At 38.3% G+C, this 115,343-nt stretch carries 101 protein-coding genes and 3 tRNA genes (1 of these 104 running past the window's edge); 53 read left to right on the forward strand and 51 right to left on the reverse strand.

All coding sequences use genetic code 11. The annotated features are described in order from the left end of the window. Nucleotides 1-203, forward strand: a 203-nt coding sequence (locus B2O97_RS21355; RefSeq protein ID WP_286768091.1) for a hypothetical protein, incomplete at its 5' end; no start/stop codon positions are given. A 418-nt stretch (nucleotides 204-621) separates the two neighbouring features. On the opposite strand, the gene B2O97_RS21360 is transcribed toward B2O97_RS21355, so the two are convergent. Next, nucleotides 622-804: a hypothetical protein gene (locus B2O97_RS21360; protein WP_286768092.1), complete on the reverse strand. Its 183-nt coding sequence runs from the start codon at nucleotides 802-804 to the stop codon at nucleotides 622-624. Nucleotides 805-1,593: 789 nt separating this feature from the next. Between B2O97_RS21360 and B2O97_RS21365 the strand changes: the two genes are divergently transcribed. The 6 genes from B2O97_RS21365 (at nucleotide 1,594) to B2O97_RS21390 (ending at nucleotide 11,664) form a co-directional block, all read left to right on the forward strand. Beyond that, on the forward strand, nucleotides 1,594-2,778 hold the full coding sequence (locus B2O97_RS21365; protein ID WP_254667661.1) for a Pycsar system effector family protein: 1,185 nt from the start codon (nucleotides 1,594-1,596) through the stop codon (nucleotides 2,776-2,778). Nucleotides 2,779-2,939: 161 nt separating this feature from the next. Then, nucleotides 2,940-4,961, forward strand: coding sequence for a polyphosphate kinase 1 (gene ppk1 / locus B2O97_RS21370; RefSeq protein ID WP_286768093.1), 2,022 nt, complete (start codon nucleotides 2,940-2,942; stop codon nucleotides 4,959-4,961). 120 nt (nucleotides 4,962-5,081) lie between these two features. After that, entirely contained in the window at nucleotides 5,082-5,978 is an 897-nt protein-coding gene (locus B2O97_RS21375; protein WP_286768094.1) for a hypothetical protein, read from the forward strand. 2 nt (nucleotides 5,979-5,980) lie between these two features. Further along, complete coding sequence (locus B2O97_RS21380) at nucleotides 5,981-8,581, forward strand: hypothetical protein (RefSeq protein WP_286768095.1); 2,601 nt, start codon at nucleotides 5,981-5,983, stop codon at nucleotides 8,579-8,581. 11 nt (nucleotides 8,582-8,592) lie between these two features. Beyond that, a complete protein-coding gene (locus tag B2O97_RS21385; protein ID WP_286768096.1) occupies nucleotides 8,593-10,956 on the forward strand; it encodes a GAF domain-containing protein in 2,364 nt (787 codons plus the stop codon). Between the two features lie 96 nt (nucleotides 10,957-11,052). Further along, the gene (locus tag B2O97_RS21390; protein ID WP_070562817.1) at nucleotides 11,053-11,664 is read left to right on the forward strand and encodes a trimeric intracellular cation channel family protein; all 612 of its coding nucleotides are present in this window, start codon (nucleotides 11,053-11,055) and stop codon (nucleotides 11,662-11,664) included. Between the two features lie 122 nt (nucleotides 11,665-11,786). On the opposite strand, the gene def is transcribed toward B2O97_RS21390, so the two are convergent. Beyond that, nucleotides 11,787-12,368: a peptide deformylase gene (gene def, locus B2O97_RS21395; protein ID WP_286754250.1), complete on the reverse strand. Its 582-nt coding sequence runs from the start codon at nucleotides 12,366-12,368 to the stop codon at nucleotides 11,787-11,789. 264 nt (nucleotides 12,369-12,632) lie between these two features. On the opposite strand from def, the gene B2O97_RS21400 reads away from it, so the two are divergent. From B2O97_RS21400 to B2O97_RS21420, 5 genes are all read left to right on the forward strand, one after another. Beyond that, entirely contained in the window at nucleotides 12,633-13,412 is a 780-nt protein-coding gene (locus tag B2O97_RS21400) for a hypothetical protein (protein ID WP_070562811.1), read from the forward strand. Between the two features lie 64 nt (nucleotides 13,413-13,476). Beyond that, complete coding sequence (locus tag B2O97_RS21405; RefSeq protein WP_286768097.1) at nucleotides 13,477-14,649, forward strand: Gfo/Idh/MocA family protein; 1,173 nt, start codon at nucleotides 13,477-13,479, stop codon at nucleotides 14,647-14,649. Next, nucleotides 14,646-15,545 carry a tRNA (adenosine(37)-N6)-dimethylallyltransferase MiaA gene (gene miaA, locus B2O97_RS21410; protein ID WP_286768098.1) on the forward strand — a complete coding sequence of 300 codons (900 nt, stop codon included), beginning with the start codon at nucleotides 14,646-14,648 and terminating at the stop codon, nucleotides 15,543-15,545. The genes B2O97_RS21405 and miaA overlap by 4 nt, the downstream gene beginning before the upstream one ends. A gap of 69 nt (nucleotides 15,546-15,614) precedes the next feature. Beyond that, nucleotides 15,615-16,460: a GLPGLI family protein gene (locus B2O97_RS21415; RefSeq protein ID WP_286768099.1), complete on the forward strand. Its 846-nt coding sequence runs from the start codon at nucleotides 15,615-15,617 to the stop codon at nucleotides 16,458-16,460. Between the two features lie 3 nt (nucleotides 16,461-16,463). After that, complete coding sequence (locus B2O97_RS21420; protein WP_286768100.1) at nucleotides 16,464-19,094, forward strand: hypothetical protein; 2,631 nt, start codon at nucleotides 16,464-16,466, stop codon at nucleotides 19,092-19,094. An 80-nt stretch (nucleotides 19,095-19,174) separates the two neighbouring features. On the opposite strand, the gene B2O97_RS21425 is transcribed toward B2O97_RS21420, so the two are convergent. From B2O97_RS21425 to B2O97_RS21445, 5 genes are all read right to left on the reverse strand, one after another. Then, nucleotides 19,175-20,728 carry an Rne/Rng family ribonuclease gene (locus B2O97_RS21425; RefSeq protein ID WP_046673301.1) on the reverse strand — a complete coding sequence of 518 codons (1,554 nt, stop codon included), beginning with the start codon at nucleotides 20,726-20,728 and terminating at the stop codon, nucleotides 19,175-19,177. A gap of 303 nt (nucleotides 20,729-21,031) precedes the next feature. Further along, nucleotides 21,032-21,868, reverse strand: a complete 837-nt coding sequence (locus tag B2O97_RS21430; RefSeq protein ID WP_070562796.1) for a tetratricopeptide repeat protein — start codon at nucleotides 21,866-21,868, stop codon at nucleotides 21,032-21,034. 18 nt (nucleotides 21,869-21,886) lie between these two features. Continuing rightward, nucleotides 21,887-22,171: an HU family DNA-binding protein gene (locus B2O97_RS21435; RefSeq protein ID WP_046673299.1), complete on the reverse strand. Its 285-nt coding sequence runs from the start codon at nucleotides 22,169-22,171 to the stop codon at nucleotides 21,887-21,889. Nucleotides 22,172-22,418: 247 nt separating this feature from the next. Continuing rightward, the gene (locus tag B2O97_RS21440; RefSeq protein WP_112375136.1) at nucleotides 22,419-23,465 is read right to left on the reverse strand and encodes an 8-amino-7-oxononanoate synthase; all 1,047 of its coding nucleotides are present in this window, start codon (nucleotides 23,463-23,465) and stop codon (nucleotides 22,419-22,421) included. A 23-nt stretch (nucleotides 23,466-23,488) separates the two neighbouring features. Next, on the reverse strand, nucleotides 23,489-24,457 hold the full coding sequence (locus B2O97_RS21445) for a D-2-hydroxyacid dehydrogenase family protein (RefSeq protein WP_286768101.1): 969 nt from the start codon (nucleotides 24,455-24,457) through the stop codon (nucleotides 23,489-23,491). A gap of 270 nt (nucleotides 24,458-24,727) precedes the next feature. Here B2O97_RS21445 and B2O97_RS21450 point away from each other — a divergent pair, with 270 nt between their 5' ends. From B2O97_RS21450 to B2O97_RS21465, 4 genes are all read left to right on the forward strand, one after another. Further along, on the forward strand, nucleotides 24,728-26,875 hold the full coding sequence (locus B2O97_RS21450) for a TonB-dependent receptor (protein ID WP_112375138.1): 2,148 nt from the start codon (nucleotides 24,728-24,730) through the stop codon (nucleotides 26,873-26,875). Between the two features lie 152 nt (nucleotides 26,876-27,027). Continuing rightward, the gene (locus tag B2O97_RS21455; RefSeq protein WP_286754245.1) at nucleotides 27,028-27,642 is read left to right on the forward strand and encodes a tetratricopeptide repeat protein; all 615 of its coding nucleotides are present in this window, start codon (nucleotides 27,028-27,030) and stop codon (nucleotides 27,640-27,642) included. Between the two features lie 6 nt (nucleotides 27,643-27,648). After that, complete coding sequence (locus B2O97_RS21460) at nucleotides 27,649-28,716, forward strand: sensor histidine kinase (RefSeq protein WP_070562780.1); 1,068 nt, start codon at nucleotides 27,649-27,651, stop codon at nucleotides 28,714-28,716. Between the two features lie 122 nt (nucleotides 28,717-28,838). Beyond that, a complete protein-coding gene (locus B2O97_RS21465) occupies nucleotides 28,839-29,588 on the forward strand; it encodes a LytR/AlgR family response regulator transcription factor (protein ID WP_286768102.1) in 750 nt (249 codons plus the stop codon). Nucleotides 29,589-29,717: 129 nt separating this feature from the next. On the opposite strand, the gene B2O97_RS21470 is transcribed toward B2O97_RS21465, so the two are convergent. The 5 genes from B2O97_RS21470 to B2O97_RS21490 all read right to left on the reverse strand — a co-directional run bounded on the left by B2O97_RS21470 (nucleotide 29,718) and on the right by B2O97_RS21490 (nucleotide 33,884). Further along, nucleotides 29,718-30,185 (reverse strand): hypothetical protein, encoded by a 468-nt coding sequence (locus B2O97_RS21470; RefSeq protein WP_112375142.1) that lies wholly within the window; start codon nucleotides 30,183-30,185, stop codon nucleotides 29,718-29,720. 7 nt (nucleotides 30,186-30,192) lie between these two features. Next, nucleotides 30,193-30,669: a hypothetical protein gene (locus B2O97_RS21475; RefSeq protein ID WP_112375143.1), complete on the reverse strand. Its 477-nt coding sequence runs from the start codon at nucleotides 30,667-30,669 to the stop codon at nucleotides 30,193-30,195. A 150-nt stretch (nucleotides 30,670-30,819) separates the two neighbouring features. Beyond that, nucleotides 30,820-31,950: an SH3 domain-containing protein gene (locus B2O97_RS21480; RefSeq protein WP_159333481.1), complete on the reverse strand. Its 1,131-nt coding sequence runs from the start codon at nucleotides 31,948-31,950 to the stop codon at nucleotides 30,820-30,822. Between the two features lie 190 nt (nucleotides 31,951-32,140). Next, a complete protein-coding gene (locus B2O97_RS21485) occupies nucleotides 32,141-32,923 on the reverse strand; it encodes a CPBP family intramembrane glutamic endopeptidase (RefSeq protein WP_286754242.1) in 783 nt (260 codons plus the stop codon). A 103-nt stretch (nucleotides 32,924-33,026) separates the two neighbouring features. Then, on the reverse strand, nucleotides 33,027-33,884 hold the full coding sequence (locus B2O97_RS21490) for a LytTR family DNA-binding domain-containing protein (RefSeq protein WP_286768103.1): 858 nt from the start codon (nucleotides 33,882-33,884) through the stop codon (nucleotides 33,027-33,029). A gap of 168 nt (nucleotides 33,885-34,052) precedes the next feature. Between B2O97_RS21490 and B2O97_RS21495 the strand changes: the two genes are divergently transcribed. The 5 genes from B2O97_RS21495 to B2O97_RS21515 all read left to right on the forward strand — a co-directional run bounded on the left by B2O97_RS21495 (nucleotide 34,053) and on the right by B2O97_RS21515 (nucleotide 40,525). Next, complete coding sequence (locus tag B2O97_RS21495; RefSeq protein ID WP_286754240.1) at nucleotides 34,053-35,387, forward strand: metal-dependent hydrolase family protein; 1,335 nt, start codon at nucleotides 34,053-34,055, stop codon at nucleotides 35,385-35,387. A gap of 237 nt (nucleotides 35,388-35,624) precedes the next feature. After that, entirely contained in the window at nucleotides 35,625-36,434 is an 810-nt protein-coding gene (locus tag B2O97_RS21500) for a hypothetical protein (RefSeq protein ID WP_070562848.1), read from the forward strand. Further along, complete coding sequence (locus B2O97_RS21505; RefSeq protein WP_070562758.1) at nucleotides 36,434-37,198, forward strand: methyltransferase domain-containing protein; 765 nt, start codon at nucleotides 36,434-36,436, stop codon at nucleotides 37,196-37,198. The genes B2O97_RS21500 and B2O97_RS21505 overlap by 1 nt, the downstream gene beginning before the upstream one ends. 9 nt (nucleotides 37,199-37,207) lie before the next feature. Beyond that, nucleotides 37,208-39,358, forward strand: a complete 2,151-nt coding sequence (locus B2O97_RS21510) for a sensor histidine kinase (protein ID WP_070562755.1) — start codon at nucleotides 37,208-37,210, stop codon at nucleotides 39,356-39,358. Between the two features lie 81 nt (nucleotides 39,359-39,439). Continuing rightward, nucleotides 39,440-40,525 (forward strand): hybrid sensor histidine kinase/response regulator, encoded by a 1,086-nt coding sequence (locus B2O97_RS21515; RefSeq protein ID WP_286768104.1) that lies wholly within the window; start codon nucleotides 39,440-39,442, stop codon nucleotides 40,523-40,525. Between the two features lie 99 nt (nucleotides 40,526-40,624). Here the strand turns inward: B2O97_RS21515 and B2O97_RS21520 are convergent, their stop codons facing one another. From B2O97_RS21520 to B2O97_RS21535, 4 genes are all read right to left on the reverse strand, one after another. Continuing rightward, the gene (locus B2O97_RS21520) at nucleotides 40,625-41,089 is read right to left on the reverse strand and encodes a response regulator (RefSeq protein ID WP_046673283.1); all 465 of its coding nucleotides are present in this window, start codon (nucleotides 41,087-41,089) and stop codon (nucleotides 40,625-40,627) included. A gap of 244 nt (nucleotides 41,090-41,333) precedes the next feature. Further along, a tRNA-Lys gene (locus B2O97_RS21525) sits at nucleotides 41,334-41,406 on the reverse strand. Nucleotides 41,407-41,569: 163 nt separating this feature from the next. Beyond that, on the reverse strand, nucleotides 41,570-42,304 hold the full coding sequence (locus B2O97_RS21530) for a carboxypeptidase-like regulatory domain-containing protein (RefSeq protein ID WP_139144916.1): 735 nt from the start codon (nucleotides 42,302-42,304) through the stop codon (nucleotides 41,570-41,572). Between the two features lie 297 nt (nucleotides 42,305-42,601). Then, entirely contained in the window at nucleotides 42,602-45,805 is a 3,204-nt protein-coding gene (locus B2O97_RS21535) for a S41 family peptidase (RefSeq protein ID WP_286768105.1), read from the reverse strand. A 538-nt stretch (nucleotides 45,806-46,343) separates the two neighbouring features. Between B2O97_RS21535 and B2O97_RS21540 the strand changes: the two genes are divergently transcribed. Continuing rightward, nucleotides 46,344-47,531, forward strand: coding sequence for an MFS transporter (locus B2O97_RS21540; RefSeq protein WP_286754227.1), 1,188 nt, complete (start codon nucleotides 46,344-46,346; stop codon nucleotides 47,529-47,531). 30 nt (nucleotides 47,532-47,561) lie between these two features. Here the strand turns inward: B2O97_RS21540 and B2O97_RS21545 are convergent, their stop codons facing one another. The 3 genes from B2O97_RS21545 to B2O97_RS21555 form a co-directional block, all read right to left on the reverse strand. Continuing rightward, on the reverse strand, nucleotides 47,562-48,236 hold the full coding sequence (locus tag B2O97_RS21545) for a phosphatase PAP2 family protein (protein WP_286768106.1): 675 nt from the start codon (nucleotides 48,234-48,236) through the stop codon (nucleotides 47,562-47,564). Between the two features lie 172 nt (nucleotides 48,237-48,408). Beyond that, nucleotides 48,409-48,480, reverse strand: a tRNA-Arg gene (locus tag B2O97_RS21550). A gap of 233 nt (nucleotides 48,481-48,713) precedes the next feature. Then, nucleotides 48,714-48,797 (reverse strand) — tRNA-Tyr (locus tag B2O97_RS21555). 288 nt (nucleotides 48,798-49,085) lie between these two features. On the opposite strand from B2O97_RS21555, the gene B2O97_RS21560 reads away from it, so the two are divergent. The 6 genes from B2O97_RS21560 to B2O97_RS21585 all read left to right on the forward strand — a co-directional run bounded on the left by B2O97_RS21560 (nucleotide 49,086) and on the right by B2O97_RS21585 (nucleotide 55,489). Next, nucleotides 49,086-49,718: a peroxiredoxin gene (locus B2O97_RS21560; protein WP_286754224.1), complete on the forward strand. Its 633-nt coding sequence runs from the start codon at nucleotides 49,086-49,088 to the stop codon at nucleotides 49,716-49,718. 84 nt (nucleotides 49,719-49,802) lie between these two features. Further along, complete coding sequence (locus tag B2O97_RS21565; RefSeq protein WP_046673204.1) at nucleotides 49,803-50,117, forward strand: thioredoxin family protein; 315 nt, start codon at nucleotides 49,803-49,805, stop codon at nucleotides 50,115-50,117. A gap of 4 nt (nucleotides 50,118-50,121) precedes the next feature. Further along, the gene (locus B2O97_RS21570) at nucleotides 50,122-50,352 is read left to right on the forward strand and encodes a DUF6952 family protein (RefSeq protein ID WP_236560329.1); all 231 of its coding nucleotides are present in this window, start codon (nucleotides 50,122-50,124) and stop codon (nucleotides 50,350-50,352) included. Between the two features lie 659 nt (nucleotides 50,353-51,011). After that, nucleotides 51,012-53,465, forward strand: coding sequence for a PIG-L family deacetylase (locus tag B2O97_RS21575; protein ID WP_286768107.1), 2,454 nt, complete (start codon nucleotides 51,012-51,014; stop codon nucleotides 53,463-53,465). 7 nt (nucleotides 53,466-53,472) lie between these two features. After that, nucleotides 53,473-53,682: a hypothetical protein gene (locus B2O97_RS21580; protein ID WP_070562731.1), complete on the forward strand. Its 210-nt coding sequence runs from the start codon at nucleotides 53,473-53,475 to the stop codon at nucleotides 53,680-53,682. Nucleotides 53,683-53,776: 94 nt separating this feature from the next. After that, a complete protein-coding gene (locus tag B2O97_RS21585) occupies nucleotides 53,777-55,489 on the forward strand; it encodes a sodium:solute symporter (RefSeq protein WP_286768108.1) in 1,713 nt (570 codons plus the stop codon). 109 nt (nucleotides 55,490-55,598) lie between these two features. Here the strand turns inward: B2O97_RS21585 and B2O97_RS21590 are convergent, their stop codons facing one another. The 8 genes from B2O97_RS21590 to B2O97_RS21625 form a co-directional block, all read right to left on the reverse strand. Beyond that, nucleotides 55,599-56,453 (reverse strand): N-acetylmuramoyl-L-alanine amidase, encoded by an 855-nt coding sequence (locus B2O97_RS21590; RefSeq protein ID WP_286768109.1) that lies wholly within the window; start codon nucleotides 56,451-56,453, stop codon nucleotides 55,599-55,601. An 11-nt stretch (nucleotides 56,454-56,464) separates the two neighbouring features. Continuing rightward, nucleotides 56,465-57,502: a DUF3078 domain-containing protein gene (locus tag B2O97_RS21595; RefSeq protein ID WP_070562723.1), complete on the reverse strand. Its 1,038-nt coding sequence runs from the start codon at nucleotides 57,500-57,502 to the stop codon at nucleotides 56,465-56,467. 22 nt (nucleotides 57,503-57,524) lie between these two features. Continuing rightward, nucleotides 57,525-58,286, reverse strand: coding sequence for a hypothetical protein (locus tag B2O97_RS21600; protein WP_070562720.1), 762 nt, complete (start codon nucleotides 58,284-58,286; stop codon nucleotides 57,525-57,527). Between the two features lie 61 nt (nucleotides 58,287-58,347). Continuing rightward, entirely contained in the window at nucleotides 58,348-59,181 is an 834-nt protein-coding gene (locus tag B2O97_RS21605; protein WP_070562717.1) for a glucosaminidase domain-containing protein, read from the reverse strand. Nucleotides 59,182-59,196: 15 nt separating this feature from the next. Beyond that, nucleotides 59,197-59,721 carry a glucosaminidase domain-containing protein gene (locus B2O97_RS21610; RefSeq protein WP_046673195.1) on the reverse strand — a complete coding sequence of 175 codons (525 nt, stop codon included), beginning with the start codon at nucleotides 59,719-59,721 and terminating at the stop codon, nucleotides 59,197-59,199. A gap of 22 nt (nucleotides 59,722-59,743) precedes the next feature. Further along, nucleotides 59,744-60,379: an O-methyltransferase gene (locus B2O97_RS21615; RefSeq protein ID WP_070562845.1), complete on the reverse strand. Its 636-nt coding sequence runs from the start codon at nucleotides 60,377-60,379 to the stop codon at nucleotides 59,744-59,746. A gap of 241 nt (nucleotides 60,380-60,620) precedes the next feature. Then, on the reverse strand, nucleotides 60,621-61,250 hold the full coding sequence (gene folE, locus B2O97_RS21620; protein ID WP_112375154.1) for a GTP cyclohydrolase I FolE: 630 nt from the start codon (nucleotides 61,248-61,250) through the stop codon (nucleotides 60,621-60,623). Nucleotides 61,251-61,278: 28 nt separating this feature from the next. Continuing rightward, entirely contained in the window at nucleotides 61,279-61,692 is a 414-nt protein-coding gene (locus tag B2O97_RS21625) for a 6-pyruvoyl trahydropterin synthase family protein (protein ID WP_070562714.1), read from the reverse strand. Nucleotides 61,693-62,277: 585 nt separating this feature from the next. Between B2O97_RS21625 and mqnB the strand changes: the two genes are divergently transcribed. From mqnB to B2O97_RS21640, 3 genes are all read left to right on the forward strand, one after another. Further along, nucleotides 62,278-62,919: a futalosine hydrolase gene (gene mqnB / locus B2O97_RS21630; RefSeq protein ID WP_070562711.1), complete on the forward strand. Its 642-nt coding sequence runs from the start codon at nucleotides 62,278-62,280 to the stop codon at nucleotides 62,917-62,919. Between the two features lie 123 nt (nucleotides 62,920-63,042). Then, complete coding sequence (locus tag B2O97_RS21635) at nucleotides 63,043-64,029, forward strand: pyruvate dehydrogenase complex E1 component subunit beta (protein WP_046673190.1); 987 nt, start codon at nucleotides 63,043-63,045, stop codon at nucleotides 64,027-64,029. A gap of 110 nt (nucleotides 64,030-64,139) precedes the next feature. After that, a complete protein-coding gene (locus tag B2O97_RS21640) occupies nucleotides 64,140-64,895 on the forward strand; it encodes a DUF6263 family protein (protein ID WP_070562709.1) in 756 nt (251 codons plus the stop codon). Between the two features lie 59 nt (nucleotides 64,896-64,954). Here the strand turns inward: B2O97_RS21640 and gcvH are convergent, their stop codons facing one another. Then, nucleotides 64,955-65,335, reverse strand: a complete 381-nt coding sequence (gene gcvH / locus B2O97_RS21645; protein ID WP_070562707.1) for a glycine cleavage system protein GcvH — start codon at nucleotides 65,333-65,335, stop codon at nucleotides 64,955-64,957. A gap of 100 nt (nucleotides 65,336-65,435) precedes the next feature. Here gcvH and B2O97_RS21650 point away from each other — a divergent pair, with 100 nt between their 5' ends. Beyond that, the gene (locus B2O97_RS21650) at nucleotides 65,436-66,632 is read left to right on the forward strand and encodes an anhydro-N-acetylmuramic acid kinase (RefSeq protein WP_070562705.1); all 1,197 of its coding nucleotides are present in this window, start codon (nucleotides 65,436-65,438) and stop codon (nucleotides 66,630-66,632) included. Here the strand turns inward: B2O97_RS21650 and B2O97_RS21655 are convergent, their stop codons facing one another. The 10 genes from B2O97_RS21655 to B2O97_RS21700 all read right to left on the reverse strand — a co-directional run bounded on the left by B2O97_RS21655 (nucleotide 66,633) and on the right by B2O97_RS21700 (nucleotide 76,942). Further along, a complete protein-coding gene (locus tag B2O97_RS21655; protein WP_115046098.1) occupies nucleotides 66,633-67,304 on the reverse strand; it encodes a DUF2461 domain-containing protein in 672 nt (223 codons plus the stop codon). It abuts the gene before it with no gap. A 7-nt stretch (nucleotides 67,305-67,311) separates the two neighbouring features. Continuing rightward, the gene (locus B2O97_RS21660) at nucleotides 67,312-68,112 is read right to left on the reverse strand and encodes a phosphatidate cytidylyltransferase (protein ID WP_070562700.1); all 801 of its coding nucleotides are present in this window, start codon (nucleotides 68,110-68,112) and stop codon (nucleotides 67,312-67,314) included. Nucleotides 68,113-68,115: 3 nt separating this feature from the next. Next, on the reverse strand, nucleotides 68,116-68,325 hold the full coding sequence (locus B2O97_RS21665) for a DUF2007 domain-containing protein (protein ID WP_070562697.1): 210 nt from the start codon (nucleotides 68,323-68,325) through the stop codon (nucleotides 68,116-68,118). Next, the gene (locus tag B2O97_RS21670; RefSeq protein WP_286709797.1) at nucleotides 68,300-69,223 is read right to left on the reverse strand and encodes a CPBP family intramembrane glutamic endopeptidase; all 924 of its coding nucleotides are present in this window, start codon (nucleotides 69,221-69,223) and stop codon (nucleotides 68,300-68,302) included. The genes B2O97_RS21665 and B2O97_RS21670 overlap by 26 nt, the downstream gene beginning before the upstream one ends. Nucleotides 69,224-69,461: 238 nt before the next feature. Beyond that, on the reverse strand, nucleotides 69,462-72,779 hold the full coding sequence (locus B2O97_RS21675) for a S41 family peptidase (protein ID WP_286768110.1): 3,318 nt from the start codon (nucleotides 72,777-72,779) through the stop codon (nucleotides 69,462-69,464). Between the two features lie 142 nt (nucleotides 72,780-72,921). Then, complete coding sequence (locus B2O97_RS21680) at nucleotides 72,922-73,674, reverse strand: zinc ribbon domain-containing protein (RefSeq protein WP_070562689.1); 753 nt, start codon at nucleotides 73,672-73,674, stop codon at nucleotides 72,922-72,924. Next, nucleotides 73,674-74,774 carry a Nif3-like dinuclear metal center hexameric protein gene (locus B2O97_RS21685; RefSeq protein ID WP_070562686.1) on the reverse strand — a complete coding sequence of 367 codons (1,101 nt, stop codon included), beginning with the start codon at nucleotides 74,772-74,774 and terminating at the stop codon, nucleotides 73,674-73,676. The genes B2O97_RS21680 and B2O97_RS21685 overlap by 1 nt, the downstream gene beginning before the upstream one ends. Then, a complete protein-coding gene (locus tag B2O97_RS21690; RefSeq protein WP_286768111.1) occupies nucleotides 74,764-75,249 on the reverse strand; it encodes a hypothetical protein in 486 nt (161 codons plus the stop codon). Before B2O97_RS21690 ends, B2O97_RS21685 begins: the two co-directional genes overlap by 11 nt. 22 nt (nucleotides 75,250-75,271) lie before the next feature. Further along, entirely contained in the window at nucleotides 75,272-76,027 is a 756-nt protein-coding gene (locus tag B2O97_RS21695) for an alpha/beta hydrolase (RefSeq protein WP_286768112.1), read from the reverse strand. Nucleotides 76,028-76,231: 204 nt separating this feature from the next. Then, complete coding sequence (locus B2O97_RS21700; RefSeq protein WP_070562678.1) at nucleotides 76,232-76,942, reverse strand: SAM-dependent methyltransferase; 711 nt, start codon at nucleotides 76,940-76,942, stop codon at nucleotides 76,232-76,234. Nucleotides 76,943-77,091: 149 nt separating this feature from the next. On the opposite strand from B2O97_RS21700, the gene apaG reads away from it, so the two are divergent. From apaG to B2O97_RS21720, 4 genes are all read left to right on the forward strand, one after another. After that, a complete protein-coding gene (gene apaG / locus B2O97_RS21705) occupies nucleotides 77,092-77,478 on the forward strand; it encodes a Co2+/Mg2+ efflux protein ApaG (RefSeq protein ID WP_046673176.1) in 387 nt (128 codons plus the stop codon). 355 nt (nucleotides 77,479-77,833) lie between these two features. After that, complete coding sequence (locus tag B2O97_RS21710) at nucleotides 77,834-79,699, forward strand: ABC-F family ATP-binding cassette domain-containing protein (protein WP_286768113.1); 1,866 nt, start codon at nucleotides 77,834-77,836, stop codon at nucleotides 79,697-79,699. Between the two features lie 93 nt (nucleotides 79,700-79,792). After that, entirely contained in the window at nucleotides 79,793-81,652 is a 1,860-nt protein-coding gene (gene mnmG / locus B2O97_RS21715; RefSeq protein ID WP_286768114.1) for a tRNA uridine-5-carboxymethylaminomethyl(34) synthesis enzyme MnmG, read from the forward strand. A gap of 168 nt (nucleotides 81,653-81,820) precedes the next feature. Then, complete coding sequence (locus B2O97_RS21720; RefSeq protein WP_286768115.1) at nucleotides 81,821-83,410, forward strand: Ig-like domain-containing protein; 1,590 nt, start codon at nucleotides 81,821-81,823, stop codon at nucleotides 83,408-83,410. Nucleotides 83,411-83,458: 48 nt separating this feature from the next. Here B2O97_RS21720 and B2O97_RS21725 read toward each other — a convergent pair whose 3' ends face one another. Both B2O97_RS21725 and nadB read right to left on the reverse strand, forming a co-directional pair. After that, nucleotides 83,459-83,965 (reverse strand): gamma carbonic anhydrase family protein, encoded by a 507-nt coding sequence (locus B2O97_RS21725; protein WP_070562667.1) that lies wholly within the window; start codon nucleotides 83,963-83,965, stop codon nucleotides 83,459-83,461. A gap of 5 nt (nucleotides 83,966-83,970) precedes the next feature. After that, nucleotides 83,971-85,563: an L-aspartate oxidase gene (gene nadB, locus B2O97_RS21730; protein ID WP_286768116.1), complete on the reverse strand. Its 1,593-nt coding sequence runs from the start codon at nucleotides 85,561-85,563 to the stop codon at nucleotides 83,971-83,973. 3,146 nt (nucleotides 85,564-88,709) lie between these two features. Here nadB and nadA point away from each other — a divergent pair. Both nadA and thiL read left to right on the forward strand, forming a co-directional pair. Next, nucleotides 88,710-89,705 (forward strand): quinolinate synthase NadA, encoded by a 996-nt coding sequence (gene nadA, locus B2O97_RS21735; protein ID WP_046673170.1) that lies wholly within the window; start codon nucleotides 88,710-88,712, stop codon nucleotides 89,703-89,705. A 226-nt stretch (nucleotides 89,706-89,931) separates the two neighbouring features. Next, nucleotides 89,932-90,984 (forward strand): thiamine-phosphate kinase, encoded by a 1,053-nt coding sequence (thiL, locus tag B2O97_RS21740; RefSeq protein ID WP_070562660.1) that lies wholly within the window; start codon nucleotides 89,932-89,934, stop codon nucleotides 90,982-90,984. A gap of 33 nt (nucleotides 90,985-91,017) precedes the next feature. Here thiL and B2O97_RS21745 read toward each other — a convergent pair whose 3' ends face one another. Further along, the gene (locus tag B2O97_RS21745) at nucleotides 91,018-91,806 is read right to left on the reverse strand and encodes a segregation and condensation protein A (RefSeq protein WP_286754207.1); all 789 of its coding nucleotides are present in this window, start codon (nucleotides 91,804-91,806) and stop codon (nucleotides 91,018-91,020) included. 159 nt (nucleotides 91,807-91,965) lie between these two features. Between B2O97_RS21745 and dxs the strand changes: the two genes are divergently transcribed. After that, on the forward strand, nucleotides 91,966-93,894 hold the full coding sequence (gene dxs, locus B2O97_RS21750; protein WP_286709791.1) for a 1-deoxy-D-xylulose-5-phosphate synthase: 1,929 nt from the start codon (nucleotides 91,966-91,968) through the stop codon (nucleotides 93,892-93,894). Between the two features lie 541 nt (nucleotides 93,895-94,435). After that, the gene (dnaA, locus tag B2O97_RS21755) at nucleotides 94,436-95,860 is read left to right on the forward strand and encodes a chromosomal replication initiator protein DnaA (protein ID WP_046672557.1); all 1,425 of its coding nucleotides are present in this window, start codon (nucleotides 94,436-94,438) and stop codon (nucleotides 95,858-95,860) included. A gap of 149 nt (nucleotides 95,861-96,009) precedes the next feature. Here the strand turns inward: dnaA and B2O97_RS21760 are convergent, their stop codons facing one another. The 7 genes from B2O97_RS21760 to B2O97_RS21790 form a co-directional block, all read right to left on the reverse strand. Then, the gene (locus B2O97_RS21760) at nucleotides 96,010-96,411 is read right to left on the reverse strand and encodes a hypothetical protein (RefSeq protein ID WP_070562646.1); all 402 of its coding nucleotides are present in this window, start codon (nucleotides 96,409-96,411) and stop codon (nucleotides 96,010-96,012) included. Nucleotides 96,412-96,465: 54 nt separating this feature from the next. Beyond that, nucleotides 96,466-96,849, reverse strand: coding sequence for a hypothetical protein (locus B2O97_RS21765; protein WP_112375167.1), 384 nt, complete (start codon nucleotides 96,847-96,849; stop codon nucleotides 96,466-96,468). Nucleotides 96,850-97,196: 347 nt separating this feature from the next. Beyond that, nucleotides 97,197-97,565 (reverse strand): hypothetical protein, encoded by a 369-nt coding sequence (locus tag B2O97_RS21770; protein WP_046672560.1) that lies wholly within the window; start codon nucleotides 97,563-97,565, stop codon nucleotides 97,197-97,199. 161 nt (nucleotides 97,566-97,726) lie between these two features. Continuing rightward, a complete protein-coding gene (gene lpxK, locus B2O97_RS21775) occupies nucleotides 97,727-98,776 on the reverse strand; it encodes a tetraacyldisaccharide 4'-kinase (protein WP_286768117.1) in 1,050 nt (349 codons plus the stop codon). Then, nucleotides 98,773-99,243 carry a gliding motility lipoprotein GldH gene (locus tag B2O97_RS21780; protein WP_070562634.1) on the reverse strand — a complete coding sequence of 157 codons (471 nt, stop codon included), beginning with the start codon at nucleotides 99,241-99,243 and terminating at the stop codon, nucleotides 98,773-98,775. The genes lpxK and B2O97_RS21780 overlap by 4 nt, the downstream gene beginning before the upstream one ends. Nucleotides 99,244-99,296: 53 nt before the next feature. Beyond that, nucleotides 99,297-100,670 carry a PSP1 domain-containing protein gene (locus B2O97_RS21785; protein ID WP_172462425.1) on the reverse strand — a complete coding sequence of 458 codons (1,374 nt, stop codon included), beginning with the start codon at nucleotides 100,668-100,670 and terminating at the stop codon, nucleotides 99,297-99,299. Nucleotides 100,671-100,680: 10 nt separating this feature from the next. After that, nucleotides 100,681-101,823 (reverse strand): ATP-binding protein, encoded by a 1,143-nt coding sequence (locus tag B2O97_RS21790; protein WP_070562628.1) that lies wholly within the window; start codon nucleotides 101,821-101,823, stop codon nucleotides 100,681-100,683. Between the two features lie 209 nt (nucleotides 101,824-102,032). Between B2O97_RS21790 and dnaN the strand changes: the two genes are divergently transcribed. From dnaN to B2O97_RS21835, 9 genes are all read left to right on the forward strand, one after another. Next, nucleotides 102,033-103,154 (forward strand): DNA polymerase III subunit beta, encoded by a 1,122-nt coding sequence (dnaN, locus tag B2O97_RS21795; RefSeq protein ID WP_046672565.1) that lies wholly within the window; start codon nucleotides 102,033-102,035, stop codon nucleotides 103,152-103,154. 13 nt (nucleotides 103,155-103,167) lie between these two features. Continuing rightward, the gene (locus B2O97_RS21800; RefSeq protein WP_083295820.1) at nucleotides 103,168-103,830 is read left to right on the forward strand and encodes a DedA family protein; all 663 of its coding nucleotides are present in this window, start codon (nucleotides 103,168-103,170) and stop codon (nucleotides 103,828-103,830) included. Nucleotides 103,831-103,857: 27 nt separating this feature from the next. Continuing rightward, the gene (locus tag B2O97_RS21805) at nucleotides 103,858-104,505 is read left to right on the forward strand and encodes a DedA family protein (protein WP_070562625.1); all 648 of its coding nucleotides are present in this window, start codon (nucleotides 103,858-103,860) and stop codon (nucleotides 104,503-104,505) included. 167 nt (nucleotides 104,506-104,672) lie between these two features. Beyond that, entirely contained in the window at nucleotides 104,673-105,245 is a 573-nt protein-coding gene (locus tag B2O97_RS21810) for a CAP domain-containing protein (protein WP_070562622.1), read from the forward strand. Between the two features lie 83 nt (nucleotides 105,246-105,328). Then, complete coding sequence (locus B2O97_RS21815; protein ID WP_112375171.1) at nucleotides 105,329-106,204, forward strand: YicC/YloC family endoribonuclease; 876 nt, start codon at nucleotides 105,329-105,331, stop codon at nucleotides 106,202-106,204. A 2-nt stretch (nucleotides 106,205-106,206) separates the two neighbouring features. Beyond that, entirely contained in the window at nucleotides 106,207-106,776 is a 570-nt protein-coding gene (gene gmk / locus B2O97_RS21820) for a guanylate kinase (RefSeq protein WP_286768118.1), read from the forward strand. Nucleotides 106,777-106,780: 4 nt separating this feature from the next. After that, nucleotides 106,781-107,356, forward strand: coding sequence for a nicotinate (nicotinamide) nucleotide adenylyltransferase (gene nadD / locus B2O97_RS21825; protein WP_070562618.1), 576 nt, complete (start codon nucleotides 106,781-106,783; stop codon nucleotides 107,354-107,356). Between the two features lie 301 nt (nucleotides 107,357-107,657). Further along, entirely contained in the window at nucleotides 107,658-108,413 is a 756-nt protein-coding gene (locus B2O97_RS21830; RefSeq protein WP_286768119.1) for a hypothetical protein, read from the forward strand. A gap of 60 nt (nucleotides 108,414-108,473) precedes the next feature. Beyond that, nucleotides 108,474-109,313: an SUMF1/EgtB/PvdO family nonheme iron enzyme gene (locus B2O97_RS21835; RefSeq protein ID WP_286768120.1), complete on the forward strand. Its 840-nt coding sequence runs from the start codon at nucleotides 108,474-108,476 to the stop codon at nucleotides 109,311-109,313. Between the two features lie 26 nt (nucleotides 109,314-109,339). On the opposite strand, the gene B2O97_RS21840 is transcribed toward B2O97_RS21835, so the two are convergent. The 3 genes from B2O97_RS21840 to kduI are packed head-to-tail and all read right to left on the reverse strand — an operon-like array spanning nucleotide 109,340 to nucleotide 112,078. Further along, entirely contained in the window at nucleotides 109,340-110,104 is a 765-nt protein-coding gene (locus B2O97_RS21840) for an SDR family oxidoreductase (RefSeq protein ID WP_286768128.1), read from the reverse strand. Between the two features lie 5 nt (nucleotides 110,105-110,109). Then, entirely contained in the window at nucleotides 110,110-111,231 is a 1,122-nt protein-coding gene (locus B2O97_RS21845; protein ID WP_286754199.1) for a DUF4861 family protein, read from the reverse strand. 1 nt (nucleotide 111,232) lies between these two features. Next, the gene (gene kduI, locus B2O97_RS21850; protein ID WP_286768121.1) at nucleotides 111,233-112,078 is read right to left on the reverse strand and encodes a 5-dehydro-4-deoxy-D-glucuronate isomerase; all 846 of its coding nucleotides are present in this window, start codon (nucleotides 112,076-112,078) and stop codon (nucleotides 111,233-111,235) included. A 563-nt stretch (nucleotides 112,079-112,641) separates the two neighbouring features. Here kduI and surE point away from each other — a divergent pair. The 4 genes from surE to secA all read left to right on the forward strand — a co-directional run. Then, nucleotides 112,642-113,442, forward strand: coding sequence for a 5'/3'-nucleotidase SurE (surE, locus tag B2O97_RS21855; RefSeq protein WP_286768122.1), 801 nt, complete (start codon nucleotides 112,642-112,644; stop codon nucleotides 113,440-113,442). Continuing rightward, entirely contained in the window at nucleotides 113,432-113,692 is a 261-nt protein-coding gene (locus B2O97_RS21860) for a hypothetical protein (RefSeq protein ID WP_046672577.1), read from the forward strand. The genes surE and B2O97_RS21860 overlap by 11 nt, the downstream gene beginning before the upstream one ends. Before the next feature lie 48 nt (nucleotides 113,693-113,740). After that, a complete protein-coding gene (locus tag B2O97_RS21865; protein WP_070562601.1) occupies nucleotides 113,741-114,610 on the forward strand; it encodes a menaquinone biosynthesis family protein in 870 nt (289 codons plus the stop codon). 257 nt (nucleotides 114,611-114,867) lie between these two features. Continuing rightward, nucleotides 114,868-115,343, forward strand: partial view of a preprotein translocase subunit SecA gene (secA, locus tag B2O97_RS21870; protein ID WP_112375175.1) — the 5' end (the start) only. Its footprint extends 2,812 nt past the window's final position; the window shows 476 of its 3,288 coding nt (coding positions 1-476); its start codon is at nucleotides 114,868-114,870; the stop codon falls past the right edge of the window.

Genomic DNA, 115,343 nt, shown 5'->3' on the forward strand with positions numbered 1-115,343 from the left:
CTTTTTGTAAAACAGGTGATCGGAAGGCTGGGAAGGCCGGATCCGGCACAGAATGGGGACGGGAACCGGGACTCGATACAGGCTCCGCAGCGGAAACATGGATGAACATTGTATTGCTCGATCTGCTTAAGCTCGGGATCACTTTGGTAGCCCGCTCGGCTCAACGCTCAATCGAAGACGATGCGCATAGGCGCAGCCTATAAACGGGTGGATATTGATAAGACCGGAAAATTGTCCCATCGGAAAGATCACAGCGGAAAGACACCGCAATGCAGGATATAACAGGGGATAGGCGGATATCGGTAGGTCGGAAAAATGGCAGAACACAGGGCTCCGGAATACCTTCATTTGCAGTTATACTTTCCTGCCTGCTTACTTAGGGTTAGTTTAGGGTTTAGTTAGGTTTAGTTTAGGTATAGTATAGGTTATGGCTAAGTAAACCCTAACTTATTACTAAGCTAACGGTAAACAAAAGCTAAACTAAGGAATAAAGCATCCTTAACTCTCCCTTATTTAGGGAAAGGTGGTTCCGCTTGGGGACAACGCTCCGGCTGCTGACAAAGGTCTGCGGAAACCTCCGACTGCCCTCCCAGCCTCCTTCGTACCATGGTCGGGGCTGGTTTACCCCCTGAACGTCTTGCGTCCGTGGTGAGTCCGTGTTGTCTCCGACTCTAAGCCCGCACTCACCCCGCTGCCAGCACGGGCAAATGACACTCCAAACGCGGCCATACCCCCTGGATACCCCGAAAAAGGGCCAACACCAATCCAAACCGCAGCCGAAAAACTCCGCAGCGACGCTGCCACACGAAAACAACTCGGAAAAACATACTATCAAAGGCGCAAAAAGAATTTGGGAGCAGAGCAGCGTAGGGGAATGCCCCAATTTAACGATGGAGCGGAGCAACCCTTGTTATCTTATCTCCCTTGGTTTAAGGCAACACATAAGCTGTCTTTATTTATCAGTGATACACCGTGAATACGTGCTAAACCCGAGGTGAGTCTGCGTTGAGTCCGAGTCAGGCACGCAGTAAGCCCTGTCACGCTATGCTCCCCCCTTGAACTGTCCTTAGAGTGGCTTTCGGAGCGGAATGAAAACTGGATAAACACTGGATAATGACTAAAAAGCGCTATATGCCCGGAGAAACACAGCATAAAAAGGGCTAAAAAAGCATTTCGCCCTACTGATTTCCCGCATCGGCCTCAGCATAGGATCGAATCAGGATCCAGTTTAGAATCCAATTTCGAATTCTGGACGCCCTATCTTATCGTTTTTACCTATCGACGGTATTAATCTGAAACATGCTCAATGACCGCCTTAGTAAATGTTTGCTCGAGTATTATAGGCTTTACCTAGGTTTCCTTGATTAGCATTAGTCTGGGTACTCTTTTAGTAAAAGCTAAATATTTCATCCGATTAGCGGTCTGCTTTAAGAACAATTCATCTACTTATATAACAGTCAATTTTACAACTACTGGAATAACGCTTTTTTCAGTAAATTTGATCTAGGTTAATAAATAACAAAAAAGAAGACCTTATTTTTAAGAAATTAAAGATATTAAATACTTTTATTGCAAATAAAACCATATTGGTCCATGATAGATTATGCTCAGCTTTTAAAACAGGTAGAAGAATATGCTGAAACTTATATTACAGAAAATATTTCAGTTTGCCATTGTTTTCACAATACGATACACACACGTTCTGTTGTACGTGCGGCGGAGGAGATTTCATCGTACTATAAACTAGGAGAGGAGGATCACTTTATTGTCATTAGTGCCGCCTTCTTTCATGATCTCGGCTACGTAAAATCTGACAATGCTATTGGTCATGAAAAGAGAAGTGTCGAAATTGCTTTAAATTTCCTCCAGGACAAAGGCATACCGGAAGCCATACAGGAAAAAATCAAAGGTTGTATTTTAGCAACGAGAATGCCTCAGGATCCTACAAATCTGCTGGAGCAAATTCTCTGCGACGCAGACCTATTTCATTTTGGGAATGAGGATTTCGTCAACAGAAACAAACTGATGAAAGCCGAAGCTGAAGCAGTACTAGGGAAGGAGATCGATAAAGACGTATGGCGGGCCGGCACAATCAAACTATTAATGAGCCATCATTACCATACTGAATATGCGCAACAAAAGCTTAATGCCAAAAAGGAGATGAATCTAAAAGAACTGGAGAAAAAACAGGAGAAATCTATCTCAAAAAATAAAGAAAGTAAAAAGGAAGACAAAAAGGAAAAAGAGAAAGGCAGTAAGCCAGAACGTGGGATAGAAACAATGTTCCGGATTACGTCCTCAAACAATCAGCGACTAAGCGACATGGCAGACAATAAGGCCAACATCCTCTTAACGGTCAATTCTATTATCCTTTCTGTCGTGATTGCTGTCTTATTTCGGAAACTAGATGCCAACGAGCACCTGATTATCCCAACAATTATCTTAACTACAGCCGTGGTAGCAACCATGGTCATGGCCATACTGTCAACGATACCCAAAATTCCGTCGGGTAAATTCTCAAAGGAGGAAATCGAACAGAAATCAGTCAATCTTCTCTTTTTTGGAAATTTTTACAAAATGAAACTCGACGATTATAACGAGGGTATGCAGAAGGTAATGGTCGACTCGGAATTTCTATATGGCATGCTCACCAAGGATGTTTATTCGCAAGGTGTGGTATTAGGACGAAAATATAAGCTTCTACGATACGCCTATGGAATTTTTATGTTTGGACTTGTTATATCGGTTGTTTCTTTTGTCGCCGCAACCATATTTTAGTGCAATACTATAAAAACAGTGAAATATTTCAGCATCATGTTTTCCAAACTTTCTTTTTTATTTAAAAAGATGCCGCCTTTAGATCAATCATTAGCTACCAATAGATAGCATCATTATTAATGTTGTTGTAAGCACGTTGCCATAACCATAAATTTATACGGATGAAGAAGAAAGATCTTTATATCAACAGAGACATCAGCTGGTTATCGTTCAATGACCGGGTACTTGACCAAGCCGCTTGTGAGGAGGTACCTTTACTGGAAAAACTACAGTTTCTCGCTATTTTCTCATCCAATCTGGATGAATTTTATCGTGTTAGAATGCCTGTACTAATGGCTTGGAAAAAAATAATGAAGCAAAATCCGGGACAGCTCATTCCGAACATCGATATTGGCACATATAAAAAAGCGTCAAAAACCATCAACAAACAACAGGAAAAATTTGGCTTAATACTAGCTGATATTATCCAAGAATTAGCAAAAGAAAATATATCCTTTATCTACAACCAAGCTATTCCAGCAGAAACAAAAGACCTCGCAGCTCAATATTTCTTTAGTACAATTGCCTCCTACCTCCAAATTATACCAATTGATGATACTTCTTTTTTTCCGATCAACAATCAGCTCTACTTCGTCGTTACAGACGACAATACTGGAGTGGTATTCTTTCTAAATGTCCCTTCAAATCATATTGGCCGCTTTTTCACCTGTGAGATCAATGGGAATAAATATGTCGTACTCATCGATGATATTATCAAAGCATTTTTTCCTGAAGCCATAAGAAATACATCATTAAATTTCTATTCCTTTAAAATCACAAGGGATGCGGAATTAAATCTCCAAGATGAATTTGAGGGTGATATTGCCCAAAAAATTGAGACGGAAGTCAATAAACGTGATCTTGGCTATGCGACACGCTTTCTATTCCAGCCAAATCTGCCAAAACAGCTGATTGAAACATTGGCAACACTATTTGATCTGCGAAAAAGTAGCATTGTCGAAGGCGGAAACTATCACAATCTGAAAGATCTATTTTCATTTCCGATTAAAACAGCAGAACTTTCTTATCCAAAACAGCTGCAAATCAATAAGAATCAGAATTTCAGGGAATCTATCTTTGACCAAATAGACCGAGAGGATCTGTTGGTCTGCACGCCCTATGAATCGTTCGATCCCATACTACGTTTTTTTAATGAGGCCGCAATAGATCCAACCGTAGATGAGATTTACACGACCTTATACCGTATCGCCGGTGATTCGCATATTGCACAAGCGCTGGCTACCGCAGCAAAAAATGGGAAAAGAGTCAATGTATTTGTCGAATTGAAAGCGCGCTTTGATGAAGCGAATAATATACATTGGGCTCGATTAATGAAAGAACAGGGCGTCAAAATCACGTATAGCATCCCCAATTTAAAAGTACATGCCAAAATAGCGCTCGTCAAACGCAAAGAGGGTCGAGAAAGTGCTTTATTAGGCACAGGAAATCTAAATGAAAAAACGGCGAAGGTCTACACGGACTACTTCCTTATGACCTCAAATAAACTATTGACCAACGAATTAGACATGCTATTCGAGTTTTTACCAGCTCGGAGAAAACCCCATCATCCAAATGAGCTGTCTTTTAACCATCTATTAATTGCACAGTTCAATCTCAAACATACATTTTTATCCCTGATAGACAAGACCATCCAAGCAGCTAAAGACGGAGACAGCGCTACAATAAAAATTAAATTAAACAATCTGGAAGAAGAATCGTTAATCAATAAATTGTATGAGGCGAGCCGGGCAGGGGTAAAACTGCAATTATTGGTCAGAGGAATCTGTAGACTAAAACCACAAGTACCCGGATTGAGCGACAACATTGTCGTGAAACGGATTGTAGGACGATATTTAGAACATGGCAGAATATTTATTTTTCAATATCAAGCACAAACGAGCGCGTATCTGGGCTCTGCAGACTGGATGAACCGTAACATCTACCGACGTATAGAAACTTGCTTTCCATTGCTGAATCTAGCATTAGCACATCAAATACAAGAGTTATTCGATATTCAGTTTGCAGACGACACCGAAGCAACTTTACTGGATGAACACGGACAAAATCAGGCAATAGAAACACAGCAGAAAAATGTTTCTCAGCAACAAATCCTTCATTATTTGAAAGGCAACATGAGACAATAGGGCTATTCAACAAGGCAGCTCATTACAACAAGAACAGCCTAAAAGCCCAACAATATAATCATTGAACGTAAGCTCATTCAGAAACCGGATGACTTCCTCAATTTAAAATTTAATCATATAATGATGAAAAATCCCACGATATTGACAACTATGGCATTAGGTTTAGCTTCTGTTATTTTTCTCGCCTGCAATCCGAATAATACAACCAAGGAAAACAGCAACAAACCCGCTCATGTTCAAGCTGAAAAACAGCAACAAATACCCTATACATTATCTTCGGGCATAAAGATGAGTTTGCCCGACGAATTGTTAGAAATATCCGGAATAGCTTTTCTCGCGGGACAGGATGACGATATTTATGCCATTCAAGATGAGCAGGGCTTTCTTTATAAATTTAACCAACCGACACAAAAAGTTACGTTCAACCCTTTTGGAAAAGATGGCGACTATGAGGACATCTCGATAAGCAATACACATTTCTTTATTTTAAAGAGCAATGGTAGCATCAATTCCTTTCCCATTGCCGAAAAGGACGATATAAAAAACGTGGTCGAACAGAAAAATTTACTTCCAAAAGGAGAGTATGAAGGGCTTTTTGTTGACCGCGAAAGCAACCAGGCATACGTATTATGTAAAGAATGTAAGGTCGACAAAAAACAATCGCAAACCTCGGGTTATGTCTTTTCAATTGACGAGCGTGGTCAATTTCAGCCGAAGGGAGAATTTGCCATCCAGCTTGATGAACTTCATGCATTTGATGCTAAAATTAAGAAAACGTTCAAACCCTCGGCGTTAGCTAAAAAAGCAGACAGCAAGGAATGGTATATCTTATCTTCTGTAGACAAAGCTCTTGTTGTAACCGATGAGAATTTTCATGTGAAATCACTCTCTCCATTAGACCCGAAGATTTTCCCTCAACCTGAAGGCATTAACTTTGATTCAAAATTTAATCTTTACATCAGCAGCGAAGCCGGTAATCAGGATAAAGGGATCATTTATAAATTTGAACAAAAATAGGCATGCAAAAGGTAGTACCATTCTTTCTTATTTTTCTTGCTAGTCATGCTTATTCACAACAAAAGCATACACAGTCCCCTGCACATCAGGGCAAATCCTTTGCTCAAACCGTTATCAAGGACAGTGTTAGCATCGTTGCAAATGCAAAATATGGTAAAGCCAGTAAATTCAAGAAGTTCTTACTTGGCGAAAATTACCGCAAAGAATGGGCCGCGGAAACCACCTTGCCTTTGCTTCAGCTTTCAACCTTGTACGGGGGACTGCATCCTGTCAAACAGGGAGGCGGGATGCAATCGGTTTCCCTACGACTTACGGATTCAATCGGCCGGGAATGGGCACTACGTTCGGTCAATAAAAGGACTGAATCCCTCATACCTGAGGAGCTCCATGGGACCTTTGTACAGGATGTCTTAGACGATGCCACCAGCGCCCAGCATCCCTATTCCGCGCTTATGATCCCTGCTTTGGCAAATGCCGTGAACGTCCCCCATGCCCATCCTATCATCGGCGTTGTTGCACAAGACAGCATATTGGGGGAATACGCACCGCTTTTTGAGCATACGGTGGCTTTACTAGAAGAACGCGAACCACTTGGTGATTCAGACAACAGCCCAAAAGCTGTCCGAAAACTACAGGAAGATAACGATGATAACTTTAAAGCTAAGGCATATCTGCGCGCAAGAATGCTGGATGTATTGGTAAGCGATTGGGATCGACACGAGGATCAATGGCGTTGGTATAATGAAAATCAGGATAGCACAGATCACGATAAAGACTACATTCCTATTCCCCGCGATCGGGATCAGGCGCTGCGTGTCACACAAGGTTTTCTGATGAAAGATATCTATCAGCAATTTGTCAACCCAGTCATGCAAGGTTTTACGACGGGTATTCCCAATATTCGCTATTCTTTATTTAAATCGCGTTTTTTAAATGCCCATCCGAGCAACCAGCTTTCTCACAAGGAATGGACCAAAGAGGTCAAGCAATTTGTAGCACGTCTCACAGATTCGGTATTATGGGAGTCGGTACGTAGCCTGCCACAGTCGTCCATTGCTATTCGTGGGGAACAAATTTTTAAAACACTTCAAAGCCGTCGTGATGCTCTACCCTCAGCGATGGAAGAGTATTATAATTTCATCAATAACATTGTCGATATTCACCTCAGCGACAAAAACGAAAAAGTAGAAATACACAGCACGGAAAATAAAAACCTGAAAGTCAAAGTTTCGAAGATCAATAAAGATGGTAAGGTCACCAAAGCATTGATGGACAAAACCTATAAAGACCGCCTAACAAAAGAAATTCGTCTCTATTTAGGTGAGGGAAAAGACTCTGTTGTCATCGATAACGCAAATTCTCCGATTAAACTCCGAATTATTGGAGATAGCACGCCAAAGACTTATGTTATCAACGAAAGCAAATCGAAAATACAGCTTTACGAGAATACCAAAAACTCCACTTTACTGGGTGAGAAGAACAAAATAAAGCTTCATTATGCACAAGATAGTACCAACACGCAATTTGTTCCTGTAAACCTATATAACACCTGGCTTCCTCTGGTGACTGCGGGTTATAATGCTGATGACGGTTTTTCGCTCGGGCTGGGGGCTGCTTATACACATCAGCGTGGATTTAGAAAAAATCCTTTTACGTATAAGCAACAACTGACTGTAGCAACAGCCTTCCGGACCGGAGCTTATAAAATTCACTATAGAGGCGAATGGATAGCTGTTGTCGGGGATGCAGATCTTGTTGTCGATGCGCTAGCAAAAGCTCCTGACAACACGCAAAACTTCTTCGGTGTAGGTAATAACTCGCTCTTCTTAAAGGAACAGTATGGTGCAAAATATTACAGAAGCAGATTCAATATTTTCAATATCAATCCGCAGTTAAGATGGAAACCTTCATCTACGTTAAGCTTTGCCGTAGGTCCGCATATCCAATTTTACCACTTAGATCCGATTGAGAATGAAGATCGATTTATTTTAAATCCCCAAGCTTTACATTCTTACGATAGTTTATCGATTACCAAAGACAAAACTTTTGCAGGTATCAATGCATTTTTAACACAAGACTCCCGTAATCGAAAGATTAACCCAAGTAAAGGGCTATATATTGAAGCCGCTTTGAATTCCTATTTTGGACTCAATCCGTACTCAAAAAATTCAGCGCAGTTAAGTGCCGCAATAACCGGCTATTTGAGTGCATTCAATGAAGGCATTATATTCGCCAATAGAACGGGAGGGGGGATCGTTGTCGGGAACCCTACATTTTATCAATATTTATTTCTAGGTGGCCATGAAAATCTCAGAGGATTTCGCCAATATCGATTTGCGGGGCAACAGATGCTGTATAATAACCTAGAGGCCCGTGTTAAAGTACTTGATGTCAAAAGCTATGTTCTTCCAGGTGAATTCGGACTAATGACCATGTATGATATTGGAAAAGTATGGGCAAAGGGCTATAATAGTGATAAGTTTCATCAAGGTGTGGGTGGGGGCATTTATTACATCGTCGCCAATGCACTTCCTTTGCATTTTGTCATGACGAAATCCAATGAAGGCTGGTATCCCTATTTCAGCACAGGTTTCCGCTTTTAAAATTTCGATCCATGGAGATAAAGAAAGTACAACTCACAACGGCAAAAAACGCCAATACGTATACAAATGGCAGGCTAGACTTTGAACCATTTTTCAAATACCTGGAATCTTTTATTGAAAATGGCACTTCATCGGATGAAATGATTCCTTTGTTTGCGTTGGAACGCATCAAAGAAATTGAACATCTCAACGGCAAACTCTGCAAGCAGAATCTCAATGCCTATAAAGATATTCTGCAATTGATTTATAGCCTCTCCGTATCGTTGATTGACACTGCTCCAAAAAGGTACTGGGCACTCACAACAGCCCTAGCAGAAGAAGCCTTCTATGGAACCGAAGCCTTTTTCGACCTAGCTAGCCATCAGCTTGTGGAGCAAGAAATGCAAGGGAAGATGCGTGCCGGAAGCCTTCTTACGAATCGAGAAAAGCTCTTTTATACCCTCATCTTCGATAGACTCTATGGCTTTTCTCCCAATGAAAACAGCAGCATTGTTTATCATCACCTCAACGATCAGGGGGAGATTATCGATTATTACGATTTAGACATCGATTTTAAATTTGTTGAGATCAAAGCAAAAAAGACATTGCCGGCACTTGATATAGGTCGTTTATCGGAAAACCCCAGTGATTCCATTTTTGACTGGAATACCGTTATCAATACCGTTAAACTGGAAGATTTTGAGTTATCGGGCTTTAGCATGGTGACCTTAAGAAAGACCAGTACGGAACATACCTTACGGCGAATCCAGTCCATCCTCCTGGATTTGCCTACATACAATTACCACCTCTTTTTAGCTGATTTAGAAAAGATAATCACACCGCTATTAAAGGGGCCTGATACGGTATTTAGTCTATTTCCGCTGTTCCAATTAAATGGGGTACCATTTTTCGATTATTCAATCACCAATAAAAGCATCTTGTTTGCTGAAGCGTATACCGCCAATAAAACCTTTAAGATCAATCCTGAAATCGCGGGCTACCTAAAGCATCCGCATGTGATATTTTATACAAGTAATGCGACGAATGGTATCCGGAATACCACGTCCATTTTCGACGAGCAAATTAGCTTGTCGGGGGTAACGACCTATTTGTGTATTCCGCTCATTCATAATCATTCTCTTTCAGGCATATTGGAAATATACAGCCGTGAACAAGATCAGCTCGACAGTCAAACCATGCAAGCCTTAGGTTCTCTGGTTCCGCTTTTATCACAACTAGCTCAGGATATCACCCTGGAATTTAAAAAACGTATCGACGATATCATCATTAACCGGTTTACGACAATACAGCCTTCGGTTCAGTGGAAATTTAACCATATCGCGGCCCAGTACATTCAGGAACTGGAAAACGATAGTCAGGATGCCCATATTAAAGCGGTTGTATTTGAAGAAGTCTATCCGCTCTATGGTGCTGTCGATGTCAAAGACTCTACGATCATACGAAACGCCTCTATTCTCAAAGACTTTAGCTTCAAGGTCAAACAGCTCGCCATGCTTATTGATGAGCTCTCGTTAGACGGAAAGCACAAATTGATTATGACTTTTTCAGCACGGGTCGATCAAATTACAGAATCTCTTGACCATATCTCTTTTGATGAATCGATGGTCAAGATCATTGAGTTCTTCAGAAAAGATGTGCAGCCATTTTTAGAAGAAGCCAGAAAGCAATTCCCATCAAAAATAGCGGTGATTGAGCATTATGCGAAGCATTTTTTCACCAATCGGGACACCGGGGAGTTTTATCGGAATGAGTTTGAAACTTCTCTACGTCAGATCAATCAATTGATCAGTAGAGAACTGGATCATTTCAATAGCTTCATCCAGGGAAATTATCCGTCTTATTTTCAAAAGTTCAGGACAGACGGTATTGAATATGACATTTATATCGGCGAATCCATTACGCCCCAACAATCGTTCAGCTACGAATTCATCAATGTATTTAGGCGTCAGCAAATTGTTTCGATGGCCAGAATTGCGCTGAAAGCATACCATGCGAAAGATACGCTGCCACTGGCTTTAGAAACAACACAACTGATTTTCATCAACCCACATAGCATTGATATCAGCTTCCGGGAAGATGAAAGGAGGTTTGATGTCGAGGGATCGCTCAATATCCGTTATGAAATCATCAAAAAGAGGATAGACAAAATTCGGGTAAAGCGAACCAAAGAACGACTTACCCAGGTCAATAAAATTGCTATTGTCTATTTATCGGATGAAATCCTGGAGGATCTCATGCTAAGTATACAGGCAATCTATGACATGGGCATTATTGAGCATACCATCGAACATTTAAAATTGGAAGATGTACAAGGAATTGCGGGGTTGAAAGCAATTCGCCTTTCGGTGAATTTAAACTATCAAGATTTCTCCTAAATTTGTCCAATAAACGGAAGTTTATCCCCGTTGATATAGGCTAAATGGGACAATGTCAGATGGAGGATTTAACATATTGATTTAAAAAGGATTACCATGATTACTGATGCCAACTATTTTTATCTAAGCGATTTGCTTGGCACTTTATTTTTTGCAATATCGGGTACCCTGTCGGCAAAACGTAAAGATATTGATATTTTTGGGGCAGCCTTTTTAGGGTTTGTGACAGCCATTGGCGGTGGATCGATGCGGGATGTATTTTTGAATCTACGCCCAGTATGGGTCAATGATAGCAATTATCTCATCGCTATTTTCCTCGGAATTTTAATTGCCATTATCTTCAATAAACAGTTGTATGGTTATTATCGTACGTTGACACTTTTTGATGCCATCGGAATTAGCTTTTTTACCATCCTTGGGGTACAAAAATCACTCAACTACGAAAGCAATACCTATGCTGCCATTATCTTTGGAATGTTCACCGCGGTATGTGGGGGGATGACACGCGATGTGCTACTCAACGAAACCCCACTAATCTTTAAAAAAGAAGTATATGCTACGGCCTGTTTAGGTGGAGGGCTCACATATATCTTGCTGGTGCACCTTGATCTCGACCTCTCCTGGGCGGCATTTATTGGGGCTGCTGTTGTCTTTTTAATACGAATGACAGCCGTTAAATATCGTTTGTATTTACCCCGCTTGGATTGAGGAAAGTCCCTCTTAGCACGTAAACTTTCTAGAACACGTCACACTGGATGACCGAATCCATATTAAAAATGGATTAAAAGACGGACTAGAAGGAAGCGACAAAGAAAAAGCGTTAGTATGAACTAACGCTTTTTCTTTTGCTGTGGGAATTTCATTTTATAACCAACACGAATATTTCCTTTCGCGATAGCATCCAATCGACCTTTTAGCATCGTCTTCTTCAAGGCACTCAATTTGTCGGTAAATAGTTTACCTTCAATATGATCATATTCGTGCTGTACCACTCGGGCAGCCAAACCTGTTAAGTCTACTTCATGCTCTTCAAAGTTCTCATCTAAGTAATTGATGCGAATATTCCGGTGACGCAATACGTCCTCATTAATATCTGGGATACTTAGACAGCCTTCACCGAAAGCCCATTTTTCACCAGACTCCTCAACCATGATGGGATTGATGAAAACTTTTTTGAACGATTGGAGCATTTCTTTGTTTTCTTCATCATCTTCTGCGAAAGGAGTTGCATCGATAACGAACATACGTATAGGCAAACCTACCTGTGGAGCTGCCAAGCCAACACCATGCGCTGCATACATGGTATCGAACATATCATCAATCAATTTCTTTAAATCTGGATAGTCTTCATCTATTTCTTCAGCGACCTTTCTTAATACAGGATCGCCATACGCCACTATCGGAAGTTTCATATGTATTATAATTATTTATAAGTGCCGATACTCATTTCTACCTGAGCTCGTTACACGCTGTTTGCTTTTAAAGTCACTTGGCGCCTGTTGTAATTTTAGCACGTTTTTATTTTAGATCATGTCAGGCTAATTGCTCATCCTGAGTCATTGTACTTTTTTAACAAGGATACGCTGTCGCTCCATTATATTCTTGGGTACAAAGGTACGGATAATTATTAAAAGTGAATATTTCGTCAAAACTTCCATAAAAGTTACTTTTGTTTTATGGATCCTTCGTTTATAAATTTGTCGACACAGTTCAAGCTTAGGCTAGAGCAAGCTCTTGAAGTTTCATTAGCGCTTTGTCATGTTGATGGATTTATACAAATATCATCTCCGGAATTAACAATTAACATTTTACTATACCCTCACGAGAAATCCGTGAGACGTGATACTTCCGATCCTTGTATTCATATCGATGAAGACCAATTAATAACAAAGTTTGATTTGATCGTCAGGCGCATTGTTTCTAGAACAAAAAATGACAAACGCATTTACGCCCGTAATACTGTCGTTGCCCGGATCGACAAAAGAACGAGTTTACAGTTCCTCGTGGAACATCATTTACAAACCGCTCTTCCCGGCAAGTATCGTTATGGCCTTTATGAACAGGGAGAGCTTGTTGCGGTCGCGGTATTCTCTGGAGGGCGCCGAATGTTGGATAAAGATGAAGATTATCGCTCATTTGAACTATTACGCTTTTGTAATAAAACAGGTATTAATGTCATAGGGGGCCTTAGCAAATTAATTAAAGCCTTTTGTAGCGATTTCTCGCCAGGAGACATTATGACTTTCACCGACCGTGATTGGAGCCAACATTCTTCGCTCGAAAAAATTGGGTTTGTTGCGAAGGAAATAACTGCACCTATCAACTTTTGGATAGCAGAGACAAAAAGATATGTTTATCGCAATACAGAAGAGCTAAAGGTATTAATGGAACAATATCCGAATGGCTTTCCAAAGGAAAATATGGGCAGCATCAAGATGATTTTATATGTAAAATAAGCTAAATTGTGTATATTGTACACTGTAAGGGTTTGAAAAATAAATAATCAAAAATAATAACGTTATGAAGAGAAAACTTCGCATGGGTATGGTCGGAGGCGGAAACGATGCCTTTATTGGCGCTGTACACCGTATTGCTGCTTTTATGGATGGCAAGATTGAACTGGTTTGTGGTGCATTTAGTATTGATCCACAGATTTCAAAACAATCTGGAGAAGACTTATTTGTAGCTCCTGAGCGTGTCTATCTAAACTATGAAGAGATGATCGAAAAAGAATCTTTGCTTCCTGAAGGCGAGCGTATGGATTTTGTAACGATCGTAACCCCCAATTTTCTACACTTTGCTCCAGCTAAATTAGCGCTAGAAAAAGGTTTTGATGTTGTTGTTGAAAAACCAATGACAGTATCTGTTGAAGAAGCAAAAGAATTACAGGAAACAGTAGAGCGCACAGGCCGCACACTGTGTCTTACGCATACGTATTCCGGCTACCCGATGGTTAAACAAGCCAAAGCGATGGTCAAAGAAGGCCACTTCGGTAAGATCAGAAAGATTGTGGTTGAGTATCCACAGGGTTGGTTAAGCCGACTAACAGAACGCGAAGGTAATGCCGGGGCCGCTTGGCGTGCAGATCCGAAACGCTCAGGTAAATCGTTGGTTATGGGTGATATCGGTACCCATACTGCGCATTTAGCGGAATATGTATCGGGGTTAAAAATCCAAGAACTATGTGCAGACCTCACAACATTTGTTGAAGGTCGTCTATTGGATGACGATGGCTCGGTGCTTTTGCGTTTCGAAAATGGTGCTAAAGGTGTATTAATGGCTTCGCAAATTTCAGCCGGAGAAGAAAATGCCGTTCGTATCCGTATCTACGGTGAAAAAGGTGGATTGGAATGGGCAAATGAGGATCCGAACAATTTAATCATCAAGATGCTTGATCAGCCTCGTCAGCTTTATCGCACAGGAAATGCTTACGCAGCGCCTTATACGTTGAGTTCTTTTGCAACACATAATACCCGCGTACCAGCAGGTCACCCAGAGGGCTTATTGGAATCATTTGCGAATATCTACCGTAATTTTGCGGCAACAGTTACGGCAAAACGTGAAGGACAAATTCCGACAGCTGAACAACAAGATTTTCCAACAGTTTACGATGGCGTAAGAGGCATGGCTTTTATCGATACTGTCGTAAAAAATAACGAAGGAACAGAAAAATGGACTAAATTTGTTCTGTGATAGACAGATTAAAATATACACTTTCTCTTTTGGAACAGCAAACCGTTCCGAAAGAGAAAGTTATCGTTATCTTAGGACCTACAGCTTCAGGAAAGACGAAACTAGCCGTTCAACTGGCGCAACGCATCGATGCTGAAATCATCAGTGGAGATTCCCGCCAAATCTATAAAAGAATGGACATCGGTACGGGAAAAGATCTATCGGAATATCAAGATATTCCCTATCATCTTATCGACACCCATGAACCGGGAGAACGCTATCATCTCGGAAACTTTATCGCTGACTTCCATCAAGCCCGACAATCCATTCTAGAAAGGGGAAAACATACTATCCTTTGTGGTGGTACAGGCTTATATATCCAAAGTGTAATCCAACAAAATCCATATGCGCTGATCCCATCTATCGAAGGCCTCAAGGAGTCATTACTTCCCCTCCCAGAGACAGAGTTGTTAAAACGCCTTCAGGAATATACACTACCCGCGAATTTCCAAATCGATCTTTCGACCAAAAAACGTATCATCCGCGCAATAGAAATATTAGCATTTTTAGATATTCACCCCGATCACATCGCTCAGCAACAAACGGTAGATAGCATCGTTATCGGATTAAATCCGTCAGTGGAAATCCGACGCGAACACATTAGCCAAAGATTAAAACAACGATTAAATGATGGCTTATTAGCAGAAGTGGCAAAACTCGTGACCGAAGGGATTACACACGATCAGCTTCAATACTATGGCCTGGAGTATAAATATGCGTCATTCCATCTCCTTGGACAACTCGATTACCCAGCCTTTATCACAAAACTGGAAACAGAAATACATCGCTATGCCAAAAGGCAAATGACATACTTCCGCAAAATGGAAAAAGATGGCATAATGATTCATTGGGTTTAAAAAAAATAACAATTGTTCTCTATCATAAAAAAAATTTCATATTTTTAAAAGAACCTTATAACAATTGTGATGAGAACATTATCGCTTATTTTTGCACTGCTTGTCTGTGCCCTATTTTCATTGAAAGCACAAGAAAAAGTTATCGCCGAAGTTCATTATCAATTTAAACATAACAACGATACGACCAAAAATGCGGTACAGCTAACGGATGAAACAGTCACCTATCTCGGTAAAGAAAGTAGTCTCTATAGAACCTACTCAGATATTCTCGTCAAACAACAGTTAGATGCCAAAACTGCAGCTCAAGATTTTGACGGCAATTTAACGTTAAAAATGCCTGCCAGTCCCCCGGTTCTGGATGGATACATTATTTATCCTTCTTTAAAAAAGACCATTAATATAGCGGGAATATCGTCTCCGGCAGATGCTTATTCATGCGAAGCTCCCTACGAAAGCCAGGACTGGGAAATAACAGATGAAACTAAAACTATCGGTGGATACCTTTGTCAAAAGGCCACATGTCGATTTAAAGGAAGGGATTACACGGCTTGGTTTACGACAGAACTGCCATTTTCTTTTGGACCATGGAAGCTACATGGACTACCGGGGCTTATTCTTTCGGTACAAGATTCCAAAAACGACGTCAGCTGGGAATATGCCGGCTTTCAAAAACAACCTTCGGACCAATCACTTCGAATTGAGCCTTCAAAAAGTGTTATACCCGCAAAAAAAGAGGAAATTCAAAGACTAAAAACGGCATTTAAAGAGAATCCCAGCGCCTATTATGAAACACTTGGGGCAACTGGTCGCGCAAACCCTTTTCAGATCGATTATTCTAAAGTCCAAATCAGCTTCGATGTTCAAGGTCAAGCCCCTTCAACACAAACAAACAATCCTATCGAATTAGCGCCATAGTTTATGCCCAAAAATTTTGTGCTGTTTGTCTGTTTTTGGCTATGCGGCTATTTCTGTTATGGGCAACATCAGATCTCCGGGGTTTTATTAGATAACACGAGTAAGCAAGGTATTCGCGCAGCAAGCGTTAATCTAAAATCTAGTGATGGAAAAGTAATTTCCTTTAAAATAACGGATGCTCTTGGGCATTTTGAAATGATAACATCCAAGGATCTAACAAATTCCTACATAGAGATCAACCATATCGGGTACAAACGTTTCAGCCAAACACTTGGGAGCCAACTACGCAACCTTCAAATCATACTCGAACAATCCACTATTTTATTGGAGGAAGTCAAGATCAAAAGTGCGCCTAAAATAGCACGCAGCGGGGACACACTCACCTACAACGTGGCTGGATTTGCTGACCCCAATGATCGAACTATCGGCGATGTATTGAAGCGAATGCCTGGGCTGGAAGTCCTTGAAAATGGTGAAGTGAAATACCAGGGCAAATCCATTTCAAACTTTTATATCGATGGGGATGATTTGCTGGCTGAAAAATACGGTTTGGGGACAAAATCAATATCCCCAGATTTAGTTAAAGACATACAAGTCATATCTCATCATGAGCATATTAAATTGCTCAAAAATAAAAGGTATAGTGATGATGTTGCGCTAAACCTAGTAATAAAAGAAGAAGCTAAACTAAAGCCGTCGGGTAGCATAATGCTCGGATTGGGAACTCCCAAACATTTCGATGGAGATCTAAACACGATGATGTTTAACAAAAAAGTGAAATTTCTCAATGCCCTGAAAGCAAATAACATCGGTCAGGATCTTGCTATTTACATGGAAGAAACAAGATCACAGGCAAAAATTGACAATCTACTTTCTTTAGGAACAATCGGCAGCCCTCCTTTAGAGAAAAGAGATTACCTCCAGAATAAGACCGGCCTTTTCGATTTCAATTTTTCAAAACCGATTAAAAAAGACTGGTCGCTACGTACGAATATCCAGGGATTATATGACAGAAACAACATTCATTATGAAGGGAAAAACACCTATTATACTGAAAAGGGGGATATTTCATTCCATGAGATTCAGATTGCACAAATTAACACTAAGGCCGCGACCGGGCAAGTGACAGTTGAGCGCAATACCGATCATTTTTACTTTAAAAATTCCTTAACAATGGGGCTAAATAGTGAGGATTCCGAATCGAGTATCTCATCAGATACAATACCGATCGACAACAATATTCATCATAGGTCCAAAACGATCAACAATCAACTGATTTATGTGCCGGAGCTTAAAAATGGAAATATTATCCAACTTCAATGGTCTAGTAAATATTATACAAAGCCCCAGAGACTACGCAGTTCTACCGAAGTATTCAATGACCTGTTTTATCCAGTCATATTTGATAAGATAATCCAACATGTCAATGTACCGACCTTCAATACTGTCGCTTCGCTGGGATATCGCCTCCCCAGCGGTAAAATAAACCAATACTACGGTATAAAGCTCGAATTAGAAAATCAATGCCTTGAATCTAACATCGAACTCCTACAGGGAGAAAAAACTTTCAATCCGTTGCTAGATTCAACAATAAATAGAATGAATTGGTTACGCACATCCAGTGAATTCAATGCACATTATGCTTGGAATAAAGAGCGTTTTAAATCAAATTTATCCTTGCCTGTCGCCTTTATCCATACCCGTTTTGAAGACAAAAATTATCAGCTCAATAATTGGAAAAATCTCATCCAATTTACACCCAGCTTTAGCGCTCGATACCATATTGGCTATGATGATGAACTTGCATTTTCCTATAAAAATAGCAACAACTTGGGAAATATAGATGCTGTTTATCGCGGTTTGATTATCCAAAATTACCGAACTAGATCTTATAATAGCTCAGCCAATCCAGTGAGCAGAAATAATGATTTTTTCTTGAACTATAAATTGGGACAATCGGTTAAATTACTGTTTTTTCATTTTGGACTAGGTTATGAAATTCACTCAACAAACAATATGATAGCCACTACAGTTACAGACTCATTAACGGCGACACAACTGATTGCAAAAGAAAATTCTATGCACAGCTATACAGCTACCATCGGTCTTGATAAATATATATTCAAGCTAGGGGCCCTATTCAAACTGAAATTCAATTGGAGACGATCAAACTACAATCAGTTATTTAACAAGGAAATATTACCCATTGCCATTACTTCTTATGAACTACAACCTGCTTTCAACAAGAAATTTTTCAGAAGGATAGCACTAGATTATAATAGCTCCATTAATCTATCATTTTCTTCCCAGGGCAATGCATCGTCAGATCGTCGTATTCTTTTTATTACGCAATCGATGAACTTCCCCATCAATATCACAAAATCAGTATTACTTAAATGGAATCTTCAGCACCTTTTTAACAAACAGCCTGATTATAAGAATACAAATTATTTATTCTGCAACGTCATGACAAGATATAGTCGATGGGGAATGGATTTTGAACTGGATATACGCAACCTAGCCAATATAAAAAGTTTTGAAACAAACTCCATAACAGCCAATGTACAGTCGCAGAATCGTTATGAACTGCGGGGACGAACGGCTCTCCTTAGGGGAATTTACCATATCAAATAGGTTTCTTATAGGAATTTAAATGCTATAAAAACAAAAAAGGGTTAGTATCACTACTAACCCTTTTCGTTAATCTCTTTCTATTATAACTTAATTTCTTCATCCTTCGCATTGAAGAAATGGAATTCAGTTAGATAATATGACGTCATTGGATTTACTTTAATCCATTTTCCGTACTTCATGAACCATTTCATTCTTTTAGAAATCAAACCAGACTTAATGTAGGCGTCTATATAAGGGTGAACACATAAGGTCACCTTCTTTTCGTTCTGTTCTTGAAGAATAAAGCTCAAATTATTTTCTATATCATCCATAAGGACAATACTTGATCGGATTTCACCTGTACCATCACAAGCCGGACATTTTTCGTTTGTGACAATATTCATTTCAGGTCTAACTCGCTGACGTGTAATTTGAACCAATCCAAATTTACTTGGAGGCAAAATCGTATGTCTCGCTCTATCCGCTACCATACATTCTTTTAAGAACGTATACAACTCTTTTCGATGATTGGGTTTATGCATATCGATAAAATCGATGACTACAATTCCGCCCATATCACGCAAACGCAGCTGTCGCGCAATTTCTTTTGCTGCTTCCATATTGACCAGCAATGCATTGTCTTCCTGATTCTCCTTATTCGCAGAACGGTTACCACTGTTGACATCAATGACATGCAGGGCTTCGGTATGCTCAATAACGAGATACGCACCACCAGGCAATGTTACCGTTTTGCCAAAAGCTGCCTTGATTTGCTTTTCAACTCCGAAATGATCAAAAATTGGCTCTTTATGTTTATAAAGTTTGACAATTTTCTCCAAATCTGGAGATATATCGTGTATATATGATTTTGTTTCTTCGAAGATCGAAGGATCATTAACATAAATATGTGAAAACTCGTCTGTCAAAATATCCCGTAGAATAGTGGATGCACGATCCATTTCGCCAAGAACCTTTTGAGGCGGTTCAGCATTACGAAGACGTTTGGTAAATAGTTCCCATTTTGAGATCAGGTCCAATAAGTCACGTTGTAGTTCTTCAACACCCTTACCTTCGGAAACTGTACGAATGATAACACCAAAATTAGCTGGCTTAATCCCTTCGACAATCTTTTTTAGGCGGTTGCGTTCGTTACTACCTTTGATACGCTTGGAAATGGAAACAGTACTTGAGAAAGGTACCAAAACGACAAAACGACCTGCTATTGAAAGGTCTGAACTCAGACGCGGTCCTTTTGTTGAAATGGGTTCTTTGGCGATTTGTACTGGCACGAGCATATTTTTGCTCAAGACATCAGAGATCTTACCAGCTTTATCGATATCCTTTTCAAGTTTTAAACTATTGAGCAGTTTCTCTTGATAACTGCCATTCTTCACTATACGCGTAAGCTTTAGCAAAGATTGAACTTGAGGACCCAAATCTAAATAGTGTAGAAAAGCATCCTTTTCGTAGCCTACATCTACGAAAGCTGCATTAAGCCCAGGCATAATTCGCTTGATACGTCCGAGATAGATATCTCCAACAGCGAAGTTATTATTTGCGGGCTCGCGGTTAAGTTCAACAAGCTGCTTATCTTGTAGTAAAGCAATAGTTACCCCTTTATCAGGAGTTGAATCGATAATTAATTCCTTTACCAAAAGCTACTCATTTTTGATACCTATGCAATATCCTATCGCAATCTTGGGTATCCGATTAAACATTTAAAGAACGTTGTTACGAAAAAAACAATCTACATCCCCTTCACAGACATGTAGATCGTTTCGTAAAGCTATCTCAGCAAAATGGGCCAAGATGTTTAAAAGCTTATCACAAGACTATTTTTTCTTGTGTCTATTTTTTCTTAAACGTTTTTTACGTTTGTGAGTAGCCATCTTGTGTCTTTTTCTTTTTTTTCCGCTTGGCATAGCTAAATTTTTTAATGATTATAAATAATAAATTAATTACTTGCTCAATTCGGCAATCTTTCGATCGATGAATTGTGATAGGGAAGGATCGGCTGCCAGTTCCTTACTTTTTTGAAAAGCTGTAACGGCTTCCTTTTTCATCCCAATATTTTCATAGCCTGTGGCTAAGTAAAAGTATGACTCAGCATCGGGTTTTTGATCGATAACGGTCTTAAAACGCTCGATGGCTTTGTCAAACTGACGGGATTGTAATGAAAACAATCCCAAAGTTTTGTTTGCTTCTAAGTTTTTAGGATCGGCAGCAACGACTTCTCGCAACAAGGCAATACCTGCCATAGGGTTGTTCGTTCCCGATACCATTGCGGCACCCAATCCTGTTTTTGCATCTAAACTACTTGTATTCGCTTTTAACGCAGCCTCATATGCATGAATAGCATTTTGATTCAACGCTTGAGCTAAAGTAGAATCCTGCAAATTTGTATAAGCGGCACGATAAGCATTACCTGCTTTCAACCAATACTCAAACTTCGGTGAAACCTTCGCCATTTCCTCATAGATGAAAGCCTGAGGGGCTGGTTTTGCGACATCATCCCACTTATTTGCCAACTGTTGCAACAGCTTTATCTTATCCTCTCCAGAAGCTTTTGCAACTTGGCCCTCAATATCGGAAATTTCTTTGACTAAACTAGCATCTAAACCTTGTTTTGTCATCGAAGATATATTTTCCAAATTTACTTCATTGGACGGCTTCGACTCAGATGCTGCAGCAGTTTGTTTTTCTTTGTTCACCAAACCTTTAATAGGCTGCGCTAAAAGCACAGCAACCAAGGCTACTACTGATCCTATGACTATTATCTGTTTGGTTTTTGCCATTTTAATCTATTTTAAAGATTATTTATTGCCATTCTTTACTTTCTCTACGAAAATTTTTGCTGGCTTGAAACTAGGAACAAAGTGTTCAGGGATAATGATTGCTGTATTTTTTGAAATGTTTCTTGCAGTCTTCTCAGCTCTTTTTTTGACTACGAAGCTACCAAAACCTCTTACATATACATTTTCTCCTCCGATCATTGCGTTTTTGACAACTTTAAAGAACGCCTCTACGGTTTCTTGAACATCTACCTTCTCTAAGCCAGTTTTGGTAGAGATTTCTGCAATAATTTCTGCTTTAGTCATATCTATTTTACTGTAATTATTTATTTTTCAACCCTTAAGCCAACTAATGTTTGGGGATGCAAAAGTATTGTTTTAAAATGAGTAATGGAAATTATTTAAATACTTTTTTGATAAATAAGCTTCCAAAAGCCAAACATTTACAATCAATTAACGAGACATTACGTTCGACCAACCCTTAAATAAACCTCAAAAATAAAAACAATTATCTAATTTACAAGATGTTGACTTATTAGTTGTCATATAAAAATCAATATATGCCAATTGCATGACTTAGCTGATCCAAATCCGCCTTGGTATGGTGTGCATTTACCACAATCCGATTTAATAGGGGATCTGTAGCAAGGGGATAAGGAAAACTTGACACCAGTACTCCCGCATTCATCAGCCTCGCATAAAGGCCCGTATCCGTTGATGAAAACACCGGAAAATTAGCAACAGCGTTTAATTCAGACCCCATATGTGCTTTGAAGGAATTAATATTATACTGCAACTTTTCGAATTGCCGTAAATAGATCTGCTCTCCATGGATAAATGCATATAAGCTCGCTGGCGAACTTGGAGAAGCCCCTGTATAAAAGTTTGATCGCTTGAAATACTTAATTCGTTCCTCATCGGCCAAAATCAATCCAGCATCTGTTGCCAGGCCTTTCGCCAAGGATGCGACGACAATCAGCTCAATATTAACCTGTTGAAAACTACTCTTATCTAATGAAATGCCATTCTTGCGCAAAACTCCTATTCCGTGAGAATCATCCAAGAGCAGTATAATTTTTTTGCCCGGATCAATACGATTGAAAACAGTGAAATCGTATAATTCCGGGCGCATATTGTCCAAGCTGTTACTAACGATGATAAATGATTTTTGGGCTGAATGATTGATATACTCGATCGTTGCATTGGCCCAGTCAACAAAATGTCCAGTTGCTGCAGGCTTTTTATCTAACCATAAAGAAGGGTGACATGCGGGTGCGTACAATACTTCGCCTTCAGCCGCCAAGGTTCTTACAAGAAATTGCGTCGCCAGATATCCACTTGAGAGCAACAGACTTGCTTCAAAACCAAAACGCATTGCAGCATATTCTTCCGCTTGATCAAATATGGCCTGTTGCACATTATTATTTCGTGAAGTGCCATTGTTAATACCATATCGCTGTATACCTTCTATGAAAATAGCAGCATATGCTTGATCTGTTGCCAGCCCTAGATAGGAAGTTCCACCGAAAAAAAGATATTCCTTACCGCCGACCACAATAACTCGACCTGTTGGTTGTTCTAAATGTGTAAAATTATTCATCTATATATAGCCGATTCATTTAATTAGTGGGTCAATACTTCGGGGTTAGCGATATGCTGTGGATTACCCTCGGAAAAGGCTACAATATTCTCAAAAGCAAGTCTAAATAATCGTTCATAACCATTCTTCTCCACATAGCCAATATGTGGCGTACAGAGCACATTTGGTAGCTGCAATAAAGGATAGTTAGGATCAAAGATTGGCTCGGACTCATAGACATCTACCGCAGCCATTCCCGGAACACCTGTTTCGAGTGCGGTCAATAGTGCACCCTCTTCAACCAACTCTGCACGGGAAGTATTGACAAAAAGTGCAGTCGGCTTCATAGACCGGAGATCTTCGAGCTTTACGATACCTCGCGTCGCAGGCACTAACCGAAGGTGTAAAGTAACAACATCTGAAAAATGAAAAAAATCGGATTTACTTGTTGCAGCTAAAAAACCGTCTTTTACAGCTTCTTCTCGGGAATTTTCGCTTCCCCAAACAATTACTTGGGCACCAAAAGCCTTTGCATATTGCGCTATTCGCTTCCCTATTTTTCCATAACTCCATATCCCTATTGTTTTTCCGGAGACACATTCTCCTATGTTCGTTTGCCATAGGCCTTTGTCCATATCTGAAAGAGCCTTAGGTAAACCTCGGAGTGCATTCATGATCAAAAGCCAGGTCAATTCAGCTGGAGCAACAGGAGAACCCATGCTTTCTGCAACAGCCACATGAAAGCGGCTACAAACAGCCAAATCCAAATGATTTGAAATTTTGCCCGTTTGGCTGATCAACTTTAGCTTGGGAAGCTGGGACAACAGTTCTTCTGTAATCTGGGTCCGTTCTCTAATGAGCACTAGCGCTTCCGTATCGCTTAATTTTTCCGCCAGTAAAGCCGGATCTGCATAGGACTGTTTCAATATTTGGACATCGTGACCATCAAGAATTTTGAAACAGTCCAACTGTCGGACAGCATCTTGATAGTCATCTAAAATGGTTATTCGCATTTTTTTGACTTAATTTTAAACTCTCATTTTCAATATCCAACGAAAGTAAAAGGCTTTTATATCCCTATAACTTCATCGCATATAAAAGCAATATAGTACGTTCCCATCTTTCCATTGCGGAACTTATTTAGGAAGGAAATTTTGCTTTTCGATATCAATTTACAGCATAAAGTTGGAATCCTGCAATTCGTCATGATATTTTGACATTCCATCCACTCTTTTTCGCAGAAGCACTTACAGCCGCTGATATTTGAATAAAAATAAAGAAAAATGAAGCTGTTATTAACCTTACTATTTTTAAGTATTACCATCGTATCGGCACAGTCTATCTTAAAAGGGAAAGTACTGGGCAAAAACGGCAAACCGATATATTTAGCCAATGTTTTTATTGAAGGCACCTATGATGGCGGCACGACTGATTCGCTTGGAAACTTTATGTTTGAAACTAGTGAACAAGGTACTAAAATGCTGAAAGCGTCTGTTGTGGGCCTCCCAACATATAGTAAGTCTATCCAGCTTCCTCAGAAAGAATTGCTTATTATTCAAATGCAAGAAAGTGAGAATCGCCTACAGGAAGTCACGATTCAGGCAGGGGTGCTACAAGCCAATAGCTCCGGAAAAAACACGGTAATGAGTCCATTGGATATTGTCACTACGGCAGGCAGCATGGGAAACATCATCAGCGCATTAGCAACATTGCCCGGTGCACAGGTTGGGGGAGAAAATGGACGTCTTATGGTTCACGGTGGAGATGCCTCCGAAACACAGACCTACATCAATGGAATCAGAGTAGCCCAACCTTACACCGCAACACCAAATGAAGTTCCTGTAAGGGGTCGATTTTCACCCATGCTCTTTAAAGGCGTAAATTTCTCTACAGGTGGTTATTCGGCAGAATTTGGTAATGCGCTATCCAGCATTCTAGCCCTAAACACCGAAAATACCATAGAACAACGCAAAACAGAGTTTTCACTATCTTCCGTTGGACTAGGTTTGGGACATACCTTACAATGGGGCAAAAACTCCCTCACCTTCAACAGCAGTTATACCAACTTAAAACCTTATTCCAAAATTATTACGCCAGATATCAAATGGACAAAACCCTATGAAAACGCCTCCGGAGAAATGATCTATCGCCATCAGTTTAAAGAAGGCTTTCTAAATATCTATGGGGCATACAATTTCGAAAATATGGGACTTTACCAAGCAGACATCAATTATGAGCAACCTGTCCCATTGAAAAAGAAATCCAACAATGCCTACGCCAACATTAGTTACAGTCAGAATCTGGGAAACCGATGGACTTTCCAGTCCGGCATTGGCCTAGGCTACCTGACCGATAAGCTGCACTACGATGACGTTTACCTACCTAATGAAGAAAAAAGTCTTCACTTAAAAGGAATGCTAAGTAAGGTCTGGAACAATAAGATTAAAAGTATTGGCGGAATAGAATATTTCGACACCAATTATCAAGAAGAATATCACCGACAAACCATTGGTTATCACTACGGGTATCATAGCAAGATGACTGCCGTATTTACGGAAACGACCTTCGGCATCCTCCCGAACTTAATCGGGAAAATCGGCTTACGAGAAACCTCCTCCAATTTGCAGTCGAAGAACACTTTAGAACCAAGAGCTTCGCTGGGCTACGCATTAAATAAATATACGCAGCTCTCACTTGCCTATGGGAACTTCCATCAGCAGGCACCAACACCTCTATTAAAATATGCCCCTCAGCTTGGCTGGATGGAAGCCAATCACTATATCGCAAATTATTTCTATGCCCGTGGAGGGCACTTACTTCGCTTAGAAGCTTATCATAAAGAATACAACAATTTGGTAAAATACAACAGTGCGACGCCAAATTACGACACCCAATATGACAATAACGGAAGCGGTAAGGTCAAAGGCTTTGACCTATTTTACAAAAACAACAGCAGCATCAAAAACCTCCAATACTGGATTTCATATTCTTATACGGACAGTAAGCGAAATGACGCGAATTATCCGACAACAGTTACTCCCCCTTATGTCTACAAACACAGTTTCTATATCGTTGGAAAATACTGGCTACCCAGTCTACGTTCACAGCTCAGTGTGACAAATTCGTTTGTATCCGGCAGAAATTACAATGATCCCAATCAAACAGTATTTATGAATAGCCATACAAAAGGTTACAACAATCTTTCTATGAGTTGGTCGTTCCTTTATAGCCAGCAAAAAATTATCCATTTCTCCGTCAGTAATGTTCTTGGCGCTAGCCCAATCTATGGCTATCAATATGCAGACCGACCAAATTCACAAGGAATCTATGACCGTAGACCGATTGTCCCTACCGCCAAGCGCTTTGTGTTTCTAGGCTATTTCTGGACAATCAGTAAAAATGAAAAAGACAATCAATTGGACAATCTATAATAAGCATCAACTCATCATCGAAATACGTCGGTCCATCCAAAATTATTTCTGTTTGCAGCGAAGGATTGCCAACTTCAATAACAATCAATAACATATACATCAAACACAACAGCAATAACTTAGAAAAATATTTAAACTAAAAACGAAAGATCATGAAATCATTTATTATCGTCCTCATCTGCCTTATAAGCGGCAGCGCGTTTGCACAAGGCAATTTTGAAAAAAGTATGGGACAAGCCATGAGTCTATGGCAATCGGGAGAGACACAAAAAGCGGCCGCTCTTTTAGAACGTATTGCACAGGCAGAAAAGGACAATTGGATTCCTGCCTATTATCAGGCCATGGTACTGACAACAGCATCCTTTAGGGAGAAAAATAAAGAGACACAGGCAAAATATATACAGTCTGCAGAAGAAATACTAAACAATAGCGCCCAGGACAACAATTCAGAATGGCTTGTACTGAAAGCGATGAACCAAACAGCATTGATGATCACAGATCCCATGACAAAAGCCAAAGAGCTTTCGCCTAAGATTATAGCTCTATATAAAAAAGCCATCTCCCTTGCGCCAAACAACCCCCGGGCTGTATTGGGACTAGCGGAATTCCAAATAAACGCAAAAAAATATTTTAACCAGGATACCAACAAAGAATGTGAGGATGTAAAGAAAGCACTATCTTTATTCGGTGAAGAGAAGATTACTACGCCATTTGCACCTTCATGGGGCAAAGATCGGGCAGAACAACTCGTAAAGGAATGCAAATAACACGTTGTGAAAAAAGCACCATTTAAAGCGATTATACAAGCACTACTCGCAAGCCTGGTCGTGACCATCTATTTTGTGGTTGTGGCCAAGCTTGACCATAATGATGTCCCTTGGGTATCCATCATCTTTCACCCTAATATGGTCCGAGGTTTACTATATGGATTTTTTCTCTTTCTGGGTCACAGCTATCTATCGAAATGGGTCGGAAAAAAGTACCCGAACAGTAAAGATTTTGGGAAGAAGATGATTGTTTTTTACAGTATCAGTTTTTTCTTGACCGTACTGGTCGTTTTTATTGTCAATGCTTTTTTCTCCGGACTTTTTAACCCGGGTGTTCCCAAAAATTTCGCTCAGCGTTTCCACCAATTTATTCATCAACAACGTGTTGCATATTATTTTCAAACCGCGATGATATCTTGGTGCATTTCAATGATTTTTTTTGGTTTCTATTTCTATAAAAGATTCAAAGATTACCAAATCAAAGAATCTCATCAGGAAAAACAACAAATAGCAGCACAATTTGAGTCGCTCAAGAATCAACTCGACCCACATTTTTTGTTCAACAGCCTGAATGTATTGAATGGATTAATTGAGGAAAGCCCTAAAAAAGCCAGCATGTTTACGACAGACCTTTCTAAGATATATCGCTATGTATTGGAACAAAGGGACAAAAGCCTCGTTTCTTTACAGGAAGAGCTTACTTTTTCAAAGGCTTATTTAAACCTCTTGAGTCTGCGCTTCGAAACCGGTATACAGATCGATCTACAGATCAATGCGGAACAGCATACTGGTTTTATATTACCGCTTTCCCTTCAATTACTGATCGAAAATGCAATCAAACACAATATTATTTCGATCAGGAAGCCGCTTTTATTGAAGATTTATAGAAAAAATAATTACCTCTATGTTGAAAACAATCTTCAAAAAAAGAAAGTGCTCCATGATCATTCGGGAATCGGTTTGAAAAATATTCAGGAACGTTATGCTATACTGTCCAATCTACCTGTGTATATTCAAGAAAGTGATCTATTATTTTCTGTCGGACTGCCTATTATCCATGAAATAGTCTTTTAAAAGTAACCTGCTCTTAATAAACATGCGGGAGCTAAGCACAGCAAAAACAATAGCATGGGCACAACGATTCAACAAATTAAGCAATACAACGGTCTGATGATCGATAACCACGTAAAAAAGTAATGAAAATAGTAATTATAGAAGACGAACTTCCATCGGCGAGATTACTTCGAAGAAAACTTGAGGAACTCGGTTACACCGTATCTGCTGTACTGCAAACTGTGGAAGAATCCATTGAGTGGTTTATGTCAAACAGTGACCCAGACCTCCTTTTTTTGGATATTCAGCTCGCGGATGGGATTTCATTTGACATCCTGGAGCAGGTGAAACCCAGTTCGGCCATTATTTTTACCACCGCATACGATGAATATATGTTGCGTGCTTTTAAACAAAATAGCATCGATTACCTGCTGAAGCCAATTGAAGATGAAGAATTGGAAAATGCAATTGAAAAATTCCGCCAATTTAGACGCCCCAATCCCCAGTTTGATCTGGCATCGCTTCAAGCGTTGTTTAGAAACCCTGCCCCAACATTTAAGGAACGCTTTACAATCAAAATCGGCCAAAGTCTAAAAGTTGTGACAAGCCAGCAAATTGAATGCATTTACAGCGAAAACAAAGGCACTTACCTTTATACCAACGAAAATGGAAACTATCTTTTGGATCAGACATTGGACGCACTAACACCGCAACTGTCACCCAAAGCATTTTTTAGGATCAATCGAAGCACGATTATTCAATTTGATGCCATCAAAAATATTGCTGTACATTCCAATGCCCGGCTAAAAATATACCTCAAGCATTATGAATCCGAAGAGCTCATTGTCTCCCGGGAGAAAGTCTCAGCCTTCAAAGACTGGCTGGACAACTAATTCAGGAAAAACCAAAAGACTTCTTCCGAGCAGGAGTTAACGCGGGCATACTGATACCGTAGCGACGACATAATCATGCGGTAAGCAAATATCCCAGAGAAAATATACAAGCTGATTGAAGAATCTGAGCTACATATTGATCCGATAATTTAGCGGAATACTAAATCGAAGAGACACCGCAAAACCCTTTATCGGATTATAATCTTTTTTTTCATTGATGGATAATCCATAACCAAAATCAAGATCCACCAATGTAGCCAAGCTCAATCCAACTTTGGGGGTAATGGTATATGGAGTAAGTTCTGTACGAACAAAAGGAGTCAAGACATATGTTTGGGGATAATACGTTATTCCGGCCTCAGGGATTACGGCAAACTTTTTTTGTGTCCATGTAAAGTTAGCTGTAGCATCTGCTCGCAGTATATGATCTCCACTAAAAGGAAATGCGAAATAAGCGCCGGTTTTTAATATACTGCCTTTTTGGAACTGATAACTCAGTGAAGGACCGATTAAATAATCTTGCGCTTTTAGGTTGCTAACCAGCGCTAACAACACAACAAGTGACCCCAGGAGTTTATAAATCGTCTTACTGCGCATTTTTCAATTAATAAATATGAAAATTGAGCGGAATATTTACCCCTACTGAAACGGTAATTCCGTCAATCGGCTTAAAATTTTTCTTCGTATTGTAATCAAATCCATAACCTATTCCCAGATCCACAATGGAGAATAGACTGGCCCCCACTTTTGGCGTTATAGTGTAAGGTGTTAACTCTGCTTTCACAAAAGGGAAAAGAACAAAATCATTTAGATAGTAAGTAAATCCCAGCTCTGGAATAACCGTCGTTTTACCTTCCATCCAGCTGAAATTAGCTCCGGCATCAATTTTCATATATTGAAAATCATTCGGGGCAAATAATCCCCAGCCCGAAACTTTCAGAAAATTACCACTTTGATACTGATACCCTACTGAAGGACCCCAGATCCATTTATTATGTTGTTTCCAGGGCTTATCTTGTGCTTTAGACAACGTAGTAAAGAGAAAAAGGATAGTAAATAACGATAATATTCTTAGTTTCATCCAGCTAAATTACAAACTATAATCTATTTTATGGAATACAACAGGTGCATGCCAGAATAGTTTTACTTAAAACAGAAAAATAGTAAATATATACGCCTACAGCAAATGAATAAAAGTACAGTTTATGCCGGTCTTTAATTATATAGATCTTTAATAAGGTAATATCCTTATTCGGATAAACTGTGATCGTTCGTTCAACGATCCTTCATCGCCCCAATAGCCATCAATATGGTTGGCAGCAGTATATATGCATCCATCTTTGCCCCAAAACATCAATTCCTCTTTCCAAGTTGGCATCCACTCTTTAAAACTAACAAAAAGCATCGGCGTCACCTTTCCTTGTTTCACGTGGAAGAGCTGCAAGTCACCCGTCGATTCATAGGGATCAGCGTGTAAAGTCATCAGATAATTTTTATCGGCAGAAAAGAAGGGATAATCTCCACATTCCACAATAAGATGACCGTCTTGTTTATCAAAAAGCCGCACATCAGCACTTTCCCAGTAATTCCCATCAACAGCAAAAGCATTTAGAAAATCATAATGTCCTTTATACGAATAACTGGCTTCCAATTCATTATCGATATCCTTATCTGTAAAAATTAACTTTTTTCCATTGGTCAAAGGCAATTCTAGGGTTTTTCCGTTTTTAGGATAAGACAGGGTATCCTTGATCAAGTAATTTTTAGCCGTATTCTGAGCGGCTAGGAACGTTTGCTTATCAATCAACTCTAACTGGAGATACTTATCTAAAGAATGCCCCTTTTCATAATACGTTTCTTTACCATTTATCGTAAGTGAAACGATTGAATTTAAATCCCTGGGGGAAATTGTAATCTGATCCTGTTTCCCCAGCTTGGACTTCGCTACATACACCTTTTCCCATCGTGTAATATCACCTGTTTCGCCATTTCTCCCTTTGTAATCGCGCTGTATACGGTCCATGACAGCAACCCATTCTCCTTCTTCACCGATCACATCGAGCTTGGTGCCATAGGGATATTTTCCTAATAGCGGAGCCGCTCCATCTGCACCTTGTCTAAGTTCGACTCCAGCACGATCAACAACATAGGTGTTTTTTAAAACCTTTGTCCTGTCATAGTCAATCGGCAAAGGAGGAAATTTAGCAGCATCCATCGTATCCTTCACGGCAATGGTTTTAAGTTCAGAAGAATCCTTTAAATCTGTATTATTAACCCTCGTATTGTGACCACAGCTCAAGATTCCCATGAATAATGTCGCTCCAAGGAATAAAGATAGGGGTGAAAATAGTTGTCTATTCATAAAGGTCAAGGTAGCGATTCCCATGCCAAAAAAAAATACTGGTTTTCAGGGGTTCTCCGAGAGCAAATACGATTATCCAAAGGTTCACAGTTTTAGCGAAGTAAAATCTAAAGCTCATTCCAAATTTGGACTAGATCCTTTGAATAGGATATCTATAGCCACAAAGGCTCGTTAAAACCCCGCGGAATTTTTAATCTTTTAGCCATAAATTTTTCCCTTTAATTTGTAAACCGGCCTCTGACTTCCGTACATGAACAATTGTACTAATGATAGCGATAAAGATGGTCAAGAAGCGGAAAAAATTGCTCCATCCATTTCCTGCAGCATTGTCTGCAACATCAAAGATCATCCATGCCAAATTCATCAAAACATGAAGTGCTATCGGTATCCAAAGATTAAAACTCCATTCGGCATACAACCACGAAAATAGGATAGAGCCGAAGAAAGTCGTACAAAAAATCAGGGCCAATTCTCCCAAATCCTGACTCTGATAAAGATGCAGTATAGCAAAAAGGAATGAGGTGGCTAAAATGGATGGAATAAAACCTAGTCGGGTATAGCGATAAACTAAACCAAAAAAATAGGCCCGAAAAATCACTTCTTCAAAAAAACCCGATGACACACTATTTATTAATAGCGTGTTCGGATCTATTTTGCGGTTGAAGGTAAAAACAAGGGCATAGCCCAAGAACATGGGTAAGGTGGCTATAATTCCAAAAGATAGCCCCTGTAAAAAAGAGCCCTTTAAACCAAATTTTTCCAAGAACTCATTCGGCACTTTAGGTTTAAGCAGCGTTGCCCCCAAAAGCAGTGGTCCAAGGCTAATTGAATACGTCAGCACATGCCCCAAAAATCTACTGTGGACATAGTTGCTCATCGTGGGTTGAAGCCTAGCAAAAAACAAATTATCAAGGATAAAGTATATTCCGAAGAACAGGAATAATACCAGCAGGTTTAAACTTTTTGTGTTCATCTTTTTTTTGAGCAAAATTATGCCCCTCATGATGAGTAAACAAAGTTATGTGGCGTATGGCAAGACTTAGGGCTGACTGACAACAGCGAGGCGATCTTCTGCCCTATAAATACGGTCTAACTGATTCCATAGCAGACCTTGAAATAACAGCACAATCTTCAGTATCTGCAAAACGTAACAAGAAACCTTGGGCATTCCCTTCCTTTGCAATTACTTTTTCAAAGTTAACAAGAAACGACCGATGACATCGGTGAATAGACATTGTATTCAAGAGTTCAGACAATCGGCTCAACGTAATTCGTACCATCTGCTTCTTTACCGTACCATCCTTCCTAAAATAGATCATGCAATAATTATCCATTGATTTTGCAAAAATAAAATCGCTCGGCAGTAACTTTAACGATTGATTACCATTGGGGATATCGACCAGCCCCAAATGACAGTCATTCATTTGGCTCAATATGATCGCTGGCTTTATCGATAAACGTTCAATCGACGAATTATTCTTTTCATAATACGAATGACGCTTATCAACTCGAAGCAAAAAATAAATCGTAGCAATTGGGCTGTAAAGTGAAAGTGTGTAAAATCCAATATAGGGGAGGTTATTCCACTGTAATGGGGCCTGATTGATGAACCAGCCATGATAGACGAAATTTAAAAAAACTGATAATAGGAGCACAAGAAAAATACGAAATAGTTCTATCGCAATTGTTCCTCTTTTTTTACGTAAGAGGACAGAAATTAAGGCATATGCAACGGATAATATAACCCCATATCCGGATAACAAGCTAAATTTATAGGCATGCTCAAAATTATACGTTCCAAATGGCTGAAAAACCAGTAGGAATACATAAGCGGATAAGCCTAGTAAAGAGGCATAGGAGAGCAGCTCTCTTATGGATACAATTTTGGGAATTACGCTATTTAAATAATTTAGAACAGGCTTTTTATATATCATGATTGGATAAATTTAGCGTTTTTGGCCGGCAGAGTGAAAATTTATAGCGAAAAAATTGAAATATATTGAATTTATGATTTAACTTAGAAGATATTTTTTCAAGCCAACATTAGTCGCTCGAATTAAAATTGATTTGTCATATTATATATTAACGTAATTCTCCAAATTATGCGTTTAGGTCAACTACTTACTTTATTTCTTTGCTCGGCTTTTATCCATGTCATCCAAGCACAGGAAAAGCAAGTTTTAATAGAAAATGTTAAACTGCTCGATTATAAAACTCAAATGTTAACTCCGCCAAAACATGTTTTAATAAACGGTAACACGATTCAAACCATTAGTACATCTCCTATTGACGTGCAAGGTAAGAATATCGTTAAAATAAACGCTAAAGGCAAAACCCTAATGCCTGGATTGATTGATGTACATGTCCATTTGGTATTTGGAGCTTTGACAATGCCTCAAATGATGACAAATGACCTTTCCGAGGAATTCTTGATCAACACGGTGGGGCTCTCGGCGCAACAGATGTTAATGCGGGGTTTTACAAGTGTACGAGATGTCGGTGGCCCTATATTTCCATTAAAGGCGGCGATCGACAAGGGTAAGCTTCTAGGCCCTAGAATATGGCCTTCTGGTGCTGTTGTTAGTCAAACAGCGGGGCATGGAGATTTTCGGACACCGGAGGAAAAATCGCGTCGTTTTTTTGGTATTGTCTCTCGTGCGGAGCGATATGGAGCAACATTCATCGCCGATGGTCGTGATGAGGTTCTGACTGCAGTACGAGAGAATCTGAGATTCGGAGCAAGTCAGATTAAACTCATGGCGGGTGGGGGAACTTCTTCAGCATACGATCCTGTGGATGTTACCCAATATACGCTAGACGAAATGAAAGCAGCAGTAGAAGCAGCCGAAGACTGGGGAACCTATGTCACCGTACATGCGTATACGCCAAGAGCAATTCGAAGAGCGATCGAAGCTGGTGTAAAATGTATTGAACATGGACAATTGCTCGACGAAGAAACTTTACAGCTGATCGCAAAAAAAAATATCTGGCTTAGTTTACAAAACCTGGTGGAAGATACGCCCGATATGGATCCACAACGAAGAATCAAGCGTAAACCCGTCATTGAAGGTCAGGAAAAAGTATGGCCAATGGCTAAAAAATATGGAGTAAAGCTAGCTTGGGGTACAGATTTCCTTTTTGAGCCGGAACTGAATAAAATGCAGAATGCTTTTATTTTGCGACTTCAAAAGTGGTTTACAAATGCCGAGATCATTAAAATGATTACTCAAGACAACGGTGAGCTTCTGCAGCTTTCGGGATTAAGAAGTCCTTATCCTGGCAAGTTGGGAATAGTAGAAGAAGGAGCTTTGGCAGATCTGATCCTTGTAGACGGAGATCCGCTTAAGAATTTAAAACTATTGGCAGATCCAGAAAAAAACTTTTTGTTGATCATAAAAGACGGTCAGATTCATAAAAATAGCCTCCAGAGGCATTAATATTTACAAGGTCAAATTTATTGTATCTCGAAAATCCACATCTTAAGATGATAAAATGTATTTTCGATGACATCAGTTAAAACGGGCTATTTTGGCTCGTCAAGGTGAAAAAGGAATCAAACAATTTTACCATCACATGGTGCAGGCGGTTGCATTACGGTATAATTTATTTGAAGAGTAAACACCTTTGCATTTAATTGATTAGTTTTGCGTTTAAACGATAAATCAAAGCATTCGGTGGCATTATTATTCAACGACGGGCGTCCAGTAGTAAGACTAAGAGCATTTCGGGCTATCGACGATCCCCAAACCTGTGAACGTTTCATAGAAGGACACGCGCATGTGTTAACTGCTATAGGCGTAAAGAAAGTAACTTCTTCCAAAAATGACTGGATGTACAATCCCGCATCATTCGTACTGATCGTAGAATCCCTTGATGGTGATAAAGTCTATGGTGGAGTACGTATACACGTATCTGGAGGGAGTGAACCACTTCCGATTGAACAGGCCACGGGAGCGATGGATGCCAAAATCTTAGACCTTGTTTATGATTATGCGCAACAGGGAACCGGTGAAGGTTGTGGGCTTTGGAATTCCCGGGAGATCGCTGGATATGGTATTGGCAGCATATTTTTGACGAGGGCTGGTGCCGCTATCAGCACACAGGTTGGCATTAAATCGCTCTTTGCTTTATGTGCTCCTTACACGGTGAAATTAGCAGAAAGTGTTGGCTACCGCATTGATACAAGTGTTGGAAATAATGGCACGTTCTATTATCCTAAGCTGGATCTGCTGGCTACGGTAATGATTATGCGTAATCTTGACACCTTGACCGAAGCCGATCAAGAAAACAAAGATGCAATTTTATCACTTCGGAATAATTCCAATATTGTCCGCATAGAAACTTTGCGGAATAAGGAAATTGAAATTCATTATCAAATCGATATTCCGAATCTCAATCAATGGGATTTAAATGAAATTATTAAAAACCTGAAACATACATCATTAGATCACAAACCAGATGATCGTAATTTAAATATCTTATAATGGACACTAAACATTATGGTGCCGGCTATTTAATGGATACCGGTGATTTTCTTAAACAATTAAAAATACATTCATATACTCCTTTTAATACGATTAAAGAGGGCGTTGTCGTCGATCTAGGTTGTGGCACTGGAATGGATGCCATCAATTTAGCTAATATGCTAGGCCATAACGTTCTTGTCGTTGGATTGGATCATGATAAGGCTTTAATCGAACATGCCAAAACAAGCAGTGTGGAGGTAAAGAACGTCGACTTTGTTCAGGGTGAAGTTAATCAACTTAGCTTTACAGATAATTCCATTGCTGGCATCAGAATGGAACGTGTTGTACAACATCTTCCGGAAGCACCGAAAATGTTTGCTGAGGTTCACCGTGTTTTGCGTGAAGGTCAACCCCTAGTCATCGTCGAGACGATCTGGAATAGCCTGACATTTTACAGCAAGCATGTGGGTATTGAGGCTAAGATATGCCATTATTTGACCGAAGAAAAAGTCAACAATGGCTGGGCTGGGAATAAATTAACTTCAGACCTATTGACTCAAGGCTTTAAACAAGTTCAATTGCAAACATTCTGTATGGTAGCCCGCTCGAAAGAAGAAGCCAACCGCTATCTTTTCTTAGATAAAATTCTTTTGGAGATGGTCGAAAAAGGGAAGTTGAGCACAGCTGAAATGGAGGAATTTCAAAACACATTGGACCAAGCTGATGAAGCGGGTTGTTTCCTTGTTTCTATGAATTTAGTTATTGCCGAAGCAAAAAAATAGCATATAGTGATGAAATGCTGGCTTAACTTGATCTTCTTATTTATTTTTACGTGCAGTTCAACTTGTTTTGGAGAGGTTATTATCGATCAACCGACGCAGCGTGTATTGATCGGATATGGTCTCGAGCGTTATATGGGGAAAGGAGAGCCTAACTTTGCGGATACTTCAGCTTCCTCCTTCCAGTCGTTAGAAAGCAAGGTACCCAATTTGGGCATATCACCCACTGACATCTGGTTCCGATTGCCTGTGACAAATAAGGGAAAAGAGAAACTTGAACTCTTGCTCGAAATTGCCTACCCTCTCTTGGATGAGGTCGAACTTTTTGTACCATCATCAAATGGGCATTATAAGTCGATCAAACTGGGCGAGCATCAATCTTTTTCGGCTAGAAAATATAAGGTTCCTAATTACGCATTCGACATCCAATTACCCGGATATGAGAAAACGATCTTTTTTCTTCGTGTAAAAAGTACGGAACAGATTATTCTCCCGATCTATTTAAGTAATGAGCGCAGTTTCTTAAAAGAGATGAATGACGACAGTTTGATAAGCGGGATCTATATTGGTATTGTCGGGATTATGGCGATATACAATTTATTCCTGTTTTTTTCAGTTCGTGAAAGGGGCTATCTGTATTATGTCCTTTATGTTCTTTGTGCAGGAATAACACAAATGGGCATTAAAGGTTATAGTTTTCAGTATCTGTGGCCAAATTGGACATATTTTGCAACAAAAGGTCCTATTATCTTCGGATGTTTATCAGGCTTATGCGCCCTGCTTTTTGCAGATTCATTTCTTCAATTACCGAAAAATGCTCCTCGGTCAAGACGTGTGATTACTGCTTTTATCATCCTTTTTGTCGTTGGTAGCCTTCTTACACTGCTCAACCTTACACAACCAGCGTTCATGGTTATGCAGCTAACAACAGGAGCAGGCTCTTTATTTGTCCTTTACTTATCCTATCGGGTAATGATAAATGGCTATAAACCAGCTAAATATTTTGTTTACGGTTGGACAATTTTACTATTAGGTTCTGTCGTCTTTTTATTGAAAGATTATGGCATTTTAAAATATAACGATTTTACGAGTAACGCCGTACAAATTGCATCTGTTGTGGAGATGGCCTTATTGTCCTTCGGTCTAGCTTATAGTATCAATATCTTAAAAGAAGAAAAAGAAGCATCACAAGTCAGGGAATTAGCGATCTCATTAGAAAACGAAAAGTTGATACGCGAGCAAAATATCGTATTGGAACAAAAAGTAGATGAGCGGACACGTGAATTAACAGAATCTAATGAGTCTCTACAAACCACTCTTACCCACTTGAAGGAAACACAATCTCAACTTGTCGAAGCCGAAAAGATGGCCTCTCTTGGTCAACTGACTGCGGGGGTTGCGCACGAGATCAACAATCCAATCAACTTTGTTACATCCAATGTCGCTCCATTAAAGCGTGATATCAAGATGATCTGGGAAACGCTGGAGGAGGTAGAACGTATAGCTTTTAAAGAGGGGATATCCGAAACGGAAAAGCAATTGCAGATCAAAAAATTCAAGGAGGACCTGGATATTGATTATCTGAAAACAGAGGTAGATTTTCTATTAAAAGGGATGCATGATGGGGCCCATAGGACCGCCGAAATAGTAAAGAGTTTGCGGATCTTCTCGCGCGTAGACGAGGATACATTAAAATTTGCAGATCTAAACGAGGGGTTGGAGTCAACAATGGTTATCCTCAATAGTTTATTAAATAACACGATTGAAGTTGATAAGATCTATGGTGATATGCCAAAGGTCGAATGTCATGCCGGCAAACTCAATCAGGTCTTTTTGAATATTGTGACAAATGCTATTTACGCCGTGAATAAGAAGTTTAATCACGATGTTGGTGGTAAAATATGGATTGAGACCGGAGTTCACGCGGATAATACCTCCGTCTTTATCAAAATCGCAGACAATGGTATAGGTATTCCAAAAGAAATTCATGAACGGATATTCGAACCATTTTTTACAACAAAAGACGTTGGCGAAGGTACTGGTTTGGGAATGTCCATAGCCTATAATACCATTGCGAAACATCATGGTAAAATTATCGTAGATTCAGAAGTGGGACAGGGCACAAGCTTTACACTCCTCATTCCAATTCAACAAAACAATTAATACCACTATAAACTTAAAATAGTTCAATTAACTATTATTTTTTCATATCTTTTGTAAGGGATAAAACCATATAATAAAATTATGCAGAGGGAGCTTGAAATATTATATATCGATGACGAAGTAAACAATTTGGTTAGCTTTAAAGCGAACTTTAGATACGATTACGCTATCCATACAGCATCCAATACGAGTGAGGCCGAAACGATCCTTCATGCTCATCCTGATATCCGTATTATCTTCTGTGACCAACGTATGCCGGATGAGATGGGCATCGATTTTTTGCACCGCATTAAAAAAGATTTTCCAAAACCAATCCGTATTCTTTTAACGGCTTATGCCAATATGGAAACTGTAATTGATGCAGTTAATAAGGGCCATATTTTTAGGTTTGTCCGAAAACCCTGGATGAATGAAGAAATCGTTTCCGCAATAGAAGAAGCTAATAAGTTTTATGTTGCAAACTCCATGCTAGAGGTTAAGAATCAAGAGCTACAAAAAGCTTATGATGAATTAGATAAGTTCGCTTATAGCGTTAGCCATGATCTTCGTGATCCATTGACCGGGGTTCTTTCTGCGGTGAAACTTGGATTAGAGTTTGACAGCATAGATCGTATCCATGAGTTGTTATCATTGATGGATAGTTCCTTGGTCAGCTTAGATGCTTATATTGACAGTCTGCGCGACTATTATCTTTTACGAAGAGGAGAACTCATGTTGTCAGCGATAAATTTCGAAGAGCTCTTTGGCAACATACGCCAGTTTTACAGCATGTATACGCAAAATAAGGATGTGGCTTTTGAAATTTCAGTGGATCAAAAAGAAACCTTTAGCGGAGACAAAGCACTTTTAGAACTGATTTTGCATAATCTTCTTTCTAATGCTTTTAAATATCAACGTAAAGGGCAGGAAAACCAGTACGTCAAACTCTCTGTATCCGTATCAGAACGTAAAGCTAAAATTATGGTGAGTGACAACGGAATAGGCATATCTCCAGAGTATGTTGAGGATATCTTTAAATTATTCTTTAGAGCCAGTGATCAAGCGAAAGGCATGGGATTTGGGCTCTATAATGTTCAGAATGCACTCTTAAAACTACAAGGGAAAATCGAAGTACAATCACAACCCAATCAGGGTACAACCTTTACCGTCGTCATACCGAGCAAATAATCCTTTCACTTTCGGCAATCCGATGCGATGGCAGCGAAGAGCATCACAAAGCAAACAGACATTTTAAATAAAAGTTGACTTTCCTAAAATTATAATCCTTTAGGAAAGTAGCTTTTGCCGAAGCAAAAACTCCAACTGATCATTTGAAGTCTCAAGTTGAGAATTAGTCTCCACAATTTTTTGGCGCTCAGCATAGACATCATAAGCGCGTTGAATCGTTTGATCGAGCTCCTCTTCACTCCAAGGCTTATTGAGGTAATGAAAGATTTTTCCTTTATTGACCGCATCAACGACAGCTGCCATGTCCGTATATCCTGTCAAAAGGATACGCATTGGGGCCGCATTGATCTTAATAATCTCTTCCAAAAACTCTACACCGGTCATTTCCGGCATACGTTGATCAGTAATGATAATATGTATCTGGTTGTTTTTGACAATATCGATTGCATCGGCACCACTAATTGCCGTAAACACTTTATACTTTAGTCGAAATGTCGCTTTAAAAGAAAACAGATTGTTTTCTTCGTCGTCAACGTACAATATCGAAATCTTCTTGTCTTCCATAAGCTTATCGTCTGAAATACAAATTTACGTAATAAATTCGCTGAATTAATAACAGATTAAAGAGTTTTATGTTTTCCTAGCAGAAATAATACGGGATAGCTGATAAAAATAATGGATTCGTTATCCGATGATTATAACATTCAACATTAGAAAAACGATTTAAAGTTAATAGCTGCACAGGGAAAATAATCCAACTTGTATTGAAAAAAGCCATCCTACATTTGTAAAACGGCTTTTTTGAAAGTGACCCCGCTGAGGCTCGAACTCAGGACCCACAGATTAAGAGTCTGTTGCTCTACCAACTGAGCTACGAAGTCATTCGATAATCCAAATGTAAGGTTCACCGCAGAAAAAGTCAAGTGGAAAAGAATATTTTTTTGACTTTTATGACATTCAAGCGAGATTTTTGGCAGCTGTCCCATAAGAAAAACAGACTCAAATATGTCATTTAAACAAATTATTCTTTCGCTCCATAATGTCTTATTTCCTTGCCACAGCAATCTTTCCCATAATCATTGGCTTAACTTCCATTTTTATTGGTTTATCCAGTTGTATTTTACTCCCCTTTTTGATTGAAATCACAACCGTTTTATAGCCTAACATCTGTGCACGGAGCTCCTGATCTACCCGAAACAGAGATTGCGGTACCCAAAGTTGAAAATCTCCATTTTCATCCACTTGCGTACGGTAATTTCCCAAGGACACCTCTGTTCCCATCATACTTACATCGCTTCCAGCACAAACTACTTTACCTTTTATGCTTACTTTTGTGCTATCGGGGCTTCCTTTTAATGTTGAATTATCATTTGTTGATGAGCTAACCTGCCCCTGCTGCTTTATCTGATCATTTTCTGTTTTTGTTTGGACAACGACAACTTCTCCAGTCAATTTGTTTTGTGCTTGAGCAGCATGAAAGCTCAAGGATCCAACCAACAAGAGGCCCGCAGCGATCCCCGGCCATCTTCCTTGCCAAATAGGGTTTTTAGAAAAAGAAAAAGGGACATCCAATTCACGCATCAACTGATCTTCATAAAATCGACCACATAGCCCTTTACCGGCTTTTTTTATTTGATCTACAATTTCCTGATCATCCATCTGTGAAAAATCTACAACCATCTTCTCACATTGACCACAAAAACGCCCTTGTTCTTGTGGCGTCATCTTATCCCACTCTGCAGAGCAAGAGTCCTTCACTTGTAATATAATCTTTTCCATGTTGTCTCCTTTTTTTATATTTTGAGAAGGGATGCAGGAAAATCGACTATTGCATAATGAAACAGCAAAAAATCACTAAACACTGATAAACAGGTAATTAATAACACACCTTAAAATTATATGTTGACTTTTTAGGGAAAGGGTGGCCCGAATGAAGTACATCATACGCTGAAGGGCGATATAGCAGAAATCGGAAGATCAGGTTCATAAAAATGCCCCCAGAAAGTGTCTAACTTTTTGGGGGCACTGCAACTTTGGACAGTTTATTTAAAGTAAGTAATGTTAGCGCTAACTTCTTTATTTTATACTGTCAAGAATTTCTTTTATAGCTCTTTCCAACTGCGGATCTTTATTTTCCATCCGATCTTGTACGGTATTTTTTACAAGAATATCTGGGGCAACTCCAGTTTGTTCGAGATCCTGACCATCAAGCGTATAACATCCCCAAGACGGAAGTCGATAGTTTGATCCGTCGACTAAGCCTTTAGCAGAAGTAAAAATAATCCAGCGATAGGTCTCATTACCGATGATTTTGCCCAACTTAAGTGCTTTAAAGCCCGCTGCAGTCATTTCAGCATCACTCAGCGATTGCTCATTAATCAATAAAACAATAGGCTTGGCAGATGGTGCAAAATTACTTTGTGGCGCACGTTTACCACCTCGGTATTGCCACTGTAAGTAAGGGCGTTGTGACAGGAATCTTAAAACCTCATCGTGTACATTTCCGCCTGTATTATAACGCAAATCTAAAATAATCCCTTGTTTGTTATTCTCCTGTTCGGCCATGTCGATCAAGAACCGCTGTAACTCAGTATCCGACATATTTTTCATATGTGAATAGGCTATCTTATTGCTACTCAACTGATCAACTCGACTTCGGTTATCTCTAATCCATTGGTCGTAGAGGAGATCTCTAAACACGGCGCTTGATACCGGACGAATGTTTGTCTGAATTTCCTTGCCATTACGATTCAAGGTCAATTGAATTTCTTCTTGCAGTGAAGGCCAAGTAAAATAACTATCGCGGTCTGCCTGCGTATTCAATTTTGTTCCGTTAATCGCGATGAGGATATCACCCGCATGAATATCAGCTTCTTTCTTTGCCGCGGGGCCATTCGGAACAATATAGCTGATCTTGTAAGGATTGCTGGAATCATAGGTCACACCGATTTCATTCGTTACAAAACCAAACGGCTTACGTTCTTCCTGTCCCATTGAACTGAAACCCAGATGCGACGAATTGAGCTCGCCCAACATATCATTTAAGAGGATGCGCAAATCTGTCCTATCGTTGATACCTGGAAGATACTTTTCATATTTCTTTTTTATCGCAACCCAATCCACTCCATGGAAGTTGCTATCGTAGTAATTTTCCTCTAGATTGGCCCATGTTTCATAAAACATTTGATTGAACTCTTTCTCGAGATCCCGATTGAATTTAAAACTCATTGTAACCGCATCAAGCTTATTCAAGTCAAGATTGTATTTCTGAATCGTTCCTCGGGTCAATACGAAGTATTTTCCCACCGACTCTACAAAATTCTCCATGCCTCCGTCAGCGACTTTTTCGGTTTTGGCCGGTGCAAACAACTCATATACGGTACGATAAGTACTATATTTTCCTTCATGATTGGATGAATAGAACAGATAGGATTTATCCCCCTTTTGTATCACCAAAGGATTAGATTGTGTTCCAAATGCAGGACTCACTTGCTCAATTCGATCACGCAGTCCTTCTAAATCCAATTGAACCAAACCAGCTTTCTTGGGTTCGGCTACCGGTATTGCGGTTGGCTTGCCCTTATCGACATCATTTTTCTTTTTATCCTTAGCGCCAGCTTCCTTCTTAGCTGTACCAGTTTTATTTACTGTTGTATCTTTCTTTTCGGGTGTTACAAATAATTCATCAAACTTTGCACTACGGTAAGGTTGGTCAAAGTTGGTCAATGCCATTCGGAAAATGCTGGAGTTTTGCATACCGGTAGGATAAGAAGGCTTAGTCCTATTACTCGCAAAATAAATATATTTACCATCAGGAGACCAATATGGTGCTGCTTCTGTAACTCCTGTATTTGTCAAATTAGTCGTTTGCTCATTTTTCAGGTTATACACAAAGATATCCTGTTCAAAATTGCGCATAGCTGTGAATAAAAGATAGTTTCCATCAGGGGAGAATGAGGGCGAAGAATTTTGAAATGCCCAGATTTCATCTTTAACCACTGTTTGGCTCTTCAAACTTGTCAAATCCAATATACGTACTTCATCACGACCACTGAGGTACACAGCTTTTGTCCTATCTGCATTGCACGTAATATCACGGTTGTTACGCAGATCTTGTGTCAATTGCTTTACCTCACCTTTACCGTCTGCTGTGCGTGAAAACCAGTTCTGGTAGCCTTGATACGTTTGGCTATAGAGTAATGTTTTACTGTCTTTAAGCCATTTAACCTCCATGACACGTTCTCCCTGACCGGGCATCTGACGAACAAACTTTCCTTCAATATCCGAAACGAACAATTCGCCACGTGATACAAATGCCATTTTCTTTCCGTCCGGAGAAACGTCGAAATTACTGATGTTACCTGAAATGTTAAACTCTTTCAGCTTTCCTAGCACTTGATTGCGGTTAAGTGCGATGTTGGGCTGTACGGTTTTCTTTCCATTGACATCATAAATATAAAGCTGATAGCCCTTTTCAAATGCCACTTTAGTACCGTCTGCCGCGACAAACGGACGTTTGATTGATTCTTGGAAAGAAGTCAATTGAGTTTTCGACTTTCCCGTTAGTTGATAAAGGTTGTACTCACCATTGCTTTCATCGGAGACATAGAATATGTTTCCTTTTTGGTCCACAGTGGGCCAAAAATCCTTACCGATATAATCTGTATACTGTTGAAATGCCTTTGTTTTGGGATTATAAGACTTGATATCTGGATTGAAAGCACCTTTATATCGCTTGCGGTTCGCCGAGCTATAGCCTTCCCAGCTGTCATTGAATAACAATTCTCCCGAAGGAGTTGGCACCACGTTACTGATATAATTAAAGACATGTGGAAATAACCTTGTCGCCGTACCTCCATCCAAAGCAACTTGATAAGCGCTCATTCTATTGTAACGCGATGATGTGAAATAAAGCGATTTGCTATCCCAGCTCCAGCTGTCCACTTCGTCCGAAGCATCATGCGATGTCAGCTGCCTTATATCTCCACCCGCCAAGGGCATTACATAGACATCCATATTACCGTTTTGATTGGCGGAAAAAGCCAACCATTTTCCATCTGGGGAAATTCTTGGATTGATCTCATTTCCTTCCATTCCTGTTAACCGTACCGCAACACCACCTTGACTTCCAACTTTCCAAAGGTCACCTTCGTAGCTGAAAACCATTTCCTTTCCATCGGGACTTAAAGTCGGATGGGATAAAAACGTGGGTTGTTGGGCAATAACACAGGTTGTTCCAGCATAGGCTAGAACTGTACTTAAAATTAGTTTCTTTATCATGTTATCTAGGAGGCTAATAATTGTTTGCCAATACAAAGGTAGAATAGGTATTGAACAAACCACCATGAAATAGCGAAGAATTTTATATTTTTATTCCTTCACGACATCAGCATTTAATTGTTGACTTTCTCCCGTTATTTCACTGCTATTATTTTCTAATGATATGGAAGCCCAAACCTCTTCTATTTTGACTACCACATCGAATATCTTCTTAAATTAAAGTATGCATACAAATTAACTGAAACAAATGTGTCTATTTTCGGTTCCTATACAAGGAATGATTACGTATAATATATGATATTGAATAAATAGGTTTAACCGAATTCAAAAAGCACATCGTATTATTTTCTTACCGGAAGATTGAGGCAGAAGATAATTGTCAAAACTAGCGCATATAATTATCGTCGCGTCGATATGCTATTTAAATATAGGCATATTTCGTATCCTTATTGCAACCTAAACATTCAAATATTTTTTGAATCATTATATTTTTTAATGGGATACTTATCCTTAACTTTGCACCCTCAAATCAGAAACTATGGACGCAACGTTAACTCACTCAGAAGAAGATCTTTATAAGAAACGAAATCGCATAAGAATTGCGGTATCGCTTTTCTTTTTTTGCCAAGGTATCGCGTTTGCATCTTGGGCAAGCCGCATCCCCGTTATCAAAGCTCATCTCAACTTAAGTGAGGGTCAATTGGGGACAATTTTATTAATGCTTCCAGTCGGACAACTTGCAACGATGGCTCTTTCAGGAAAATTGGTTACAAAATATGGAAGTGCTAGCGTTTTGCGTATCGTACCCATCGCTTACACCTTGGTCTTGTGCTCCATCCCCTTTGCGCAGAATGCCTGGCAGTTAGGAGGCATACTATTTCTATTTGGTGTAACCGGTAATATGTGTAATATATCTGTTAATACACAGGGTGTCGCAACGGAGCAGGTTTTCAAAAAATCAATAATGACTTCCTTTCATGGAGCCTGGAGTATCGCTGGTTTCACAGGAGCACTAGTAGGCTTGTTAACGATGAATTTTGGACTGAACACCTTTTACCATTTTTTAATCATATTAGTCATTGTCACAGCGAATACACTAATCAACCAAAAGTATTTGGTTCCTGGCAAATCTCCTCAAAAGGAAAAGCGCAGTTTTTTCTCTAAACCAGAAGGTGGCTTACTTCAGCTCGGCATCATCGGCTTTTTCAGCATGGCAACTGAGGGGGCAATGTTCGACTGGAGTGGGGTGTATTTCAAGGAGATCGTTCAGGCGCCAGAGAAATTTGTTGTCGTTGGCTACGCTTCATTTATGATCATGATGGCTACTGGGCGCTTTGTTGGTGATGCTGTCATTCGGAAATTGGGCCGAAAAAGGACCCTGCAGTACAGTGGCCTACTGATGTTCATCGGGATGATGACATCGGTTATTTTTCCCGAATTTATCATCTGTACCCTAGCTTTTATGTTGGTCGGTATCGGTGTAGCTTGCAATGTCCCCTCCATCTACAGTATTGCCGGACAGAACAAAAATGTGCCCTCTGGAGTGGCTTTGGCCATGGTTTCAAGCATTAGCTACTTGGGCTTTTTAATGGGACCACCTTTAATTGGGTATATTGCTGAAGCCTTTAGCCTACGCTATTCCTATGGTGTTTTTGCCTGTTTCGGACTGTTGATGTTTATAATGGTTGGACGATTATCTTTATTCAAAGACACAAGCCAAACCTAATCGAACGATGGAAGTATCTTCTTACTGAATTTAAAGTTTGACCTGAAGAAATCTCGTGCTAAATGACATGCGTTTATTTTTCAAGACATAAGACATGGCAAGTAAATAAAAACAAGCCGTACCGCTTCCTAAAATTGATCCAAACCAAACATCTTCTACGAAATGCTGCCCCAAATACACCCGAGAGTAAGCTGTTAATGCAGCGAGAATAAATACAGTTATACCAAAAGCTTTATTTTTTGAGAGAATAGCTAACGTAGCCGCCAGCGCAAAGGCCGAAGTTGTATGTCCGGAAGGAAAGGAGTTAAAGTGCGCTACACGCAACCAAGAAACAACATGGAATGTAGGATCTCCATGAAATACGGTTGCCGGTCTATCGGCATCGAAAAGGTTTTTCAGTATACAGCAGATCAGCCCCGAGAAAATATATGTCCCCAGGATAGCTCGGGCAAAATTCCATTGCTGCGTACAGCAGTAGGCAATAAAAACACCTATAACAAAAAGACCGTCTCCAAAATAAGTCTGTATTGTAAAAAGAATATCAGCCCAAAATGAATGTCGAGTATTCACAAAATGGAATGCATCTTCCTTCGGAATAAATATAACAACAGCTGTCATTAAGACTATCCAAATGCTAAAGCAAGCAAAAAAAGCAGGGTTAGCTGCATATACCTTTCTAAATTGGTATAATAAAAATTTTCCCATTCAATTTATATTATCGGATTACAGGCCAAAAGTAAAATTGCTGTAAATAATTATCCGAAAATAATCATTCCATTAAAAATTTACAATTCTATTACCTATTTATTTTGATAAGAAAAGGAAAAGCTTTATTAAATAAACAAAAAAAGCGATGGAAATCCATCGCCTTTCTCAGTAGCCCCGAGCAGAATCGAACTGCTATCAAATGTTTAGGAAACATCTATTCTATCCGTTGAACTACGGGGCCCTTTCAGAAGCCAAACTTAGGCTTATTTTATATATAAGTCAATAGCTAGTCTAAAATCCTGTTATATTTTTTTAAAAAAGAGAGGTAGCCACTATATAGACTCATTATACCAAAGCGATTAACATTGACCATAGCCAAAATATATATCAAAATCGTTTCACGTACGATGGAATAGTCACGATCAACCGCAAATTTAGAACCTGTAAAATAGACTGGATTTAGAAAAGAAGAAATGGTGGAGGGAGAAGGATTCGAACCTTCGAAGCCGAAGCAACGGATTTACAGTCCGTCCCATTTGACCGCTCTGGAACCCCTCCAGCATTGTGCTGTTCTAGAATTGAACGTCGCAAAAGTAGCTTTTGATTTGCAAAACTGCAATAATTTTTGGGTATAAATCTGTAACTAGCGCAGTATGAATTCATTTATTTTCAAGCAACATATAAATGGTCTGTTAATCATCAGATCAACCTATAATTATTATAATAAAAACTTATTGTTATAATCTAGTCATAATAGATTTTGACGATAGTGTATTGGTAAAATCAATTCGCTTTTTGGATCGAGTTGCTGTATCTTTGTGTCAACAAAAAAAAGAAAGATATATTATGAGTTTCACAGGTAAAAGTTTTCCAAGCATTACAGTAGATGCAATTGATTATTTAGGCGACAATTTACAGATCAACATTTTTGAAAAAGCAGTTAAAGAAGGTAAAAAAGTGCTTTTATTTTGGTATCCAAAAGATTTCACTTTCGTATGTCCTACTGAATTACACGCTTTTCAAGAAGCAGCTGCTGAGTTTGAAAAACGCAATACAGTCTTAATCGGCGCTTCTTGCGATACAAATGAAGTACACTTTGCTTGGTTAAACACAGCAAAAGATAACGGTGGAATTGAAGGTGTTGAATATCCTCTTTTGGCAGACACCAACCGCAACTTATCAAGTATATTGGGAATCTTAGATGTTCAAGAAGTTGAACACCCTGAATACGGAACATTGGCACAAGGTTCTGCGGTTACTTATAGAGCAACATATTTGATCGACGAAACTGGCCGTGTATTCCATGAATCAGTAAACGACATGCCTTTGGGCCGTAACGTTAAAGAATACTTACGTTTGATCGATGCTTACGCTCACGTACAGAAATTTGGCGAAGTGTGTCCTGCAAACTGGGAAGAAGGTAAAGATGCAATGAACGCAGATAGAAAAGGTGTAGCTGAGTATTTAGCTAAACACTAACAATACAAGACCACAGTGTCTTTTCGACAGGAGCTTTTCCCGGCTCCTGTTGATTTCTCCAACAATCACCTTAAAAATAAAATCATGTTACAAGAATTAGAAAACGATAATTTACAAGAAATTGTAAACAATAACGATATTGTAATGGTTCAGTACTCCGCAACTTGGTGTGGTAACTGTAAAATCATGAAACCGAAATTCAAAAAATTGGCTGGCGAAAATGATAGCGTACCTTTTGTTATTGCTGATGCAGAAAAATTTCCTGAATCCCGCAAACTAGCAAATGTCAATAATCTACCCACTTTCGCTGCTTTTAAAAACGGTAAATTAGTCAATCAGGTACAAACAAATAAGTTAGACGCATTAGTAGAATTATTCAATGAAACTACCAGTAATTAAGCATTTGACAGAGTTCATCGAGCAGAATGATGTAGATTATGTCTTGGAAACAATCGAGACACTGGAAGCTTTAACCGAAGCTCCTTTGAAAGATGAAGAACTTGACGTTCTTGGTGAATTGATTTCAAACCTATACGGAGCTGTAGAGGTAGATAAATTAATTAAAGAAGGTAACTCCAAAAAAGACGCGTTAAATATGTTTATGAAGCGTGTTCTAGGCGCCATTGATAAATAGTGTTTGGTCCCAAAAACATTCGTGTGAAACTTTCTTTAAAGGTTGCTCCTGTCGTTTTTGAGCATTTGAAACATAGAAACTAAAATCGATTGAAATTTGTCAAACAAATATACAATTGGCTTTAGACCAATACAGATTTTTTTGAAGGTAGCGGAAAACCTATCTTACCTTAAATATCGCTGTATTGCAGCATCTTAAACGCATGACGCCGCTATATTATATGTTTTCCAAAAGCTAAAATGTTGACAAAATTTAGCAATGTGGAAAACTAATTAAGGTAATCTGACAGAACTAAATATTTTCTACATATATTTACTTATGTTAAAGGTTGCCACTTGGAGCGAAGCGACAAAATAACTATTCTCTAAAAATTCGTTTCAGGAAAAAATATTTTAATTGTTAAACGGAAATTCCAGCTTGATTGGGATTTCCGTTTTTTATTTATGCCTATATTTTACCATTTAGTGATCTATCCCTCTACCTCGTCACTCAAACTAGCTTCCTTTTATGGCCCTAAGTTTAATTCGCCTAATATCCATAAGTCAAAGCAATATACCAACGTCACAAGTGGGCTAATTAAAGACTGTCAATTAAAAAGACACGCAATAAAATTACAATCTCCAACAATCCGTTGTTCATCAAAATTTTTATCTTTAAACATGCGAAGACCTTTTCTCTCTGTTATCATTATTTTGGCTGGCATCTTGTCAACTTCAATCGTTAAAGCACAGAATCCACAGTGGAACGCTGCTGAAATTAAACTTCATCTAGAAAAACTGAACGTGCTGGGGTCGGTACTCTATTTTGCAGCACATCCCGATGATGAAAATACCCGGCTAATAGCTTGGCTAGCGCAGGAAAAAAAATATAAAACAGGCTATTTATCCCTAACTCGAGGTGATGGGGGACAAAACCTTATCGGAACAGAACAAGGTATTGAACTTGGATTGATTCGAACGCAGGAATTACTGGCAGCTCGAAAAATCGATAAAGGTGAGCAATTTTTTTCATCAGCATACGATTTTGGATTCTCGAAGACTCCAGAGGAAACTTTCGAATTCTGGGATAAACAGCGTGTTCTCCGCGAAGCCGTATGGATTATCCGCAAATTTAGGCCCGATGTCATCATCACGCGTTTTCCTCCCGATTCAAGGGGTGGCCATGGTCATCATCAAGCCTCGGCCATTCTAGCACATGAAGCCTTTAAAGCTGCTGCTGATCCGAATATATTCCCAGAGCAACTTCAATTTGTAAGCCCCTGGAAAGCTAAACGCTTGCTTTGGAATACAGCTAACTTCGGAGGTCAAAACAATACACGTGAAGATCAGTTAAAAATAGATATCGGGGATTACAATTCTCTTCTAGGAGCCTCTTATGGAGAAATTGCCGCACAAAGCCGTTCATCACACAAAAGCCAAGGCTTTGGTTCGGCAAGCCAACGTGGCTCATCAATCGAATACTTTGAGTATGTAGACGGTGCACCTGCAAAAAATACACTCTTGGATGGAGTTGACACCTCATGGAAAAGAATTCAAAACGGCAGTAAAGTTGAGTCCTTAATTGACCACATCAATCAAACATATCAAATTGATAAACCCGAATTGATCATTGCTGAATTGATCCAACTGTACAAAGCACTGGATCAAATTGATGATGAATACTGGAAAACTGAAAAGAAAAAAGAGGTTGAAAAACTAATTCTTGCCTGTGGTGGAATTTGGTTCGAAAGTATCGCTAAAAATCCATCCTATGCCTTGGAAGATCAGATCAAAGTAGAACATTCCATTATTGTTCGGCGTCCAAATGTAACCGTTGAGCTGACCCAAATAAATGGAAATAGCATTCATGAAACACTACAAATAAACAAGCTTCACAGAGACTCTGTTCTTGTACATGCAGACAGGACGACACAACCCTACTGGTTGATCGAACCACATGGGAAAGGTAAATTTAATGTCAGCGATTTCAACCTAACCGGCTACCCCGAAAACCCGTACGCTCCAGAGGTATCATTTCAGCTCCGTATTAATGGTGAAAATATCACACTCAGTCAACCCATCAAATATAAATATACCGATCCTGTACGAGGTGAAATCTACGATCCCATTGTGATCGTCCCACAGTTGACGGCTAAAAGTTCCAGCCCTTTGGCACTTACACAAAATGCCCACACTGTCAAAGTGAATCTGACTTTTCAGAAAAACGGACAAGCAAACACAACCACATTTAACGTCAGACCGCATGTACCTAAAGGCTGGGAAGTTTCACCGGCATCTTTTGACCTATCTTTTGACAAAGGCGAGCGTACAATTTCCAGAGAGATCAGCATAAAACCATCAGATGCTTCTAAATCTTCCATTGATACCCTTGGGTTCCTCTTGGCAGACAAAGAACGTTTAAAGGAGATAAAATCCATCGACTACAATCATATACCTAATATTGTTTATTTTCCAGATGTCGCTATAAAAATGAGCAATATCAACCTGGTCAACGACGTAAAGAGCGTGGCATACATCCATGGGGCAGGGGATCTAATTCCTGAATCATTGACGGCCATTGGTATAAAAGTCGATGTGTTAAGTAACGAACAAGCTTTAAAAACAGATCTTTCTAGCTATGACGCGGTAATTCTTGGTGTCCGAATATTCAACGTTAACAAACAAATTGTTCCGCTCCAAAACAAACTACTCGCGTATGTCAACATGGGCGGAACAGTTTTAGCGCAATACAATGTAAACAATGGACTGATCTCAAAAAACTTTGGTCCTTTTCCTTTTAGCGTCGGAAGAAGCCGGGTAACAGATGAACTTGCGACAGTACACTTCGATAAAAATGATCCGATTTTCAATTACCCGAACAAGATCAGCGAAGCTGACTTCGAACACTGGGTACAGGAGCGGGGGTTATATTTTGCAGAAGATATTGATAAAAAGTACCGCACTCCGATCAGCATGCAAGATCCCGGTGAACCCTTGCACAACGGCTCACTACTCATTGCTCAATATGGAAAAGGTAAATTTGTTTATACATCTTTATCTTTTTTCAGACAATTGCCTGCAGGAATTCCCGGAGCTTATAGATTATTCGTAAATTTGTTATCAAAATCAAAATAATATAATAATGGAAAATCAGATTGACAACAGCTGCACAACAATTGATGCTGGCAAAGCAAAAGGAATCATTCTTTTAGTTGCTGTAGTATTTGGTGCATTAATTGGATTCACTGCAAACGAGACATTTCTAAGCATCTTCGGTGGTGCTATTGTCGGATTGATTATCGCTGCTATTTTTAATAGTGTTATCTATCCACAGAAGCCTTCAGATAGATAAAAAATATGAATAGCTGGAAGCGTTTCTACTGGTTAGTCGTTATCTGGCTATTTTTATTCATCCTTTTTCTGTACATTTTCACGAACCACTATTCATGAGTACAGCAGATTGGATTGTTTTATTTCTGACACTCTTATTTATTGTCATATATGGCATTTATAAGAGTAGGGGTATAAAAAATATTGATGGATATCTTCTAGGTAATCGTTCTTTACCCTGGTATCATGTCGGATTATCAGTAATGGCGACGCAAGCGAGCGCCATTACTTTCTTATCTGCCCCCGGACTAGCCTATTCTTCTGGAATGAGTTTTGTCCAATTCTACTTTGGTCTTCCGTTGGCCATGATTGTGCTCTGCATTACATTTGTCCCTATTTTTCATAAGCTAAAAGTATTTACAGCCTACGAATTTCTAGAAAAACGTTTTGACGTCAAAACCAGAGGACTCACTGCTATTCTTTTTTTGATACAGCGGGGGATATCAACAGGTATTACCATCTTTGCACCCGCTTTAATTATATCGACCATTCTTCATATTGATCTTACCTGGACCACATTGGCCATAGGGATTTTTGTTGTTATCTATACGACCTATGGAGGAACCAAAGCCGTATCTCATACGCAGTTGCTTCAAATGAGCATTATCTTTGGATCATTACTCGTAGCAGGCATATTAGTTATCCATCTCCTGCCAGAGTCAATTGGATTATCAAAAGCACTTCATATTGCAGGAAAATCAGGAAAAACCAACGCGTTGGATTTTACTTTTGACCTCAATAATAACTATACGCTTTGGACAGGACTAATCGGAGGTTTTTTCCTACAGCTTTCCTACTTCGGGACCGACCAAAGTCAAGTAGGCCGTTATTTGACAGGGGCTTCGATCAAGGAAAGTCGCATAGGGTTGATTATGAATGGTCTACTGAAAATCCCCATGCAATTTGCGATCCTGTTGATTGGAGTTCTGGTATTTACCTATTATCAATTCCATCAGCCACCCATTTTTTTCAATCAAGTCGAGATCAAGAAGCTTAAAGAAAGCAAATATGCTCCTGATTACCAGATTCTCGAACAAAAGCATAGCGAGCTGTTTAAAACACGTGAATCTGTTGTTCAGCAGCTTAATACAGCATTGGATCACGATGAAAAAAGAATTGCTGATCATCGATCCTCACTCGGTCAACTTAATGCAAAAATGCAAGCGGTAAAAGAAGGGACTTTGGACTTAATCAAAAAAAACAACCCAACAGCGGAAACGAATGACAATAATTATGTCTTTCTTTCTTTTGTGACGAGCGTCTTCCCAAAGGGCCTAATTGGGCTACTCATAGCGGTCATTTTTCTCGCATCCATGGGGTCTACAGCAAGTGCTATCAACTCATTGGCTTCAACAACGACCATTGATATCTACAAAAGATTTATTAATCCTACCTCATCTGAAAAACAAGAACTTTTGTGGTCGCGTTTATTTACGTTGATCTGGGGTACATTTACTGTTATTGTTGCTTTGTATGCGAACAGATTGGGTAATCTCCTCGAAGCGGTCAATATCCTGGGCTCACTATTCTATGGTACTATCCTAGGGATCTTTATCGTCGCCTTCTACATGAAGAAAATTCAAGGCAAAGCTGTTTTTCTTGCAGCCATTCTTTCCGAAATTATCGTGATAGCGGTATGGACGATAAATAAAATTCCTTTTCTCTGGCTAAATCTTATTGGCTGCCTAGCTGTCATGTTAATCGCCTATATCGTACAACTGGGGACGAAAGTACCTCGTCCCATGGAGGACAATAGTGATCTTAAATAAAACCTTCATGACTTCACAGACACCAACAGCAATGAAAGCGAGCTGAAGGTTCTTTTTGGCCAATAAGATCATACTTTCAGAAAAAATAAAAAAGCCTGATTGCTCAGGCTCAGTATTTTTTATAGATATTGTACAATACACTCTTATCGTATATGGTCAATTCGGGGGTTGTATCTCGAACGACAAACTTTCGTTTAAAGGCAACGATAGCGGCTTTTAGATTGGATGTATCATAACCAATAATTTTAAGCGCATCTATCGCATTAAAGCTATCAGGAGGGGCCACAAGCTGTCCTTCATCATACCATATTCCAAAACCCCGTTCTGCAAGCTTTTTCCACGGGAAAAAAACGCTTGGATCATTCTTGCGTGATGGAGCGATATCAGCATGGCCAATAAAATTATTTGCTGGAATTAAATAACGCGATTTCAAGGTATCAAGCACAGTCATCAATGAATTAATTTGTGCCTCAGGAAAAGGCTCCCTACCATTATTATCCAATTCTATACCTATAGAACAGGAGTTCATGTCGACAATAGAACCCCATTTTGCCATCCCCGCATGCCAAGACCGAACATAATCGTTCAACATTTGTATAATCTCCCCATTCCGGCCAATGACATAATGTGAACTCACTTTAGTTCTTGGAATCTGAAAGGTTTTGATCGTCTGCCCAATACTATCTTGTGCTGTATGATGAATAATGACATAGTTAGGTTTACGAACATCATAATGTATGGCTTCCTCTTGGCGCCAATAAGGATGGTTTCCAGATTTCTGTAAAAAAACAACCTTTCTTTCCTCAGGTGTCAATAAATTGGTATCTGGCTTAGCTTCGACTTTCTCTTCCACAACCAATGCAGAAGCAAATGACGCAACTAGCGGTTTTGCAACCACCGGCTGTATCTTCGACTTGCAGCTTGCCAAAGACAGCAATGAACAAAGCAATATCCCTATTGACACAGACCTAAACATTATTTTGGTAAACTATAGACTATACCCAATGCCAGCGACTGGCTCAACTGTACTCTTGAAATAACATCTGGATCATAGATCATAATACCATTTAAGTTCACATTGATGACTCTCGTGACTTTTGCCGTTACAGTTACATCCAGACGGTGTGTAGGATTGGAAAGTTTCTCGTAATCAGCAAAAAGGTTATAACGAGCCTTTACATTCAGTTTATCTGTGAAGTTTTTGTCTAGGTTACCCGTTAGCTGGAATGCCAGTGCATTGGCAAAAGTGCGGTCTTCCTTTACACCAAATCGTTCACCAGTACCCGCACTTGGATTGTTAGGATCTCTATAATAGCCATATTTCTCAAAGAAACCTTCTCCAGAACGAGGCTTAACACGCTCATCCAAGATAAAAGTCTGGCGTGCAGTACCTGTACCGAAACGTAGGGAAAATTCGTTACTAGGCTTATACTCAAGACCGAAAGATTCTGTCAGATAAGCTGGTGCCATAAACGCATTCTCAATATAGTCTATTGTATCTCTGCCGTTAACCGTTTTATACTTATAACCCGCATCAAATTGCGACTCAAATGTCACCGACGTAAACAATGCCCAATTGGCAGACAATTTATAAGAAAGCTTATTATCCCAAAATATACGGTCATTATTCTTCTTCGCAATATTATTGGTATTCTTTATCTTTCCATAACGTAAATCAACTTCGGTCACAAAATTGAAATTGTCCTTCGTATAATCCGATTTATGATTCGCATTCAATCCTACAGCAATAGAACCAACACCGCCACCTTTCCAATTATCATTAAATGACGCCTGATTTAAATTGATCCCAAATTTTGTCCAATGTTTCCAATAGTCTACCTCTAAGTTTAGTTTTGGAACTATAGGACGAATCGTTTTAATATTTAATGGTTGCTCTTTCTGTACAGAAATTGCGGTATCTGGCTTAGCGCGAAGATCTTTCAGATCCTGTGCTTTTAAGCTGGTAATAGAAAGGCAAAGCAGAGCCATGCCGACAAAATTGAATAACTTCATTCTGAAAACGTCTATTTTTTGTTTACGGTACTAATTTATAATTAATTGTTGGAAAAGGCTCAATAAAATATTGCGAAGGGTTCAATTGATACTGTGAATAACAATCCTTGATATAATTCGCCAGTTCATAATCACTCGCTGAGAGAACAAAGAAATAGGAGGGTCTAAATATCCTTCTAAATCGTTCTGCTTCATCGCTATTTAGTCCAGTAATCTTGCTGATAAGCTCTTTCGAAAATTTATAATCGATCACATTTTCCTTATAGTCATTTTCAATGGTTTTAGTTAGTCGACGTGCTCTTTTGGCCTCCTTGCTAAATAAACTATAGATTGAATTGATGCTTAATCCAGCACCATTTTGACCAACAGAAAATACGTCACCATAACCCGCAAGACGATACGCTTTCTCGTAATCCTCCTTTGCTTTTTTCAGAATTTCTTCTGGCGTCTTGCGTGCAAAAACCTGAACTTCATCAATATAAAACGATTCACGTACCAAATGAAATAGCAACAATCCACGCTTATCCACCTGAAGAGTATCTGAAAAATAGCCTTTACATAGCGCAACAATATGATCTCCTAGCTGTGCATTAAAGACAAATTCTCCTTTAATAGTATTATAATTGACCTCCCCGGTACGCAAGTTCGCCAGCTTCACATTTCCAATACGTTGTTTGGTATTTTTATCAAAAACAATACCCTCGACTTTTTTATCTTGGCAAAAAAGTGAAGAAGTAAAGCCAACAAGGGCAATAAGTAGAAAAATATATCGCTGTAGTATCACTTTCGTAAAACTACTATATCGCTGTACAAAAGCGAAATATTTAACATCTTTTAAAGCGTAACTATTTAGATATAACCAATAGCTGACCTAAAGATAGGGCATCATCGGTAAGACCGTTTAGGGATTTGATCTGATCAACGGATACATTGTACAGCTTACTGAGCGAATATAACGTATCCTGAGCTTTAACCTCATGAATACGCATAGCTACCGGGCTCTTGATTTCTTCTGTCTTTACGACGGTAGGAGGGGTTTCTTGTACATTCTGTACGATCTCGACCTGAACAGTCTCTTCACGTACAACCTTTTCACGTGGCGATTCACCGCGATCGTATTGATCAAGATGATATCTTTCGATCATTTCGATCAGCAATTCAGGATAACGCGGATTGGTGGCGTATCCAGCCGCTTTCAAGCCTTTGGCCCAGCCTTTATAGTCGTTCTTATCCAACTTAAAGAGTGCCGCATATCGCGGTCGTAACAGAAACTCTGAGTGATCCCGAAAAGATTGTTCGGGATTTTCATAAACCCGAAAACAGTCATTGATATTATCATCGGGACGAGTCACGGATTTTCCTTTCCAAACTCCGCCACATTTAATACCGAAATGATTATTAGCCTCACGCGCAAGATAACTGTTACCATTACCGGATTCCAGTAAAGCCTGAGCAAGTTTAATGCTCGCAGGAATACCATATTTATTCATTTCTGCAACGGCCACATCTTTGTAATGAGCAATATAGTCGTTGCCAGCCATGGTAGGTCGCCCCACAGAAGAGGATGAAGAAGTTTTTGAATTGGAGCCAGATTTAGTGGAGGAAATTGTGCCTCTCCGGCTTGAACATGATGTAATCAACATCATGAATACAAACATGCCATAAAAAAACTTCTTCATGCAATACTATCGCGCTTATTTTTTTGTTGACGAGAATCTATTTTGCTTAGCATCATTATCAAACATATCCAAATGATATTGTCTAATAGTAGCGAGTACTTTTGCTGTCCAACCTTTACTCGTAGAGTAGCCCGAACGAGCAATCGCTTTTACCCAAGCTTCGTATTTTTCACCGGGATGTTTTTCAAAAAGACTCTGAGTAGTCTTTTTTCTTTTTACTATTCCTACAAAATCATCATACGAGTCCATTACAGACCGATAACCTTTGTAAGCTGACCGAATAACGGTACTGTTGTTTTTTCCTTTGACACCAAAATGGTTATTCAAATTTTTTGCTACCCTGCTACCACCATTTCCGCTTTCATGCATAGCGATGGCTAAGATAACCGATGCTGGAACACCATGTTCCTCCATCATTTCTTTTGCTATTGGACTGTACTTATCGACATATGCCGCATTACTTTGAGCTGAAACTTTTGTTAATCCAAAAGTTCCCAAAGCTAGTAACAGTACAAAGCTTTTTAATTGTTTTAAATTCATGAAGAATGTTTTAGTTCACAAATTACTTCTTGCGCAAGGCAAAAAGTCCGTCTCGAATCGGTAATATTACCTTTTCTACGCGCTTGTCCTGAGCTAAACGTGCATTCAAATCAATGATCTGCTTTGTTTGGTTGTCTGGTTTTGAATCTAACACCTTACCTTTCCATAAGACATTGTCAATCAAAATAAGTCCCCCAGACGGAACTTGATTTATTATCGTTTCGAAATAATATAAATTTCTCTTTTTGTCCGCGTCGATAAATACCAAATCAAATGTTTCATCTAATGTAGGTAGTATTACCGCTGCATCTCCAATATGATATTTGATTTTATCAGCAAATGCCGATTCATCAAAATAACCTTGGACGCGTTCTTGTTGCTCTGCATTGATATCGATAGTATGCAATATCCCATCTTCCTGCAGCCCTTCTGCGAGACACAACGTTGCGTATCCCGTAAACGTTCCTATTTCCAAAATACGTTTCGGAGCAACCACTTTACTCAATAAAGAAAGAACTCTTCCCTGGTAGTGCCCAGATAACATATGGGGCATTGTTTCCTTCAAATATGTCTCCCGATTTACCCTTTTCAGTAACGAATTTTCCTCGTCTGTAGTATGTTCCAAATAGGACTCTAAATCGTCGGCAACAATTTCCATAACCACAAAGGTACCAAAAAACATTTTTATGATAAAAACTTTTTTTTACAAAAAACTGAATATCAATTAAATACAATTATCCTTTTGTAAAGAGCATTTTTCGGAAATCGCCTCAGAAGCATAAAAAAGCCATATTGCCATTTTTTGATTTTCTATTTTGTTTCCAAATTTCATCAAAAAAATAACCCACTAAAAGGTGATATTTTAGCGGGCTATTTTTTATTATTAAACAACAAATATATTAAGCAAGATCAGCAGTGATCAAGCGTAAAAATTCGGATCTTGTGACATCATTTTGAAATGCTCCAGTAAATGCAGAGGTGGTGGTTACAGAATTCTGTTTCTGAACACCACGCATGGCCATACACATGTGCTTACATTCCATGACCACAGCTACGCCACGAGCGCCCAAAGTTTCTTGAATACAATCTCTGATCTCATTGGTAAGACGTTCCTGAACCTGCAGACGACGCGCAAAAATATCAACGACACGTGGTATTTTACTTAAACCTACAATATGACCATTGGGAATATATGCGATATGCGCTTTACCAAAGAAAGGCAACATATGATGCTCGCAAAGAGAATATACTTCAATATCCTTGACGACGACCATTTGACTGTAGTCCTCCTCAAACATTGCTCCCCGTAACACTTCCGCAGCATCGATATCATAGCCATGTGTCAAAAATTGGAATGCCTTTGCGACACGTTCTGGTGTTTTCACCAAACCTTCACGTTTTGGATCTTCCCCCAGACATTCCAATATATCTGTATAATGAGCAGCGATGCGATCTACCTTTTCAGTATTGTATTTGTCGATCTTAATATATCCATCCAACTCTTCGTTGTCAAATGAGTGTTGACTCATAGTTTCTACTATTTAAATGTATTAAAGATTAATCGCCAAAATATTCGACGTAATTATTTTCTGTTTCATGCAAACGGACACTATGCAAGATCACACCCTGTTCATCAAACAGCGGTTTTAAGATCTTAAATATTTCGATTGCGATATTCTCCGTAGAAGCCATGACTCCCTTCATAAAATCAACATCTAAATTGAAATTACGGTGATCGACTTTGTCAATGATACTACGATTGATTATTTCTTTCATGATCTTTAAATCGATCAAAAAACCAGTCTCCGGATTGACTTTTCCTTTAACTGTTACATAAAGATCATAATTATGTCCATGCCAATTTGGATTGGAGCAAAGACCAAATACCTGTTCATTCTGCTCTTTACTCCAGTCTTCACGATAGAGCTTGTGCGCAGCACAGAAACGTTCGCGACGAGTTATAAATACCATAATGATACAAAGATAAGGCATTAAGAGCAATTAAAACATCTCAATTTAAGGAATGAAGTCAGAATATAGTAATATAATGGAGTGCCTTCCGCCTTTTGTCATCACACAGGGATAAAAAGCTCCTTATTCTTAGCTGTAACATGATTTCGGGAATTAATTTGCTAAGACTTCGCAGTGAGTTTTTGTATGCACCCTGTTGACAAAAGTGTTGCCGGATAATGCGGATACTTTAACATGATATTCTTTGTGTTTTAATTAGGTTTTACTTAGGTTTTAGTTAGGTTTTGTTTAGGTTTAGTATAGGTTGGACCTAAATTAAACCTAACTAAATTCTAAACTAAAGGTATATAAAAGCTAAACTAATATATAAGAAGGTCATAGCTGTTTCTGATTTCAATAGGCTAAAAATGGCACCGTTCGGACTCGATGATCAAAAATGATTTCGTAGCAACTAATCAGTTAACCTTATTATTATAATCAAGCTCAAATTTGTAAGCAGGACGAATTCCTAGCTCGCTATTTTTATGCTAAAAAAAGGTATGCCTGCAATATAATTTGTAATTTTCCATCAAAAACGAATTTATCATGCAAATATTAGTGATTGCGGCTACTTCATTTGAATTGCAGCCTTTTCTGGAAGTGGTGCCAAATTACAGTCAATGCGATACCCTAATCACTGGTGTGGGCATGGTGGCCACAGCCTTTGAGCTAGGAAGAGTGCTACATGAAAAAAAATATGATCTCCTCATTAATATCGGGATAGGGGGATGTTTGGACCGACATATTAAAATAGGCTCAGTTGTTCAAGTCGTTTCGGAATCATTTGTTGAACTGGGCGCGGAAGACGGTCATAATTTTATTCCAATAGATCAATTGGGCTATGGAAAGTCTAAATTTACTTCGTGTTTCCTGAATGACAAGGAACTTAGGCTTCCTTTTTTAAAGCAGGGGGAAGGAATTACCGTAAACAAAGTCCATGGTAGTACAGAAAGTATTGAAAAAGTTCAAAAACTGCATCCTGATAGCCTTATTGAAAGTATGGAGGGAGCCGCTGTTTTCTATGCTGCCGACAAAATGACTGTTCCCGTAATCGAGATTCGTGGAATTTCGAATTACGTGGAGAAAAGGAACCGGGCCACGTGGAACATTCCATTGGCGATAATGAATAGTAATAAGGCACTTATAAAGACATTGGACTATCTGAACAACTTCTATTCAAAAATTTAATACAAAAGTCATTTACTTATTAAAAAATGACATAAAACTATAGAATTAGCAGGTTCAAATCTTCAAAATATCAATTTTAAATAGTAGATTTGTAATCTAAAAATTGACACTATTTTACAACTGATGAGAGAAATACAATTCAGAGAAGCACTTCGTGAAGCAATGAACGAAGAAATGCGTAAAGACGACAAAATATTTTTATTAGGAGAAGAAGTTGCTGAGTATAACGGAGCTTACAAAGTAAGTCAGGGTATGCTTGATGAATTCGGTGCAAAGCGTATCATTGATACACCTATTGCGGAACTTGGTTTTGCTGGTATTGCTGTTGGTGCTGCAATGAATGGTTTGAAGCCAATTGTTGAATTCATGACATTCAACTTCTCACTTGTTGCAATTGACCAAGTAATCAATGCGGCAGCTAAAATTCACTCGATGAGTGGTGGACAGTTCTCTATTCCGATGGTCTTCCGTGGTCCTACAGGAAATGCGGGTCAGCTTGCAGCACAACACTCTCAAAACTTTGAGAACTGGTTTGCAAATACACCAGGTTTAAAAGTTGTGGTTCCTTCGAACCCATATGAAGCTAAAGGTTTATTGAAATCAGCTATTATCGATCCAGATCCTGTTATCTTCATGGAATCTGAGGTCATGTATGGTGATAAAGGACAAGTTCCTGAAGAAGAATATTACTTAGAAATCGGAAAAGCTAATATTATCCAAGAAGGTACAGATGTAACTGTTGTGTCTTTTGGTAAAATGCTTCCTCGCGTTGTCATTCCTGCAGTTGAAGAATTGAAAAAAGAAGGTATCAGCGTTGAATTGATTGACTTGCGTTCGGTACGTCCTATCGATTACCCTACAATCATCGCGTCTGTTAAGAAAACAAACCGTTTGGTAATCGTGGAAGAAGCATGGCCACTAGCGTCTATTTCTACCGACTTAGCATTCAATGTACAACGTAATGCATTTGATTACTTAGATGCCCCAGTTATCCGCGTAAATTGTGCAGATGTACCTCTTCCTTATGCTCCAACATTGATCGAAGCTGCTTTACCTAGCGTTGAGAAAGTTGTTAAAGCTGTGAAAGAAGTATCTTATATCAAGAAGTAATACGAATTACATCCTTAAAAAAATTAAAATCCCTTTTACTGTGTGAAAGGGATTTTTTTTATATTTAAACTGGCCAATTGTTGCTTACTAAAAAAATTAAAATTCCATATATGAAAAAATTAAGAATTGCCTCTTTAATGGCTGTATTTGCATTTCTCGTGATATCTGCTTCCGCACAAAAGAAATACACATTACGCGTAAATCCCGATTCAGGGAAAAAAATATCACAAAATCTTGTGATGACCATGGATATTGACGCTGCTGGCCAAAAAATGGTGACAGACCTTAATATGGGCTTTGATATCACCAATACGACGAAAAAAGACAACATATTTGCGTTCGATCTTAAATATACCGGAATCAACATGAAAATGAATATGGCAGGAATGGATATGACTTACGACTCTAAAAACCCCGAGGCCAATGAATTTTCTAAACAGATGCATGCGACCTTAGGCAAGTTGCTCGAAAATAGCATTAGCTTTAATGTTGATCAACTTGGCAAATCTTCCGATATCAAGTTGCCTGAGGGCATTAACATGCCATTTGATAAAAGTATGTTCGAAAATATAACTACAGTATTGCCTGAACAGCCGATTAAAATAGGTGATTCTTGGACATCCAAAACTGAATCAGATGATTCAGGCATTTCAGTAGAAAACAAAATGACTTTAATAGAAGCAAATGAGCTAGGCTATAAAGTAAATGTTGAAGGAAAAATGTTCGGTCCGGATGCAAATCAGGTAGGCAACGTACAGGGCTTCTATGTCTTGGATAAAAAGACCTGTCTTACCACGAGTACAGAAATGACAAGTGCCGTGGATATGCCTGAAGCAAAAATAAAGACCACCTTAAAAACCCAATAAACGACGAAAAATAAAATAGGGGCCAAAAGGCCCCTATTTTATTTTTTTATATATCAAATTTATGCGTTGATCTCTTCTTTGTACAGATCAGCAGATAACAAAGCGTCAACATCAGCAGCGTTGTTCAATTTAATACGAACAATCCAGCCTTCACCATAAGGATCAGAATTGACCAATTCAGGAGATGCATCAATAGCTTCATTCACCGATAAAATCGTAGCTGCTACAGGTAAAAACAAATCAGAAACTGTTTTTACGGCTTCAATTGTACCGAAAACTTCATTAGCGGCTACTTCTTCACCTACAGTGTTTATGTCAACAAAAACGATGTCACCCAATTCACGTTGAGCGAAATCGGTAATCCCTACAACTGCTTCATCACCTTCAACACGAATCCATTCGTGATCTTTGGTGTATTTCAATTCTGCTGGAAAATTCATTGTATTTAATTTTTTGATTTTTAATGCCGTGAAGTTACAAAATATCTTCAATTGTCAAAAATGATATTCATCATAACATTTTTGTGTTTATTTTTAAGCTATGAATCCTCAAATCGAAAGACTTTACCAAATTTCACAAAAGAAAGAACGTCGTATTATTGGCCTGATGTCCGGAACATCCCTGGATGGTCTTGATATCGCCGTGTGCCGCATAGAAAATGCAGGTAAAACAACGAAAATACAGCTCGAGAATTTTACTACAATGGTTTATGAGGATGATTTTAGAGAGCGGGTGCGTGAAGTTTTTGCAAAACGAAATATCGACCAGCAATTATTTTCGGGACTCCATGCTTATATTGGAGTCACGCATGCCAAATTAATCAACACAGCATTGCAACAATGGAATCTATCAAGCAGTGAGATTGATTGTATAGCCAGCCATGGGCAAACCGTATACCATGCTCCTCAATCGTTGACCAAAGACCGCAACTGGCCCAACAGCACTTTACAGATTGGAGATGGAGATCATATCGCGGTAGATACAGGTATCATAACCCTATCTGACTTTAGGCAAAAACATATTGCTGCAGGAGGAGAAGGGGCACCTTTGGCAGCCTATGGCGACTACCTTCTTTTCTCGCATGCAACAGAAAATCGATTCTTATTGAATATTGGCGGTATTTCTAATTTCACATTTATCCCAAGCCATCAAACAAAGTCGAAAGCTTATGCGACAGATCTCGGTCCAGGCAATACAATGATGAACCAATACATGAAGGTAAATTTTGATCAGGAAATGGATAAAGATGCCTATATGGCTAAAAAGGGCCAAGTAAATGATGCGCTATTGAATCAATTATTAACGGAGGAGTTTCTAACGCTGCCCTTTCCAAAAACCACTGGGCCGGAACTATTTAATCTCGCTTATCTCGCAAGGGCACAGGATTGTTCGAAAACAAGCCATATTCCACATGAGGATGTTATGGCGACCCTCAATCGCTTTGCTGCTCATGCGATGGTCAATGGCATTCGCAAGCAGTCAAAAGGGCTATCCGATGTAGCGGTGTACATTAGTGGTGGTGGACTACACAATCCATTGCTGTTCGATTACATCAAAAGGAGCCTACCTACTTGTAACGTTGAAAGTTTTGCAACATTGGGTATCAACCCAGATGCAAAAGAGGCCGTTCTCTTTGCGCTATTAGCAAATGAGACTTTGGTAGGCAACAAATCCAATGTAGCGCAAATTAAAGACTCTCCCGCTGTCTGTATGGGCAAAATCAGCTTGCCTGAATAATTATTCTGTATCGATGGCTTCTTGTAAAAACTCTTTAAAAGGAAGCATACTTTTATAGGAAGCCACGATATTATCCAGCGCATTTTTTGCAGATAACTCCTTTGTAGTTAAAGATCTATCCAACACAAAACTTTTCAATTTGATAAAGTCAATAAACGGATTATCTTCACTATAGCCGGCCGGTGCACGTTTCAGTAAATCTTCTTTGAAAAGCGTAATATTACTGCCAGTCAATACTGTTTTTAAAATTTCATCCAATTTATCACCACTGTAATCAATTTCTTGTCTTATTGCCTCTAAATGTTGCTTTTCAGGACGCCAATACCCACAGGCGATAAATGAATTTTCCGCTCCAATATGAATATAGTACTCTGGTCCCTGCAACTTTCTTCCATCAACAGAAATTCCTGCCCCAAACCAACTTTTATAAGGAGTTTTATCATTTGAAAAGCGTGTATCCCGGTAAATGCGAAACAAACATTTACTTGCTTGAATGGAAGTATTAATTTTAGGGTCAAACTCGCTCAATGCAGCAATTAAATCTGTCAAAAAATTTCTCACATCAGCCAATGCAGCTTCATATTTAGCTCTGTTATCGGCAAACCACTCCCGAGAATTATTGGCTTTCAATTCCGTTAAAAAATCAAATGTAGATTTTTGAATGTGACTCATAATACAATCAATTGATTAAAATTAAGAAAACATAGACCATAGGTGCCGCTAATAACAACCCATCAAATCTATCTAAAAAACCACCATGTCCAGGCAATATATTTCCGGAATCTTTTACGTGCAAACTACGCTTTAACATAGACTCTACTAAATCCCCCAATGTTCCAACAATACTGATAATTGCCGCAATACTTACCCATTGCCAAAGTGGAAGATAACCAAAATATTTTTCCAGATTTACAGCAGCAACAATAGCCAAAATCAAGCCCCCAAAGAAACCTTCCCATGTTTTCTTTGGTGAGATCCGTTCGAATAATTTACGTTTTCCAAAGCTTCGTCCAGCGAGATATGCCCCGGTATCGTTTGTCCACAATAAGATCAAAAAACCTAAGGGCAGTACATAGTTAAAAGTACCTTGCAGAAACCCTAATTTGGAAAATAGGAAGAAAGGCAATGTAACATAAGCTATACCCAAAAAAGTATAGGCAATATCATTGAAAGGAAAAGTTCTCTTCTGAAAAAGTGAAATAATATAAGTCGCACTTATAAATGGGATAATCAGTGCTAAAAATTTTACCGCAAGCAGGTCCATCGAAACTAATGAGCCCAAAACAAATAAGAGTAAGGCCAGTGTTATGCCTATCCACTTATTTGGGGCGCGTTCTTCGGATGAAACTATTCCATAGAATTCATAAAGACACCATGTACTGAGCAGTGTAAAAAAAATGGAATAGACATAAGCGCCCAAAAGAGTGGCAGCTATCATGACAGCCACAAAGATTACTCCCGTTATTGCTCTTGTTTTCATCTCTTAAAGCCCTCTTTCTGCTTCCTCAATTAATGTTTCGGCCAGATCAATAGATCCTTCACTGACATAGAGTTCAATTTTCCCAAATAAATAAGAAGAATCTTGTTTATTCATTGCGACAGTAGGAATACCATTTTCTTCCAGCATTTGCTTGACTATCTCGGCCTGAATCGCATTTGTATATGTTTTAATTTTTTTCCAATCGTTCTCCATTATTTTCTTTTTGCGTTGATCTATAAAATAAGAATACAAAAATAAGAGTAAAAATGAAGCCTACAAGATATATCCACCAAGATTGCAATTCAAATGCATTGAATTCATCATAACTCTTACCCTCTCTTACGTAATAAAATGCCCCGATTGTGGCTCCGGCATTGTTGACAAAGTGTCCAAAAATGGGCAGTACGATGTTCTTGCTCCATACATAAAGATAGCCAAAAAAAGCGCCCAATAACATGCGGGGAACAAAACCAAAAAATTGCAGGTGTATCGCACTGAAAATAATGGCAACAAGCCATATAACCACATGCTGATTGCTCAACCATCTTCCCATTATTCTTTGCAAAACACCGCGGAACAACAATTCTTCACCTATGGCCGGAATCAAAGCCAGTATAACAATATTATACAAAAAGCCGGATACACTCGACTCCATAATAATAACCTTGATTAAATCGGCCGATTCCTTTTCACTACGCTCCATCCAACGCTGCAAAGATTGCATATTATCGGGCAATTGTAAGGATTCATTCCAATGACCGATCAGACTCATCAAAGGCATAAAAGAAAGCATTGCTAAAAATATATAGCCAAATTGCATTCCGCTAGGCCAATTTTTCAATTTAAAATAGGCTTTACCATATCCTTCGCGTGTATTCATCAGATAAGCTGGCACAACAAAAGATCCCAAGCTACTCATTAACAACATAAATCGCATATCATTGGCAGATCCATTCAATATAGACTCCAAGGAGAAGACCTGCCCTGTAAATGAATAATAACTTGCAATAATCAGAATGGCAATAATCTGCGAAAGAATGGAAAAACCAATAACCATTAAGATCAAACGTAATAAAGATTGAAACGGATGGGGTGTTTTTTCAGGAAACATATCTAGTAAATATCAGTTAAAGATAACAATAAAAGCAAGATTTATTAAAATTGTCATGTCCAATCAAATTTTAGCATCTGATTTGTATTGGCCTAATGAAAACGAATGATATGATCTAATTACGATAAAAACTACACGAGATATATTCAATCATCTCGGATATGGATGCAGTTACATACAAACTATATGATCAAAAAAGGGCTTTGAATCTCTTCAAAGCCCTTAGATTTATACTCTTTTAATTCACCCGAATAGGATCGGCTGGTTTTTGTAAATTTTTGTAAGGATACGTTTTCATTTCTTCCAACAATATCTTCACCGTTCTTTCAAGTTGAGGATCACGACCCTCCAAAAGATCTTTAGGCAATTGTTCGATAAATACATCAGGAGCCACACCTTCATTTTCAATAATCCAATTTCCTTTGAGGTCATATACACCGAAGTTTGGCGAAGTAATACGGCCGCCATCCAATAAAGGAGGATAGCCACTTATGCCAACCAAAATCCCCATTGTCGTACGACCAACCAATTTACCCAGCCCTTTAAAACGGAACATATAAGGCATCATATCGCCACCTGAACCTGCATTTTCATTAATGATCATGGCTTTAGGTCCATAAATACCATTTCCTGGTGTAGTAAATCCTTTTCCATCACGAATTCCCCAACCAGCAATCAGTTCACGGGACAAAAGATCAATGACATAATCGGCCACCCAGCCACCACCATTGTTTCTTTCATCCATCAGAAGAGCCTTTTTATCCATCTGAGCGAAATAATAACGATTGAAATAGGTATAACCTTCAGCACCGGTATTTGGCATGTAAACATAAGCTATTTGCCCATTACTCAATTCATTTACTTTCTTACGGTTCCTTTCAACCCATTCCATGCTCCGCAAATTCATCTCGTCGCTAAACGAGATCGGTTTAACGATTACTTCACGAGCGCCGACCAATGAAGGTTTTGAATTGACCTTCAACGTAACTTGTTTACCAACAGTATTGTCAAATAAACTATAGATATCCTTATCTTCAGTCAATTCAGCACCATTAACAGCAACAATATAGTCTCCTTCTTTGATGTTTAATCCCGGTTCAGCCAATGGGGCTTTGAACGATGGATTCCATTCAAGACGCGTAAACAATTTAGCAATCTGATAGTAACCATTCTTTAACGTATAATCTGCTCCCAACACACCAACTGAAACCGACGGCGTGGAAGGTTGATCTCCAGGATAGATATAATTGTGTCCCACGACCATTTCTCCCATCATTTCATTCAATAAATAACCAAGATCAGAACGATGGTTTACAAAAGGCAGGAATTTTTCATATTTGGTTTTCATCACTTTCCAGTCAGCACCATGCATGTTTTCAACATAAAAATAGTCTTTTTGCATTGACCAAACTTCATTGAATACCTGTTTCCATTCGGCAGCGGGATCCACCAATTGCTGAATTCCGCCTAGCTTAACTTCGCCAGCAGTAGGAGAGGCTACTTTTTGCCCAGCTGTTACAATATTGAATCCATTTCCCGTTTGATATAACATCTTCTTACCATCGGCGCTAATAACAAAACTACGGGCATTTTCCACTAAGGTTTTGTTTTCGAGATCCTTAAAATCATATGCTCCGATTGTTCCCCCACGTTGGTAAGTCAATTGATTTGGCACTAAACCATTCAAATTCCAATAAGGTCCAGCAGGTAAAGGGAGGGCAACTATTCTGTTTTCTATACGATCGAAGTCAACTTGAATAGATTTATCAATGGGCTTACTTGCCACTGCCTCTTCCTTTTTATCCTTTTTAGGTGATTTTTTATCGTTTTCTTTTACACGATCTTTTTTATCACCATCTCCTTCTTCCTTTTTATCCACCTTATCCTCACGGATTTGTTCCTCATCACTATCATTCTTAAAGAATGATGGTGTTTTACTGGATAAAATAAAGCCATATACGGCATAATCAACATTACGCTGCACCGCGGACATATGTAAGCCAGAATTTGTCAACCCTGTATTTGTACTCGCTGTAAAAAATAGATATTTACCATCCTGGGAAAAAGCTGTACTACGCGCAGAGCTCATACCATCCGTAATTTGCTGAGTTTTCTTTGTATCCAAGTTATACATAAACACAGCGGGTACCCCATTTTCCAATGTACGTATAAAAGATATCCATTTTGAATCAGGAGACCAGCTTGGTTGGAAATGATTGGATACACGGCCAGTTTGACCGCTCAATTTATCGTCTGCAACTTTAACAATGGCCTTTGAAGCGATATCAATATAAAACAGATTAAGATGTGAATCATTGTAAAACAACTTCTTGGAATCCGGTGACCATGTTGGTTCGAAATAGAAGTTCGTTTCTCCTAAGTTAAAGTACAGGGGTTTATCTTTTCCAAATTGATCCATCAGCACCAACTGATAAGATCCATTTTTGTCTGAAATATAAGAAATCCATTTTCCATTTGGAGACCAATCCGGAAAACGCTCATGAGAACCCGGAGAATTAGATAAATTTCGGGCTTCACCTTTCTCCTTAGGTACCGTAAATATCTCTCCCCGCGCCTCTAATAATGCCCGTTGACCTGTTGGCGATAGGGTAGCATAACGTATATCGTCCTTAATGTCTTTATAATACGGTCTTTTATACATTACATCTGTATTCACCGTAATATGCAAAGGAGTGACTTTATTATCGCCCAGATTTAGTGTATTTAATACGCCAGCATATTCAAAGATCAACTCAGTCCCATTTCCATTCAGTGAACGCACATCGTAATCTTTAAAATCCGTTAGCTTTTCTACCTTTTTGGATTTGGTATCATAACTATAGATGTTAACAATTTTATCACGATCGGAAAGGAAGTAGATCTTATTTCCCAACCATAATGGTTTAACATCATTACTTTTAACCTGCGGAATAGCTTCTATTTCTTTGGTTTTCGTATCGAAGATCCAAATTGTCGGCATACCACCACCCCGGTAGCGTTTAAAGGCAACTCGATCTCTTTCAGTAGGGTCAGTGTTTTTGATATAAGCCCAGTAACGACCATCAGCAGAAGGGCTTCCCTGAGTCGCTTCAGGCATAATAAGCGCCTTGTCCATTCCTGACATTTGAATATTGGAACTGTATAATCGTGGACTTAAAGCATAGGTGAAATCACGAGATGTCGTATAATATACTTCATCATTATTGAGCCATCCCCGCAATACATCCGAAGAAGGGTGATAAGTGATCCGTTTGGGCTCACCACCCGTTACAGGGATTACATATACGTCTGTATTTCCGTCATAATTTCCTGTGAATGCAACTTTCTTGCCATCTGGAGAAAACATTGGATTCTGTTCCACTCCAGGATTTGTTGTAAGGCGTCTCGGATTAGCTCCGTTTTTTTCGGCAATCCAAATATCTCCACCATAGACAAAAGCAATATTGTTGGCGCTAATACTTGGATTTCGAAGCAATAGGGTTTCTTGCGCTTTTGTTTGCAGAAAGGATGTACCGAGCAAAAAGGCAGCAAATAACTTGAAATGAGTTTTATTCATAAACGTTTAAAGGTTAAATTTACCACACACAAAACTACACTTTTGTAAGCGGACCTAGTTAGTATATCAACAAAGTTGCATAAAAAATATGACAAAAAAAAAGTCCTGCTTTACAGCAGGACCTTCCTTTATTTATTGAGGATTAGAAACCGTACTCTTGTTCGATTTCTAACACAATTCCTTCATCAACCAAAACGCGACCACAGTGTTCACAAATGATGATTTTCTTACGTTGACGTATTTCTGATTGCATTTGAGCAGGAATCTTATTATGACATCCTGAACAGCTATCACGATCGATCGAAACAACAGCAAGTCCGTTTTTAAACGAGTTACGCAAACGGTAGTATACCTTTACTAAACGTTCTTCGATATTCGCTTCAGCCTCAGCAGCTTTTGCTAACAATGCATCTTCTTCTTTTTGAGTTTCAGAAGTAATTGTTTCCAATTCTTTCTTTTTTCCCTCAAGTTCGCTTTTGCTATACTCAAGATTTCCTACAGTAGTATCGTAGTTTTCTGTTTTGTTACGAATCTCAAATTCTGCTTCTTTGATTCGTTTCTCGCAAACCTGAATCTCAAGACCTTGAATTTCGATTTCTTTCGAAATAGCGTCGTACTCACGATTATTCTTTACCTCATTCAGCTGCGACTCATATTTTTTGATAGCAGCTTGGGCATCCTTAATCATGTTTTTACGCTTAACGATCGAATCTTCTAAATCGTCTAAGTCTATTCTGATCTTCTCAATACGAGTCTCTAAGCCCGCAATCTCATCTTCAAGATCTGCAACTTCCATAGGCAATTCACCACGAACTTGGCGAATTTTGTCTATTTTAGTATGTACGGCTTGTAACAGCCATAATGCTTTCAATTTTTGTTCTACGGTTTGTTCCATCAACTGTAGTATTTTATAGGATTTGTATCTATTTCTGTTGTTAAGGTTGCAAAGTTAGGAAATTTTTTCGTAATAATGTCGTACAATAATTCTTGCGTAAATTGTTCGCTCTCAAAATGTCCCGTATCTGCAATCACGATTTCACCTTCAGCATCAAAAAATTCATGATATTTATAGTCTGCTGTAACAAAAAAATCAGCACCAGAACGTTTGGCTGCACCGAGTAAAAATCCCCCCGAGCCACCACAGACCGCTACACGACTAACTTTTTTATCTAATAAGGCTGTATGACGAATGACATTCAACCTCAGTTTGTCCTTAAGATAAGCTAAAAATTCCAATTCAGCCATTGGTTCAGCCAAATTTCCAATCATTCCTGCACCGATTTCAGCAGCCGTATTTTGAATATCAAACAAATCATAAGCTACTTCCTCATAAGGATGAGCTTCATAGAGTGCCAAAAGTAACTTTCTTTCAATAGATTTCAGGTAGATAACCTCAATTCGTGTTTCCTCAACACGCTCTTGAACACCAATCTCCCCAAGGGTAGGATCGGCCCCTTCTAAAGGTCTAAAACTACCATAACCCGCCGCATTAAAACTACATTGATCATAGTGTTTTCCGATTTTACCTGCGCCCGCATCAAACAATGCCTGTCGGACATCTTCAACATGACTCCTAGGTACAAAAACGACCATTTTTCGCAATACATTTGTTTTAGATTCCAGTATAGCCTGATTTTCTAATCCCAATTTATCGGCAATTTTCGTATTCACTCCACCGGTAACATTATCTAGATTCGTATGAATGGCATATAATGCAACTTTATGTTCAATTGCTTTAATAACCGTACGCTCCACATAATTTTTACCATTAAATTTTTTTAGCCCCCTAAATACAATGGGATGGTGCGAAATAATTAAATTACACCCTTTATCAATGGCTTCTTTTACAACATCTTCTGTGCAGTCCAACGAAATGAGCACCTTTGTAATCTCTCTATTGGCGTCGCCCACAATAAGGCCAGCATTATCATAAGACTCTTGCAAATCTAAAGGAGCCAATTGCTCCAAATAGTCAATGACTTCTTTAATTTTCATGGTCTACAATTACCTCTTTTTCTCTAAATTTATTATGTTCCTCTAAAATTCTTCTATTCGCGTTAATTTCAAACCAGTAATTAGCCAATGTCACAAAATGCATAATGATCAGTACACCGGAAATAGAAAGTGGGAGCGGAATATTTGTCGCCAGGTAAATCCATGCATATAGCGATCCTTTCCTAAACGTAGGGTTTTCCTCCACAGCTATTTTTCGATCATAAAATTCATTGATCAAAGAATCCCTTAGACGCGAAGCAACCTGAAAATTCCAATAAATATTAACCAGCGGAATTGCAGCTAACCACGATTGGTTGGGCGTCATTAATCTATTTTCTTTGGCGACCAATTTTAATGTCTTTCGAATTGTATTTGCAAATAGAAGCCATAAGATAATACGTATGGCAACAATACCCATAGCGGTATAAATTACTTCAGGCTTACTTAACTCTCTTATTAATTCCTCTTGTGTCATTGAACTATTTATTGCTTATTTATTATTCCTGTTCCAACAAATCTACTAATTCTTTCAACTTTTTTATTTGTGGATTATGATCTCCAACAAATTCGACTGTTTTAAAACCTATATTTTTTGCCTTCCTATAAAACGGGTAAAAATCATCATCCTCAATTGTTTTGCCATCCTCATAAGTCAAAATGTAAGTACTTGGAATTTTAAGTCGTTTCGGATTTTTTAAACTGATCTTGTCTGTCATTGTTCTTAACGGGTGGGGGACATCCCTAGGAAGCTTCTTAATGTCCTTCACCCAGAAAGGAAAAATATAACCATCCTTTTCTAATTTTAACAGTCCATTTGCTGCACTGGATTTACCCATTAAGTTCATTACAGATTGTTGATCCTCCGGTAGTATAGCATCCAAGTAAACCAATTTACGGATTCTATCCGGAAGACTATCTGCCACAGCCGTGATAATCATCCCACCATAACTATGTCCGACCAATATAATATCATGGAGATCCTCAAACAGGATCGTATTCACAATATCATCGACATGCGTTTGTAATCGGATAGAAGTATCTGCTAAATGATAACGCTCACCCAGGCCTGTTAGTGTGGGTCGGTACACCTCATTTCCCTTTTTAGCTAACTCAACCGTCGTATTTTTAAACTGCCAAGCACCACCCCAAGCTCCATGGACAATAACATATGTAGAAGACTGTGCAGCAAGATCTTTACTGAATCCAACTAATGAAAACAAAAACATAATAGACAATAATCTACAGTAATTCATCGTGTTATATATTAAATCATTCTAGACGGTTAACAAACTCTATTCAGCATTTATTCTGATACCCTGGTTCACATATTTATTAAAAAACAAAATGTAAGCACTCACTTACTTTATTAAAACATACTTCACTCATGTAAAAACAGCTTTTAATTTCATCATTAAACTTCATCAATGAAAATAGGGTAGGGGGCAGCTCTAAAAACATCATGCATAAAGTAAAAAAATAGTTGGCTTTTTATGATAATCATACGATCGTTTTCGCCACTCACCAACTGTCAAACTTTGTATATTTTCGTCGGCAGCTGTTACATTTGACGCAACACAGAGTAAGGTGGAAGGTTTACATATTTTTAGTAGATCGGCTAAAAGCTGATTATTTCTAAATGGAGTTTCAATAAAAATTTGCGTCTGCTTTTCACGTGCTGATTGCTGTTCGAGATTTTTAATCTCCTTAGCTCGATCAATTTTATCGATAGGCAAATAACCATGAAAGGCAAATTTCTGACCGCTAAATCCGGAAGCCATAAGTGCCAGTAGAATAGAGCTTGGTCCAACAAGAGGAACTACCTTAATACCCAATTGATGTGCCCGCGCTACAATAGAAGCACCAGGATCAGCAACACCAGGACATCCCGCCTCAGACATTAATCCAACACTTTTGCCTTGTTTCAAGCCTTCAAAAAAATCATTTATATTTCCCTTGTCCCGCACATGTTTTCCATAATCATGGATCGTTAATTCGCTCTGCGGAATCTTTAAACCTGCAAGTTTTAAAAACTTGCGCGCCGTTTTTTCGTTCTCTACAATATACTCGTCCAATGAATTGATTGTTTCCACTAAATACGGAGTAAATGACTGGAAAGCTGCGTCATCACTCAATGGAACAGGAATTAAATATAAGATACCATTTGCCATAATACAAACCTACTAATTAAGGTCCATTTGGCTATACTAATTTTAAACTTAGCATTATTTAACCTTTTAAAATGATTATAATTTAGATTTTTAAACTCATTATTAGTATTTTAGCGTAAATATTCATTGCAACAATAAACATCATTCAAATGATCACACAAATTACAGAAGGCGTAAAAATCTCGGTTGAAACCATCTATCAATCGGAGTATTCGAATCCGGACCGTGAACATTTCATGTTTGCTTATCATATCAGCATAGAAAATCTCAGCGATTACACGGTTCAATTGATAAGTCGCTATTGGAAAATTTTTGATGCAAAAGGAGACTATAGGGAGGTATCTGGAGAAGGAGTAGTAGGCGAACAACCTATTATAGAACCTGGTCAGACTCATCAATACACCTCAGGTTGCAATCTCAATAGCGAATTCGGATTCATGGAAGGATATTATAATATGATCCGAACACTGGACAACGGCAGCTTTCAAGTTGAAATACCACGTTTCAATCTGATAGCGGATTACGCATTGAATTAATTTTATCAGGGCAGTATCATTATTGCCAATTAATCAAATAACGAAGCTTTTTTCGCATCGAATAAGAAACTATTTCTTTATTTTTGCGAGCATTCCAAATGAACAAGCGAACCTTTGGGACTTCGAATTATCATTTTACCCAATGGCAAAGGCTAACATTTGATCGTATGCCACCCAATAGATTACATTAGTCAGCAATCAAAACGATTATTGATTCAATATATAAATAACTGACAATCAATAAAAATATAACTAAAATATTGATTATCAACACGATATAAACTACCAAGAGAAGAAACCTACTGGTAGTGTTTTGGCGTGTAAATTGACTGAATATAATTTAGGGTGATATAACGTGAGTATTTTAGCTACAGAACAAGTAAGCCATTCCTTCCATGATAGATGGCTTTTTAAAGATTTACATTTCGGTCTCCAAAAGGGAGAACGTGTGGCCTTGGTCGGAATCAATGGCACAGGTAAATCAACCTTACTCGCCATTTTAGCAGAGCGAATCTTACCAACCTCAGGAAAAGTTGTAAAAGAAAAAGGTATAAAAATTGGTTTCTTAGAACAGGATCCTGATTTCACAGGATTAAAATCAATCAACGATTTTATTTATAGTACAGACAACGATCAACAACGTCTTATCCGTGAGTACGAGGAGCTGTTATTGGAAACTGATATCGATCAGAAAAAATTAGAAGATCTTACAGAAAAAATAAGTTCATTGAATGCCTGGGAGTATGAGCATAATATTAAGACGATTCTTAATCGTTTAAACATTATGGATTTCCATCAAGATATCAAAAGTTTATCAGGGGGCCAACGAAAACGCCTTGCGCTAGCCAAGCTTTTGATAGACGAGCCGGATATTTATATATTAGATGAACCCACCAACCATTTGGATATAGAGACTATTGAATGGCTTGAAAAACTACTAACAACAGGTAGCAAAACCGTTCTTTTAGTAACGCACGATCGCTACTTCTTGGATAATATCTGTACGGAGATTCGAGAGCTGGATAGGGGCAATCTCTTTACCTATAAAGGTAACTATTCTTATTTTCTAGAAAAGAAGTCGGAACGTGAAACTATTGATGCGGTTATGGTTGAGAAAAGCAGAAATCTACTTCGCCGTGAATTGGAGTGGATGCGTCGTCAACCACAGGCACGTGGTACCAAATCCAAATCACGTATTGAAGCATACTATGACTTGGAAGAAAAATCTAAAGCAATTAAAGGAAACGACTCGGTACAACTCAGTGTGAAAGTAAGCAGGCAGGGCTCAAAAATACTCGAACTAGGACATGTTGCCAAACGTTATGGAGCAAAAGAAATCATACATGATTTTTCATACACCTTTAAAAAAGGTGATCGTATTGGTCTAGCGGGAAAAAATGGTACTGGAAAATCAACCTTTCTTAATTTAATCACGGGAGAAGAAAAACCTGATACAGGGTCTATAGCGGTAGGGGAAACCACAGTATATGGCTACTATAAACAGGGCGGATTGGAAGTAAATGAAAACGATCGAGTATTAGATGTTGTAAAAAATATAGCAGACTATATTGAAATGGCAAATGGGGAAGTAATCACGGCTTCACAGCTGCTAACCCACTTTTTATTTCCTCCTGAAAAACAATTTGGTTTCGTTAACAAATTAAGTGGGGGGGAGAAAAAAAGACTTCAATTAATGCGTGTTTTAATGAAGAATCCAAATTTTTTAATTCTGGATGAACCATCCAATGATTTGGACATTGATACATTAAACGTGCTGGAAGATTTTCTTGACAACTACAAAGGAGTACTCATATTAGTATCACACGACAGGTATCTATTAGATAAATTGACGGATCAACTTTTCATTTTTGAAGGAAAGGGGATCGTGCAGATATACAACGGAAATTATGCCGACTTTAAACTTGAACAGGAAGAAATCCAAAAATTAGAAAAGGAGAAACAAAAAAGGATAACCCAAGAACAGGTAAAGCCAATTGTAAAAGAGGAAAAGAAAAAACTCTCGTACAAGGAACAATTGGAATATAACAAACTAGAAGAAGAAATCGAAAAACTGGAAACACAAGTAGCGTTAAAAACGGAGGAACTAAACCAGGTAACAGATCATCTAAAACTTTCTTCCTTAGCGGAAGAAATTCAATCTATCCAAAAACAGATAGACGATAAATCCGAAAGATGGTTATATCTTGCTGATTTTATGTAAAATTTCACCACAGGTTTCACGTGGAACACAAAGAAAACGTAAATTTACAAAGAAATAAAAACACCACGTTTCACGTGGAACAAGAATAGAAAAATGTTTAAAAAATATAATGTAATTGTTGTTGGTGCGGGGCATGCCGGATGTGAGGCAGCGGCGGCAGCAGCTAACTTAGGTTCGTCCACTTTACTCATCACAATGAATATGGGAGTAATAGCGCAAATGAGTTGTAACCCCGCTATCGGTGGAGTAGCCAAAGGACAGATAGTAAGAGAAATTGATGCTATGGGCGGATATACTGGTATCATAGCAGATAAATCAACCATTCAATTCCGAATGTTAAATCTTTCGAAAGGTCCTGCCATGTGGAGTCCGCGGACCCAAAATGACCGAATGCGGTTTGCAGAAGAATGGAGATTACAACTCGAGTCTCTTCCTAATTTAGATATGTGGCAAGATACCGTAAAAGAAGTTATCGTAAAAAACGGAAAAGCTTGCGGTGTCATCACTTCGATGGGAATCGAAATAGAATCGGACGCCGTGGTACTGACCAATGGAACTTTTCTAAATGGTGTAATTCACATTGGGGACAAGAAATTTGGAGGCGGTAGAACAGGAGAGAAGGCAGCCACAGGTTTAACCGAACAACTTGTTTCCCTTGGTTTCGAATCAGGAAGAATGAAGACAGGTACTCCACCACGTATAGATGGAAGAAGCCTTAATTATGCGTTAATGGAAGAACAGTGGGGCGACGAAAAAAGAGGGCGGTTCTCCTATACAGATGTAGAGATACCAACTGAACAACGCTGTTGTTGGATTACCTATACAAACGATAAGGTCCACGAAATGCTACGCACTGGGTTTGAAAAATCACCCATGTTTACGGGACGTATCAAAGGATTGGGACCACGCTATTGCCCTTCAATAGAAGATAAAATAAATCGTTTTGCCGAGCGTGAAAGACATCAGATATTCGTGGAGCCCGAAGGCTTCAAAACAGTAGAAATTTATGTCAACGGATTCTCCACCTCATTGCCAGAAGACGTACAATTGAAAGCTTTGCAATTGATCCCAGGCTTTGAAAATGCGAAAATGTACCGCCCAGGTTATGGCATAGAGTACGACTACTTTCCACCAATGCAATTGGATCTAACCTTAGAAACTCAATTGGTGAAACATCTATTTTTCGCAGGACAGATCAATGGGACAACTGGCTATGAAGAGGCCGCTGCTCAAGGTTTCCTAGCCGGGATAAATGCGCATCAACGTATCAATGATGATAAGGAACTTATTCTAAAACGATCCGAATCTTATATAGGTGTATTGGTCGACGACCTCGTAACAAAAGGAACTGAAGAGCCGTACCGCATGTTTACATCAAGAGCAGAACACCGTCTACTTTTACGCCAAGATAATGCTGATATTCGCTTAACCCCCTTAGCTTACAAATTGGGATTGGTAGGAGAAGAAAGACTCAAAAAAGTGCAAGACAAAATTGATAACTCCAATAAAATAATCGAGTATCTCAAACAAAATTCGACCAATGTCGAAAAGATGAATACCGTATTAGCCGAAGTTGGCTCAAGCGCACTTCCGCAAAAAACAAGGTTGAGTAATGTTCTTGCAAGACCACAAGTTGGTATCCAAGATATTCTGAAAGGAGACGAAGGCTTTGCACACTATGTATCCCAATTCGATAATGATACCATTGAACAAGCAGAGATCAATCTCAAATATGAAAGCTATTTCGATAAAGAGATGGAAATTGTCAATCGCATGAAGAAGATGGAAGATAGAGAAATTAATCCTGATTTTGACTACAGCCTATTAACATCGCTATCAATTGAGGCAAGACAAAAGTTATCTAAAGTTAAACCACGTACACTGGGGCAAGCTTCAAGAATCTCAGGCGTTTCGCCCTCTGATATCACTGTATTGATGGTCCACATGAGTTAAACAACTGAATGCTAAATACTTATACACTAAACATCACAAAGCTTAAAATAAGCGATTTAAGACAATATTCTATTTTTTATGACAACTTCTTTAAGAGAAAATAAAAGTGGTTCAGAAAGGCTAAAAAGTAGCTTAAAAACAAGATTACTTATTTTAAGCATGTTTATTATGCTTATTGGCTTGTCCATACAATGTGCGAGCATACAACAGCCCACGGGGGGGCCAAAAGATTCTATTCCTCCGAAGATACTATTGGAAAGCCCTACGAATTTTTCGAAGAATTTTACAGCTAAAAAAATAGTGATCACGTTTGACGAGTATATCAAGCTGGCAAATCAACAAAAGGAATTCAGTATTACGCCAGACATGGGAAGCAATCCAGAATTCAAGGTGAAGAAAAAAAATCTAGAAATTACCTTACCTGATTCCCTAGAAAAGAATACAACCTACAGCATATACTTCGGTAAAGGACTAGTTGATTATAACGCTGGAAATGCATTGGTCAATTATGCTTACGTATTCGCGACAGGAGATAAAATAGATTCACTCAGTATATCCGGTAATGTAAAAAGTGCTATAACGAAAGAGGTCCAAAAGGATGTTAAAGTCTTGTTGATCCCCATTAGCCAAGACTCGATTTTTGGTAAAAAGAAGGCGAATATATTCACGACAACGGATACTGCAGGTAACTATAAACTAAACAATCTAAGAGAGGGAACTTATCGCATTTACGCACTTCAAGAAAAAAATAACGATAGAATCTATAATGGTGCTGATGAAGAAATAGGTTTCCTAAAAGACTCTATCGTGCTAGAGCGAGACTTGAGCAATATCAACTTGGAGATCTTCAAAGGAATCCCAAAAAAGTTTAGAACCCAAGAGAAGAAATTTGAAAAAAATGGAAGTATACTTCTTGTTTTTAATAGAAGAGTCGACAAGCCCAAACTTGATATCCTAAATGACGAAGTAAACAACAAGGATAAAAAAGTACGTTTTTCAAAGACATCAGACTCGGCTACTTTGTTTATTCCAAATTTAAAAATAGACTCCCTAAAGCTTGTTCTGACAGAAAATGAAAGACCATTGGATACCATTCTCATTAGAAAAGGGAATGTAAAAATTGAGCAGACAATTGAGCCTATTTTTACGCCAAATAATGGACGGGTCGATCGAATTACACACCTTCAGGTATCTGCTTTCACACCGATCAAAAATATCGATAAAACCAAGTTAAAATTCAAAGAAGACTCATTGGTCCGGACCAATTACCAACTAGCCGTAGATACAGCAAATACCAATATCTACCATATTCGCTATAATTGGAGAAAAGAGAAAAAGTACCAAATCGAGTTTACAGAAGGCGCTATAACAGGCTATTTTGGCGAACAAAACAAAGAGAAAAAGCTCGATTTGACCTATGACGATAGTGAAAACTATGGGGATCTGACATTTGATTTTACAGATCTAGATAGCAATACAACCTATTTGGTTGAGTTAATCAATGAGAAAAAAGATAAGGTCTATCGCGTCGACAAAATAAACATGAACAACCCGGCTGTTGTATACAAACAGTATCCTGGAGGAAAGTATAGTATACGTGTGATACGCGACGACAATAATAATGGAATCTGGGACACTGGAGATGTCGAAAAGAAAACTTTTCCTGAACCTGTTGTATATCTAAATAAAGTATTTACGATACGTGCTAATTGGGAACAGAAAGATAGTTTTTCATTGAGTGGCCTCAAAAAAAATTAATTGAGGCCATTCTAAAATAAATTATTTAATATTGCTAATTCGATTAAGCTAAAACCAGGAACTGTACAGAACATAATTATGTGGTAGTTTCTGCAATAGATCTTTCTGCTCTTCAGTAAGTGCTTTTATCTTTTTGGCAGGTACTCCAGCATATAGAAATCCCGATTCACAACGAGTATTTTCCAAAACTACTGCACCAGCTGCTACAATAACATTCGATTCAACAATCGCATTATCCATAACGATAGCTCCCATACCAATGAGTACATGATCTTCCAAAATACATCCATGTACCATAGCCTGATGCCCTATACTTACATAATTTCCGATCGTAGTACCGCATTTCTTATAGGTACAATGTATAACCGCTCCATCTTGAATATTAGTATAATTACCGATACGAATATAATTGACATCTCCGCGTATGACAGCATTAAACCATACCGAACAGTGATGTCCAATCTCCACATCGCCTACAATCGTTGAATTGGGTGCTAAGAAGCATTCTTCGGCTATCACCGGAGATTTATCCAAAACAGATAAAATAAGTGCCATATTCCTTAAAAAATTGTATCCTGTAATACTTCCGAATGTTTCGGATAGTCCGTTGTATAATGCAATCCCCTACTTTCTTTCCGTAACATAGCTGATTTTGTCACGATATAAGCTACTTGAATAACATTACGTAATTCACACAGTTTAACAGAAAGCCTTGTATTTCGATAAAATTCTTCGGTCTCCTCATACAAGAGATGTAGCCGTTTAAGAGCTCTTTCAAGCCTAAAATCGGAACGGACAATGCCAACATAGTCACTCATAATCTTTTGGCACTCGCGTAAATTATGACTTACCAAAATATCCTCATTTGAAAGAGAGGTTTTAGAGTCATCCCATTCGGGGACATCAACAATATGGTTAATCAATCCTATCGACTTTGTGGCATCCAGGAAAATACGATGTGCATAAACAAGCGCTTCAAGAAGTGAATTAGAAGCTAATCGGTTTGCCCCATGTAGGCCAGTAGAAGAACACTCTCCGCAAGCATATAAGTTAACGAGGCTACTGCGTCCAAAATCATCTACATAAATGCCTCCACAGAGGTAATGCGCAGCCGGTGTAACCGGTATAAAATCCTTCGCCATATCCAGTCCGATCGAAAGACACTTTTCATAAATATTTGGAAAATGCTTGATAATATCTTCCTTATTCCGATGCGTGATATCAAGGTACACATAATCTATACCAGATTTCTTCATCTCGGCATCAATAGCTCTAGCAACGATGTCTCTTGGTGCCAAAGAAGCACGTTCATCGTACTCCTCCATGAAAGATTCACCATTGATCCTTCTTAAAATACCCCCAAATCCACGTACGGCTTCAGATACCAAAAATGCAGGAGAGTCCTTTGGATTGTATAAAGAAGTAGGGTGAAATTGCATAAACTCCATATTACGTACCTTACCTTTTGCCCGATACACCATAGCAATACCATCTCCAGTCGCAATAGTTGGATTTGTTGTACTTGAATAAACATGCCCTGCTCCTCCAGAAGCCATCACAGTTACCTTACTCAAAATCTTATCTACTAAATGTGATGAGGTATTAAAAGCATAAATTCCATAACAGGTAATGTCTTCCCTGTTCTTATCCACGTATTCCCCCAAATGATGCTGTGTAATCAAATCAATGGCAAAGTAATGCGTTACGATTTCAATGTTGGGATCACTATGTGCTTGCGCCAATAATGCACGCTCAATTTCATAGCCAGTTATATCTTTATAATGTAAAATACGATGAGCGGAATGTCCCCCCTCTTTTGCCAGATCATATAACCCCGATTCCTCCTTGTCAAATGATGTTCCGTATGAAATAAGTTCTGCAATCCGTTCCGGTGCTTCTCTCACTACGTTTTCCACAATTTCAACATCGCATAAACCATCCCCAGCAATCTTAGTATCAATGATATGCTTCTCAAAGCTATCTGACTTATCCACAACGGCAGCCACTCCCCCTTGCGCATATTTTGTATTAGACTCATCCTCATTGGACTTAGTGACTATCAATACTTTACCGAATTTCGATGCTTTTAAAGCAAAGCTTAATCCAGCAATACCTGATCCAATGACCAAAAAATCTACCTTTCTATCTGCCATATAAATTAAAATTCACAAACTATCCCCAAAAGTGACGATTCAAATTAACGAAAAATGTGGAAAACGTGTAAATAAAAGGTTAAATAAAAATGAAAAGTATTTAACAATTCACAAATCCCCTATTTGCAAGCCTTATTTCTAAAATTTTTCCGCACAAAAATCTAGAGATTTCCACATTTTCTAAACAAAAACTATTCAACAAAAATATATGGAAAATAAAAAATAAGATAATTTAGAATTTTAAAAATCAGGTCTTTAATGAATAAATTCTGTTGAAAAATTGTTGAAAACTCTATAAAAACCTAAAATCAAAATCGAAATAACCTAATTTATACCACTTTTCCACACCATAATAAACAATAAGAGATTTTCTATTTTAAATAATTAGTATTTATTGAAAAAAAAGATTGTGGAATACGTTCGAAAATCTTTGTTTAGTTTTGTCAAGTTCGATTAGAAGCGGTTAGATTTCGATATTCGGGAATTATAAAGTCCCCTATTGAAATATTTAATTCTAATTGAGTTTATTTTATTTTTTAAATTTCCTATTGACTTTTAAAGCGCTTTAGGATTGACTATTTATTTTATTTTTTTTTGTATATGGATTTAATCTAGTTTCAGCGCGTTATTTATAATTTTTTTAAAAAAAATATAGGTTTAAGTCGTTTTATACTTGGATATTTTCCCGTTTGGGATCTTATTTCAATTTTATCGCTTTGTAACCGATAGAAATCGGATCAGAAAAGTTTTAATTCTAATTTGGATGCTATGAGATTTTAATATTTCTGTCTTTAGAGCAGATAAATTCTTTTATTGAATTCTAATAGTTGCTAATCTTTGCTTTTAAAATTGATATGAAAAAGGCAATTTAATTGATTTTGATATTTGGATTTTAAACTGTTTGAGGTTTGCTTATTTGCGTATTTTTTTCAAAAATATGTGAATTTTGCTTTCTCAACGAGGTAAAATTGGCGTCAAAAATTTCTGTACTTTATCAGCAAAGTTTTCAAAAATGGAAATTGAGAGGTATTTGGTTATTGGAATTTTTTATTCCTGGATCTGCGTGTTTATATTCAGATTTGGCTACGATATTTGTTTGGTTTTCGCGGGATTGAATTTTAAACAGAATCTCGAGGCGATTGTTTAAAAATATACCTGTTTAGAATTGGATATTTTTTAAAAATTTGTTTTCAGGGCTTTTTAATACATTCTATGACCTTAAATAGTAAATTTTTTAAGATCTAAGTGAAATTCGAAGATTGACTTGTTAATAATTTTGGAATGCAGATAATTTCTTCAAATAATTTATTGCAGAACAAACAATCTTACTATATTTGCAGCCCAACATTGGCTAAATGGAGGAAATATCCAAATTTAGATCAGTGACATTAGAATATTTTGGATTATTGCTATCTGGCAATTTTTTAGATCATTCTCAGGGTTTATTTTTCTAAAATAAAGCTCTTATAGATTGAATATATTTTGTTGATTCGTTATTTGTATGGGATATTTAATTCTAAGCGAGTTTGTCGTTTTTAAAGCGCTTTATCAGTTGCATATTTAGTATTTTTTTTAATATTATCTATGTATTTGAATGTCAAGTACTATAATCCGCAAATTTTATAATTGCCTAAATTTTGAATAATTTATTTTTATTTTATATGAATTAATATCTTTTAAGTTATATATTTTTAGTTTATTGTATTTTATGCGATAGTTATTGCCAGATGATTATTCTAGCGGGATATACGCTCCGATTGTGTTATATTGAGTTTAGAATAGAGCTATTTAAAGGATTTCTATCCAGATACAAGGTATTATTAATTTTATTTTGTGTTATTTCGACTGAATTTGTGATTGCTATAAAATTTTCTGTAATTAGATAGCAAAAAAAGTTATATTAAGCTTCTTAGAATTAAATAAAGGCACTATTCTAGATCAAAGCGGTCAATTTTTAATTCTCATCCAGTTTATTTTGGATACTATACACATTATTTTAGTCGAATTTCAATTTGCGGGAATTAGTGCCTTTTAAAGTCGCTTCTACTCGACTCATTTGATTTTTTTATAAATATCTAATTCTTATCGTGTTTATTCTGAATTATTTTATTCAACCCTATTAGGCCTGATCCGATAAATTTATCCCTGTTATATTCCTATATTCATTTTTACAGGCTAATAATACTTATATATGCTATTCTCGACGGGTTTATTTTGGAAATAATGCGTTCTATTGGTTATTTGCGGCGTATTATGATTTAGGAAAATTGATTTTGGCCCTACGCTGGTCATCGTTGCTGTATGAGTTGGCAAGTGAGAATATATAAACTTCAGCTACTCGCGATTAGAATGCCATATATTGGTTAGGCAGTGATAAAATATGCTATAGACGATTCTAAGAGCCTTTATTTAATTTTCGGTGTTATTTTTATGCTTTCAGTGCTGCACGTATACACAATTCTGTCAAAATTTGCCAAAATAAACCCGCTGAGAATTTGATATAAAATTATACATCAATCCAAGATTTATTAATCTATCCTATACGGCCTCAAAAACGTTTTCTTATCTGAAATGTTAATAAATAAAGCTTCCTTTTGTGCCATATTTTTCATTGTTTTGTAATATGCCTAAAAACGTTTCTTAGGCTACGAAAGTAAGTTATGGATGAAACTGATTTTCGAAGATCGAAATAATGTGAAATAAGCCCTTTCAGTTTTTGGTATAAACGAAGAGCTTGAATAGTTTTCCAAATATCCAAGTCTAAAAGAGTTTATATGGGCATAATACTGTGTAATTAAACTTTATGTAAATTAATTTAACTATTAATGCTTGTAAATGTTTATTTTGCATGATCAATACATATTTTGCTGTCAGTTCTACAAAATCATGGAATTGGACAAAAGTTACCATTGTTCGATCAAATTTACAAACTGACATTATCCAATGAGCTCGACTTAGCAAACACGTTGTAATCTGTTACTAATTAATAATAGGTTTTATATCAGTGTTTTATTCACTATAATCTACTAATGGATCAAATGGAAGCGAGAGGTATATTACCACGACTTGATTAATTTGCTTTTAATTGACTTTTATATATATAACAATGCTTATTTTTGCTGTTCATAAAAGTTGAAACTACTCGCATGGAAATTGTAAATTATGAGCTTCAAGCAAAAGGTTATATCGATGCTCCGATTGATCCCTCACTGGATTTGATTAAGGAGATCCAACGCTTAAAGAAAGAAAAGAAGGCTGTCATCTTGGCTCACTATTATCAAGAGTCTGAAATACAAGATATAGCAGATTATATAGGAGATAGTCTTGGCTTATCGCAGGAAGCTGCGAAAACCGATGCAGATGTAATTGTTTTTGCTGGAGTACATTTCATGGCTGAGACGGCTAAAATACTTTCACCGACGAAGAAGGTTCTTTTGCCAGATGCTAAAGCCGGTTGTTCATTGTCAGATTCATGCCCACCACATCTTTTTGCTAAATTTAAAGAGCAATATCCTGATCATTTGGTGATTACCTATGTAAATTGTACGGCTGAATTGAAAGCTCTTTCAGATATTGTATGCACATCAAGCAACGCTGTTCAGATTGTTGAAAGTCTTCCTGAGGATCAGAAAATCATTTTCGGTCCAGATCGCAACCTAGGTGCATATGTTAAGAAGAAAACAGGACGTGACCTGGTACTTTGGAATGGAGCTTGTATGGTGCATGAAATTTTTTCTCAAGATAAAATTGACCGTTTGAAAAGCGAGCACCCCGAGGCTAAGTTTATTGCCCATCCAGAGTGTGAAGATCATATACTCGCGATAGCTGATTATGTGGGATCGACTGCTGGAATGCTTAAATTTACCCAAACAGATAAAGCCCAGGCTTATATTGTTGCTACAGAATCAGGCATTCTTTACCAAATGCAAAAAGCGAGTCCACATAAGACTTTTATTCCTGCTCCTCCTAATAATGCCTGTGCATGTAATGATTGTCCGCATATGAAGCTTAATACGCTTGAAAAGCTATACAACTGTCTAAAGTATGAGTCCCCTGAAATTCTTCTTCCTGAGGATGTGATTCTTCGTGCACAACGTCCTATTGAACGTATGTTGGAAATATCAGCGCGCTTAGGACTATAGATTTGTTGTATTTTTGCTACGATTAGCTATCGTAGATTATTGATTTTTAATGTAATACAAACAATTTTTATGAATGTTTGTATTAGCTTGTAATTAAGACGCTTAGCTGGATAAGCATATAAATTCATTGGACTTATAGCTATACTTGTTTTGTAATGCCATCTTAATGCATCAGTCAAAGATGATTATCTGGCATTACCTATATTAAACTTTTAAACTTTTTAGCATGTTTGATTTTGATAATACCGAGCGGACCAATCTAGAGGAAATGGGCGAGTTTGGACTGATTGATTATATAAGTAAGGCTGTTGAATTGACAGAGAAATCCACTGTGAAGGGGATTGGGGATGATGCGGCTGTTTTGGATTTCGAAGGTAAGAAGACTTTGGTATCGACTGATCTATTGTTGGAAGGGATTCATTTTGATCTTAGGTATGTACCATTAAAACATTTAGGTTATAAAGCTGTTCAAGTCAATTTGAGCGATATTTATGCGATGAATGGAATAGCTTCTCAAATTACCTTTTCAATCGGTATGTCCTCTAAATTTCCATTAGAAGCCGTAGAGGAAATTTATCAAGGAGCTTTGATTGCCTGTAAGAAGTATAATGTCGATTTAATCGGGGGTGACACTTCGGCTTCAGCACAGGGGCTGGTTATTTCTGTGACAAGTATAGGCTATGCTGATGCAGATCAGATCGTTTATCGTAGTGGAGCACAGGAAGGAGATCTATTGTGTGTGTCCGGTGACCTCGGTGCAGCTTATATGGGCTTACAACTCTTGGAACGTGAGAAAGAGATTTATTTAGAAAATCCGAATGTACAACCTGATTTGGAAGGAAAGGATTATATCGTTGAACGCCAATTGAAACCTGAAGCCCGGAAAGACATTGTTGAATTATTTGCCAAGCTAGGGATCAAGCCCACAGCGATGATGGATATTTCGGACGGGCTTGCATCTGAAATTCTTCATATTTGCCGACAATCAGATAAAGGATGCCGATTATATGAGGAAAAAATTCCATTGGATCAGATGACTTATGATACGGGGCGGGAATTTGGCATTGATCCAACCGTAGCTGCACTTAATGGTGGTGAGGACTATGAGTTATTGTTTACAATAGCGCAATCGGATCACGATAAAATTAAGAATTTACCTGATATTAGTATTATTGGTTATATGACGCCAAGATCGGAAGGTTGTGAGATGATTTCCAAATCTGGGAATCTTTATCCGATAACGGCACAAGGCTGGAATGCATTTAAGAAAAAAGATTAATACGAAAAAGACCTGTTCAAAACAGGTCTTTTTTTATGCTTCTTCCTCCTCAAACAGGAGTTCCTCCGTCTCATTTGGATCTCTTTCACCTACATTGAAATTGTTATAGCCTAAGCCCACTTCGATCTGTAATAATCGCTGCTGGAGCATTTCGAGAATCGCTAAAAAGTTATAGACGAACTGTATTTTATTTTCTGAGTTTTTAAGAATTTCTTGAAAATCTAATTTTTTATTGATTTCAATCAGTTCGGCAATTGCTTTCTTCTGTTGTTCAATGGTGTATGGATATTTGACAACTGTATGGGTTACTTCAGGGGGACGATTACGAAATTGATACATCATTTGCTCGTAAATCATCATTAGACCATAGAGGTCGAAGCTATCCAAATTTTCTCCGGTAGAATCTAATTTTAGTCTTTGTTGGATATCATAGCGTATGTTGCCTCGGCTGTATAGTTTGAGACGATTTTCTTCCAAGACTCTCAATTCTTCACAGGTCTCTTTAAATTGCTTATAGAGAATAAGTTTTTGAACAAGATCTTCTCTAAGATCGATTTCATTTTCATTGTCGTCCAGATCCAGACGAGGTAATAGCATTTTAGCTTTGATACGCATCAGTGTAGAAGCAACAAAGATAAACTCGCTTGCCATTTCCATATTGAGCGCTTGCATTTGGCTCACATACGATAAAAAATCATCTGTAATCTTTGAAATCGGTATATCGTGGATATTTAGTTCATCCCGTTCGATAAAAAATAATAATAAATCAAAAGGTCCCTCAAATTGAGGAAGCTTGATTTCGTAGCCTTCTTCTACTTGCATATCTTATACAAATTTACATATAAAATCTTTTGGAATAACTTCGATACAAACTATTCATTATTTTATTTGTTGTTCATCAATATGTAAATGCGATTTATTTTAAAGATTAAATAAAATTGTCGTTACTTTGTACGAACATATCATGTAAATAGCAGTACTATGCAGTTTGAGGCTGGAGAACTATTAAGTAAAATAAACGATCCCTCTGATCTTAAAAAGCTAAAGGAAGACCAATTAGAACAGTTAAGTCAGGAATTACGTCAATTTATTATTGATCAGGTTTCGGTTAATGGTGGTCACTTTGCAGCAAGTTTGGGAGTCGTCGAGTTAACGGTGGCGTTACATTACGTAATGAATACCCCATACGATCAATTGATTTGGGATGTAGGTCATCAGGCTTATGGGCATAAAATCCTAACGGGGCGTCGCGATATATTTCATACAAATCGAATTGAGAACGGAATTTCGGGTTTTCCTAACCGTTTTGAATCTCAATACGATGCATTTGGTGTTGGACACTCGTCAACATCTATTTCTGCAGCATTAGGCATGGCAGTCGCTTCCCAAATAAAGGGTGAAAAGGATCGTCAGCATATCGCGGTTATCGGTGATGGTGCCTTGACTGGTGGAATGGCATTTGAAGCACTTAATCATGCCGGTATTTCGAAATCAAACCTTTTGGTTATTCTGAATGACAACTGCATGTCCATTGACCCTAATGTAGGCGCATTGAAGGAGTATTTGACAAGTATAACAACCTCCAAGCGCTATAATCGTTTTAGAGACGATATCGCAGCTGTATTGACCAAGATTTCGGAAGTTGGTCCAAATGCACTTGGTATTGCCAAAAAATTGGAAAAAAGCATAAAGGGAACTTTATTAAAAAATGCCAATCTCTTTGAATCTTTAAATTTTAGATATTTTGGACCGGTTGATGGGCATGATGTCAAGAAATTGGCTAAGACCCTTGAAGACCTTAAGCATATACCGGGGCCTAAATTATTGCATGCCGTCACCATCAAAGGAAAAGGTTTTGCGCTAGCTGAAAAAGATCAGACGAAATGGCATGCTCCAGGTCTATTCGATAAAATTACGGGTGAGATCAAGAAGTCTTTGAATGATAAACCGGTAGCACCTAAATTTCAAGATGTTTTTGGACATACTTTAGTTGAGCTTGCGGAAGAAAATGATAAGATTGTGGGGATCACGCCTGCAATGCCTTCTGGTTCTTCCATGAACATTATGATGAAAGCTATGCCTGACCGTGCATTTGACGTTGGTATTGCTGAGCAGCATGCAGTTACATTCAGTGCGGGACTCGCAACACAGGGATTATTACCATTCTGTAATATCTATTCGTCGTTTATGCAACGCGCTTATGATCAAGTCATCCATGATGTTGCATTACAAAATCTGAATGTTGTTTTCTGTTTGGATCGTGCGGGAGTGGTCGGTGCGGATGGTGCGACACATCATGGCGCTTATGATATCGCTTTTATGCGCTGTGTTCCAAATATGACGGTTTCTGCGCCGATGAATGAGGAAGAGTTACGAAATTTAATGTATACAGCGCAGTTACCCAATAAAGGTCCGTTTGTTATTAGATATCCTAGAGGAAATGGTGTTATGCCAGACTGGCGTCGCCCATTTACAGAAATAGAAATAGGAAAGGGGCGTCTTATATCAGCAGGTGAGGAGCTTGCTATCTTAAGTTTTGGAGCGATAGGAAATGAAGCTGTTAAAGCGGTACAGCAGTTAAATGAACTGGGAATACATCCAGCGCATTATGATCTTCGATTTGCTAAACCATTGGATGAAGCTTTGCTTCATCAGGTCTTTCAGAAATTTGATAAAATTATCACGGTTGAAGATGGAAGTTTACAGGGGGGCATAGGTTCGGCTGTATTGGAGTTTATGGCCGATCACGGATATCATAGCCAGGTTGTTCGTTTGGGTATTCCGGATAAGATCATTGAGCATGCTGAACAAAATGCACAGTGGAAGCATGCACACTACGATGCTGATGCTATCGTATCAGAAGCCAAAAAACTTTGCAATGGAAAATTGACCAGCTCAATGGTCGGATAAGAGCTATACATTTGAAAAATGAAAAAGGAGATCNNGATCTCCTTTTTCATTTTTCAAGGGTAGGGATGTTTGAATTTAGAACTCATCTCATCTGTTACAATTTGTTTTTTTCTGTCCTATAATCCGCATTGATTTTTGTTTTAAGGTTGTGCGTAACTTTAATAGTCCTCTGACAATGATGTTAAGTTGGCTTTAAATTCTTATAAATTTAATATTAAAAATATATGAACTAAAGATTGTAATTAGCTATTATTTTGGTTAATTTAGATTTAGACCTTAAGGACTGATAGGTAGTAAGTTTGCTACTTTTTTTGTTCTTTTTTTTGAAATAAATTTGGAATGTTAATAATTATTTTTAGAGATCAATTTTAGCGCTAGTTTTCCACAATTTTACACGGTAAAATACTGATATATAATGTATTATCAATTATTTTATATTTTAGTTTTTTAGCTGATTTTTTTTTGTCATCTTCGTTCTCAGAGAAAGTTATCAACATATTTTTTGTCGCGTATTGTAAATCAACTTATTAACAATTTTAGAATGGAAAAAACGTATTCAAGTGTCTGGAATAATTGTCTTTCGATTATCAAAGATAATATACCAGCACAAAGTTTCAAGACCTGGTTTGAACCTGTGAAAGCAGTCCGTTTGGAGGGTGACGTTTTGACTATTCAAGTGCCTAGCTTATTTTTTTATGAGTGGTTGGAAGAACACTATGTAGGAATTCTTCGCAAGACCGTAAAGAAATTCCTAGGAGAACAAGGTAGATTGGAATACAATATTGTAGTGGAGAAGTCTTCAGCTTCTCATCCTTATACGACTAATCTTCCATCGAATGGCAATGGAGCAGAAGGGAAAAGGCAATCTATCCCTGTGCCGGTATCTTTAAATAGGGATATCAAAAATCCGTTTGTTATTCCTGGATTGAAAAAATTGCAGGTTGATCCGCAATTGAATCAAAACTATACATTCGAAAATTTTATCGAAGGTGAGTGTAACCGTCTTGCTCGTTCTGCAGGATATGCTGTGGCGAATAAACCGGGTGGTACTTCATTCAACCCTTTGATGATTTATGGTGATGTTGGTTTAGGAAAGACACACCTTGCCCAAGCAATCGGAAATGAAATCAAGAGAAATCTTCCCGATAAACTGGTCATTTATGTGTCTTGTGAAAAATTCTGTCAACAGTTTGTGGATTCATTGAAAAATAACACAATCAATGACTTCGTTAACTTTTATCAAGCAATGGATGTCATCATTATGGATGATGTGCATAATTTTGCTGGTAAAGAAAAAACACAGGATATTTTCTTCCATATTTTTAATCATTTGCATCAATCTGGAAAGCAGATTATTTTAACTTCAGACAAGGCGCCTAAGGATTTAGCTGGTTTGGAGGAACGTTTGCTTAGTCGTTTTAAATGGGGATTATCTGCAGATATTCAGATTCCTGATCTTGAGACGAGAATGGCAATTTTGAAGAAGAAGATGTATTCTGACGGTATTGATTTACCTGAAAATGTAGTGGAATATGTCGCAACACAAATCGATAACAGTGTTCGTGAATTGGAAGGAGCTATGGTTTCATTATTGGCTCAATCTACATTGAACAAGAAAGAGATCGATTTGGGTTTAGCAAAATCGATGTTGAAGAACTTTGTGAAGAATACCCATAAGGAAATTTCAATGGACTTTATTCAGAAATTAGTTTGTGAATATTTTGAAGTTCCTGTAGATATGGTAAAGTCGAAAGTTAGGAAGCGTGAAATCGTGCAGGCCAGGCAAATTTCGATGTATTTAGCAAAAGCTCATACCAAATCTTCACTAAAATCGATCGGAGCTTTCTTCGGAGGAAGAGACCACTCGACAGTCATTTATGCATGTCAAACCGTAGAGGATTTAATTGAAACTGACAAGAAATTTAAGACTTATGTAAGTGACATTATGAAAAAATTGAAATCTTAATGTCAATTACCGTAAGCAGTAAACAAAAGGGGCTGTCCAAGATGATTGGATAGCCCTTTTTTAATGCATTTAAGCTCTTGTAAGGTATTAAAAAACCTCTGGACATAATCTAGTCCAGAGGTTTTTCATTCTTAATAGAACGATTGTTGTTATTGATTGCTCTGTCCGTTGCCGGATTCGTTTTGTTCAGTTTTTTCTTGAGTCGCAGGAATACTTACTGGGGGTCTCTCTGTGACATATTTCTGATAAGCTGTCTTTTGTTCATCGGTGAGCAGTTGTGCTATCTTAGTATCGGATTCACCTTGAATTTTGGTTATGCTTTCCTTTTTGGCATCAGCTGTAGCTGTCGCGTCCTGGATAACGGCTGCAATAGCCTTTTCTTGGTTTAATACGATGGTTGACACAGCTGTTTTTTGCTCTTCGTTTAATGTTAGCTTTGTCACTAATTCGGTCACCACTTTGGTTGCATTCTCTTCTGGGGTTGTTTGTTGTGCAAATGTTAGGCTCATTGCTAGAAAGAAACCTATACCTGTTAAAAATAGCTTTTTCATGATGTTTAATTTTAGATGAAATTATTCAATGTTTATTCTCTATTTTTTTCACTATTAACGCGTGGGGTCAGTTGTTACTGGTTGTTTTGTCCCAGGGGCTGATTTCGCCGGTCTCTCAGCAATTATTTTTTGGTAAAGTGCTTTTTGATCCTCGGTTAACAGCTGGCTGACTTTGGTGTCTACCTCGCTTTGAAGCTTATTTAGTGCTTCATTTTTTACTTCAGCAGAGGAGCTACTGTCTTTTGTTATCGTTTGCTCGGTTTTTGCCTGATCCAATAATATAGTTGATACTGCAGTCTTTTGCTCATCATTCAGATTCAGTTTCTGAACAAGTTCAGTTGTTGCTTTTGCCGCAGTTTCCTCCGGAGTACCCTGTTGGGCAAATGTTAGGCTGAGGGCCAAAAAGAATCCGATTCCTGTTAAAATTAGCTTTTTCATATCTATTGTATTTAAAAAGTTACAATTACACTGTTTTACTATAAAACTTTGAATTGGTATTTATATTGTATTAAAGTTGTTACTTTAACAAATTTTTAACACAGGATAATGTGTTAATAGATTGTAAAAAAATACGTTGGTTTTGTTTTAGGATAAACAAAACAAGGTAACGATGATTTATCCGATGCCGGATATCTTGTTCGGCGCGATCACCTCGTGATGATTAAAATATACTGCATTGACTAAGACTTGTATGGATAAATAATGGTATACACAAAATAGATACAAGCAATAAAAAAGGCCCCTGTACATAAAACAAGAGCCTTTCTTTAAAAGAATTTTAATCATTAATTATCGGAACGTTTAGACATTCTTTCCTTCATTTTTTCTTGTTGTTCGTCAAATAACTTACCTTGTTCGGGACTAAGCCAAGATTTGATCTTAGCTGTTTGTATTTCCTGAAGCTGTTTGAATTTTTCCATATTTGCCTTGCGATCTCCGCCATCGTTTCGAAGAGCAGCCCGTTGTTGCGCTTGGGTCAATGTAAGGTTATAGATCGAATCCTTTTGTGTTTGATTGAGGCTAAGTAATTTGTCAAGATGCTCTACACGCATTTTAGCTTGTTCCTCAGGACTGCGTTGTTGACGTTGTTGCGCAAAAACTCCTGTAGCGCTTAATAATAAACAGGCTACTGCCATTAAAATTTTCTTTTTCATCTTTGTATAGTTTATATCATGAATGCCAATCATTGTAATTGTGCACTCTATTTGTTTATTGTCCATCCCTATGGACCGAAAAGACTTTTAAGTAGTTTCGTTTACCTATTGAATATAAATTTGAGGAAAAAGTTTAGTATAGCAATTTATCTTAACAAAATTTAAGGTTGATTAACACTTTGAGCTACTGCATTATGGATTGTTTTAAGGAATAGTTCTTTATGGATAGGATCATGAAATTGTAGGCCTATTGGAAGATAGGCCAAATCAATAGCCGCCAATTGTTGTTGAAATGGTTTTAACCGCTGAAAGTCTTTTTCGGTAGTCAACAGCATTTTGTTACTACTAGCTAGGCTTCGGTAGGATTTTGTAATTTGTTCAATATCTGATTCACTAAAAGTATGATGATCCCCAAAAGATAGGTGTTTGACCAAATTTGCCTTCTTTTTGATATAATCCACGAGCGGTTGCGGTTTGGCAATGCCTGTAACCAAAATAACATCGCTGTCGTTGAAATCGATCGTATTTCCGACGCTGTCAATGGCTTGAAAGTAATTTATATGGCTAAAAGTAATTAATGCGTTCTTATTATAGCGTCTGATTTTATGTTCTATACGCTTTTTATCAGGGTTCGAGAGATCTATTGGACATTTGGTAATTGTTATAATCTGCGCCCGTTTGGCTTCAATCAGTAAGTCCCTAAAGTTTCCTGTAGGAAAAACAAACATGGGACTACCAAATGATAAAAAATCAAACAATAGAATATTAAAAAGCGGCGATAATTTTCGATGCTGATAGGCATCATCCAGAATAATCAGTTGATGATCTGATTGAAGTTTTTCTATTCCCGTACAGCGGTCTTCACAAACCGCAACGGTAACCGATGGAAATTTATTTTTGAATTGTAAGGGTTCATCGCCAACATTGTTTGCTAGCGAATCGGTCTTTACCAAATGAAATCCGCTAGTCACCCGCCCATAGCCTCGACTAAGTATTGCTGTTTTATACTGATCTTTGAGGCTCGAAACAACAAATTCAGTCATTGGGCTTTTTCCTGTACCTCCGACAGAAAGGTTACCGATTACAATCGTGGGAATTTCAAATGACTTTGAGCTGAGCAGCTTGAAATCGTATAGTCTATTTCTTAGCCATATGATTAAGCCGTATAGGATCGAAAAGGGGAATAATAGATAACGTAAAAAAGCAATCATTTTGGAATAACCGTTAGTCCGACGTCGGTGATTTCTTTCAACGGATTTTCTTTCATATTCTGCATGATGGAAATAGTATACATACCTGTATCCGGAAATAGGTAATCTTTATGGATTATGGATTGGTTATTATATAAGCTCCCTGAGGATTTTCCGAGCCATTTTCCATCGGATCGAGCCATTTTTATTTCTTTGCGGAAAATAGATTGCTTCTTATCTGGACCACGTTGGTAGATCAGGATAAAAAGGTTCGAAAAGGCATATTCCGGTGTATGACGGACATCCATTAATACATCATATCGTTTGGCTTTATCGCTAATATGAAATTGAAAGCTAGACGGTGATGTATTCAACCAAGCTTTATTATCAATGGGTTTGTTATCATTTATAATGGAAGTCTGTTCACAAGAACCCCCTATGCAAATACATAATATACCAATAAGAAATGGTGTGCGTTTGAGTCTCATGTTTATTTATAAAAAGAATATGCCTAATGGGTTAAAATTAGGCATATTTTTTTTTATTCTGCTTTTGGAGCAGCATTGTTGTTATTACCTTTGTTTTTATTCCGATGGCGGTTAAAACGTTTCTTTGGTCTATTCCCACCTTCTTTATTGTCTTTATTCACCGTAGGTGCTGTAGAATCGTTCGCTACCTGAGGTTTTCCCCCTTGTTTGGGTGGATTTGGGTCCGACTTTTCAGTCTTTTGTCCAGCCTTATTTTCCGGTTTGACTGTGTTGCTTTTTGATTTTCTTTTTTTCTTTCTTTTATTCCGATCATCAAGTCGCGTTAAGCTATCTTGACCGACCACATTTTCATAATCGTAGTTGATATTTTTCTCTTCTCTGACTTCATCGTTATCTACTGCACTCGAAATAGCTTCCGGTTTGATTCCCTGCTTATTCATTTCGACAAGCTCTTTGACTTGTTGAACGGGGATGGCAATCCAATTTTCAGCTCCAGGAAAAGAGAACCACATCATTTTCTTGAAGATATCGGTCTTTTGAAGATAAGCAACTCCTTTTTGTGTTTCGATGCGGTCGATATTATTTGGGATGTCTTTTAAAGCATCCATGTAGCTATCCAATTCATAATTGAGACAGCATTTTAATTTTCCGCATTGGCCCGCTAATTTTAACGTATTCAACGAAAGATTTTGATAACGTGCTGCCGATGTAGAAACCGTTTTGAAATCCGTTAACCAGGTTGAACAGCAAAGTTCGCGACCACAGGAGCCGATGCCACCGAGGCGGCTAGCTTCTTGTCGCATACCTATCTGGCGCATTTCTATGCGTATCCTGAAAGATTCGGCCATTTTTTTGATAAGCTCACGGAAATCCACGCGGCCCTCAGCTGTGTAGTAGAAGGTAGCCTTGGTTTTATCACCCTGGTAGTCAACATCAGAAATCTTCATGGACAAACCCAGGTCCAAAGCCAGTTTACGGGCTTTGTGCATCGTTTCCCATTCGAGATCTTTTGCTGCGTTATACTTCTCTACATCCATTTCATTGGGCTTCCGATAGATTTTTTTAGTTACCATTTCTGGGGTAACATTGTTCTTTTTTAATTGTAGTCTGACCAATTCACCTGTTAAGGAGACATGTCCGACATCATAGCCACCGGTAGAAGGTTCTACGACCACCATTTCCCCCATTTCTAGGTAGGTATTGTCTACATTAATAAAGAAATCTTTTCGTGATCCCTTGAATCGTACTTCGACGATATTAAATGGTTTATAGTTTGAAGGCATATCCATATCGGAAAGCCAGTCATATACATCTAATTTATTACATCCGCTAGTCATGCAAGAGCCATTGTTCTGACATCCTGCCGGTGTACCATTTGTCGTGGTAGTACCGCAACCTCCGCCGGATGAGCAACTGCCACATCCCATAGTTTTCTATTTATATATATTGAGTTCCTTTCGGAAACGTTTTGTACTTGTATATTAATGTTAACTGCAAAGATAAATCTAAAAATAATATTTTGGGATTTGCATTTCTTTCTACAAAATAATGTGTTTCCTCAAATAGATTTATTGTTGCTTCAATTTGTTCAACGGTATAGTGTACTGCAAATTTCTGAACAAAATCCAATTCTTTGGCCGGTAAGAACACTAAACTGGAAAGCCCTTCTTTGATTAATATAATTTGACGCATCATATTAATTGCATAAAAAAGAAAGCTTTTTTGGTTTTCTCGCCCCATTTTTGAGAGTTCTTCTTCCACTAACGAGATCATATTGGTTCCAGCATCTGAAACAATGAAACGCAACCAATTGACTAAAATGCCAAAATGATTATTTGTTTGCGATTGAATTTGATTCATGGCTTCTTGCAGGTTTCCATCCGCTATAAACGCAATTTCAGCTGATTCCTGATCCGAAAGATGATATACGCTCTTGAGATGTTGTGCGACCTCCATGTGATCCAACTTCTTTATTTTGACCAATTGCGTACGTGATATGATCGTATTTAATATTTTGTCCTGATTTTCTGCAACTAGAATAAAGAGCGTTTTTTCGGGTGGTTCTTCGATTAACTTTAACAGCGCATTGCCTTGTGTGTCCAAGTATTCGGGCAACCACATAATTAAAACTTTATATTCCGCTTCAAAGGACTTTAGGCTTAATTTTTTGATGATACCATGCGCCTCTGCAATATTGATATTCACCTGTTTATTGTCCGCATCCAACTGATTGCGCCAATATTCCAGTCCCATGTAGGGATTGGATAGAAAAGATTTTCGCCAGCTGTCCGCATAATCTGTTGCTGTATCTTCCTTATGCTTGGCTATAAAAGGATACGACATGTGAAGATCAGGGTGGATCAGTTTGCTATATTTTCGACACGATGGACATTCGCCACAACTGTCTGTCAATTGCCGGTTTTCGCAATTCAAAAACTGCGCATAAGCATAAGCAAGAGCAAGGCTGCCTGAACCCTCAGGACCAAGAAATAATTGCGCGTGACTCACACGGTTTTCTTGAACTGTGCGAACTAAATGTTCCTTGATGTCTTTGTGCCCAATGATCTCTTTAAACTGCATACAATACTGCTATTATACAAATGTAATAAATATTGTGATTTATTGGGCCCAATTTGCTTTCTATACTTTTGGCGCTGTGCTTATTAATTGAAATACAATTGCTTATTTGAACGATTGAAATCGCCTGATGTGGAAAGAAAGGCGCCCATAAAACTGAAAAATATTGATTAATTTGTGTATTATTGCACATAATAATTAGTATTCAGGAAATGAGATTCATTGTATCAACATCAATTTTATTAAAGCAGTTACAAGCTATCAATGGTGCATCCAGTACAAGTACTGTTTTGCCAATCTTGGAAAACTTTCTTTTTGAAATAAAAGACAATAACTTGACTATTTCTGCTACGGATCTGCAAACAAGTATGGTTACTTCTTTACAGATCGAAGCAAAGGAAGAGGGAAGAGTAGCCATGCCGTCGAAGATTTTGATCGAGACATTAAAAACTTTGCCAGATCAACCAGTAGCATTTTCAGTAGACATGAATACCTTGGCTATTGAGATCAGTGCCGGTGATGGGAAATATAAATTGAGTGGAGAGAATGCTGACGATTTTCCTAAAATTCCTTCAATAGATAATGGTTCAGTCATTCAGATGCCAGCGCCTATTCTGTCTGAAGCAATCAGTAAGACGATCTTTGCCGTCAGTAATGATGAGTTGAGGCCTGCTATGTCTGGTGTTTTGGTCCAATTAGCTGAAAAGAATGTGACTTTTGTCTCTACTGATGCGCACAAGTTAGTGCGTTATTCAAGAACGGATATCGGAGCGGAGAAACCAGCATCCCTTATTTTACCGAAAAAAGCACTTTCTTTACTTAAATCTTCATTGCCATCCGATGATATTACAGTATCTATTGAATATAATCAAACCAATGCATTCTTTAGCTTTGGTAATATCAATTTGATCTGTCGGTTGATTGATGAGCGTTACCCAGATTATGCTGCTGTAATTCCTCAAGTCAATCCAAATAAGTTGACTGTCGATAGACTATTGTTTTTAAATACATTGAGACGGGTGGTGATTTTCGCTAATAAAACCACACATCAGGTTCGCCTAAAGATCTCGGGTAGTGAATTGCATATCTCTGCAGAAGATCTTGATTTCTCGAATGAAGCGCATGAACGTTTATCCTGTCAATTTGAAGGCGATGATATGGAAATTGGTTTCAACGCTAAATTCTTGGTCGAGATGTTAAATAACTTGGAAAGTGAAGAAGTTGTTTTGGAGATGAGTACACCAAATCGTGCTGGTTTATTGATTCCGGCTGTATCTGAAGATCATGAAGATATTTTGATGTTGGTGATGCCGGTTATGTTAAACAACGCTTAATCGTCTTTTCGCTTTGGAAATAGTTACGCATCTTATTGACTTTATTCTCCATATCGATAAACATTTGGTTGAAATAGTCAATGATTATCAGACTTGGACATACCTTATTCTGTTTCTCATCATTTTTGTAGAAACTGGAGTGGTTGTAATGCCTTTTTTACCGGGAGATTCGTTGTTGTTTGCTGCAGGTATGCTTGCCGCACAACCGAATGATCTTAACGTATGGTTGATGATTCTCATTTTATTGATCGCCGCAGTTTCTGGAGATTCCTTAAATTATGCTATCGGTAAACATTTTGGTATGCGCCTTACAAGATTTAAGCTCTTTGGTAAACAGGTTGTCAAAGACGAGCAAATTGCCAAAACACATTCTTTTTATGAGAAATATGGCAGTAAAACAATTGTTATCGCTCGCTTTGTACCAATCGTACGGACCTTGGCGCCTTTTGTTGGTGGTATTGGAAGGATGAATTATGGTACTTTCATTACCTATAATGTCGTAGGTGCCGTCTTGTGGGTGGGAGGTATAACCCTAGCAGGATACTTTTTAGGAAATATCCCTATTATAAGAGATAACTTCTCGAAGGTCGTATTGATTATTATTTTTATATCCATATTGCCAATAATCTTCGAGCTTGTAAAAGAAAAGATAAAAACTAAAAAGGGAATCCAATAAGATTCCCTTTTTTTATAGATCAAAAAAATGGAATTCATTTCACAGCTTATTGATTTTATCCTGCATATCGATCAGCATCTATTGCAACTGATCAATAGTTATGAAAATTGGACTTATCTGATTTTGTTTTTAATCATTTTTGCGGAGACAGGATTTGTTGTTACCCCATTCCTCCCTGGTGACTCCGTTTTATTTGCCTTGGGAGCAATCATTGCCCGTCCGGATTGTCAGCTTTCCTTACCATTATTTATAGTCATTCTTATTTTTGCCGCTATCTTCGGTGATTTTGTGAATTATGAAATTGGCAAATATTTTGGAGTTCGGGTTTTTAAGCCTGGATCAAGGTTATTTAAACCGGCTTATCTGCAAAAAACGCAAGATTTCTATGCTAAGCATGGAACAAGGACTATTGTATATGCCCGATTCGTACCGATTATAAGGACTTTTGCACCATTTGTGGCAGGCATTGGCCGTATGCCCTATACAACCTTCGGAAAATATAATATACTTGGGGGCATATTATGGGTTTCGTTATTTATTTTGGCTGGCTATTATTTTGGACAAATACCATTTTTTAAGCATAATTTTTCCCTTGTTATTTTGGCGGTTATCTTTATTAGCTTAATACCCATGCTTATACAGTTTTTTTCGCAGACAAAAACAAAAAAAGATTAAACGTTACATACTAAATGCAGTCTTTTAAGGTTAAAGGATTGGTACGAAATATCCCTATCAAAAAGTACAAACATTGCCTATAAACAAGAGGTTAGACTCTATAAAAGCGAAGGGGAGACGATAGTTTGGATATCTCGTCAGCTCACTCAAGAAGATATTATTTACGTATGAACTATTTGGTTTTAGCATTTACCCTGCTTTTTACACAGTCTATTTTTGCCCAACGTATCGTTGTCGATCATCATCAGGCGACCGAGGCCTATGAATTACTGAACAAAATCCGTACGAATCCAGAACGGTATAAGAAAGAGCTGAAGCTCTTCAACTTGCAGAAGATTAAACGGACCAAACTCAATTGGAATAAGGAGTTGGCGGAGGTTGCAGTTTATCGGGCAAAAGATATGGCCAAGCGCTCCTATTTTGACCATGTTTCACCTGAGGGGTATGGACCAAATTATTTCATTGACGAAGCCGGATATCAACTTAACCCAACATGGCTGTCCAAACGAAATGCAAACAATTTTGAGTCTATTGCGGCCAACCGATCTAGTGCTACCGCTGGCATTAAGGCTCTAATTATTGGAAAGGAAGCTCCGGGTTATCATCATCGCACACATTTACTGGGCATGGATCAGTGGAATGCTTCGCTATACGATGTCGGAATTGGTTACGTCGAGTGTAAAGGTGCCAAACCTTATGAAAGTTATTTAGTTGTTATCATAGCCAAGCACGACTGGTAGATAAATGAAAGGTAATTTGGGGAGTATCAGCAATTAATCGACGCAGGGTATTCAATTTTTACTGAAAAGTCATACCTTTGCATATGATAAAATCCATGACAGGATATGGCACGGCTTCCGCTGATAACGGTAAAGTTAAATATAGTGTCGAAATAAAGTCCTTAAATTCAAAATTCCTTGAATTAAATCTTCGCTTGCCCAAAGTTGTTTCGGACAAAGAATTGACCCTGCGCACTGAGAGCAGTAAACTTATTGAGCGTGGTAAAGTGAACATGAATGTAACTGTTGAATACACGGATCAAACGGCGAAGGCATCTTCTATTAATGCTGATTTACTCAAAAAATATTACAGTCAATTGCAGCAGATCGCTTTGGAACTTAACGATACCAATGTCAATCTGTTTGAACTGGCGTTAAATATGCCTGAGGTAATTACCAATAATGATGATTCCGTTGATGACGAAGAATCCAAAGTATTGATGGATGCTTTCTATGATGCGGTCAAACGTTTTACTACATTTCGTGAAGACGAGGGTAATGTGCTTGCTGGAGATTTAAAGAAGCGCGCGGAGCTTATTTTAACTTACCTTGGAGAAGTAGAGGCCTTAGAAGTAGAACGTATTCCTTTGATCAGACAGCGTATTGAACAATTTTTAAATGATACGGTGGGTAAAGATAATGTGGATCAGAACCGATTTGAACAGGAGTTGGTTTACTACATTGACAAATTGGATGTGACCGAAGAAAAAGTCCGATTGCGCGCCCATTGCAATTACTTTTTAAAGGCATTTGATTCTGCGGATTCAAACGGGAAAAAATTGGGATTTATTTCACAAGAAATGGGGCGGGAGATCAATACCTTAGGTTCCAAAGCTAACCATGCCGGCATTCAACAGATCGTGGTCAGAATGAAAGAAGAATTGGAAAAAATAAAAGAGCAATTGCTCAACGTATTATAAGAATGAGCGGTAAATTAATTATATTCTCGGCACCATCGGGAGCTGGAAAAACGACAATAGTAAGAGATCTTTTAAGTAAACACGGTGATAAGATTGAATTTTCCATTTCAGCAAGTACACGTGATCCAAGAGGGCAGGAGGTAAATGGAAAGGACTACTATTTTATGTCGAAAGAAGAATTTTTGCATAAGGTAGCAAAACAGGAGTTTATCGAATTTGAGGAAGTATATTCAGGGACTTTCTATGGTACTTTGCGTTCAGAAATTGAGCGTATTTGGAAAGAAGGTAAACATGTTATTTTTGATATCGACGTTGTCGGTGGATTACGTTTGAAATCAAAATTCCCAGAACAGGCAATTTCTATTTTCGTACAACCGCCATCATTGGAGGTGCTTAAGGAGCGTTTGACAGGACGTGGAACGGATTCGGAAGAAAAGCTGAAAGAGCGTTTTGCGAAAGCAGAATTGGAACTTTCCTATGCCAATAAATTTGATGTCATATTGAACAATTTTGATTTAGCTACAGCATGTGCCGATGCGGAAGAAATTGTCATGGGATTTATCAATAAATAAGTTCATGCGAAAGATTGGTTTGTTTTTTGGTTCTTTTAATCCGGTGCATATAGGGCATTTGATTATAGCTAACTATATGGCCAATTTTACTGGACTTGACGAAGTTTGGTTTGTGGTCTCTCCACAGAATCCATTTAAAAAGAAGTCCACCTTAGCAGACCCTTATGACCGTTTGGAAATGCTAAATCTGGCTTTGGAAGACTGTGATCATTTGAAAGTAAGTGACATTGAATTCCATTTGCCAATACCATCGTATACCATCGATACCTTAACGCATCTTAGCGAGAAATATCCAAACCGGGAATTTGTGCTACTTATGGGACAAGACAATTTGGAATCGCTGGAAAAGTGGAAGAATGCGGATATTATCTTGCGTGATTACCAGATTTATGTTTATCCTAGACCAGGGTTCGATAATGAAAAATTTAAAGATCATCCCGCTATCACGATGACCGACACCCCACTAATGGAATTATCCTCTACCTTTTTGCGAAATGCAATCAAGGAAAACAAGAATATTCAATTCTTTACACCTAAAAAGGTGATTGAATTTATTGATAAGAAAGGTTTATATTCTTGATATAAATGGAAGTAAATGAAGCATGATATCCCCGGGTTTTATTAAATCCGGGGATTTTTGTTTGTAGGTATCTCAAGAAAATATTAAGGAATAATTTTTGCAGGAATAATATTTCACTTTTAAGCTCAGATAAGACGATCTTTAATGAATAATTAAAATAGCCTGGAAATAAAAGCAATCATTCGTGAGAACCTGTTTTTTTACCTATCAGGCTTGTTTAGTTAGCGGTATGAGTCTCAAGTTTAATTCTGGGCTTTTTGGGGAGGTTTATGATAGAGAAAAATATATTAATTCGTATGCTATGAGAAAAATCGTTTTATTGTTTATGTGTTTCGTGTATTGGGGGACCGGTTTTGCACAGACGGATAGTGCGGATGACAATAGTCTTTTTATGGATCCTGCCGCTATTGAGCTGCGGAGCAAAATGACCATACCGCCTTACGGTTTGGACAAAGTAAAAGCATTAATTTCAACAATAATCCCCGAAGAAGATAAGGAAACAACAGATGCGGGAATAAATGCGATTTCAGCCGTTGATTTTAAAAAGCTAACGCTGCGTGAAAAGTTCACCTATACCATGATTCATGCCGAGCTATATGCGCAAAATTGTGCTATACCCGAGTATCAGACGCAGATCGACAAAAAAATATTTGCTACATTATTGGACGGCTTTAATGAATCCTCTTGGTCGCAAAGACAGACTGATTTTTTGCAGGAAAATAGGGATTCGGTGATGAAGCTTATTCAGGAATCTATTGTCCGGAGCAAACGGATGGGGGTAAATTATAAGCATGCCATAGTGGAGATTAATGGCTGGCAGATGATCCCTTTTATTGTTGATTATGCCAAGAAAACACCAAAGGATAAAGATGCATTGACGTTGCTGTTATTACTGATGAAACGTGGTGAATACAGTGAATTTATAAAATCCAGTTCATTTAAAAAGTTGTATGGAGAGGACAGTAATTATTATTCGTATCTAAATTACAACAAAGAAAATGAGGCGCTGATCTTTAGTCGGGCGCTTAAATATTACGATGAGAAAAAAAGCAAGTAGTGCAGTTGGATTTTTAGTATTCGAAACGTCAAATTTGTATTATAACAAACGGCAAGGAGGATGAGCAAATTACTCTATTTGATAGGATTGATTGTTTTACATCTCCAATGTGAAGCCCAAGCTGGAAACTATATCCAAATTCCAGCCGGAGACTATCATTTGGGCGATACAGCAAGCTTAGATAATCCCAAAAGAACAGTGCATATCGAATCGTTCTGGATCTCGAAATTTGAGCTGACGAATGCCGAATTTGAAAAATTCGTTCAGGCAACGGGTTACAAGACATTAGCAGAACGCTACCATAATGCCATGGTCTTTGAGCCTGGCCTGGCGGAGTTTCGCTGGTTGCAGGATAGTACGGCCTATTGGCGCTTTCCGAATGGTGTAATTCGTGGCGGAATTGCGGCCAAGATGGATCACCCAGTTACCTGTATCTCTTATAAAGATGTGCTGGCCTATTGTACATGGGCAAATTGTAGATTGCCATCTTTTGATGAGTGGGAGGTGGCAGCTAGAGCCGGAAGCGAAGGCTATTATTTTGAAGGTTTCAGTAAAGAGAATATGGGCGATTATGCAAATGTATGGCATGGTAGAGATCATTTGAAAGCTGATTATTCCGATGGTTATCTCTATACTTCTCCGGTCGGAAAATTCAAACCCAATCCATGGGGGCTTTATGACATCTTTGGAAATGTCTTTGAATTTTGTGCCGGAAAACTTGAAAGAGATGGTGATCGCTCTATTGCCCATGCCCGAGGAGGCTCCTGGTGGTGTAGTAAAAATAGCTGTGCTGCTTTTAATACAGTCTATATAGGTTCGGTTAGTCCCAATGCATCTTTTAGTAATCTGGGATTTAGAATTGTAAAAAAAGTCTTTACCCCTCCGGATAAAGACTCTTAAAACAAACTCATCTTAAAGGTTGATTGTTATCTTCCCATCCAACCACCATCCACTGTAAGGATGGTTCCATGTACATAGTCAGAAGCTTTTGAAGCGAGGAATACGGCTGGCCCCTTAAAATCTTCTGGAGTTCCCCAGCGACCTGCAGGTATACGGTCCAAAATGGACTTAGAGCGTTCAGGGTCGTCCCTAAGTGCCTCGGTATTATCCGTGGCGATATATCCTGGAGCAAATCCGTTTACGTTCACACCTTTGGAAGCCCACTCATTCGCAAAAGCCTTTACCAAAGATCCTACAGCACCTTTTGAAGCGGCATATCCCGGAACATTGATACCACCTTGGAAAGTTAACAAAGATGCTGTAAATACGATCTTTCCAGTTCCACGTGAAATCATGTCCTTTCCAATCTCGCGCGTCAATATAAACTGTGCATTTTGATTGATTTCGATGATTTCATCCCAGTATTCATCAGGATGCTCAGCGGCAGGTTTTCGAAGTATATTTCCGGCATTATTAAAAAGGATATCAATCGCAGGATGCGCTGATTTTACCTTTTCAATAAACGCGTAAAGCGCTGTCCGTTTGGCGAAATCACACTGGTAGGCATAGAAATTTCTGCCTAATGCTTTTACGGATTTTTCTACTGCGGAGCCTTCAATTTCCAATGACGCCGAAACGCCTATAATATCTGCCCCAGCTTCAGCCAATGCTTCGGCAATTGCCTTGCCAATTCCCCTTTTGCAGCCTGTTACCAAGGCTACTTTCCCACTTAAGTCAAAAGATTGCAGTATGGACATTATTTTGAATATTTTATTGTTAATGGTTGATCTAAATTGTTTTTGAATGTTTTTACATAAGACTGCCATTGCTCAAAATTCCCTATTTTGCCAGCTTTATTGAACGCAGCACCCGCAAAATAAACTAAGGGTTTATCATTTTTGACGGTGGTTGCCAGTAAAAATTGTTTTGGGCTATCTTTGAACACATACTTTACTTTTGGTAAAATAACGGCTGTTCCTGTAATTTTATCTCCTTCTGCAGGCTCCCAATAGGCTAAAATGCCATTCTTTACATCATTTAGAATTTGAGGTTTTTCCTCTTTTCTTTTAGCGATCCCCACAACAATTGGCGTAGCGGCAGCGGTTGTGTTTTTGATGGAATAGCTTATCTTGTTCAATTGACTCCCAGCGTCTAAAGAAACTGTTTTTTCGACTTGTAGCTGTTGACCCTTTACATTTTCCGGTTCATAAATAAGTTTGAATGTGGATCGTAGCGGACCATTGTCCAAGACCTCGTATTGACGATAATGCTTATGGTAAACGACCTGTTCGTCAATAAATGGCGTTGCATCGCCGACACCTAAGGTTTGTCCGACGGAATAATAATCTAATCCTTTGCCATGATCGGCATGATAGTCCCCAGTTTTATACCATTCGTCAACAATAAGATCATTGCTACGTTTTGCCCAGAAGTCAAAACCTTGTGCATCCTCAGAGCTGCCTTCTAAAGCTTTTCCATAGGCTCTAAACGCTGCAATATCGTTTTCCCATGCAAAGTCATCTTTGCGTTCAGGGACGTATCTTGCATAAGTCTTTGGGGTGACAGTTGCGGGTTTATTTCCATTAACCCCAAAGGTTGTTGAGCTTCTAGGAGCAACGGTTATTTGAATCAAAATATTTTGTGCCGTCGGTTTTCCTAGTTTTTCAAGCTGATAGGCCAGTTCCTTTTTATCCTTGTCCACAATAGTAAATACACTGTTTTTTAATGCGAAGTGTTTTTCAAATGTAGTATAAGGGATACTGATCAACTCTGTTCTTGCGCTAGCGGAAGAGTTGTTTACAGTAATGGTTTTGTTGTTCTGCGCAAAAGCAAGTGTTGAAAGCCCTAGCGCTAAACTCAATACGAGTGTTTTTTTCATATTACTTCAATTCTGTGATGGCACATTTGTCCATATCATCATAATCTAAATTTTCACCTGCCATTCCCCATATAAATGTATAATTGGACGTTCCTGCTCCTGAGTGAATTGACCATGGCGGTGAAATTACAGCCTGATCGTTGTGTATCCAAATATGGCGGGTTTCATCGATAGGTCCCATAAAATGTGATACAGCCTGACCTTCAGGTAATTCAAAGTAGAAATAGACTTCCATACGACGATCGTGGGTGTGGGATGGCATTGTATTCCATACAGATCCGGGTTTTAACTCAGTCATGCCCATCTGTAATTGGCAGGTTTGTACCACTTTGTTCAATAACATCTGGTTGATCGTACGGTGGTTGGCAGTTTCCAATGAACCCAATTCTAGTTTATTCGCATCTTCTTTCGTTACCTTTTTAGTTGGGTAGCTGCAATGTGCAGGTGTAGAGTTTAAATAGAATTTTGCTGGTTTTGCAGCATCCTGGCTTGAAAAATAAACTTCCTGAGCACCTTGACCGATATAAAGGGCTTCTTTGGTATTGAGATCATAAATAATGCCGTCAACTTCGACTTGACCGTTCCCACCGACATTGATAATACCCAACTCTCTTCTAGAAAGGAAGTAAGGTTCTTTTAATAATACGGGAATGGTGTCTAATTTGATTTTTGAGCTTACAGGCATTGCTCCACCGGCCATATAGCGATCGTAGTGGGTATAGACAAAATTAATTTTGTCTGCTTCAAAAACTGTTTCAATTAGAAAATTCTCCCTTAATCCTTGTGTATCTAAAGTTTTGTATTCCTTTGGCCCTATTGCATAGCGGGATTCAAAATTAATGCTCATAACTGAATTATTATTTTTGTTTGAATGCTAAATTTAGGGCTAATATTTGTCAATTGCGATACAATCTTACGCAAACGATGTCGTAGTGATCGGTTGGTTTTCCGAAAGCGGTAGCAACTTTAAGATAATCGACATGGCTATTATGACTGCAATATACTTCGACCAAATTCTACTTAATAACAGTTTTTAACCAATTTTTAAACAGTAATCAGTCAGTATTCCTTCAGTGTTCACTGAACAAGCACTGAACAAGCACTGTCAAAACATTGAATTTGGTCATCATCTGATCCTCATTTGATGCACCCAAATCTCATCGCTCTTTTCCAACTTCCATGTGTTCGTTTGAACCGCTGTTTTCCACAGTTGCTTTTACTGTTTGGCGTCCTAATGTGCGGCCTTTGCAGATAATAATTACCTGTTGTGTCAATATTATTTACATCTCGGTTTCAGATTTACTAACTTTGTGTATGGTAAAGAAGAAATTCCCATATTCTAAACGTATAAACACGGACCGAGAGGACTGGGGGTCCCTTATGACCATCTAAAAAGCAAATTATTTACATATGAAACCCAATATTTTAGTTGTTAACGATGACGGTATTACAGCGCCAGGTATTAAGGTGCTGTTGGAAGAGATGCAGAAAATCGGAAATGTAGTTGTCGTTGCTCCTGATTCGGCACAATCTGGAATGGGGCATGCCATTACACTTGGTAGGCCACTACGTTTGGATAAAATCAATTTATATGAAGGGGTTGAAATGTACCAGTGTTCAGGAACGCCAGTAGATTGTGTAAAACTTGCTGTAAATAAAGTTTTTAAAGGGCAAAAGCCCGATATATGTGTATCGGGGATCAATCATGGGCTCAACAATTCAATCAATGTTTTATATTCCGGTACGATGTCTGCTGCGGTAGAGGGGGCCATTGAAGGGATTCCTTCTGTGGGGTTTTCGCTTGATAATTTTTCTCACGATGCGGATTTTAGCTATTGCAGACCCTACGTGATTTCTATTGCCGAGCAGGTGCTGGCTAACGGTCTCCCTAAAAATACATTGCTGAATGTTAATTTTCCCCAAACAGCAGGTTTTAAAGGTATTAAAATTTGCCGACAGGCAGGAGGACATTGGGTAGAAGAATTTGATGAACGTATTGATCCACACAATCGTGATTATTATTGGACAACGGGTAAATTTGTCTTGCAGGACAGAGGAGAAGATACCGATAGTTTTGCATTGGTCAATGGTTATGTATCTGTCGTTCCGACACAGTTCGATATGACGGCACATCACGCCATTCCAGAATTGAATTCATGGAGCTTTGATCATTTGGGAAATACAAGGGGAGGCGATAAACGTGAAAAATAATAGCTGGATCGGATTGGGTATCGGTACTGTATCTCCAGTATTGGCTTATATTTTAGTACGTTTTACGGATCTTGAACTTCATTTTTTACCCGAGAAGCCTATGGCCATCTACACTATAGCTGTATTGGTTAATTTAGTGCTTTTACGTTTTGCGTATCGATCGGGGAAAGATCACCTGGGAAAAGGAATTATTGCAAGTACTTTTTTGGCTATGATACTATACCTGATCACGCATAGAATTACAGTTTGATTAAAATTCATAAACCCCATCTGACCGACGGGAAAAATTTTGTACAACATGAAATTAACATTAGGATTTTCTCCATGTCCAAACGATACATTTATTTTTGATGCATTGATTCATCATAAGATAGATACCAAAGGACTGGATTTTGAGGTGGAATATCAAGATGTGGAGACCTTGAACCTGAAAGCTTTTCAAGGCGATCTTGACATTACCAAGCTGAGCTATCATGCCTTTGCCTACGCTGTTGAAGATTATGAGTTGCTCGATGCAGGGAGTGCTTTAGGATTTGGTGTAGGGCCTATGCTGATTACGAAGGATCCGAAATTAGCAAAATTGCTGCAGCAAAAATTAGATCGGGCCGAAAGTTTAGATGGGTTTGATCAATTGAAAGTAGGGTATCCAGGGAAATATACCACGGCTAATTTTTTGTTAAGCCTGGCATTCCCCGAATTAAAAAATAAAGTAGAACTTGTTTTTTCGGATATTGAAGGAGCTTTACTGGATGGATCCATCGACTTAGGGTTGATTATTCATGAAAATAGGTTCACCTATGCCGAAAAAGGACTGCATAAAGTGGTGGATCTGGGTGAGTATTGGGAGAAGACGACAAAATTTCCGATTCCTCTTGGAGGAATTGTCGTAAAACGTAGTCTGCCACAAGAAGTGAAGGAGACGTTGAATACGATTTTGAAAGAAAGTGTAGAATTTGCATTTGCCAATCCGAAATCTGGGCTTGAATTCATTCGTGCACATGCACAGGAAATGAGTGAAGAGGTGATGTACAAGCATATTGAACTTTATGTCAATAAATATTCAGTAGCATTGGGGCTTGAAGGACGTGATGCAATTACGAAGATGTTTGAAAAGGCACAGGAACTGGGATTCATTCCGCATTCAGACCGTAAGTTGTTTTTATCATAAATTGACTGTCGGTTTAAAGCTCATATTGCTCAGAAAAACTTCACGTCAAGATGGCGTAAAAGGGGATAAATAGGTAGAGGATTCTTGCAGGCTGTAAGGAACTGACATTTTCAATAAAAATAACGTAAAAAAAATGGATGTAAGCTGTTAGATATCATATCTAATAACTAAATTTGCCCGATTAGTGTCAAATTGTCTGCAATTTTACTTTGGAGTCATTATTGTACAAAATCTTAAGTTGAGATAGAAAAAAAATTATGTTAAAGTTTTTAAGTAAATTATTTGGAAGTAAATCCGAGAGAGATATCAAGGGAATTCAGCCTGTGGTAGACCAAATCAAAGCTGAATATGAGAAGCTTTCAAATCTAACCAATGACGAGTTACGTGCCAAGACCGTTGATTTCAAAGAAAGAATTAAAAATTACCTAGCCGATATTGACCAAGAAATTGACACGCTTAAAAAAGAAGCGGATCAAGACGAGGACGATATGGCAAAGAAAACTTCTATTTACGAGCAAGTGGACAAATTGTCCAAAGACCGTGACAAGAAGTTGGAAGAGGTATTGAAGGATATTTTGCCGGAGGCATTTGCCGTGGTAAAAGAAACTTCAAGACGTTTGACAGAAAACGAAGAATTAGAAGTTACTGCCAACGATTTTGACAGAGAATTGGCTGTTTACAAATCAAACGTTATAATCAATGGTGATAAGGCGATTTGGAAAAACAAATGGAT

The sequence above is a fragment of the Sphingobacterium sp. UBA865 genome (genome assembly GCF_002295765.1).
In the GTDB taxonomy this organism is placed as follows: Bacteria; Bacteroidota; Bacteroidia; order Sphingobacteriales; family Sphingobacteriaceae; genus Sphingobacterium; species Sphingobacterium multivorum.

Coding starts and splice junctions, on each gene's coding strand:
- B2O97_RS21745 (WP_286754207.1), bottom strand. CDS start 91,806: ATGCAAGTAGAAGAAGGCTACGAAATCAAGCTTCCTCAATTTGAGGGA.
- nadD (WP_070562618.1), top strand. CDS start 106,781: ATGCGAAAGATTGGTTTGTTTTTTGGTTCTTTTAATCCGGTGCATATA.
- B2O97_RS21445 (WP_286768101.1), bottom strand. CDS start 24,457: ATGCGAATAACCATTTTAGATGACTATCAAGATGCTGTCCGACAGTTG.
- B2O97_RS21790 (WP_070562628.1), bottom strand. CDS start 101,823: ATGCAGTTTAAAGAGATCATTGGGCACAAAGACATCAAGGAACATTTA.
- B2O97_RS21845 (WP_286754199.1), bottom strand. CDS start 111,231: ATGAAAAAAACACTCGTATTGAGTTTAGCGCTAGGGCTTTCAACACTT.
- nadB (WP_286768116.1), bottom strand. CDS start 85,563: ATGGCAGATAGAAAGGTAGATTTTTTGGTCATTGGATCAGGTATTGCT.
- B2O97_RS21450 (WP_112375138.1), top strand. CDS start 24,728: ATGAAGCTGTTATTAACCTTACTATTTTTAAGTATTACCATCGTATCG.
- B2O97_RS21545 (WP_286768106.1), bottom strand. CDS start 48,236: ATGGGAAAATTTTTATTATACCAATTTAGAAAGGTATATGCAGCTAAC.
- B2O97_RS21380 (WP_286768095.1), top strand. CDS start 5,981: ATGCAAAAGGTAGTACCATTCTTTCTTATTTTTCTTGCTAGTCATGCT.
- B2O97_RS21615 (WP_070562845.1), bottom strand. CDS start 60,379: ATGGAAATTGTTGCCGACGATTTAGAGTCCTATTTGGAACATACTACA.
- B2O97_RS21540 (WP_286754227.1), top strand. CDS start 46,344: ATGGACGCAACGTTAACTCACTCAGAAGAAGATCTTTATAAGAAACGA.
- B2O97_RS21435 (WP_046673299.1), bottom strand. CDS start 22,171: ATGACTAAAGCAGAAATTATTGCAGAAATCTCTACCAAAACTGGCTTA.
- B2O97_RS21455 (WP_286754245.1), top strand. CDS start 27,028: ATGAAATCATTTATTATCGTCCTCATCTGCCTTATAAGCGGCAGCGCG.
- ppk1 (WP_286768093.1), top strand. CDS start 2,940: ATGAAGAAGAAAGATCTTTATATCAACAGAGACATCAGCTGGTTATCG.
- B2O97_RS21465 (WP_286768102.1), top strand. CDS start 28,839: ATGAAAATAGTAATTATAGAAGACGAACTTCCATCGGCGAGATTACTT.
- B2O97_RS21785 (WP_172462425.1), bottom strand. CDS start 100,670: ATGGGATGTGGCAGTTGCTCATCCGGCGGAGGTTGCGGTACTACCACG.
- B2O97_RS21505 (WP_070562758.1), top strand. CDS start 36,434: ATGGACACTAAACATTATGGTGCCGGCTATTTAATGGATACCGGTGAT.
- B2O97_RS21495 (WP_286754240.1), top strand. CDS start 34,053: ATGCGTTTAGGTCAACTACTTACTTTATTTCTTTGCTCGGCTTTTATC.
- B2O97_RS21810 (WP_070562622.1), top strand. CDS start 104,673: ATGAACTATTTGGTTTTAGCATTTACCCTGCTTTTTACACAGTCTATT.
- B2O97_RS21430 (WP_070562796.1), bottom strand. CDS start 21,868: ATGGCAAAAACCAAACAGATAATAGTCATAGGATCAGTAGTAGCCTTG.
- B2O97_RS21385 (WP_286768096.1), top strand. CDS start 8,593: ATGGAGATAAAGAAAGTACAACTCACAACGGCAAAAAACGCCAATACG.
- B2O97_RS21470 (WP_112375142.1), bottom strand. CDS start 30,185: ATGCGCAGTAAGACGATTTATAAACTCCTGGGGTCACTTGTTGTGTTG.
- B2O97_RS21405 (WP_286768097.1), top strand. CDS start 13,477: ATGAAGAGAAAACTTCGCATGGGTATGGTCGGAGGCGGAAACGATGCC.
- B2O97_RS21685 (WP_070562686.1), bottom strand. CDS start 74,774: ATGAAAATTAAAGAAGTCATTGACTATTTGGAGCAATTGGCTCCTTTA.
- B2O97_RS21765 (WP_112375167.1), bottom strand. CDS start 96,849: ATGAAAAAGCTAATTTTAACAGGAATCGGATTCTTTTTGGCCCTCAGC.
- B2O97_RS21830 (WP_286768119.1), top strand. CDS start 107,658: ATGAGAAAAATCGTTTTATTGTTTATGTGTTTCGTGTATTGGGGGACC.
- B2O97_RS21655 (WP_115046098.1), bottom strand. CDS start 67,304: ATGAGTCACATTCAAAAATCTACATTTGATTTTTTAACGGAATTGAAA.
- B2O97_RS21585 (WP_286768108.1), top strand. CDS start 53,777: ATGAGTACAGCAGATTGGATTGTTTTATTTCTGACACTCTTATTTATT.
- B2O97_RS21815 (WP_112375171.1), top strand. CDS start 105,329: ATGATAAAATCCATGACAGGATATGGCACGGCTTCCGCTGATAACGGT.
- folE (WP_112375154.1), bottom strand. CDS start 61,250: ATGAGTCAACACTCATTTGACAACGAAGAGTTGGATGGATATATTAAG.
- dxs (WP_286709791.1), top strand. CDS start 91,966: ATGCAGTTTGAGGCTGGAGAACTATTAAGTAAAATAAACGATCCCTCT.
- B2O97_RS21375 (WP_286768094.1), top strand. CDS start 5,082: ATGATGAAAAATCCCACGATATTGACAACTATGGCATTAGGTTTAGCT.
- B2O97_RS21660 (WP_070562700.1), bottom strand. CDS start 68,112: ATGAAAACAAGAGCAATAACGGGAGTAATCTTTGTGGCTGTCATGATA.
- def (WP_286754250.1), bottom strand. CDS start 12,368: ATGAAACTTCCGATAGTGGCGTATGGCGATCCTGTATTAAGAAAGGTC.
- B2O97_RS21475 (WP_112375143.1), bottom strand. CDS start 30,669: ATGAAACTAAGAATATTATCGTTATTTACTATCCTTTTTCTCTTTACT.
- B2O97_RS21480 (WP_159333481.1), bottom strand. CDS start 31,950: ATGAATAGACAACTATTTTCACCCCTATCTTTATTCCTTGGAGCGACA.
- surE (WP_286768122.1), top strand. CDS start 112,642: ATGAAACCCAATATTTTAGTTGTTAACGATGACGGTATTACAGCGCCA.
- B2O97_RS21695 (WP_286768112.1), bottom strand. CDS start 76,027: ATGAATTACTGTAGATTATTGTCTATTATGTTTTTGTTTTCATTAGTT.
- B2O97_RS21565 (WP_046673204.1), top strand. CDS start 49,803: ATGTTACAAGAATTAGAAAACGATAATTTACAAGAAATTGTAAACAAT.
- B2O97_RS21510 (WP_070562755.1), top strand. CDS start 37,208: ATGAAATGCTGGCTTAACTTGATCTTCTTATTTATTTTTACGTGCAGT.
- B2O97_RS21595 (WP_070562723.1), bottom strand. CDS start 57,502: ATGAAGTTATTCAATTTTGTCGGCATGGCTCTGCTTTGCCTTTCTATT.
- B2O97_RS21415 (WP_286768099.1), top strand. CDS start 15,615: ATGAGAACATTATCGCTTATTTTTGCACTGCTTGTCTGTGCCCTATTT.
- B2O97_RS21390 (WP_070562817.1), top strand. CDS start 11,053: ATGATTACTGATGCCAACTATTTTTATCTAAGCGATTTGCTTGGCACT.
- B2O97_RS21625 (WP_070562714.1), bottom strand. CDS start 61,692: ATGGTATTTATAACTCGTCGCGAACGTTTCTGTGCTGCGCACAAGCTC.
- B2O97_RS21780 (WP_070562634.1), bottom strand. CDS start 99,243: ATGAGACTCAAACGCACACCATTTCTTATTGGTATATTATGTATTTGC.
- B2O97_RS21805 (WP_070562625.1), top strand. CDS start 103,858: ATGGAATTCATTTCACAGCTTATTGATTTTATCCTGCATATCGATCAG.
- B2O97_RS21640 (WP_070562709.1), top strand. CDS start 64,140: ATGAAAAAATTAAGAATTGCCTCTTTAATGGCTGTATTTGCATTTCTC.
- B2O97_RS21490 (WP_286768103.1), bottom strand. CDS start 33,884: ATGATATATAAAAAGCCTGTTCTAAATTATTTAAATAGCGTAATTCCC.
- dnaA (WP_046672557.1), top strand. CDS start 94,436: ATGGAAAAAACGTATTCAAGTGTCTGGAATAATTGTCTTTCGATTATC.
- B2O97_RS21725 (WP_070562667.1), bottom strand. CDS start 83,965: ATGGCACTTATTTTATCTGTTTTGGATAAATCTCCGGTGATAGCCGAA.
- gcvH (WP_070562707.1), bottom strand. CDS start 65,335: ATGAATTTTCCAGCAGAATTGAAATACACCAAAGATCACGAATGGATT.
- B2O97_RS21760 (WP_070562646.1), bottom strand. CDS start 96,411: ATGAAAAAGCTATTTTTAACAGGTATAGGTTTCTTTCTAGCAATGAGC.
- B2O97_RS21535 (WP_286768105.1), bottom strand. CDS start 45,805: ATGATAAAGAAACTAATTTTAAGTACAGTTCTAGCCTATGCTGGAACA.
- B2O97_RS21610 (WP_046673195.1), bottom strand. CDS start 59,721: ATGAATTTAAAACAATTAAAAAGCTTTGTACTGTTACTAGCTTTGGGA.
- B2O97_RS21605 (WP_070562717.1), bottom strand. CDS start 59,181: ATGAAGAAGTTTTTTTATGGCATGTTTGTATTCATGATGTTGATTACA.
- B2O97_RS21515 (WP_286768104.1), top strand. CDS start 39,440: ATGCAGAGGGAGCTTGAAATATTATATATCGATGACGAAGTAAACAAT.
- mnmG (WP_286768114.1), top strand. CDS start 79,793: ATGTTTAAAAAATATAATGTAATTGTTGTTGGTGCGGGGCATGCCGGA.
- gmk (WP_286768118.1), top strand. CDS start 106,207: ATGAGCGGTAAATTAATTATATTCTCGGCACCATCGGGAGCTGGAAAA.
- B2O97_RS21485 (WP_286754242.1), bottom strand. CDS start 32,923: ATGAACACAAAAAGTTTAAACCTGCTGGTATTATTCCTGTTCTTCGGA.
- B2O97_RS21575 (WP_286768107.1), top strand. CDS start 51,012: ATGCGAAGACCTTTTCTCTCTGTTATCATTATTTTGGCTGGCATCTTG.
- kduI (WP_286768121.1), bottom strand. CDS start 112,078: ATGAGCATTAATTTTGAATCCCGCTATGCAATAGGGCCAAAGGAATAC.
- thiL (WP_070562660.1), top strand. CDS start 89,932: ATGTTTGATTTTGATAATACCGAGCGGACCAATCTAGAGGAAATGGGC.
- mqnB (WP_070562711.1), top strand. CDS start 62,278: ATGCAAATATTAGTGATTGCGGCTACTTCATTTGAATTGCAGCCTTTT.
- lpxK (WP_286768117.1), bottom strand. CDS start 98,776: ATGATTGCTTTTTTACGTTATCTATTATTCCCCTTTTCGATCCTATAC.
- B2O97_RS21420 (WP_286768100.1), top strand. CDS start 16,464: ATGCCCAAAAATTTTGTGCTGTTTGTCTGTTTTTGGCTATGCGGCTAT.
- B2O97_RS21700 (WP_070562678.1), bottom strand. CDS start 76,942: ATGGCAAATGGTATCTTATATTTAATTCCTGTTCCATTGAGTGATGAC.
- dnaN (WP_046672565.1), top strand. CDS start 102,033: ATGAGATTCATTGTATCAACATCAATTTTATTAAAGCAGTTACAAGCT.
- B2O97_RS21835 (WP_286768120.1), top strand. CDS start 108,474: ATGAGCAAATTACTCTATTTGATAGGATTGATTGTTTTACATCTCCAA.
- apaG (WP_046673176.1), top strand. CDS start 77,092: ATGATCACACAAATTACAGAAGGCGTAAAAATCTCGGTTGAAACCATC.
- B2O97_RS21635 (WP_046673190.1), top strand. CDS start 63,043: ATGAGAGAAATACAATTCAGAGAAGCACTTCGTGAAGCAATGAACGAA.
- B2O97_RS21690 (WP_286768111.1), bottom strand. CDS start 75,249: ATGACACAAGAGGAATTAATAAGAGAGTTAAGTAAGCCTGAAGTAATT.
- B2O97_RS21770 (WP_046672560.1), bottom strand. CDS start 97,565: ATGAAAAAGAAAATTTTAATGGCAGTAGCCTGTTTATTATTAAGCGCT.
- B2O97_RS21720 (WP_286768115.1), top strand. CDS start 81,821: ATGCTTATTGGCTTGTCCATACAATGTGCGAGCATACAACAGCCCACG.
- B2O97_RS21560 (WP_286754224.1), top strand. CDS start 49,086: ATGAGTTTCACAGGTAAAAGTTTTCCAAGCATTACAGTAGATGCAATT.
- B2O97_RS21530 (WP_139144916.1), bottom strand. CDS start 42,304: ATGGAAAAGATTATATTACAAGTGAAGGACTCTTGCTCTGCAGAGTGG.
- B2O97_RS21650 (WP_070562705.1), top strand. CDS start 65,436: ATGAATCCTCAAATCGAAAGACTTTACCAAATTTCACAAAAGAAAGAA.
- B2O97_RS21365 (WP_254667661.1), top strand. CDS start 1,594: ATGATAGATTATGCTCAGCTTTTAAAACAGGTAGAAGAATATGCTGAA.
- B2O97_RS21580 (WP_070562731.1), top strand. CDS start 53,473: ATGGAAAATCAGATTGACAACAGCTGCACAACAATTGATGCTGGCAAA.
- B2O97_RS21440 (WP_112375136.1), bottom strand. CDS start 23,465: ATGAATAATTTTACACATTTAGAACAACCAACAGGTCGAGTTATTGTG.
- B2O97_RS21665 (WP_070562697.1), bottom strand. CDS start 68,325: ATGGAGAACGATTGGAAAAAAATTAAAACATATACAAATGCGATTCAG.
- nadA (WP_046673170.1), top strand. CDS start 88,710: ATGGAAATTGTAAATTATGAGCTTCAAGCAAAAGGTTATATCGATGCT.
- B2O97_RS21400 (WP_070562811.1), top strand. CDS start 12,633: ATGGATCCTTCGTTTATAAATTTGTCGACACAGTTCAAGCTTAGGCTA.
- B2O97_RS21675 (WP_286768110.1), bottom strand. CDS start 72,779: ATGAATAAAACTCATTTCAAGTTATTTGCTGCCTTTTTGCTCGGTACA.
- B2O97_RS21680 (WP_070562689.1), bottom strand. CDS start 73,674: ATGGAACAAACCGTAGAACAAAAATTGAAAGCATTATGGCTGTTACAA.
- B2O97_RS21520 (WP_046673283.1), bottom strand. CDS start 41,089: ATGGAAGACAAGAAGATTTCGATATTGTACGTTGACGACGAAGAAAAC.
- B2O97_RS21865 (WP_070562601.1), top strand. CDS start 113,741: ATGAAATTAACATTAGGATTTTCTCCATGTCCAAACGATACATTTATT.
- B2O97_RS21670 (WP_286709797.1), bottom strand. CDS start 69,223: ATGTTTCCTGAAAAAACACCCCATCCGTTTCAATCTTTATTACGTTTG.